115 protein-coding genes and 1 pseudogene (1 of these 116 cut by a window edge) are annotated in these 112,876 nt (G+C 60.4%); 30 read left to right on the top strand and 86 right to left on the bottom strand.

All coding sequences use genetic code 11. The features are described from left to right. The 9 genes from ABSE61_RS05650 to ABSE61_RS05610 all read right to left on the bottom strand — a co-directional run. On the bottom strand, window positions 1-680 hold the 5' portion of the coding sequence (locus tag ABSE61_RS05650) for an aromatic ring-hydroxylating dioxygenase subunit alpha (RefSeq protein ID WP_423870097.1). The gene continues 184 nt to the left of window position 1, outside the view; only the first 680 of its 864 coding nucleotides appear in the window; the start codon lies at window positions 678-680; its stop codon lies off the left edge, out of view. Window positions 681-701: 21 nt separating this feature from the next. After that, window positions 702-2,087 carry an amidohydrolase family protein gene (locus ABSE61_RS05645; protein WP_423870096.1) on the bottom strand — a complete coding sequence of 462 codons (1,386 nt, stop codon included), beginning with the start codon at window positions 2,085-2,087 and terminating at the stop codon, window positions 702-704. A gap of 1 nt (window position 2,088) precedes the next feature. Then, on the bottom strand, window positions 2,089-3,681 hold the full coding sequence (locus ABSE61_RS05640; RefSeq protein ID WP_423870095.1) for a GMC family oxidoreductase: 1,593 nt from the start codon (window positions 3,679-3,681) through the stop codon (window positions 2,089-2,091). After that, a complete protein-coding gene (locus ABSE61_RS05635; protein ID WP_423870094.1) occupies window positions 3,668-4,276 on the bottom strand; it encodes a thiamine pyrophosphate-dependent enzyme in 609 nt (202 codons plus the stop codon). The genes ABSE61_RS05640 and ABSE61_RS05635 overlap by 14 nt, the downstream gene beginning before the upstream one ends. Beyond that, a complete protein-coding gene (locus ABSE61_RS05630) occupies window positions 4,273-4,773 on the bottom strand; it encodes a thiamine pyrophosphate-binding protein (RefSeq protein ID WP_423870093.1) in 501 nt (166 codons plus the stop codon). Before ABSE61_RS05630 ends, ABSE61_RS05635 begins: the two co-directional genes overlap by 4 nt. 112 nt (window positions 4,774-4,885) lie before the next feature. Further along, window positions 4,886-5,887: a LysR family transcriptional regulator gene (locus tag ABSE61_RS05625; protein ID WP_423870092.1), complete on the bottom strand. Its 1,002-nt coding sequence runs from the start codon at window positions 5,885-5,887 to the stop codon at window positions 4,886-4,888. Further along, the gene (locus ABSE61_RS05620) at window positions 5,887-6,522 is read right to left on the bottom strand and encodes a glutathione S-transferase family protein (protein WP_423870091.1); all 636 of its coding nucleotides are present in this window, start codon (window positions 6,520-6,522) and stop codon (window positions 5,887-5,889) included. The genes ABSE61_RS05625 and ABSE61_RS05620 overlap by 1 nt, the downstream gene beginning before the upstream one ends. Beyond that, window positions 6,522-7,244: a Rieske 2Fe-2S domain-containing protein gene (locus ABSE61_RS05615; RefSeq protein WP_423870090.1), complete on the bottom strand. Its 723-nt coding sequence runs from the start codon at window positions 7,242-7,244 to the stop codon at window positions 6,522-6,524. The genes ABSE61_RS05620 and ABSE61_RS05615 overlap by 1 nt, the downstream gene beginning before the upstream one ends. A gap of 12 nt (window positions 7,245-7,256) precedes the next feature. After that, window positions 7,257-7,508, bottom strand: coding sequence for a hypothetical protein (locus ABSE61_RS05610; RefSeq protein WP_423870089.1), 252 nt, complete (start codon window positions 7,506-7,508; stop codon window positions 7,257-7,259). 358 nt (window positions 7,509-7,866) lie between these two features. Between ABSE61_RS05610 and ABSE61_RS05605 the strand changes: the two genes are divergently transcribed. From ABSE61_RS05605 to ABSE61_RS05575, 7 genes are all read left to right on the top strand, one after another. Continuing rightward, entirely contained in the window at window positions 7,867-8,976 is a 1,110-nt protein-coding gene (locus ABSE61_RS05605; protein WP_423870088.1) for a BMP family ABC transporter substrate-binding protein, read from the top strand. A 43-nt stretch (window positions 8,977-9,019) separates the two neighbouring features. Beyond that, window positions 9,020-10,612, top strand: a complete 1,593-nt coding sequence (locus tag ABSE61_RS05600) for an ABC transporter ATP-binding protein (RefSeq protein WP_423870087.1) — start codon at window positions 9,020-9,022, stop codon at window positions 10,610-10,612. Window positions 10,613-10,614: 2 nt separating this feature from the next. Further along, window positions 10,615-11,667: an ABC transporter permease gene (locus ABSE61_RS05595; RefSeq protein ID WP_423870086.1), complete on the top strand. Its 1,053-nt coding sequence runs from the start codon at window positions 10,615-10,617 to the stop codon at window positions 11,665-11,667. A gap of 35 nt (window positions 11,668-11,702) precedes the next feature. Beyond that, on the top strand, window positions 11,703-12,638 hold the full coding sequence (locus ABSE61_RS05590; protein ID WP_423870085.1) for an ABC transporter permease: 936 nt from the start codon (window positions 11,703-11,705) through the stop codon (window positions 12,636-12,638). Further along, window positions 12,638-14,041 carry an 8-oxoguanine deaminase gene (locus ABSE61_RS05585; protein ID WP_423870084.1) on the top strand — a complete coding sequence of 468 codons (1,404 nt, stop codon included), beginning with the start codon at window positions 12,638-12,640 and terminating at the stop codon, window positions 14,039-14,041. The genes ABSE61_RS05590 and ABSE61_RS05585 overlap by 1 nt, the downstream gene beginning before the upstream one ends. 30 nt (window positions 14,042-14,071) lie before the next feature. Beyond that, window positions 14,072-14,929 (top strand): aromatic ring-hydroxylating dioxygenase subunit alpha, encoded by an 858-nt coding sequence (locus ABSE61_RS05580; RefSeq protein WP_423870083.1) that lies wholly within the window; start codon window positions 14,072-14,074, stop codon window positions 14,927-14,929. A gap of 61 nt (window positions 14,930-14,990) precedes the next feature. Then, window positions 14,991-15,944, top strand: a complete 954-nt coding sequence (locus ABSE61_RS05575; RefSeq protein ID WP_423870082.1) for an isopenicillin N synthase family dioxygenase — start codon at window positions 14,991-14,993, stop codon at window positions 15,942-15,944. A 40-nt stretch (window positions 15,945-15,984) separates the two neighbouring features. Here ABSE61_RS05575 and ABSE61_RS05570 read toward each other — a convergent pair whose 3' ends face one another. The 5 genes from ABSE61_RS05570 to ABSE61_RS05550 are packed head-to-tail and all read right to left on the bottom strand — an operon-like array spanning window position 15,985 to window position 21,053. Further along, on the bottom strand, window positions 15,985-17,010 hold the full coding sequence (locus tag ABSE61_RS05570) for an aromatic ring-hydroxylating dioxygenase subunit alpha (RefSeq protein ID WP_423870081.1): 1,026 nt from the start codon (window positions 17,008-17,010) through the stop codon (window positions 15,985-15,987). Window positions 17,011-17,029: 19 nt separating this feature from the next. Then, complete coding sequence (locus ABSE61_RS05565; RefSeq protein ID WP_423870080.1) at window positions 17,030-18,391, bottom strand: amidohydrolase family protein; 1,362 nt, start codon at window positions 18,389-18,391, stop codon at window positions 17,030-17,032. After that, window positions 18,388-19,188 (bottom strand): ABC transporter permease, encoded by an 801-nt coding sequence (locus ABSE61_RS05560; RefSeq protein ID WP_423870079.1) that lies wholly within the window; start codon window positions 19,186-19,188, stop codon window positions 18,388-18,390. Before ABSE61_RS05560 ends, ABSE61_RS05565 begins: the two co-directional genes overlap by 4 nt. Further along, on the bottom strand, window positions 19,185-20,051 hold the full coding sequence (locus ABSE61_RS05555; RefSeq protein WP_423870078.1) for an ABC transporter ATP-binding protein: 867 nt from the start codon (window positions 20,049-20,051) through the stop codon (window positions 19,185-19,187). Before ABSE61_RS05555 ends, ABSE61_RS05560 begins: the two co-directional genes overlap by 4 nt. A 9-nt stretch (window positions 20,052-20,060) precedes the next feature. After that, complete coding sequence (locus ABSE61_RS05550) at window positions 20,061-21,053, bottom strand: ABC transporter substrate-binding protein (RefSeq protein ID WP_423870077.1); 993 nt, start codon at window positions 21,051-21,053, stop codon at window positions 20,061-20,063. A gap of 292 nt (window positions 21,054-21,345) precedes the next feature. On the opposite strand from ABSE61_RS05550, the gene ABSE61_RS05545 reads away from it, so the two are divergent. Next, complete coding sequence (locus tag ABSE61_RS05545; protein WP_423870076.1) at window positions 21,346-21,732, top strand: RidA family protein; 387 nt, start codon at window positions 21,346-21,348, stop codon at window positions 21,730-21,732. Here ABSE61_RS05545 and ABSE61_RS05540 read toward each other — a convergent pair. From ABSE61_RS05540 to ABSE61_RS05520, 5 genes are read right to left on the bottom strand one after another with little or no spacing between them, the layout of a single operon-like run. After that, on the bottom strand, window positions 21,729-22,313 hold the full coding sequence (locus ABSE61_RS05540; protein WP_423870075.1) for an NAD(P)H-dependent oxidoreductase: 585 nt from the start codon (window positions 22,311-22,313) through the stop codon (window positions 21,729-21,731). The genes ABSE61_RS05545 and ABSE61_RS05540 overlap by 4 nt on opposite strands. Window positions 22,314-22,315: 2 nt before the next feature. Continuing rightward, complete coding sequence (locus ABSE61_RS05535) at window positions 22,316-23,671, bottom strand: FAD-binding oxidoreductase (protein ID WP_423870074.1); 1,356 nt, start codon at window positions 23,669-23,671, stop codon at window positions 22,316-22,318. Further along, a complete protein-coding gene (locus tag ABSE61_RS05530) occupies window positions 23,664-24,482 on the bottom strand; it encodes a cysteine hydrolase family protein (protein ID WP_423870073.1) in 819 nt (272 codons plus the stop codon). The genes ABSE61_RS05535 and ABSE61_RS05530 overlap by 8 nt, the downstream gene beginning before the upstream one ends. A gap of 3 nt (window positions 24,483-24,485) precedes the next feature. After that, a complete protein-coding gene (locus ABSE61_RS05525) occupies window positions 24,486-24,905 on the bottom strand; it encodes a cupin domain-containing protein (protein WP_423870072.1) in 420 nt (139 codons plus the stop codon). 28 nt (window positions 24,906-24,933) lie between these two features. After that, the gene (locus ABSE61_RS05520) at window positions 24,934-25,749 is read right to left on the bottom strand and encodes a creatininase family protein (protein WP_423870071.1); all 816 of its coding nucleotides are present in this window, start codon (window positions 25,747-25,749) and stop codon (window positions 24,934-24,936) included. A 163-nt stretch (window positions 25,750-25,912) separates the two neighbouring features. Between ABSE61_RS05520 and ABSE61_RS05515 the strand changes: the two genes are divergently transcribed. Beyond that, a complete protein-coding gene (locus ABSE61_RS05515; protein WP_423870070.1) occupies window positions 25,913-26,815 on the top strand; it encodes a LysR family transcriptional regulator in 903 nt (300 codons plus the stop codon). 180 nt (window positions 26,816-26,995) lie between these two features. Here the strand turns inward: ABSE61_RS05515 and ABSE61_RS05510 are convergent, their stop codons facing one another. The 5 genes and pseudogenes from ABSE61_RS05510 to ABSE61_RS05490 form a co-directional block, all read right to left on the bottom strand. After that, the gene (locus tag ABSE61_RS05510; protein WP_423870069.1) at window positions 26,996-27,946 is read right to left on the bottom strand and encodes an HlyD family secretion protein; all 951 of its coding nucleotides are present in this window, start codon (window positions 27,944-27,946) and stop codon (window positions 26,996-26,998) included. Further along, window positions 27,933-28,574: an ABC transporter permease gene (locus ABSE61_RS05505; RefSeq protein WP_423870068.1), complete on the bottom strand. Its 642-nt coding sequence runs from the start codon at window positions 28,572-28,574 to the stop codon at window positions 27,933-27,935. The genes ABSE61_RS05510 and ABSE61_RS05505 overlap by 14 nt, the downstream gene beginning before the upstream one ends. Before the next feature lie 172 nt (window positions 28,575-28,746). Beyond that, window positions 28,747-29,139, bottom strand: a pseudogene (locus tag ABSE61_RS05500) (ABC transporter permease); the annotation flags it as partial. Next, window positions 29,108-29,995, bottom strand: coding sequence for an ABC transporter permease (locus ABSE61_RS05495; protein ID WP_423870160.1), 888 nt, complete (start codon window positions 29,993-29,995; stop codon window positions 29,108-29,110). The gene ABSE61_RS05495 and the pseudogene ABSE61_RS05500, both read right to left, overlap by 32 nt. Then, window positions 29,992-30,249: a hypothetical protein gene (locus ABSE61_RS05490; RefSeq protein ID WP_423870067.1), complete on the bottom strand. Its 258-nt coding sequence runs from the start codon at window positions 30,247-30,249 to the stop codon at window positions 29,992-29,994. The genes ABSE61_RS05495 and ABSE61_RS05490 overlap by 4 nt, the downstream gene beginning before the upstream one ends. 332 nt (window positions 30,250-30,581) lie before the next feature. On the opposite strand from ABSE61_RS05490, the gene ABSE61_RS05485 reads away from it, so the two are divergent. Further along, window positions 30,582-30,851 (top strand): hypothetical protein, encoded by a 270-nt coding sequence (locus tag ABSE61_RS05485; RefSeq protein WP_423870066.1) that lies wholly within the window; start codon window positions 30,582-30,584, stop codon window positions 30,849-30,851. A 138-nt stretch (window positions 30,852-30,989) separates the two neighbouring features. On the opposite strand, the gene ABSE61_RS05480 is transcribed toward ABSE61_RS05485, so the two are convergent. The 9 genes from ABSE61_RS05480 to ABSE61_RS05440 all read right to left on the bottom strand — a co-directional run bounded on the left by ABSE61_RS05480 (window position 30,990) and on the right by ABSE61_RS05440 (window position 40,637). Continuing rightward, entirely contained in the window at window positions 30,990-31,469 is a 480-nt protein-coding gene (locus tag ABSE61_RS05480; RefSeq protein ID WP_423870065.1) for a hypothetical protein, read from the bottom strand. A gap of 49 nt (window positions 31,470-31,518) precedes the next feature. Beyond that, window positions 31,519-32,583 (bottom strand): ketopantoate reductase family protein, encoded by a 1,065-nt coding sequence (locus tag ABSE61_RS05475; RefSeq protein ID WP_423870064.1) that lies wholly within the window; start codon window positions 32,581-32,583, stop codon window positions 31,519-31,521. 85 nt (window positions 32,584-32,668) lie between these two features. After that, window positions 32,669-33,622 carry a CbbX protein gene (gene cbbX, locus ABSE61_RS05470; RefSeq protein WP_423870063.1) on the bottom strand — a complete coding sequence of 318 codons (954 nt, stop codon included), beginning with the start codon at window positions 33,620-33,622 and terminating at the stop codon, window positions 32,669-32,671. Then, window positions 33,619-34,044: a ribulose bisphosphate carboxylase small subunit gene (locus tag ABSE61_RS05465; RefSeq protein WP_423870061.1), complete on the bottom strand. Its 426-nt coding sequence runs from the start codon at window positions 34,042-34,044 to the stop codon at window positions 33,619-33,621. The genes cbbX and ABSE61_RS05465 overlap by 4 nt, the downstream gene beginning before the upstream one ends. A gap of 22 nt (window positions 34,045-34,066) precedes the next feature. Further along, the gene (locus ABSE61_RS05460) at window positions 34,067-35,527 is read right to left on the bottom strand and encodes a form I ribulose bisphosphate carboxylase large subunit (RefSeq protein WP_423870060.1); all 1,461 of its coding nucleotides are present in this window, start codon (window positions 35,525-35,527) and stop codon (window positions 34,067-34,069) included. A 34-nt stretch (window positions 35,528-35,561) separates the two neighbouring features. Beyond that, window positions 35,562-36,647 carry a class II fructose-bisphosphate aldolase gene (gene fba, locus ABSE61_RS05455; protein WP_423870059.1) on the bottom strand — a complete coding sequence of 362 codons (1,086 nt, stop codon included), beginning with the start codon at window positions 36,645-36,647 and terminating at the stop codon, window positions 35,562-35,564. A 28-nt stretch (window positions 36,648-36,675) separates the two neighbouring features. Further along, a complete protein-coding gene (gene tkt, locus ABSE61_RS05450) occupies window positions 36,676-38,712 on the bottom strand; it encodes a transketolase (RefSeq protein WP_423870058.1) in 2,037 nt (678 codons plus the stop codon). Then, complete coding sequence (locus tag ABSE61_RS05445) at window positions 38,709-39,584, bottom strand: phosphoribulokinase (protein WP_423870057.1); 876 nt, start codon at window positions 39,582-39,584, stop codon at window positions 38,709-38,711. The genes tkt and ABSE61_RS05445 overlap by 4 nt, the downstream gene beginning before the upstream one ends. A gap of 15 nt (window positions 39,585-39,599) precedes the next feature. Then, window positions 39,600-40,637, bottom strand: coding sequence for a class 1 fructose-bisphosphatase (locus ABSE61_RS05440; RefSeq protein ID WP_423870056.1), 1,038 nt, complete (start codon window positions 40,635-40,637; stop codon window positions 39,600-39,602). 147 nt (window positions 40,638-40,784) lie between these two features. Here ABSE61_RS05440 and ABSE61_RS05435 point away from each other — a divergent pair, with 147 nt between their 5' ends. Next, window positions 40,785-41,756: a LysR substrate-binding domain-containing protein gene (locus tag ABSE61_RS05435; protein ID WP_423870055.1), complete on the top strand. Its 972-nt coding sequence runs from the start codon at window positions 40,785-40,787 to the stop codon at window positions 41,754-41,756. Between the two features lie 60 nt (window positions 41,757-41,816). On the opposite strand, the gene hemA is transcribed toward ABSE61_RS05435, so the two are convergent. Genes hemA through bchF form a run of 14 tightly spaced genes read right to left on the bottom strand, consistent with a single transcriptional unit; the run spans window position 41,817 to window position 57,513 of the window. Further along, window positions 41,817-43,028, bottom strand: coding sequence for a 5-aminolevulinate synthase (gene hemA, locus ABSE61_RS05430; RefSeq protein WP_423870054.1), 1,212 nt, complete (start codon window positions 43,026-43,028; stop codon window positions 41,817-41,819). Beyond that, complete coding sequence (gene puhE / locus ABSE61_RS05425; RefSeq protein WP_423870053.1) at window positions 43,025-44,035, bottom strand: putative photosynthetic complex assembly protein PuhE; 1,011 nt, start codon at window positions 44,033-44,035, stop codon at window positions 43,025-43,027. The genes hemA and puhE overlap by 4 nt, the downstream gene beginning before the upstream one ends. Before the next feature lie 12 nt (window positions 44,036-44,047). After that, entirely contained in the window at window positions 44,048-45,151 is a 1,104-nt protein-coding gene (acsF, locus tag ABSE61_RS05420) for a magnesium-protoporphyrin IX monomethyl ester (oxidative) cyclase (RefSeq protein WP_423870052.1), read from the bottom strand. Beyond that, entirely contained in the window at window positions 45,148-45,435 is a 288-nt protein-coding gene (locus tag ABSE61_RS05415) for a hypothetical protein (RefSeq protein ID WP_423870051.1), read from the bottom strand. Before ABSE61_RS05415 ends, acsF begins: the two co-directional genes overlap by 4 nt. Continuing rightward, window positions 45,432-45,890 (bottom strand): photosynthetic complex assembly protein PuhC, encoded by a 459-nt coding sequence (gene puhC, locus ABSE61_RS05410; protein ID WP_423870050.1) that lies wholly within the window; start codon window positions 45,888-45,890, stop codon window positions 45,432-45,434. The genes ABSE61_RS05415 and puhC overlap by 4 nt, the downstream gene beginning before the upstream one ends. Before the next feature lie 13 nt (window positions 45,891-45,903). Then, on the bottom strand, window positions 45,904-46,581 hold the full coding sequence (puhB, locus tag ABSE61_RS05405) for a photosynthetic complex putative assembly protein PuhB (RefSeq protein ID WP_423870049.1): 678 nt from the start codon (window positions 46,579-46,581) through the stop codon (window positions 45,904-45,906). Next, window positions 46,578-47,345, bottom strand: coding sequence for a photosynthetic reaction center subunit H (puhA, locus tag ABSE61_RS05400; RefSeq protein ID WP_423870048.1), 768 nt, complete (start codon window positions 47,343-47,345; stop codon window positions 46,578-46,580). Before puhA ends, puhB begins: the two co-directional genes overlap by 4 nt. A gap of 21 nt (window positions 47,346-47,366) precedes the next feature. After that, the gene (locus ABSE61_RS05395) at window positions 47,367-48,800 is read right to left on the bottom strand and encodes an MFS transporter (protein WP_423870047.1); all 1,434 of its coding nucleotides are present in this window, start codon (window positions 48,798-48,800) and stop codon (window positions 47,367-47,369) included. Further along, window positions 48,797-49,498, bottom strand: a complete 702-nt coding sequence (gene bchM, locus ABSE61_RS05390) for a magnesium protoporphyrin IX methyltransferase (protein WP_423870046.1) — start codon at window positions 49,496-49,498, stop codon at window positions 48,797-48,799. Before bchM ends, ABSE61_RS05395 begins: the two co-directional genes overlap by 4 nt. Continuing rightward, complete coding sequence (gene bchL, locus ABSE61_RS05385) at window positions 49,498-50,409, bottom strand: ferredoxin:protochlorophyllide reductase (ATP-dependent) iron-sulfur ATP-binding protein (RefSeq protein WP_423870045.1); 912 nt, start codon at window positions 50,407-50,409, stop codon at window positions 49,498-49,500. Before bchL ends, bchM begins: the two co-directional genes overlap by 1 nt. Beyond that, window positions 50,406-54,137 carry a magnesium chelatase subunit H gene (locus ABSE61_RS05380; protein WP_423870044.1) on the bottom strand — a complete coding sequence of 1,244 codons (3,732 nt, stop codon included), beginning with the start codon at window positions 54,135-54,137 and terminating at the stop codon, window positions 50,406-50,408. Before ABSE61_RS05380 ends, bchL begins: the two co-directional genes overlap by 4 nt. Further along, window positions 54,112-55,689, bottom strand: coding sequence for a ferredoxin:protochlorophyllide reductase (ATP-dependent) subunit B (bchB, locus tag ABSE61_RS05375; protein WP_423870043.1), 1,578 nt, complete (start codon window positions 55,687-55,689; stop codon window positions 54,112-54,114). Before bchB ends, ABSE61_RS05380 begins: the two co-directional genes overlap by 26 nt. 1 nt (window position 55,690) lies before the next feature. Next, window positions 55,691-56,974, bottom strand: a complete 1,284-nt coding sequence (locus tag ABSE61_RS05370; RefSeq protein WP_423870042.1) for a ferredoxin:protochlorophyllide reductase (ATP-dependent) subunit N — start codon at window positions 56,972-56,974, stop codon at window positions 55,691-55,693. Beyond that, on the bottom strand, window positions 56,971-57,513 hold the full coding sequence (bchF, locus tag ABSE61_RS05365; protein WP_423870159.1) for a 2-vinyl bacteriochlorophyllide hydratase: 543 nt from the start codon (window positions 57,511-57,513) through the stop codon (window positions 56,971-56,973). The genes ABSE61_RS05370 and bchF overlap by 4 nt, the downstream gene beginning before the upstream one ends. A 294-nt stretch (window positions 57,514-57,807) precedes the next feature. Here bchF and ABSE61_RS05360 point away from each other — a divergent pair, with 294 nt between their 5' ends. Then, window positions 57,808-58,689: a cobalamin B12-binding domain-containing protein gene (locus tag ABSE61_RS05360; protein WP_423870041.1), complete on the top strand. Its 882-nt coding sequence runs from the start codon at window positions 57,808-57,810 to the stop codon at window positions 58,687-58,689. A 103-nt stretch (window positions 58,690-58,792) separates the two neighbouring features. Beyond that, window positions 58,793-59,476, top strand: coding sequence for a biliverdin-producing heme oxygenase (locus tag ABSE61_RS05355; protein ID WP_423870040.1), 684 nt, complete (start codon window positions 58,793-58,795; stop codon window positions 59,474-59,476). A gap of 23 nt (window positions 59,477-59,499) precedes the next feature. On the opposite strand, the gene ABSE61_RS05350 is transcribed toward ABSE61_RS05355, so the two are convergent. Then, window positions 59,500-61,680: a GAF domain-containing protein gene (locus ABSE61_RS05350; protein ID WP_423870039.1), complete on the bottom strand. Its 2,181-nt coding sequence runs from the start codon at window positions 61,678-61,680 to the stop codon at window positions 59,500-59,502. Between the two features lies 1 nt (window position 61,681). After that, the gene (gene ppsR, locus ABSE61_RS05345) at window positions 61,682-63,058 is read right to left on the bottom strand and encodes a transcriptional regulator PpsR (protein ID WP_423870038.1); all 1,377 of its coding nucleotides are present in this window, start codon (window positions 63,056-63,058) and stop codon (window positions 61,682-61,684) included. A gap of 368 nt (window positions 63,059-63,426) precedes the next feature. On the opposite strand from ppsR (ABSE61_RS05345), the gene ABSE61_RS05340 reads away from it, so the two are divergent. Beyond that, window positions 63,427-63,861: a c-type cytochrome gene (locus ABSE61_RS05340; RefSeq protein ID WP_423870037.1), complete on the top strand. Its 435-nt coding sequence runs from the start codon at window positions 63,427-63,429 to the stop codon at window positions 63,859-63,861. 34 nt (window positions 63,862-63,895) lie between these two features. Here the strand turns inward: ABSE61_RS05340 and ABSE61_RS05335 are convergent, their stop codons facing one another. The 17 genes from ABSE61_RS05335 to ABSE61_RS05255 form a co-directional block, all read right to left on the bottom strand. After that, on the bottom strand, window positions 63,896-64,162 hold the full coding sequence (locus tag ABSE61_RS05335; protein WP_423870036.1) for a hypothetical protein: 267 nt from the start codon (window positions 64,160-64,162) through the stop codon (window positions 63,896-63,898). Window positions 64,163-64,206: 44 nt separating this feature from the next. Next, a complete protein-coding gene (locus ABSE61_RS05330; protein ID WP_423870035.1) occupies window positions 64,207-64,695 on the bottom strand; it encodes a TspO/MBR family protein in 489 nt (162 codons plus the stop codon). Further along, a complete protein-coding gene (locus ABSE61_RS05325; protein WP_423870034.1) occupies window positions 64,695-65,894 on the bottom strand; it encodes a geranylgeranyl diphosphate reductase in 1,200 nt (399 codons plus the stop codon). The genes ABSE61_RS05330 and ABSE61_RS05325 overlap by 1 nt, the downstream gene beginning before the upstream one ends. Continuing rightward, window positions 65,891-67,267, bottom strand: coding sequence for a BCD family MFS transporter (locus ABSE61_RS05320; protein WP_423870033.1), 1,377 nt, complete (start codon window positions 67,265-67,267; stop codon window positions 65,891-65,893). Before ABSE61_RS05320 ends, ABSE61_RS05325 begins: the two co-directional genes overlap by 4 nt. A gap of 1 nt (window position 67,268) precedes the next feature. Further along, complete coding sequence (gene chlG / locus ABSE61_RS05315; protein ID WP_423870032.1) at window positions 67,269-68,162, bottom strand: chlorophyll synthase ChlG; 894 nt, start codon at window positions 68,160-68,162, stop codon at window positions 67,269-67,271. Then, window positions 68,155-69,585 (bottom strand): transcriptional regulator PpsR, encoded by a 1,431-nt coding sequence (gene ppsR, locus ABSE61_RS05310; RefSeq protein WP_423870031.1) that lies wholly within the window; start codon window positions 69,583-69,585, stop codon window positions 68,155-68,157. The genes chlG and ppsR (ABSE61_RS05310) overlap by 8 nt, the downstream gene beginning before the upstream one ends. Before the next feature lie 235 nt (window positions 69,586-69,820). Next, window positions 69,821-70,744, bottom strand: a complete 924-nt coding sequence (gene pufM / locus ABSE61_RS05305; protein WP_423870030.1) for a photosynthetic reaction center subunit M — start codon at window positions 70,742-70,744, stop codon at window positions 69,821-69,823. 27 nt (window positions 70,745-70,771) lie between these two features. After that, window positions 70,772-71,608 carry a photosynthetic reaction center subunit L gene (gene pufL, locus ABSE61_RS05300; protein WP_423870029.1) on the bottom strand — a complete coding sequence of 279 codons (837 nt, stop codon included), beginning with the start codon at window positions 71,606-71,608 and terminating at the stop codon, window positions 70,772-70,774. Window positions 71,609-71,731: 123 nt separating this feature from the next. Then, a complete protein-coding gene (gene pufA / locus ABSE61_RS05295; RefSeq protein WP_423870028.1) occupies window positions 71,732-71,929 on the bottom strand; it encodes a light-harvesting antenna LH1, alpha subunit in 198 nt (65 codons plus the stop codon). 12 nt (window positions 71,930-71,941) lie between these two features. Then, window positions 71,942-72,157 (bottom strand): light-harvesting antenna LH1, beta subunit, encoded by a 216-nt coding sequence (gene pufB, locus ABSE61_RS05290; RefSeq protein ID WP_423870027.1) that lies wholly within the window; start codon window positions 72,155-72,157, stop codon window positions 71,942-71,944. Window positions 72,158-72,278: 121 nt separating this feature from the next. Beyond that, entirely contained in the window at window positions 72,279-72,596 is a 318-nt protein-coding gene (locus tag ABSE61_RS05285) for a hypothetical protein (protein ID WP_423870026.1), read from the bottom strand. Beyond that, window positions 72,593-74,044: a chlorophyllide a reductase subunit Z gene (gene bchZ, locus ABSE61_RS05280; RefSeq protein WP_423870025.1), complete on the bottom strand. Its 1,452-nt coding sequence runs from the start codon at window positions 74,042-74,044 to the stop codon at window positions 72,593-72,595. Before bchZ ends, ABSE61_RS05285 begins: the two co-directional genes overlap by 4 nt. Then, the gene (gene bchY, locus ABSE61_RS05275; RefSeq protein ID WP_423870024.1) at window positions 74,044-75,651 is read right to left on the bottom strand and encodes a chlorophyllide a reductase subunit Y; all 1,608 of its coding nucleotides are present in this window, start codon (window positions 75,649-75,651) and stop codon (window positions 74,044-74,046) included. The genes bchZ and bchY overlap by 1 nt, the downstream gene beginning before the upstream one ends. A gap of 24 nt (window positions 75,652-75,675) precedes the next feature. Beyond that, window positions 75,676-76,671, bottom strand: coding sequence for a chlorophyllide a reductase iron protein subunit X (locus ABSE61_RS05270; protein ID WP_423870023.1), 996 nt, complete (start codon window positions 76,669-76,671; stop codon window positions 75,676-75,678). After that, a complete protein-coding gene (gene bchC / locus ABSE61_RS05265) occupies window positions 76,668-77,609 on the bottom strand; it encodes a chlorophyll synthesis pathway protein BchC (RefSeq protein WP_423870022.1) in 942 nt (313 codons plus the stop codon). The genes ABSE61_RS05270 and bchC overlap by 4 nt, the downstream gene beginning before the upstream one ends. A 74-nt stretch (window positions 77,610-77,683) precedes the next feature. Beyond that, window positions 77,684-78,832: a methyltransferase gene (locus ABSE61_RS05260; protein ID WP_423870158.1), complete on the bottom strand. Its 1,149-nt coding sequence runs from the start codon at window positions 78,830-78,832 to the stop codon at window positions 77,684-77,686. 56 nt (window positions 78,833-78,888) lie between these two features. Beyond that, a complete protein-coding gene (locus ABSE61_RS05255) occupies window positions 78,889-79,755 on the bottom strand; it encodes a polyprenyl synthetase family protein (RefSeq protein ID WP_423870021.1) in 867 nt (288 codons plus the stop codon). A gap of 94 nt (window positions 79,756-79,849) precedes the next feature. Between ABSE61_RS05255 and crtD the strand changes: the two genes are divergently transcribed. Then, window positions 79,850-81,388: a 1-hydroxycarotenoid 3,4-desaturase CrtD gene (crtD, locus tag ABSE61_RS05250; protein ID WP_423870020.1), complete on the top strand. Its 1,539-nt coding sequence runs from the start codon at window positions 79,850-79,852 to the stop codon at window positions 81,386-81,388. Next, window positions 81,343-82,248, top strand: a complete 906-nt coding sequence (locus ABSE61_RS05245; RefSeq protein ID WP_423870019.1) for a carotenoid 1,2-hydratase — start codon at window positions 81,343-81,345, stop codon at window positions 82,246-82,248. Before crtD ends, ABSE61_RS05245 begins: the two co-directional genes overlap by 46 nt. 33 nt (window positions 82,249-82,281) lie before the next feature. On the opposite strand, the gene ABSE61_RS05240 is transcribed toward ABSE61_RS05245, so the two are convergent. From ABSE61_RS05240 to ABSE61_RS05215, 6 genes are read right to left on the bottom strand one after another with little or no spacing between them, the layout of a single operon-like run. Beyond that, entirely contained in the window at window positions 82,282-82,428 is a 147-nt protein-coding gene (locus tag ABSE61_RS05240; RefSeq protein ID WP_423870018.1) for a hypothetical protein, read from the bottom strand. 4 nt (window positions 82,429-82,432) lie between these two features. After that, window positions 82,433-83,335, bottom strand: a complete 903-nt coding sequence (gene hemF, locus ABSE61_RS05235; RefSeq protein ID WP_423870017.1) for an oxygen-dependent coproporphyrinogen oxidase — start codon at window positions 83,333-83,335, stop codon at window positions 82,433-82,435. Window positions 83,336-83,345: 10 nt separating this feature from the next. Next, window positions 83,346-84,410 carry a phytoene/squalene synthase family protein gene (locus tag ABSE61_RS05230; RefSeq protein ID WP_423870016.1) on the bottom strand — a complete coding sequence of 355 codons (1,065 nt, stop codon included), beginning with the start codon at window positions 84,408-84,410 and terminating at the stop codon, window positions 83,346-83,348. Next, complete coding sequence (locus ABSE61_RS05225; RefSeq protein ID WP_423870015.1) at window positions 84,407-85,960, bottom strand: phytoene desaturase; 1,554 nt, start codon at window positions 85,958-85,960, stop codon at window positions 84,407-84,409. The genes ABSE61_RS05230 and ABSE61_RS05225 overlap by 4 nt, the downstream gene beginning before the upstream one ends. A gap of 57 nt (window positions 85,961-86,017) precedes the next feature. Beyond that, complete coding sequence (bchO, locus tag ABSE61_RS05220; RefSeq protein ID WP_423870014.1) at window positions 86,018-86,914, bottom strand: alpha/beta fold hydrolase BchO; 897 nt, start codon at window positions 86,912-86,914, stop codon at window positions 86,018-86,020. Window positions 86,915-86,917: 3 nt separating this feature from the next. Beyond that, the gene (locus ABSE61_RS05215) at window positions 86,918-87,877 is read right to left on the bottom strand and encodes an alpha/beta fold hydrolase (protein ID WP_423870013.1); all 960 of its coding nucleotides are present in this window, start codon (window positions 87,875-87,877) and stop codon (window positions 86,918-86,920) included. Between the two features lie 106 nt (window positions 87,878-87,983). Here ABSE61_RS05215 and hemE point away from each other — a divergent pair, with 106 nt between their 5' ends. Continuing rightward, on the top strand, window positions 87,984-89,030 hold the full coding sequence (gene hemE, locus ABSE61_RS05210) for a uroporphyrinogen decarboxylase (RefSeq protein ID WP_423870012.1): 1,047 nt from the start codon (window positions 87,984-87,986) through the stop codon (window positions 89,028-89,030). Window position 89,031: 1 nt separating this feature from the next. On the opposite strand, the gene ABSE61_RS05205 is transcribed toward hemE, so the two are convergent. From ABSE61_RS05205 to hemC, 3 genes are read right to left on the bottom strand one after another with little or no spacing between them, the layout of a single operon-like run. Beyond that, window positions 89,032-90,780: a magnesium chelatase subunit D gene (locus ABSE61_RS05205; RefSeq protein ID WP_423870011.1), complete on the bottom strand. Its 1,749-nt coding sequence runs from the start codon at window positions 90,778-90,780 to the stop codon at window positions 89,032-89,034. Next, window positions 90,777-91,799 carry a magnesium chelatase ATPase subunit I gene (gene bchI / locus ABSE61_RS05200; protein WP_423870010.1) on the bottom strand — a complete coding sequence of 341 codons (1,023 nt, stop codon included), beginning with the start codon at window positions 91,797-91,799 and terminating at the stop codon, window positions 90,777-90,779. Before bchI ends, ABSE61_RS05205 begins: the two co-directional genes overlap by 4 nt. Before the next feature lie 9 nt (window positions 91,800-91,808). Next, window positions 91,809-92,795 (bottom strand): hydroxymethylbilane synthase, encoded by a 987-nt coding sequence (gene hemC / locus ABSE61_RS05195; protein ID WP_423870009.1) that lies wholly within the window; start codon window positions 92,793-92,795, stop codon window positions 91,809-91,811. Window positions 92,796-93,059: 264 nt separating this feature from the next. Here hemC and ABSE61_RS05190 point away from each other — a divergent pair, with 264 nt between their 5' ends. From ABSE61_RS05190 to ABSE61_RS05175, 4 genes are read left to right on the top strand one after another with little or no spacing between them, the layout of a single operon-like run. After that, the gene (locus ABSE61_RS05190) at window positions 93,060-94,376 is read left to right on the top strand and encodes a DUF3422 family protein (protein WP_423870008.1); all 1,317 of its coding nucleotides are present in this window, start codon (window positions 93,060-93,062) and stop codon (window positions 94,374-94,376) included. A 23-nt stretch (window positions 94,377-94,399) separates the two neighbouring features. Then, window positions 94,400-95,929, top strand: coding sequence for an alpha/beta fold hydrolase (locus tag ABSE61_RS05185; protein WP_423870007.1), 1,530 nt, complete (start codon window positions 94,400-94,402; stop codon window positions 95,927-95,929). A gap of 38 nt (window positions 95,930-95,967) precedes the next feature. Further along, on the top strand, window positions 95,968-96,465 hold the full coding sequence (locus ABSE61_RS05180) for a DUF427 domain-containing protein (RefSeq protein WP_423870006.1): 498 nt from the start codon (window positions 95,968-95,970) through the stop codon (window positions 96,463-96,465). Beyond that, complete coding sequence (locus ABSE61_RS05175) at window positions 96,459-97,694, top strand: Coenzyme F420 hydrogenase/dehydrogenase, beta subunit C-terminal domain (RefSeq protein ID WP_423870005.1); 1,236 nt, start codon at window positions 96,459-96,461, stop codon at window positions 97,692-97,694. Before ABSE61_RS05180 ends, ABSE61_RS05175 begins: the two co-directional genes overlap by 7 nt. Before the next feature lie 41 nt (window positions 97,695-97,735). Here the strand turns inward: ABSE61_RS05175 and ABSE61_RS05170 are convergent, their stop codons facing one another. Both ABSE61_RS05170 and ABSE61_RS05165 read right to left on the bottom strand, forming a co-directional pair. Then, complete coding sequence (locus ABSE61_RS05170) at window positions 97,736-98,161, bottom strand: DUF2383 domain-containing protein (protein WP_423870157.1); 426 nt, start codon at window positions 98,159-98,161, stop codon at window positions 97,736-97,738. 53 nt (window positions 98,162-98,214) lie between these two features. Further along, window positions 98,215-98,661: a hypothetical protein gene (locus ABSE61_RS05165; RefSeq protein ID WP_423870004.1), complete on the bottom strand. Its 447-nt coding sequence runs from the start codon at window positions 98,659-98,661 to the stop codon at window positions 98,215-98,217. Window positions 98,662-98,940: 279 nt separating this feature from the next. Here ABSE61_RS05165 and ABSE61_RS05160 point away from each other — a divergent pair, with 279 nt between their 5' ends. Both ABSE61_RS05160 and ABSE61_RS05155 read left to right on the top strand, forming a co-directional pair. Continuing rightward, on the top strand, window positions 98,941-99,102 hold the full coding sequence (locus tag ABSE61_RS05160; RefSeq protein WP_423870003.1) for a hypothetical protein: 162 nt from the start codon (window positions 98,941-98,943) through the stop codon (window positions 99,100-99,102). A gap of 6 nt (window positions 99,103-99,108) precedes the next feature. Continuing rightward, the gene (locus tag ABSE61_RS05155; protein ID WP_423870002.1) at window positions 99,109-99,714 is read left to right on the top strand and encodes a sigma-70 family RNA polymerase sigma factor; all 606 of its coding nucleotides are present in this window, start codon (window positions 99,109-99,111) and stop codon (window positions 99,712-99,714) included. Between the two features lie 27 nt (window positions 99,715-99,741). On the opposite strand, the gene ABSE61_RS05150 is transcribed toward ABSE61_RS05155, so the two are convergent. Continuing rightward, window positions 99,742-100,260, bottom strand: coding sequence for a response regulator (locus ABSE61_RS05150; RefSeq protein ID WP_423870001.1), 519 nt, complete (start codon window positions 100,258-100,260; stop codon window positions 99,742-99,744). Between the two features lie 98 nt (window positions 100,261-100,358). Between ABSE61_RS05150 and ABSE61_RS05145 the strand changes: the two genes are divergently transcribed. The 6 genes from ABSE61_RS05145 to ABSE61_RS05120 all read left to right on the top strand — a co-directional run bounded on the left by ABSE61_RS05145 (window position 100,359) and on the right by ABSE61_RS05120 (window position 104,097). Beyond that, a complete protein-coding gene (locus tag ABSE61_RS05145) occupies window positions 100,359-100,724 on the top strand; it encodes a helix-turn-helix domain-containing protein (RefSeq protein ID WP_423870000.1) in 366 nt (121 codons plus the stop codon). 202 nt (window positions 100,725-100,926) lie between these two features. After that, a complete protein-coding gene (folE, locus tag ABSE61_RS05140) occupies window positions 100,927-101,526 on the top strand; it encodes a GTP cyclohydrolase I FolE (RefSeq protein WP_423870156.1) in 600 nt (199 codons plus the stop codon). Then, window positions 101,523-102,302: a sigma-70 family RNA polymerase sigma factor gene (locus ABSE61_RS05135; protein ID WP_423869999.1), complete on the top strand. Its 780-nt coding sequence runs from the start codon at window positions 101,523-101,525 to the stop codon at window positions 102,300-102,302. The genes folE and ABSE61_RS05135 overlap by 4 nt, the downstream gene beginning before the upstream one ends. After that, window positions 102,299-102,961 carry a ChrR family anti-sigma-E factor gene (locus tag ABSE61_RS05130; RefSeq protein WP_423869998.1) on the top strand — a complete coding sequence of 221 codons (663 nt, stop codon included), beginning with the start codon at window positions 102,299-102,301 and terminating at the stop codon, window positions 102,959-102,961. Before ABSE61_RS05135 ends, ABSE61_RS05130 begins: the two co-directional genes overlap by 4 nt. Before the next feature lie 27 nt (window positions 102,962-102,988). Then, window positions 102,989-103,396, top strand: a complete 408-nt coding sequence (locus ABSE61_RS05125) for a DUF2177 family protein (RefSeq protein WP_423869997.1) — start codon at window positions 102,989-102,991, stop codon at window positions 103,394-103,396. Window positions 103,397-103,404: 8 nt separating this feature from the next. Beyond that, complete coding sequence (locus tag ABSE61_RS05120) at window positions 103,405-104,097, top strand: RNA polymerase sigma factor (protein WP_423869996.1); 693 nt, start codon at window positions 103,405-103,407, stop codon at window positions 104,095-104,097. A 24-nt stretch (window positions 104,098-104,121) separates the two neighbouring features. On the opposite strand, the gene ABSE61_RS05115 is transcribed toward ABSE61_RS05120, so the two are convergent. From ABSE61_RS05115 to ABSE61_RS05100, 4 genes are all read right to left on the bottom strand, one after another. Further along, window positions 104,122-106,131 carry an AI-2E family transporter gene (locus tag ABSE61_RS05115; RefSeq protein ID WP_423870155.1) on the bottom strand — a complete coding sequence of 670 codons (2,010 nt, stop codon included), beginning with the start codon at window positions 106,129-106,131 and terminating at the stop codon, window positions 104,122-104,124. A 428-nt stretch (window positions 106,132-106,559) separates the two neighbouring features. Continuing rightward, window positions 106,560-106,883 (bottom strand): hypothetical protein, encoded by a 324-nt coding sequence (locus ABSE61_RS05110; protein WP_423869995.1) that lies wholly within the window; start codon window positions 106,881-106,883, stop codon window positions 106,560-106,562. Window positions 106,884-108,130: 1,247 nt separating this feature from the next. Then, the gene (locus ABSE61_RS05105) at window positions 108,131-108,424 is read right to left on the bottom strand and encodes a hypothetical protein (protein WP_423869994.1); all 294 of its coding nucleotides are present in this window, start codon (window positions 108,422-108,424) and stop codon (window positions 108,131-108,133) included. Between the two features lie 973 nt (window positions 108,425-109,397). Then, the gene (locus tag ABSE61_RS05100; protein ID WP_423869993.1) at window positions 109,398-109,712 is read right to left on the bottom strand and encodes a helix-turn-helix domain-containing protein; all 315 of its coding nucleotides are present in this window, start codon (window positions 109,710-109,712) and stop codon (window positions 109,398-109,400) included. A gap of 153 nt (window positions 109,713-109,865) precedes the next feature. Between ABSE61_RS05100 and ABSE61_RS05095 the strand changes: the two genes are divergently transcribed. Next, window positions 109,866-110,114, top strand: a complete 249-nt coding sequence (locus ABSE61_RS05095; RefSeq protein WP_423869992.1) for a hypothetical protein — start codon at window positions 109,866-109,868, stop codon at window positions 110,112-110,114. A 356-nt stretch (window positions 110,115-110,470) separates the two neighbouring features. On the opposite strand, the gene ABSE61_RS05090 is transcribed toward ABSE61_RS05095, so the two are convergent. The 4 genes from ABSE61_RS05090 to ABSE61_RS05075 all read right to left on the bottom strand — a co-directional run. Continuing rightward, window positions 110,471-110,968 (bottom strand): SRPBCC family protein, encoded by a 498-nt coding sequence (locus ABSE61_RS05090; RefSeq protein WP_423869991.1) that lies wholly within the window; start codon window positions 110,966-110,968, stop codon window positions 110,471-110,473. After that, window positions 110,965-111,546, bottom strand: coding sequence for a TetR/AcrR family transcriptional regulator (locus ABSE61_RS05085; RefSeq protein ID WP_423869990.1), 582 nt, complete (start codon window positions 111,544-111,546; stop codon window positions 110,965-110,967). Before ABSE61_RS05085 ends, ABSE61_RS05090 begins: the two co-directional genes overlap by 4 nt. 54 nt (window positions 111,547-111,600) lie before the next feature. Further along, window positions 111,601-112,107, bottom strand: coding sequence for a pyridoxamine 5'-phosphate oxidase family protein (locus ABSE61_RS05080; protein ID WP_423869989.1), 507 nt, complete (start codon window positions 112,105-112,107; stop codon window positions 111,601-111,603). A 208-nt stretch (window positions 112,108-112,315) separates the two neighbouring features. Further along, on the bottom strand, window positions 112,316-112,876 hold a 561-nt coding region (locus ABSE61_RS05075; RefSeq protein ID WP_423869988.1), incomplete at its 5' end, for a tyrosine-type recombinase/integrase.

The following is a 112,876-nucleotide window of genomic DNA, read 5'->3' as shown; positions in this document are numbered from 1 at the left end:
GTGTGGTCCGAGATCGCATCGACCAGATACATCACTGGCTGCGCGCGGCTGAGATCCTCCTCCATCGGCTGGATAAACAACGCGATGGCATCGAGGCGATCCGGCGCCGTCGGGCAGACGCGATACAGCATCACGACAAAGGGCGTCGGCACCCGGTAGGTCAGATGCACGAAAGCGCCCTCGGTTTCGGTCGCAGCAATGCGCGGCTGGAAAAAACTGCAATTGCTGGCCCAGACCTCATCGACGTCCCGGCGCAGCTCGCTTGAATATTGCGGGACTTCAGCGTGATCTTCCGAGCCGAGGATATCCTTATGCACGAAGGGAAAATGCGCCATGTCGAGAAAATTCTCGACGACGCGAAGGCCTGATGCGCGCATCTTGACCCAGCCGCAGGGCACGAAGCGGCGATCGGGTTCGCTGGCTTCCGGAATATCGAAGATCTCCCGCTCTGGCTTTCCGAGAGTGGTCCAGACGCAACCGTAGCGCTCGCGGAACGGCAGCGCCGGTCCGCGTTGGCCGGCGTCATGGGTTTCCACGATATTGGGTAATCCGCGCGCGTCGCGGAACAGCTCGATATCCTGCCCAAGCAGCCGGGTGCGGATGATGTCGCTGCCGAGATCGGCGCTGGTCTCGACCGCGTACCACTGATCGAGCGCAGCTTTGTCTGATGTCTTCGTCATGCGTTTCGCACCCGGATTCGATCAGTCACTCTTCTGGGTCCATTGCACGGTACCCCCGGCATTCTGGGCAAGGAAATCGGCGCGGCGGGCAAAGTGCCCAGGCGCGATGTCGTGAATGCGGGCGATGATCGCGCCGAGATCGGCGTTTTTCAAAACGCCGTCCTCGACCAGGATCTGGCCGTCCACCATCGTCATGGCGACGTCCCCGCCGCGCACCGCATGCACGAGATTGTGTTGGAGGTTGAAATAGGGTCCCTCGCCGAATAGCGGCGTCATCCGCGGCGTGTCGGTGCGCACTGCGATGATGTCGGCGCGCTTGCCGGCCTCGAGCGATCCGATCTCGTGGTCGAGACCGATAGCCCTAGCGCCGGTGATCGTGGCCATACGCAAGACCTGCCAGCTATCCAGCGCGGCCGCGTCGAGATCCTTCAACTTGCCGAGCAGCGAGGCAACCTTCATTTCTTCGAACATGTCGAAGTTGTTGTTTTCCTTTTCGCCGTCGGTCCCGATGCCGACGGGAACACCTGCCGCAAGCATTTCCGTCACGCGGGCGATGCCGCTGGCAAGCTTCATGTTGCTGACCGGATTATGCGCCACCGACACCCGCCGGCTGGCGATCAATTCGATTTCGCCGGCGTCAAGCCAAACACCGTGCGCGATCATCGCTCGCGGCGTCTCGAAGAAGCCGAGATCGTCGAGCGCAAACATCGGCCGCTTGCCGTAGCGCGTTGCGAATTCGGCAAGCTCGATTTCCGCCTCGCTGCAATGGGTGTGGAAACCCGTACCATGCTTTTTCGCAAGTTCAATGGCGCGGCGCTGTCCGGCCTCATCGGCGTAGAACAGGTGCTCCAATCCAACCCAGACATTGATGCGGCCGTTGGCCTTGCGGTGCCACGTCTCGATCAGGGCTTCGTTCATGGCGAGCGTGTCGAAATAGTTATAGTCCGGATGCTCGCCCACATAAGGCACGGCCACCAGCCGATTGCCGACGGCCTCCGCCGCTTTCGCACTGCCTTCCATGAACCGCCACATGTCGACCACGGTCGTAGTGCCGCCGAGCACGGATTCGGCGTAACACAGCCAGGACGCCGCTTCAGCCTCCCCCGGCCGCAACACCCGGTGCATCGGATTGATATGCAGCGTCAGCCAGTCCCACACCGGAAGATGTTCGGCGGTGCCGCGCAGGAAACCGGAATGGGCGTGGGCGTTGATCAGGCCCGGCATCAGTACCGAATTTCTGATCCGTTTGACCAGCGTCGCAGGAGAGGCCGCCGCAAGCGCATCCAGCGCATCGACCGCGAGGATGCGCCCCTCCGCGATGTGGACGGCGCCGCCGGGAATAACGCGATTTTGCCCATCCATGGTGAGCAGGAAATCGCCCGTGAGAATGAAATCGGCGCTGGTCATGTCAAACGCTGCCTTTCGACAGAATAAAATCCGCCGCGCGCTCGCCGATGACAGTGACGGGCGCGTGGGTGTTGCAACTCGGGATGATCGGGATCACGGAAGCGTCCGCAATACGCAAGCCTTCGACGCCACGCACCATCAACCGCTCATCGACCACCGACAGGTCGTCATTGCCCATCTTCGCCGTGCCGCAGGTGTGGAAGAAGGTCGAGCACGCGGTACGGATGAAACTCACGATCTCGCCGCGATTGAGTTTTCTTTCCGGCGCCGCGAACCCCGCAAACCATTCGGCATAGGCCCGGCTGGTTCCGAGTTCCATCACAACGCTGACGGCGTCGACGAGGTAGCTGACATCCTCCGGCTCGCTGAGAAAGTTGGGCTGAATCTCGATTCGAGAGCCTGGCGCCGTCCCAAGCAGACGCAGATAGCCACGGCTGCGGGAACGCATCAGGCCGGTGCCGATGGCAAAGACGTCGCCATTGAGATCGTAGCCGGTCGCGACCTCGGTCGTGGCGCTACGGCCCTGGACCGGAAAGGCGTGGACGTTAGGTTGCGCGAGACCGCTGCGGGTCTTCCAGTTGAGCATCGAACCGCCGCCATTATCGCTGACAGGACCAAGAGGCCGTTTGGCTCGAAAATTGACGGCGCGTACCAACGGATGGTCTTGCAGATTCCGGCCGACGCCGGGAAGTGCAGTCCTCAATGTGATGTCGAGCCGCGCCAATTCGGCGGGGTCACCAATCCCGGACAGCATCAGAAGCCGCGGCGTATCGATCGCACCCAGCGCCAAAACGATTTCGACCGCGGCGCGGGTTTCGACCTCTTGGCCGTCTATGAGATGTTTGACCGAGACGCAGCGCCGGCCTTCGAAACCAAGTCCCGTTACCAGCGAATGGGGCAGCACCGTGAGATTGGCGCGATCCAGCACCGGCCAGAGATAGCCTCGCGCCGAGCTGAAGCGTTTTCCCGCGCATATGTTGAAATTGGACGGCGCCGCGCCTTCGTTGGTCGCGCCGTTCGGATCGTCGATCACGGGGATGCCGAGTTCAGCGGCGCCGTCAATCAGCGCCGCCGCGATCGGATGCAGCACGCGGCTTCGTTCGATCCGAAGCGGACCGCCCGCGCCACGCCATTCGCTCGCGCCGCCTTCCCAGTCTTCGCACCGTTTGAAGTACGGCAGCACATCCTTGAAGGCCCAGCCCTTCGCGCCGGAAGCCTCCCAGGCATCGTAGTCCGCGGGATGGCCGCGATACCACATCATGGCGTTGACCGCCGAGGAGCCGCCGAGCACCTTTCCCCTCGGAATCCCGATGATGCGGCCATCGACATGCGGCGTCGGCGTGTAGTCGTAGCCCCAGTCATAGGCGCTGCGGCCGAGCGAAACCCATCGGGTGGGATCGTCGATCTCAGTAACGCCGATGCCGGGCGGACCGGCTTCAATCAACAAGACATCGGCGCCGACATCGACCAGACGCCGCGTCACGGCCGCGCCGCCCGATCCGGCGCCGAGCACGATGAAATCATAGGCGGCTTTGCGCGCGCGGACTGGAATCGCCGCTGTCAAGCTCCGCTTGGTCGCATCAGTTGTGCTCACTGGGTCCCATGATCACGATGTTCTCTGTCGCCTCCACATGACGAACGAAGATGTATTTGTCTTCCCTTCCGTCGCTGTGCTTGCGCTTGATGTCAGGCTGCACGGTTCCAGTGACCTTGGCGACGACGACATAAGGCACGTCGCTGGCCAATCCTTTGGCGCAATGCGCATCGAATTCCTCGACGGTGTGAACCGTAAACGCCTGCTCGACGCCGGCCCCGCGCGCAATCGCCGCGAGATCGACCCGCCCCGATGCGGTATGCGTCGGTGGCCCGCCGATCGACTGGTAGCACTCGTTGTCCCAGACTACGACGAACAGGTTTTTCGGCTGCTCGTTGCCGAGGGTCGCCAGAATGCCGAGATTGAACATCATCCCGCCATCGGTATCGAGCGATACGATGCGACGGTGCGGCAGGCCAACCGCAAGCCCAAAGGCCTCGGGCGTGACGCAGCCGAGCTGTTGCTGGAACAGACTGGCGCTGCGCATATGCGGGGCCGCGTTGTACCATTCGTCGACACTGGCCCCGAGCGACAGGATCACGAGTTCGTCCTTGAGACGCGCGGCCAGCGCCTTCATGCAGTCGAACCGCTTCATCGCACCACCTCGCCGCCAAGCGCCACCGCCGAGTGATAATAGGAAGCGTACGACCATGCATAGGCGTCGGCGATCGCGCGCTCGATCTTGTCCTCTTCGCGCACCACCTGGTAGGGAATGCGAAGCGCATCCAGCACCGGCTCCATGGTGATGCCGTGCGGAATCGCCCACCAGTTGTTTTCGCCCAATTCGCCGCGATAGCTCATCAGCATTACGACCGGAATTCCAGCCCCGAGCCCCATCCGCGCCAGCGGCTCGACGGAAGCTCGCAATCCGGAATTCTCCATCACCAATGCGGCCTTCTTGCCGGACAAGAACATGCCGCCGCAGATCGCCGCGCCCTCGCCTTCATTGGTGACACGGATGGTGCGGATGTCCGGATCAGCGTCGAGCGCTGGATACAGTTCCTTGAACAGCGAATCTGGCAAATAACAGACGACGCTGACGCCGGCCTTCTTCAGCCCGCGTATGACGGCCTCAACCGCGCTTTTTTTCATTGCATCCTCATTTCCGTAACCCTAACTCGCAACTCTGCCGGCGTTCGGGATAGACCCTTTTTCCCGATCCAAACGATGCGCGAGACGCAACACCGGTCTTCCCCATGCGACATCACTCGCGCAAGTCTTCGACGGCCTCCGCGAGCAAGGCGCCAAATGCCAGCGCCGCATCGGACATTTCCTTCTCAGGCCTCGCCAGCAGCATCAGGCGCCGCGGACTGATCTTGGGATCGCGCAGCGGCACAAACATCAGCGTGCCGTTGGCGATCTCGCATTCGATGCCGACGCGGGTCTGCAACACGATGCCAAGATCCATGTTGGCCATGTCGATCATCAGGCTGATGGAATTAGTGCGCGAGCGGCACGTTAATTCGATCAAGGAGCGGTTGAAGGCTTCCTCGACCGAGATGCCGAGCATCAGACTGTTGTCTGACAGGATCACACGCTCGCCCGACAGGTTGAACAGCTTCAATTCCTTCTTGCCGGCGAAGCGGCCGCCGGGTTTAGCCAGCACGCCGAGCGACAGGCTCGTGGTGGCAATCCGGCGCACATTTCGCGGCACCTGGACATCGAACGCAACGGCGAGATCGCAATCGCCCTCGGCGACGGCATCGCAGGCCTGGCGAGATCCGATCACCTTGATATCGACGTTGATGTCGGGATGTTGCGCCCAGAATTTGGCCAGAATACGCGGCAACAGCCCGCGCGCGGCGCTTTCGATCACCGCGACCGAAACCGTGCCGCGAAACAATCCGTGGAGCTCATTGATCTTCGACGATGCCCGGCTGAGTTCGGCGGTACTGATGCGGGAATGATAGAGCAGCAATTCGCCGGCACTGGTCAGCTTACGGCGCTGCCGCTGGCGTTCGAACAGCGGCGTCCCGAATTCTTCCTCAAGCTGCTTGATGACCCGGCTGATCGAAGACGGCGCCACGCTCAAGACCAGGGCCGCCCGCCGGATCGATCCGAGACGGGCAACCAGCTGGAAATAATGGATCCGCGTGGCGACAAGCCCCAGCCGGTAGGGATCCATCGGCTGGCTCACGCTGACTTGAGCCGTCGCGGGATTTTCATACCGCGGACCATCACGCTGTACGGAAGCTTTCGGCGGCATCAGTGATAATCCGGGATGCCCGGCATCGTCTTGAAGCCGGGCAACGTGCGAAATCGCCGGGCCCATCGGCGAAGCGCCGGATGCTCGTCATGGTCGATGCCGAAGTCACGACTGAGCGCAAAAGCCGGAAATAAAGCGATGTCCGCAATCGTCGGATGTCCGGCGGCGAACCATTCCAGTTGTGCAAATCCGCGCGCGGTCATGTGATCGTCCATGATGCGAATAGCGCGGGACGAAGCGGCGCGCAGCGACGTCTCGTCTCCCGGCGTTCCAAATAGCGAGTGCTGGCGCGCTTCGATCGTGACGCCCAGATCATGCGCCGAAAAAATCAACCACTGCATCACCTCGGCGAATTCTTTTCCCTGCGCCGGAAGCCATTTCCCGGAGGGATCGTGCGAACGCGCCAGATGCGCGAGGATGGCTTCCGTGCCATGCAGCACCAGATCGCCGTCGCGCAGGATCGGCAGCCGGCCCGAAGGATTCATCACGAGGAACGGTGGCGAAAGATGCTCCTTGCCGGGAAAGACATCGACGGCCACGGCCCGCCATTCGAGACCGAGCAACGACAAGGCAAGCCTGACCCTGTAGCAACTGTCGTCGAGTTCATAATTGTAGAGAACGAGTCCGCTTTCCATCAGGCCACATCCTGATCAAGTCGTTCATCGGCTATCCGCGCCTGCTCCACCGTGTGACGCCACTGCAAAGCCCAGTCGTTGAAATGGTTCTGACCGGCACCCACGTAGCGCTCCGCCGAACCGCTGATCGAGAGATGAAGCGCGGTGCGCGTGTTCGAGATGGCTTGAACGCCGGCCAGAAGCCTGTCCTGCGCGCACGAAATCGCAAACAGCGTATCGCTCATGCGGCTGACGGTGGTATCGGCGGGAGTCTTGCTCGCGAACGGAACGAGTTGACTGGCGCCTAACGCCGCCACCGCGGCCTCAAAGCCGCAGCAGAGATAGAGACTTCGCAAGGGCGCCACCGGCTCTTCGTCTTCCGGCATAAGAGGCGGATTTTCCAACAGCGTGGTCCAGACCATCCCGCCTCGTTCATGAACGGGATAGACCGGCACCTTGATGGTCTTCGGCACGTCGAGCGTGGGATGGGCGGGAATATATTGGCAATGGCCGCCGCTATTATATTGCCAGCCGTGATAGAGGCAGGCGATGTGATCGCCGCGCACGAAGCCGAAACTGAGCTTCATGCCCCGGTGCGGGCAACGATCTTCCCAGACATGCGCGACGCCGTTGTTGTCGCGCCATAGCACCAACTCCCGGTCCAACAAACGCGTACCGGCCGAACTGCCGGCCTCGATGGAATGAGACAGACTAAGAGGATGCCAACAATTCTCGAGGCTCATCTCAAACTCCCCTCACGCCGCCACGTCGACGTCATGGCGCACCACGTCGAACACGAAACAATCAAAGGGACCGAGGCTGCACGCCATCTCGAACGCGTCGACCAGTTCGGTCGCGCCTGACACTTTCAAGGCGACGGCTTCGGCGCTCGTCTGTCCGAACTGAAGGTCGAGCCCGAGCCGCTCGGCGCGATGCCGCGCGAATTCAACAAAGCTCGCGGGCCGGAAGGTGCCTTTAAAGACGAAACGCGCGTGTTCATGGGTCATCGTCGTTTGGTCCGAAGTCGTTCGGGCGTGGGATCGTACCGGAATTACGGGTGGCCTAACGCCGAAAAAAGTGTCTTCGCCCGAAGCTCCCTGCACATAAATCGATCAAACAGCACCAGACTCGGCTTATCCCGCCAGTGCCTTGGCAAGACTTGGCTTTTCCTTTTAGACGGCCGAAAAACCGCCCGTCAAGTGTTGCGTTTAGCGCATCCGGGGCGACAGCTATTGCGCTCTATCCGGAACAGGGCTCGTCTGAAACAATTTTTCGTTTTGTGCCTGCTTGGCACAAGAGTTGCCTGACATTGGTCAACTTGAACAACCCATTTCGTTCGCGCTGCATAACCCGAAAGGTCCGACCATGATCGATTTGCGTAACCTCTCCCGCCGCGGACTTTTAAATCTCGGCGCTGGCGCCGGCACGTCGTTGGTATTGCCGAGTTTGATCCGCCCGGCGAGCGCCGCCACGCCGCTTCCGGCAGTTCCGGAAGACAAGGCCGTGATCGCCTTCGGCCACACCGGACCGGTGGCCGACGAAGGATGGACCTGGAGCCACGATCAGGGAATGAAGGCCGTGCAGGCCGCCTTCCCCAAACTGAAGACCGTGTTCGTCGAGAGCATTCCCTACTCCGCCGACGCGACGCGTACCTTCCGCCAGTTCGTCTCGCAGGGCGCCAATATGGTGTTCGCCACCTCGAACTACGGCGACTTCCTGTATGACGTCGCGAAGAAATCGCCCGACGTCGCCTTCTACGAGTGCGATGGCCGAAACCCGCTCGACAATCTCAGCACCTATTACGTCGCCCACTGGTATCCGACCTATGTCACGGGCGTGGCCGCAGGCCTGATGAGCAAATCCGGCAAACTCGGCTATGTCGGTTCGTTCCCGGTGCCTTCGGTGTTCTCCGGCACCAACGCCTTCCTGATGGGCGCACGCAGCGTCAACCCCAACGCCACAATGCAGGTTATCGCGATCAACTCATGGTTCGACCCGCAGGCGGCGACGCAAGCCGGCACGGCCTTGATCGACAACGGCGCCGACCTTGTGTTCGGCATCATGGACGAAGCCGGCTACTTGCAGGTGGCGGAAAAGCGCGGCGCCAAGGCAGTGATGTGGAACACGGATATTCGCCGGTTCGGGCCCAAGGCCTACGTTTCCTCGATCGTCATCGACTTCAAGAAGTTCTACGTCGATCAGGTTCGCGCCCGGCTCGAAGGAAAATGGGTGCCGACGCAGACCATCCTGCCGATGGGAGGCGGTGTCGATCGTGACGCCTGGGGCGAGACGGTGCCCGAAGAGGTTCGCAAGCAGGCCGACGCCGCGCGCGAGAAAATCGCCGGCGGCTGGAGCCCGTTTGTCGGCGAGATCAAGGACTCCAAGGGAAATGTGAAAGTGCCCGCCGGCAAGAAGATGACCGAATCCGAGCTCTACAATTGGGACTGGTCGATCGATGGGGTGAGGGGCATCTGATCGTCAGCCCGGCGCAGGACCGCGCCTCCACCAGAGACGGCCGATGAGTGCAGCAACCAACACTGTCGCGGGGCGACCTCCGGGAACGCCCCCGATCGTGCTTCTCAAGGGTATCTGCAAGTATTTTCCGGGCGTCGTCGCCAATCAAGACATCAATCTCGAAGTGTTGAGCGGCGAGATTCACGCGCTGCTCGGCGAAAACGGCGCCGGCAAATCCACGTTGATGAACATCCTCACCGGCATTTACCAGCCCGATGCCGGTGAGATCATCGTCGACGGCTATGCGAAGTCCTTTGCCTCTCCGGTCGAAGCGATCGCGGCCGGGATCGGCATGGTGCATCAGCATTTCAAGCTGGTGCATGCGTTCACGGTCGCCGAAAACATCCATCTCGGATGGGGAGAAACCCCGGCAAAGATCAGCGCCCAGGCGCTGGAGGCACGCACCGCCGAACTCGCCGGCGCACTGAATCTCGCCGTGAAGCCGGATGCGCGGGTCGAGGATCTGTCGACCGGCGAGCAGCAACGGGTCGAAATCCTGCGGGTGCTGGCGCGCCAGGCGAGGCTTCTGATCCTGGACGAGCCGACTGCGGTGCTGACGCCATCCGAAGCGCGCGAATTGTTCAAGGCGCTCCGCGAATTCGTCTCCCGCGGCAACGCCGTCGTCTTTATCAGCCACAAGCTCGACGAAGTGCTGGAAATTTCTGACCGCATCACCGTGCTCCGCGGCGGACGCAAGGTCGCCACCGAAGAGACCGGCAATTGCACGCATAAGAGTCTGGCAAAGCTGATGGTCGGCCACGAGATCGTTCTTAACGACTTGCGCGGACGCGCGGCAGGCGCCGCCTCGCTGTCCCCACAGGTAGTGCTGAGCCTGCATGAGGTGTCGGCGCATGACGATCTCGGCAATATCGCGCTGAATAGCGTGTCGCTGGAGGTGCGCGCCGGCGAGATCCTCGGCATCGCGGGCGTGGCCGGTAACGGTCAGAAGGAACTCAGCCAGGTATTGACGGGAATGCGGCCCATCGTCTCCGGGCGCATCGAAGTCGGGGAGAAAGACTTCACCGGGCAAAGCGCCGAACAATTCGCCGCCTTCGGCGTTGGCCATATTCCGGAAGACCGCCTTCACAGTGGGCTAGCGCCCGCGCTCAGCGTCACCGACAACGCGGTGATGCGCGAATACAAGAAACCGCCGGTCTCGATCGGAAGCTGGTTCCGGCCGCGCGCCGCAACCGCGCTCGCCGAGACCATTGCCACTGCTGCGTCCGTTGCGGTCCCCGATTTCGGCATGCCGGTGCGCAATCTGTCGGGCGGCAACCAGCAACGGCTGGTCGCCCGCCGCGAAATGCGCATTGCCGGCAAGGTATTGATCGCGGCCTATCCGAGCCGCGGCCTCGACGTCGGCGCGATCAACACCATGATGCGATACTTCGTCGAGCTGCGCGATGCCGGTTGCGCCGTCGTCCTGATTTCGGAAGAGTTGGAGGAACTACTCAACCTTTCCGACCGCATCGCGGTGATGTTCCATGGCCGCATCATGGGCATTGTCGAGGGCACATCAACGGACATCGAGGAAATCGGACTGTTGATGGGCGGCCAGCGGACAACGAATCCTCCCCTCTCAGTCGCGGCGAACTAAGCTTGGCCGTCCGTCTCCAATATTTTCCCTCGCCGCAGCCCGCCGTCGCCTTGTTGGCGCGCGGGCTTGCGATCGTGCTGGCGCTGGTCTGTGCGGGCTTGGTGCTCGCCGCCTTCGGGGCCAATCCGATTCAACTCGCCTCAAAGGTCATCCAGTCGACCTTCGGATCGAGCTTCGGCTTGCAGGATGTCAGCCTGTTGGTCACGCCTCTCATCCTCACGGGTCTGGCGGTTGCCGTCGCGCTCAAGGTCGGCGCATGGAATATCGGCGCCGAGGGCCAGTTCTATGCCGGCGCCTTTGCTGCCACCGGCATCGGGCTTTTCATTCCCGGGCCGACGATCGTGATCCTGCCGCTGATGTTTGTCGGTGGCGCGCTTTGCGGTGTGCTCTGGATCTTGATCCCGACGCTGGCACGCGCCTATGCCGGCGTCAGCGAACTCATCACGACGCTGTTGCTGAATTTCGTCGGCACGTTGCTAGCTTATTATGTCTCAACCGGGCCGTGGCTCGATCCGGGTGGCCATGCGCTTGGAACCACCGCACGCGTCCGGCACAACGTGCCGGAAATCTGGGGCGACGTTCACTGGGGATTTCCGCTGGCGATCGTGCTGACGCTCGTGGTCGCCGGCGTCCTGAATTTTACCCGCTGGGGATATGAAGTGCGCCTTGCGGGCTCCAACGCGCAGGCAGCACTTTATGCCGGTATCCCGTTTCGCCGCCATCTCATCACCGTGATGCTGCTCTCCGGCGCCATAGCAGGAATCGCGGGAATGCTGGAGGTGGCCGGCACCGTGCACAGGTTGCAGGGCGGCATCTCCAACAATTTCGGTTATCTTGGCATCATGGTCGCGGTGCTGGCGCGCGGCTCGGCGCTCGGCGTGTTGGCGGGCGCGGCCCTGATGGCGGTGATCCTCAATTCCGGAATCATCCTGCAGACTCAAGGGATCAACACTTCGACGGTGCTGGCGATCACCGGGTTGATTTTGTTCTTCACTGCGATCGGCGACGAACTCGCGCATTATCGTCTCGTGCCGATCGAGACCGCCAAGAAATGACGACGAAGAGATAAGGCCAAGGGATAAGGCTTCGCATGGACATCATCGCGGGACTTTTGCAGACCTCGATCCTCGCCGGCGGCGTGCTGGCGCTGGCCGCGCTCGGCGAAGTGCTGTCCGAGCGCGTCGGCGTCGTCAATCTCGGCGTCGAAGGCCTGATGGCGCTCGGCGCCATCACGGCGATCGCGATCGTTACCGCCTCGCCCAATCCCGCATTCGGCCTGATCGGCGCGCTCGGTGTCGGTTTTGTCGTCGGCATGATTTTCGCCAGCGCGACCGTCGTCCTCAGGGCCAATCAGGTGCTTTGTGGCCTCGCGCTGACGCTGATGGGCACCGGACTCGCCGCCACCATCGGCAAGGCCTATTCGGGGATGCCGGCGAAGGCCACCTTTGCGCCGGTCGAGATTCCCTATCTGAGCGACATTCCGCTGCTCGGCCGCGCGTTGTTCACGCAAAATATCCTGGTCTACCTGATCTATATCGTGCTGCCGGTCGCGCTGCATTTCATCATGTTCCGCACCCGTCACGGCTTGAACCTGCGCGCGGTCGGCGAAAATCCTGCCGCGGCGGATGCGGCCGGTATCTCCGTGCAGAAATTCCGCTTCTGGTATGTCGCGGCCGGCTCGTCGCTCGCGGCCGGCGCGGGGGCTTATCTCACACTGGCCTTCGTGCCGTCGTGGTCCGAGGGAGTCGTCGCCGGCCGCGGCTGGATCGCAGTCGCGCTCGTGATCTTCGCCGGCTACCGGCCGATCAATGCGGTTCTGGCCGCGCTGTTGTTCGGCGCCATCACCTCGCTCGGCTTCGTCGGACAAGCGCGCAACTGGCCGATCGCAGCTCCAATCCTGTCGATGCTGCCTTATCTCGGCACCATTGCCCTGATCATCATGCCCGTGCTGGCCTGGCACCGCGTGCGACGGCTGATGGCCGCGCCCGCCGCGCTTGGCGAGCCTTATTACAGGGATGTCCGCTAATGAGCACGCTCCTTGTCAAGAATATCGAACTGCTCGCCACGTTCGATGACGGGCGCCGCGAGATCAAGCACGGTGCGATTTTTGTCCGCGATAACGTCATCGAGGCGGTCGGCTCATCGGCCGACATCGGCGCAAGACAAGCGGACCAGACGCTAGACCTTTCCGGACATGTGGTGATGCCGGGCATGGTCAACATCCACCATCACATGTATCAGACCCTGACGCGGGTGATGGTGCAGGACGACGAGCTTCTGGTCTGGCTCAAGACGCTGTATCCGATCTGGGCCAAACTCGATGACGACGCGATGCGGATATCGGCCGGCGTCGCCATGGCCGAGCTGATTCAGTCCGGCTGCACCACGACCTCCGACCACCTCTATATTCTTCCCAACAACTCGACGCTCGATAGCACGATCGAGGCGTCGCGGGCGATCGGCATCCGGTTCCACGCCGCGCGCGGCGCAATGTCGCGCGGCGAAAGCCAGGGCGGCCTGCCGCCCGACAGTTGCGTCGAAAAGGAAGACGCCATCCTGAAGGACTCCGAGCGGCTGATCCATCGCTACCACGACAATTCGCGGCATGCGATGAACCGGATCGTGCTGGCGCCCTGCTCGCCGTTCTCGGTGACGCCGAACCTGATGCGGGAGGCGGCCGCGCTGGCGCGCCAGCATACCGGCGTGCATCTGCACTCGCATCTCGCCGAGGAACTGTTCGAGGAAAAATATTGTCTCGACGTCTACGGAATGCGGTCGGTCGAATTTGCCGAATCCGTCGGCTGGCTCGGGCCCGATGTCTGGTTCGCGCATTCGATCTTCATGACGTCGGATGAAATCAAGCGTTTCGCGGCGACCGGAACCGGCGTGGCGCATTGTCCTTCCGCCAACATGCGCTGCGGCCAGGGTATCGCCAAGATCCGCGAGATGCTCGATACCGGCGTCAAGGTCGGCCTCGGGGTCGACGGTTCGGCTTCCAACGACACCTCCAATCTGTTCATGGAGGCGCGGCTAGCGATGATGCTTCAGCGCGTGGCGCCGCATCACTATCTGTCGGAGAAGCCCGGTGGCCGTGGCGGATTCGGCGGCACGCCGAAGGCGCTCTCGGCGCGCGAGGCCTATGAGATGGCGACACGGGGTGGCGCTGCAATTCTCGGCCGCGACGATATCGGTCATCTGGCGCCCGGCATGAGCGCCGATTTCATCGCCGTGAGGCTGAACCAGCTCGGCCTGTCGGGCACGCAACGCGATCCCCTGGCAGCGCTGTTGATGTGCGGCCCGTTCCGGGTGGATTATTCCTTCATCAACGGCAAGGAGATCATCCGCAAAGGTGAGTTTGTTGCCTTCGACGTCGAGGCGGCGATGGCCGATCATGCCGGTGTGATGAAGCGGATCTACGCGGACACCTGATCGATGACCTCTTCGGAGTAGGAGTTGCGCATGCAAAAGACAGCGGATAAGGCCGCGCTCGATCAGTGGTACTGCATCGAGCAGTTGCAGGAGATCGCCGTCGGGCGCACGACCAATCGTTTGCTCGGCACCGATCTTGACGTCGTTCGCAATGATCACGACGACATCACCGTGACGATCGCCGGGCTCGAGACGCCGTTGCCCACCCGGCAACGCTATGGCTGTCTGTGGACCACGCTCGGAACACCGGCAACGGACTTGCTGCCGGTTCCGGAAGCGGACGAGACCGACCGGCGCGTGATCGTTTGCGGAGCGATTTCGGTCAAGACCTCCGGTCTTCGCATCGTCGAGAACTTTCTCGACATGGCGCATTTTCCGTTCGTGCACACCGACATTCTCGGCGCCGAACCTCACACCGAGGTCATGCAGTATACGACCGAGATCCGCCGCGAGGTCGACGAGGTGTGGGCGACGAATTGCCAGTTCTTCCAGCCGCAGGCGGCGTTATCGGCGACCGGCGGCATCATGACCCAATATATGTACCGCGTCGCCAATCCGTTCGCGACGATACTTTACAAGACTTGCCCCAACGCCGCCGACCGCTGGGACGTGATCTGCCTTTTCGTGCAGCCGCTCGATCCGGACCGCTGCCGCGCGCATCCGATCATGTTCCTGATCGACGACACGTCTGACCTGACCGATCTGGTTCACTTCCAGCAGCTGATCTTCCTGCAAGATCGCATCATCCTTGAAAACCAGCGCCCGGCGTTGCTGCCGCTCGAACCTCGTGCCGAGATTCCAACCCGCGCCGACGCAACGTCGATCGCCTATCGACGCTGGCTGAAAGAAAAAGGCGTCACCTACGGCGCCCAGATCAGAGCGGAGTGAAGTCAAAGCGGAATGATGATCGGAACCAACTCTATCGTCGACAACCAGTGAGGACGTATCCATGAACTCCATTCCCGTGATTGACGTCGCTCCGCTGCTGGACGGCTCCTCCGAGAAAGCCCAGACTGTCGCAGATGCCCTTGGCCGTGCTTGCCGAGAGGTCGGCTTCTTCTACGTCACCGGACACGGCGTTCCCGCTTCTCTGATGGCCAAAGTGTTCGAAGATTCGGCCGCCTTGTTCACGGCACCAGCGCCGGTGCGCGACGCGGCCTCGTTCAGCGGCGCCAGCGGAAACCGCGGTTACATCCGGCTCGGCGGCGAGAGCCTCGATCCGGACAAACCTGCCGACGTCAAGGAGGCCTTCAACATCGGTCTCGAACTCGCGCCCGACGATCCGGAACTGCTCGCCCGCGCACCGTTCCGATCGGCCAACCTGTGGCCGGAGCTGCCGGGCTTTCGTGACACGATGCTCGATTATTTCAATCGCGTCTGGCGATTGGGATGCGATCTGCATCACGGCTTCGCACTCGACCTTGGACTTGAGCGCGACTTCTTCGAGACCAGCCTCGACAAACCGATCGCCACGCTTCGCCTGCTTCATTATCCGCCGGTCGAAGGCCCCCAGCCCGATGGTCAGCTTGGCGCGGGCGAGCATACCGACTACGGCAACGTCACCTTGCTCGCGACCGATGCGGTCGGAGGCCTGATGGTCCGCGATCGCTCGGGCCGCTGGCTCGATGCGCCTGTCGTGCCCGGCGCCTTTGTCTGCAATATCGGCGATTGCCTGATGCGATGGTCGAACGACGTCTATGTTTCGACCCCGCACAAGGTGGTCAGTCCGCCGAACAAGGACCGCTATTCGGTCGCGTTTTTTCTCGACCCCAACCCGGACGCCATGGTGGCGTGTCTGCCGACCTGCATCACCCCTGACCGGCCGGCCAAATATGCCCCGATCACCGGCGCTGATTTCCTGCGCTCGCGGCTCGAGCCCACCTACGCTGCGAAGGCGAGCTGAATTATATCCGGGTTGACCGGCTGATCCGCAGGCCTCGGGCTCACGCCACGCGCTCCCTCGGTAGTTCCACTTCGTCATGCGCGCGCAGCAATTCCAGTAACTGCTTGCGCATGATCATGCCGGGCCGGTCGGACGGCATGTGCATCTCGATCTTCCGGCCCATGTCGACAATGGCGTCGGGATCGGTGGATTCCAGCATGTCGCGATCCTCGGCGATGATCGCGGCATCCCAATCGATCAGCTCCTTCGTCGAGCAATCGGCTTCGGTGTCGTTGCGGAACAGCAATTGAACGACCTGGATCTGGCCGTCCGAAATCGGGGTCGCGCAGTTGAAGATGATGTGGCGAATGCCGGAGGGATATTCCATGTCGAGGCGCCGGCAGAACGGGATGAACCATTTGTTGCGCTGATGACGTTTGGTGGTCGGCTGCGTCGTGCCGGTGATCCGATAGGCACCGGGTGGATTGCGAACCGTGATGATCGTCTCGGCATCGAAGCCGTCATCGTTCTCGGTGATCTCGTATTTCTCGGGCTTGGGCTGATTGATATCGCCGAACGTGCCCTTATGAACAAAGGCGAAGTGCGCGTTGTCGAAAGAGTTCTCCATCAACCGCAGCGCGGCCGTGTTCCATTTTTCGTAGAACTGGTTGATGCGGCGATAGCCCGGCGTGCTGTCTTCGGGAATGTCGGGAATATCGCTCAAGGGCTCATCGAGCGCGACCCAGACATAACCATAGCGGGTCTTGGCGCGGAACGAGCGCGCCTTCGCATCAGGGATCGCTTGCTCGAACGGAAATTGCGGGATCATCACCAGCTTGCCGTCGCGGTCATATTCCCAGCCGTGATAGCCGCAGACAATGTTGCCGTTGTTGCACCAGCCCTTCGACAGCTTCGCGGTCCGGTGACAGCAGCGATCCTCCAGCGCGGCCGGTTCGCCCTTGGCATCGAGAAACAGCACGATCGGTTCGCCCAGAAGCGTGAAGGGTTTTGGCCCGTCCTTGAGATGTTCTATCGGCATCAGCGCGTACCAGAAACGGCGTAGCACGGGTTGCTTGGTGTTGAGCATGGTATTTCCTCCGCGTTCGTCAAGCCGCCAGCCGCGTCACGACACGCGCGGCATCCGATTTCAGTTTTTGCAGGTCGAGCCCCGGAATGGCGCCGTCTTCGACAACGATGCGTCCTCCGATGAGAAGATAGCGGAGCTTCGCCGACCCTCCGCAGGTCACCGGCGCGATCAGGGGATCGTGCATGCCGAAATGCCGGGGTTCATCGAGGTTGAAGATCGCGACGTCGGCCTGCTGGCCGACCGCCAAGGTTCCGACATGGGGCATGCCGAGCACGCGCGCGCCGCCTGCGGTGGCCCAGTGCACAACGTCTTCCGCCGTCACCGCGCCTGCGCCCTTCGTTGCGCGATGGGTATGCCAGGCGCTGTGCATTTCGCAGAGCATGTCGGCCGCTTCGTTCGAGGCTGCGCCATCGACGCCGAGCGATACCGCGCCGCCGAGCCGCGCCAGCGCGTCGGCAGGCGCGATACCCGAACCGAGGCGGCAGTTGGATTGCGGACAATGCGCCATGCCGGTGCCGGTGCTTGCGAGAACGCGCACCTCATCTTCATCGAGATGCACCAGGTGAGCAAACCACACGTCGTCGCCGAGCCAGTCATGCTCGGCCAGCCAATGCACCGGACGCTTGCCGTGAACCGACAGGCAGAAATCGACATAGTCGGTGCTCTCGGAGAGGTGGCTGTGCACCCGCACCCCCATCCGGCGCGCGGCTGCGATCACTTCCTTGAGCTCGCCGGGATCGAGTGACCAGGTCGGCGTGGTCGGCGCCAGCGCGACCCGCGACAGGCCACCAGGCGAAGCGTCGTGGAAACGCTGAGCGCAAGCTTCGACCGATTGCAGCATGCGATCGAGCGTTTCAACCGGCTGCGCCGGGTCCTGATCGTTCATGACCTGGCGAGCCTTGGTGGCGCCGCCGCGGCAGAACACAAGGCGAAGCCCAAGGCTGCGCGCGACCTCGAAGATCACCTGTGCCGGGTCGTACCGGAAGGTATCGCTGAAAAGATAATGATGATCGGCGACCGTCGTCGTGCCCGACAGCAACAGCTCCGCTAGCCCGATGCGGGCCGCAACCGCCAGCGCTTCCTCGTCGAATTTCGACCAATAACTATAAGGCACCGCGTGCAGCCAGCCGGCGAGCGGCAGGTCGATGCCGGACCGCACGCCCTTCAAAACGCTCTGGAACAGATGATGGTGGGTCGAGATCAGACCGGGATAGACCACGCCACCGCGGGCATCGAGCCGGAGTTCGCCGGGCACAGGCTCAAGCGTGCCGATCTCGACGATCACGCCATCGCGGATCCGGATTTGACCGGAGCTGCGCATTGCGGCACCCGGAAGGCCGGTGAAGATGCCGGCAGCGTTGTCGATCAGCATCGCGCTCATGTTTCCGCCCTCGTCTCGCTTTCGTGCCAGTTCGACAAGGCAAGCTGCGACAGCGCCACCATGGCCGCAAACAGCACCACGCCCGTCAACGTGATCAGGAAAAGGGCTGCGAACATGCGCGGAATGTCGAGCGTAAATCCGGCATCCAATATCTCATAGGCAAGCCCCGACGAGCGGCCGCCGGTTCCCGCCACGAATTCCGCGACCACCGCGCCGATCAGCGCCAGGCCACTCGAGATCCTTAAACCCCCGAAGAAATAAGGCAGCGCGCCGGGGATACGAAGCTTGATCAGCGTCTTCAGGCGGTTGGCGCGATTCATCCGGAAGTAGTTGGCAAGGCCCGGATCGACGCTGCGGAGGCCAAGCGTGGTGTTGGAGATGATGGGAAACAGCGCCACCAGCGTCGCGCAAATCGTCAGTGAAAGTTGGGTGTTCTTGACCAGGATGATGATCAGCGGCGCAATCGCAACGACCGGCGTCACCTGCAGCAACACCGCATAGGGAAACAGGCTGACCTCAATCGCGCGGCTCTGGACGAACATGAAGGCAATCAGCGTGCCGAGCACGACGGCCGCGACGAACGCCTGCAACGTCACGCGCAAGGTCACCAAAAGCGCGCGCAGCAGTGAGGGGCCGTTTTGCACGAGGCTTGCGAAGATGTCGCTCGGCTTGGGAAAGAGATAGACCGGAACCGACGCCATCCGGAAGCCGCCCTCCCACAACGCACACAGCACGATGCCGACCGCGACGGGCGCGGCGATGCGAACAAACGTTTCGGATTCAAGCAGTGGCTTCACGATGCGCTTCCAGGCGAAGCAGTCCCGGTGGAAGGCAGCGAGGCCTCGGCAAGCCAGGTCGACAGTTCGCGGCAATAGGCAGCAAATTTGGGGCTGTCGCGAAATCCCTGATCGCGCGGCTGCGGCTGGTCGATGGTCATGGTGCGGAAGATGCGGCCGGGATTGGCCGCCATGACGATGATCCGGGTCGAGAGGAACACGGCCTCGTAGATCGAATGCGTGACGAAGACCGTCGTCAGCTTGCGTTCCCACCACAGCTTGACGAGGTCGTCGTCGAGCTTGTTGCGGGTGAATTCATCCAGCGCGCCGAACGGCTCGTCCATCAGAAGCAGATTGGGGTTCGTCACCAGAGCTCGCGCGATCGAGACGCGCATCTTCATGCCGCCGGACAGCTGCCGCGGAAAATGCCGGTTGAACGCGGAAAGGCCCACATTCGCAATCGCATCCATCACCAGCGGATCGGCCTTGGCATTCGGCATGCCGGCAAGCTCAAGTGGCAGCCGTACATTGGCCTCGACCCGCGCCCAGGGCATCAGGGTTGGCTCCTGAAACACGAAGGCGAGGCGACGCCCTGCCTCTCCCACATGCGCGAAGTCGCCGCGCCACCACAACAGCCGGCCGTCGGAGGGCTCGATCAGACTGGCGATCAGCTTGAGCAGCGTGCTCTTGCCGCAACCGGACGGTCCGATCAATGTCAGGAATTCGCCGTCGGCGATCGCAAGATCGATCGGCGCCAGCCCGCGCGTGCCGTTGCTGAAGACCTTCTCGGCCGACAGCACCTCCACGGCCGGCGGCCGCTCGCTGGACGCCGTCATGGGCCCTGCGTTTTCATCGAACGGCTCAGCGGGCAACAGCGCGTTCATGCCCGTCCCTCAATTCATGATCTTCAGGTCCTTGACGAAGCGATCATCGAAAGCCTTGTGCCAATCGACCTTGGCGTCGAGCAGGCCGCCTGCGACCATGAAATCGTAGATCTGCTTGTAACGGCCCACGGTGATGATGCCAACGCCGAGCGTTGCCGCGTCGCCGCGGTCGATCGCCTTCATCTCCTTCATTTTCACCAGCGCAAACTCGATCTGCCCGTCGGTCATCTTGGGATTGTCGGCCTTGATCAGCGCGTTGCCGGGGCCCGGATTCTTCATATAGTCGCGCCAGCCTTCGAGCGATGCCTTGACGAAGCGCGCCACCACGTCCGGCTTCTCGGCGATCATCTTCTCGGTGGTGACGATGGTCGAGCCATAGGGCGGATAGCCGCCATCGGCGAACAGGAAGAACTTCACCTTCTCGTTCTGCTGCTCGGCCTGATACGGCTCTGAAGACGGGTAGGCCTGCTGGGCCATGGTCTTGTCGGCGAAGAACGGTTGCAGGTTGAAAGTGTAGGGGCGGATCTGGTCGTCGGTGTAGCCGTATTTGGCGCGCAGCCACGGCCAGAACGTCGAGCGCGACGAGCCGGCGATCAGGATCGGCCGACCCTTGAGCGCGGCGAGATCCGCCACGTCGTCATGGGCCATGATCCCCTGCAGGTCGAACTGGAACGAGGACGCCACCGTCACCAGCGGCAGATTATGCTCGCGGCCGTTGAGAACCTGGATATCGTAGCCCATGATGAAGTCGGCTTCGCCACCGAGCAGAAGCTGCGTTCCGTTCACCTGCGGACCGCCCATCTTGATGGTCACGTCGAGACCGGCCTTGTCATAGAGCCCGCTCGCCTTGGCCTGGTAGAAGCCACCATGCTCGGCCTGCGCGAACCAGCTGGTCAGGAACGTCACCTTGTCGGCGGCGAGCGCCGGCGTGAGAGTTGCGGCCACGGCCACAGTCCCCACCAGCGCGGTTGCGATCATCCGGGACAGGATTTTCATCGCCATATTGGGCACCTCTGAATCGCGCTGGCTTCGTCCGGCGAGCGCTGGGAAGAGACGTTCGGAAGCGGCTGTCAAGGACGACTGCCGTCTTCGCGAGATGCGAGGATGCACAGGCTCGCTGTCGCCTCAAAGCATTTTTATTCGAGCGATACGTTGCCTTTCAGGCAACGCCTTTTTCATGGGCAATGGGTGCAAAATCATCGATGTTGCGCGCCAGCCACCTTCGCAAATTTTCCGATGACGAAAACGTTGGGCCGGCCTAGCATCCGGCAAACCTTTGCGGAGCGATTTACTCTTGCGCGCCCTCTCCCCGTCTTCGATCTCGCGACCCTTCGCACGATATAGCCACGGCATCGCGGTGCCGGCCGGACACAGGCTGGTGGTCACCTCGGGCCAACTCGGCATCGGCGCCGACGCGCAAGTTCCCGCCGATTGCGAAGCGCAGGCCGAGCTTTGTTTTACGAATATCGCAGCCATCCTCGCCGAGGATGGGATGACGCTGGCGGACGTGGTTCGCCTGAACGCCTATGTCACCGGCCGCGAGCATATGGCCGGCTATATGCGGGTGCGCGACCGGCAATTTCCGGGGACTCCGCCCGCTTCGACCCTGATGATCGTCACCGGCTTCACCCGGCCGGAATTCGTGGTCGAAATCGAAGCGATCGCCGCCGCGCCAAGCTAGAAGCGGCGCATTTCGCGGCGGACCTTGGCCAGAAAACGCCCGCGCTTTTCAGCTGTGGCGACGTTCATGTGATAGAGCGCGTGATAACGGACTCTCGTATTTTTACCCGTGAACCACGGCAGATAGCGCTTGATGATCCGGCGCGGCGGATCGGACATGCCGATCGCCTGCCAGCGCGGCCTGCCATAGGTCGTAATTCCACTAATGCCTTCGATATGTTGCAGCATCGGCCTGGCGTGGCCGGGATCGGAAAGGTCGAGCGCAATGCCAGGACCGAACATGCGATCGAACCAGCCTTTGAGCATCGCGGGCGGCCCAAATGACCAGGTCGGAAATTGCACGACCAGCGCGTTCGCCGCCATCAACCGGTCGGCATAGGCTTCGTTGTTGCGCCGGTTGCGCGCGGGGTCGTGGTAATCGCGGCGGCGCTCGGCGGTCAGGACGGGATCGAAACCTTCGGCATAGAGATCGAGCAGGTCGACCTCGTGGCCGGCTTCCGCTAACCCCGCCAAAGCCTCTTTGCGGATGGCGGCATGAAAGCTGTCGTCGAGCGGATGGCAGTAGACGTAGAGCACGCGCATCTTTACGGCCTGGAACTGACAAAACTCCGCATCTTGCCGGGGTTCAGGAGGCCGTGCGGGTCGACCTCGTGCTTGAAGCCGAGTTGATCGGCGTCCGCTCGCTTGTACCGGCTGCCATCTTCGACCGTGTAGACATGCGGGTTTGCGATATAGACGCCGCGCTGCTCGTGCAGCGAGATGATCTCGTTGAGGCGATCGGCATCGTTGTAGCGCACGACCGGTAGTCCACTACAAGTGACGCGGCCGCCAAAGCGGATGAACTCCAGATGTTGCAGCACCTCGTCTGGAAAAATCTCGCGCATCTCGGCGACTTTTTCCAGCAGCCGATCATGCGGATAAAGACATTGCAGATAGGTCACGCTGCGGTCGGACTTCAGCACCTGCAATGTGGTGTGGTTCCAGGTGTATTCATACAGCGGGACCTGGCCCGGGCTGTCGTCGGTCGGCGATTCCAGCGTGATCGCGCCGCGGCTGCCCAACAACGCCTTGAAGCTTTCCAGCGAGGCCTCCGCGATCATGGCGATCAGGATACTCTTGCCGTCAGGACAATGAGGCTTTAGCGCACCGAAATAGGACGGCAGCGGCCAGGTGATCGGCGCGAGCAGCTTCTTGACCAGGCCGTCGGCGAGCGCCGCTTCAAAGCCGAACGCGGCCGCGTCCATGAACTCGTCGAACGCGACCACGACATCGATCCATTTCCAGGCGGGCGCGAGCGGCATTTCCAGCACCGTGATGATGCCAGTCGTGCCGTAAGCGCGGTTGATCTTTTGCGCGGCGTCACCACGCAGCTCGATCACGCGCGGTTCCTCCTCCATGGTGACGATACGCGCCGCCAGAATATTGCCGTGCTCGCGCAAACCGCCATAGGTGACGGAGCCGACGCCGCCAGATCCGCCCGCGACAAAGCCGCCAATGGTGGCGGTGCGTTTGGTGGAGGGGTGCATCCGCAGTTCAAAGCCGGACGTTTGCGTCTCAGCGTCGATCGCGTTCATCTTGGCGCCCGCGCCGACGCGCAAGTGGCCCGGCCTGACCCACTCGATGTCAGTCAAGGCCGAGATGTCGAGCAGCACGCCGCCTTTCAGCGGCACCGCCTGACCGTAATTGCCGGTGCCCCCTGCCCGCACCGTGATCGGCACACGATGCCGCGCGCAGGCTGATGCGGTGCGGATGACATCGGCCTCATTGCGTGGCGCGACGATGAGATCGGCCGACTTGCCGTCGAGTTGCTCGTTCAGGATCGGACTGTACCAGAAGAAATCGCGCGAGCGCCGGCGCACGACCTTGGATTCGGTGATGACCGGAATGTCGCCGAGATCGGCGATCAAAGCTTCGAGCGTATTCAACTGAACATCACTCACGTGGCGTCTCCGCATTCGCGAGTGCGGAAACAATCGCATCCGATTGGACGACAAAGCCAAAGCACTGCTGGACGTTATAAAGGGTCGCGGCCATGCAATAATCCGGCGATGTTGTGGCGGCGCAGTCTTCGAGCAGCAGACAGTCATAGCCGCGGAAATTCGCATCCTGCAGCGTGCACAGCACGCACTGATCGGCATTCACGCCGGCGAACAGCAAGGTGGTCACCGCGAGGTTGCGCAGGATGCTGTCGAGTTCGGTATCCTGAAAGCCCGACATCCGATATTTGGCGACATGGATGTCCGACGGATCGATCGCCAGTTCGTCCACAATGGCCGCCGACCAGCTGCCACGTTCGAGCACTTTGGCACCGGAGCCCGGCAAGGCGTCGCCGAGCCCAACGCCGGCGCCGCTCGGATTATAGACGTGCAACAGCGCGGGGCTGAGATTGAGCCGGTCCGGGCGGTTGCCCCAGTTGAGCCAGATGACCGGCACGTCGTGGCCGCGCAACGCGGGCAGCAAGCGCTGGAGCGGCGCGATCGGCGTTCGCGCCGCGCTGACATCCACGCCGATATGCGCAAGCCAGCCGTCGGGATGACAGAAATCGTTCTGCATATCGACGATGATGATGGCGGTATGAGCGAGATCGAAAGTGATTTGCTTGTTGGCCGTCGGCACCGCAAGCGGCCGCGGCGGGACCAGCCGCCGCACCAGATCGGCGGTCGCTTCCGAAACCATCCAGCGATTGCGGTTACTCGGGCCGAGAGGCCGCAAGTGTTCATTGTCCTGGCCGGGATGTGACCGGGCATCCATCGCCTACAGTCCTGCGAGGATACGGATGTCCTCCGTATCGAGTTCGACCGGATCGCCGCCACGAATTAATTCCGAAAAGCCTTCGTTCGGCGTCATCACCGTTAAAGTGTAGAGCTTGCCCGCGCCGGTGTTTTCGATCACATGCTCTGATCCCGGATGCAGCAGCAGCGAGTCGCCCTTGCGGATCGGCACGGCCTTGCCGTCGCAGCGTGCAATACCCTCGCCATGCAGTACATGAAAGAATTCGTGCGCCGCTGCATGCTCGTTCGGTGGCGTGGCGCCGCCGGGCCGAAAAATCTCGACCACGAAGATATTGTTGATCGCATCCGTCGCCTGATCGAACAGCATCACGAAATAATTGGTGTCCTTTGGCGAAATCCGGAACGCCTTTGCTTGTGCGAGCGCAGCAACACTGAATGGCATGCGACTGTTCCTTTTGAAGCTTATTCGCTTACGCGCCGTCGAACGCGGTGCGCGTCCTCAACCGCGACAATGGATAGTTGCTGATCTCCTCGACGAGCTTCACCAGCCCTCCGGCGGCGCGCTCGACCAACTCTTTGCCAAGCTCCGCGGTGGCCTTGGCGGCATTGCCACTGGCGCCCGAGAGATGCAGATCCTGCGCCTGCCAGCCGAAATAAGCCGCACCTCGACCAAGCAATTCCGTTTCGCGCTCGACCTCGACCGTGACAGGCGAGAAATTCTCCACACGCGCCAGGTCGACGAGTTCAGGGTACAGATGCAACATCATGCTGGTCTCGATCTGGCCGCCATGAATGCCGTGCTTGATCTCGGCCGCATCGAGCAGATCGCGCATATCGATCAGTTGCGGCCACATCGCGCTTGCGGCAAACATGCCAAGCTTGACCCGCAGGTCGCGGCACACGATTTCCGCCACCTGCGGCTGGCCGCCATGGGAGTTGAAGAACAGGATCTTGCGCAGGCCTGCGCGATGCACGCTCGCGCCAAGCTCGTACCAGACCCGGCCCAGCGTCTCATGCGACAGAGTGAGCGTGCCCGGAAAGGCGAGATGCTCGTCGGACTTGCCGACCGATGTCATCGGAAGCACGAGCGCCGGGCAGCCTTGCGGCATCAGTTCAAGCGCACGAGCGACGATGCCGGCATTGATCGCGGCATCGACCCCGACCGGCAGATGCGGCCCGTGCTGTTCGACGGCCCCGACGGGAAGGATCGCGACCGTCCGCTCGGCATCGAGCGAGGCAAAGTCACGGGTCGTTAAATCCCACCACCAGCGAGATTTGAGAGCCATCCCTGAACCGAAATCTTTCAGCGGGTTTCCCCGCGATCTGTCCTGATGGAGCCGATGTTGCACGCCTCCCTCATCGCTTGAAAGCACCTAGATTCGGCAGATCCGTTGCCTTTTAGGCAACGTGACGGCATTCTGGGCGCCGACCCTTTTGCGAGCCAGGACCGTGTTGCACAGCCGATTATTGAACTATATCGATGAAGTCGCCCGCACCGGATCCATCCGCAAGGCGGCCAGCCACCTCAATGTTGCGGCCTCCGCGATCAGCCGACAGATTTTGGCGCTGGAAACCCAGCTGGGGACACCGATCTTTCAACGGCTTCCGAAAAAGCTGATCCTGACCGCAGCCGGCGAAGTTCTGATCGGCCACGTTCGCCAGACGCTGAAGGAACTGACGCGCGCGCAGGGCAAGATCGAAGAGCTAAAGGGCCTGCGGCGCGGTGAGATCACCGTCGCGATGATGAGCGGGCTGGCCTCAAACCTCGTCCCGGGCACGGTGAAGGAGTTTCGTGTTGCCAATCCGCGGGTCAAGCTCAGCCTGACGCTGTTCAACACCGGTGAAGAAATCCAGCTCGCCGTCGCCAATGGCGAGGCCGACCTCGGGATCGGCTTCGACTTCACCAAGGACGGCAATCTGAAGGTGCTGGCCCGCGCGGTCGGCCGGCTCGGGGCGGTGATGGCGCCGAACCATCCGCTCGCCAAGCGCACCAGTATTCGCCTTGGCGATTGTATCGACTATCCGCTTGTGATCGCCGACAGCAGCAGTGCGATCCGGCCCTATCTCAATGCCGCCTTCACCCGCGCCGCCATCGACCTGCAGCCGGTCATCGAGACCAACGCCATCGAGATCATGCGCCACGCCGCGATACTGAACAACGGCATCACGTTCCTGACGCCGTTCGATATCGAATTCGAGCGGCGCGCCGGACGCCTCGTCTATGTGACCGTCCGCGAGCTTGCCAATGATGCACAGGCGCTGATGCTGATCGGCCACGAGCGCGGCGGGAGCGCCATTGCGAGCGTGCTCGCTGAAATGCTCAAGGTCATGATGCGTGATGCTGCGGGATAAAGATATTCTCCGGTCCCAGTCAGCGGTTTCGCTTCAATCTTTCAACGCTGCATAAGCAGATTCATCAGGACGCCCCTTTGCGCAATCGCGGGAACCGTCAGGCCGAGAGAGACACCGCCCGCCCAAAGCGCTTCGCGAAGGCCTGCGCGAGTCCGTGTTGTCAATGCTCAACCCAGACAGTCATGCCGGTTCAAGGTCTGCCGGCTGTGCCAGCGGATCGAGCCGCATTCGCAGCGTGTTGCGGTCATGATCCCCAATAACCCGCTCGGCCTGCCAGGTTGCGAACGTTCCGAGCGGCCGCAGTCCGGTAACGACACTCTTGATCGCCCCACCCGTGCCGCTTCGCATCACATCTACGGCTTTTCCAACCGAGAGACCGTCGAGATAGTCCTCGCGCACGTTGAACGAAAGCCATTGCTTGCCTGCCGCTTCGACCATCAGGATCGGTTGGCCTGCACGAACGTTCTCGCCTACTTCTGCGACGACGACGCTGACGACACCGTCAGTTGGAGCGCGCAAGATCATCTTTTCAAGGCGGCGCTCGAGCACGGCCACTGAGGCGGCTGCGGCCTGCACCTGCGCGTCGGCGATCGTGCGTTCCTCCCGCGTCGGGCCCGCCACCGCCGCGTCGTAGTTCGCCTGCGCCTCCGCAACATCAGCGCGCGCGCTTGCAGCATCATTTTCGGCCTGGTCAAGCGCCTGCTGCGACTCGAAGCTCTGACGTGCAAGCGTGCTGGTCCTTGTCAGCTGGGCCTGGACATATTCAAGGCGGGCATTCGCCTTGGCTATCCCGGCTTTCAGCGAGTCGACCTGCTCGCGACGAACGCCGACATAGACGTTGTTGCGGTTTGCCGTTGTCGATGCGAGGGCGGCGCGCGCCTGATCCGCTTGTGCGGTCAATTCCACAGCGGAAAGCCTCGCCAGGATATCGCCCGCGTGCACATGCGAGCCCTTCTCGACTGCAATCGACACGAGTTGGCCGTTCACCTCCGGCTCGACCCTGACTTCTGTCGCGCGCACGACGCCAACGATTGCGGGCGCCGGTCCGGAACGGCGCGCGGAATAGATCAAAACGCCGGCGACCAGCACGAGCGCGATCGCAGAGATGGCGGCACGCTTAGCCACGCGCATTTTCTTGCCTCCTTTTGACCGCGAGCGCCGAGATCACGGCGAGTGCGAAATAGGCTAGCGTCAGACACCATAGCCCGAGCCAGTCATGCGCGACCTCCCAGATCCCGGCACCGAGCTGGTTGATGCGGACGAGGCCATCGATCGCGGAGTCTGCGGGGAACAACTGGCCCAGCGCGGTGGCGGCTTCGGGGATTGCCTCGCGCGGCCATGCGAAGCCGGCGGTGAAGAACTGAGGCAGGCTGGTCGCAAGCAGGAGAATGGTCGCGTTTTCCGGCCGCTTGAACCAGGCTCCGATCGCCTGTCCCATGAAGCTCGTCGCCAGCAAAAAGACGGTTCCGAGCGCGAAGAGTTGCGGAAGATGACCGAGCGTCGAAAAGCCATAGATACGTGGCAGCACGATGAGATAAAGCGTGAGCGCCGGAAGGTAGACGGTCAGATGGGCGATGCCGCGGCCCAATACGCTGGTAAACGCCCCGCCGGCCTTTGCCAGTGCGCTGCCGGTCAACATCGCCGCCCCGATCAGCAGTGTTTGCTGCAGGATCAGCACAAACGCCGCCGGAACGACATAGCTCCCATAGCCGCCCACGGGGTTGAAGATCGGCTGCAGCAGAACGTCGGCCGGGCTCAAGCTCGCCAGTTTCGCCTTGACGAGGCTCCCGTCGGAGCGCGCCTCGCGAAACGAGATCGGACGTCAATGACCCGACGGCCGCGACCACGCCGCTTGCGGTCGACCTGAATATGAACAGGTAGGTGGCATCCGCGTGGATCGGGATGTGAGCGGTGATGCCCTTGAGTACGTCGCGCTCGGTGCCCGGCGGGATTTCGACGGCGGCAAAAGCCTCTCCACGATCGATTGCGGTGCGCGCCTCGGCAAGTGTGCGGGCTCGAACCACAACGCTCAATGCTCCACTCGCATCCAGCACCTCGACAATCTGCCGGCTGATATCGCTCAGATCGTTATCGACGACAGCGATCGGAAGCTTGCGCAGGATCTGGTTCAGGTAAGGTTTCGGATAATAAACGCGGTAAATCAGGGGAGCCAGGATCAGCAAGGAGAAGGCGCTCTTTGTTCCGAGCACGCGGCGCCACTCCGCCTTGAAGGCGCCGCCGATGCCTCGCGACACCTCGCTGATATCAGGTTGTTCGGGAGGTGGTTTCGCCTCAAACCGGCCTTTGCACTTCAGGCTTGCCATGCGCAGCAATGCGAGGTCGGCAAAGAGCACGGTCAAGCCCGCAAGCGCGGCGAAAGGAACAGCCGACTCCGAGACCGGCAATCCGCGCGCCGCTTGTCCGAGCAAGACGGCCATGTACCAGCGCAGCGGCAGGATCGCGCTCCAGCCTTGCGCAAAACGCGTTCATGCCGACAGTCGGAAAGCCGACGCCGGCATAACCGAATGCGGGAGAGACGAAGAGACCCGCAAGCCCCAGTCCCGATGCCAGATCGCCGGCCAGAAGCTGCAGCAACAGCGACAGATGGGCAACAATCAGCAGGGAGGCGGCAGCCACCATCAGCGGCAGTTCTCCCCTGAAGGGGATTTTCAATACGCCCTCGAGGAAGAGCGCTTCGGCCAGCATGATCAGGAAGAAGATGCCAAACAGCGGCGCGAGCTTGCCAACCAGCGCGACGACCGGATCGCCTCCGGCGCTTTCGAGCCAGGCCCGCGCGTCGCGGCGGCGGAATTCGGACCCGACGGAATAGCCGGCGGCCAGGGTGATCACCACGTGAATGATCATCGGCAGCAGGGCGCGCAGCAGGAACTGCGCGTAGTTTTTCTGCGGATTGACAAGCGCGATGGTCTCCCCGGTCAGCGTTCCGACCGTCACAGCCGCGGGAGCGGCGAGATGGGCGGGAGCCACCGCCGCTGCCGCGGCCGAAAGCGTGTCGCTCAGGCCTGAGGACGCAATGCCGGCCGCGGTCAAAAACTGCTGATTATAGAAGCCTACGACCTGCGGGCGGCGCTCGGCCTTCAGATCGCGTTCGAAATCCGGCGGAATATAGATTGCCGAGATCGCCTTTCCGGACCGGATATCCTGTGCGGCCGTCGTCAGGGTGCCGGAGCGGTCGACGATATGCAGACTTGGAGAAGCTGCGACGTAAGCGCGGCGATGTCCAGCCGTGTTGCATCGGCCTCGCCCTGGACCAGCAACGGTTCAGGCCGCAACAGATAGAACACGGATAGCGCGACGACGACAGCCACAACGACGCCGACGATGATGGAGGGAGTGCGTGCCACCGTATTCTCCTGGCCTCCGGCTTCGGGCGCCTTGGGCGTGCTTTCGTTTTGCGTGTTGGGGGCTGGCATGTCCATCCTTGCGACGTTTTGGACAATCCGCGTCTTAATGGATTGCAAGAATTTGCCACAATTTCGATGCGGCAATCAACCTTTTGGGAGACACAGGGTCATGACCCCACCGGACGGCGACTGCGAATCTTCTCGTGGGGCAGACATAACCGAGTGCGGCAAGTCTGTTACGTCATTTTCCATAACACCAGATTATGTCACATGATCTGTCGCCGACAGCCGTCGGCGCGGACATTCCTTGACCTTCCGGCCGCGGACCGGTGCCGTCTCGAAGCTGTTGAGCTGCCCGATGAGGAGCGTGCACGGCTCACGCGCCAACGGGACGACGCGGTGTGACAGCTGGTCGTGGCCGACAATGCCTCCGCGCAAGCCTGTCGGCCTATAGCGCTGCAAATGCGCTTGCCGCGGCTGCACAAACGACATTCGGCAGTGCGCTTGCAAGCTGCCGCAATCGTGTTGGCTCGACCACGGATCTCAACATTGCGCAAACCCGGCTTCTGCAAGCGCGATACGCGTCGACCGATGCCTACAGCACGGCCTTGTCCGCGGCTGCGACGCCGGCGCTGGCCGCTGGCGCTGGCCGCTGGCGCTCCTGGCAGTGATGAATTCGCATTGCATCTCTATGTTTGCAGCGACGCAAACATCGGACGCTTTCCTGCGAAATCGCTGAAAATCGCAACTTGGCGCACAAAATCGCAGGATTAGTAGCGGGGCGGGCGAGCCCGCCGCTTCGTTCAGGATCAATCGGGAAGCCGTGTCAGGCGCGGCCGCCATACGCCGAGGATCACGTTTGCTGTTGCCACTGCAAGCATCACCCAGAGCGAACTCCATTCCGCACCCAGCGATGCCGCGAGAGTAGCTGGGTCGACTTCGTGGGCCAAAGCGCGGGCGCTTAGTTCTGCTTCCTGTTGCATCGGTCCCTGAACGGCCGCAAAACCCCACTCAAAAACCAGCATACCCGAAGCAAGCTTGGCCCAGGCCCACCAGGCACTTTGATAAGCGCTGTTGATGCCCATGGCGAGTAAGCCGGCGACTAATATCAACCCGAGCGAAGGGAGAAATATCCAAGTCGCAATGCCGCCCATCGCCGCGCGCATCAGCGCATATTCCGAAAGCGAAGCCGGCGCCGGAGTGAAGCTGAGCAATACGAGCAAGCACGCCATCGCGCCCATGAACCCGATCGCTCCCATCGTATGCATGAATTTTATAAATCGTCGCATCGTATCTGGACGATACCGTGTGATTTTCCAAAATCCGTCGCCGACCCGATCATAACGCGCCGGATCCACCCTCTACGATCTTCTCGTTGAGCTTTTGATCGACGATCTGGACCGTGTGGTCGATCTCGTCATTGGGTACGCCGAGCTCATGCGAAATCAACTTCACGAGCAAGTCTACGCGCTCGATGAAAGGTGCTCCGTTAGCCACCGCTCGCGCCGCTGAAGACGGTTTGAGAAGGCTTTCTGCCGCTTTGGCATATTTCTCGAAAGGCACCTGGTCTTTCGGATCGGCGCCCAAGCGCCGAGCGATGGCATCCACATGCTGATAGATCGATTGCGAAAGTTCCAGATCATCGTGCACCGCGTCTCGGATCGATTGCGGCTCGTGCAGAGTGATGCAACGATAATTTCCGGTCAATAGCATCGACCATTTTGCCAAAGGCACGAAGAGCGAATCGAATACTTTGAGCTTCACCGGAACGTCCTGGCCGTCCAGCCTCACCGCGTCGACGTCGGCTTCCAGCTCCCGAAGCAGAATGTTGTGACTCTCTTCTGCGAATGCCGCTGCCTTGAAGTTTGTCGGGAGGCCGACATGAAGCACGTTCGGCGCCGCTTCCGGCGGCCGGAAAGCCTGCGGATCAGGCGAGCAAAGCGACACCAGCCCCGGCTTGAAACGTTCCCACACCCGTGCGTTGGTGTAGGCTTCCTCCAGATCCATTTTCGCCAATGCCGGGATCCGTTTGAGATAGGGCAACGGCGGCATATTCATGATCGAAAGGCAAGGTAGCTTCGCCTCGGCGATTTTAATCATCAAAACCCGAATCGTATGGTTAGTGTATTGCGGCTCCTGCATGGCAAGACCGACCAGATCATAACGAGAAAGATCGACGTTAGCAGGCGTCGTGGCGTCCAGGCGTCCGGGTAGGTCGCGCGAAAAGATCGCCCGGTGCGTCGCCTCATCACGTAGTTTGATGCGGACTTCGGTCCCGTCGCGATTGATGAGCTCTGCGGTCTTGTTCCGGCAGACCAGGGTCACGTTATGGCCCGCCATGAGCAGTTTCGTCGCCAGCAAAGAGCCGTACGAGGCTCCAAGGATCAGAATGTTACGCGCCATGCTCTCTCTTCCACCACTCATCCTGGATAATGCAGTCAGAGGCTCGAATACGGACGCCGATATCGTTCGTTTCTATCGAGATCGCTCAGGGTTCCTTTCGGCTAATCTCAGCCATTGAGTTGTACGAAAATACCCTGCTTGCCAATACGTCAGACGATTCCAGCGACATGATGTCGTCGGCGGTGAGTATGCGATCCAGATCGGCGACCAAACGGTTGGCCTGGCGCAGCCGCATGCGGTCGAGCGCGTTGCGGATCGAGCGTGCATTGGAAAACAGCGGCTGATTTTTACGCAAGGTGATGTAGCGGACGAAAGCTTCGCGCGCATCGGGACTGAACTTGTAATTCATGTCTCGCAGCATCAGCTCGGCTATGGCAAGCAGCTCAGCATCGGCGTAATCGGGAAAATCGATGTGGTGCGCGATCCGTGAGCGAAAGCCGGGGTTGCTCGCGAAGAACTTGTCCATGCGATCGCCATAGCCGGCGAGGATCACCACCAGGTCTTCGCGCTGCGATTCCATCACCTGCAGCAGTATCTCGATCGCTTCCTGGCCGTAATCCCGCTCATTGTCGGGCCGATGCAGATAGTAGGCTTCGTCTATGAACAAGACGCCTCCCATCGCCTTCTTCAGGATTTCCTTGGTCTTCGGCGCTGTGTGGCCGATATATTGCCCGACCAGTTCATCACGCGTCACAGACACCACCTGCCCGCGGCGGACGAAGCCGAGTTTGTGGAGAATACTCGCAATCCGCAGTGCCACCGTTGTCTTGCCAGTACCGGGGTTTCCAGTAAACGACATGTGCAGCGTCGGCACATCCGACGTCAGGTTCATGCGTTTGCGAATGCGCTCAATCAGCAGCAGCGAGGCGATCTCCCGAATGCGGGTCTTGATCGGCTTCAAGCCAATTAATTCACGATCAAGCTGATCGAGGACCTCGCCGATGCCGACCTCGTTGAACTCGCGACGCAAGTCGACCTGCTCCGGCGGCGCCTCGGTCGGAGCGGGAGCATCGACAGGTGAACTGGCCAGCGCGCTCACTTGCCACCGTAACGCGAGCCTTCGGGACGATCGACGGCATAGGATTTCGTGGTGTAACGGATACTACGGCCATCGACTTCCTGCCGTTCCAGATGAAATCCCGGCTCCTCCTTCGGGCGGTTGACAACGAATGACAGCTTGACGGATTCCCAGCCATGGCTGGAATCGAACGCCGACATGCGGATGTAGCGGTCGCCATAGACCTTGCGGCACTCATTGAGCTCCATCAGGATGCCAGCGGCATCGCGCAGATCGAACATCGGCAGCCCCCACATGTCCCAATAAGTGTTACGCGGGTGCGGATCGTCGGTGAACTCAATATTCACCGCCCAACCCTTTTCGAGGCAATACTGGACCTGGGCGGTGATCTGTCCATCGGTCAGATCTGGAAGAAAGGAAAAGCAGCCTTGGGTCACTCTCATCGTGGTTCTCCTCTTGCTTCCGTTACATCGCAGGCGTTGCGGTCGGCACGAAATCAGGCGAATCGGTCGACTCGTAGTTGAAGGTGATGTCTTTCCAAATTTCCAACGCGTCCCGCAGCGGCGTGCAAGTCTGCGCCGCCTTGGCAAGGATTTCCGGTCCCTCGTGCAGATAGTCGCGTCCCTCGTTGCGGGCGAGAATCATCGCCTCCAGGGCGACGCGGTTAGCGGTCGCGCCAGCCTGGATTCCCTTGGGATGCCCGATGGTGCCGCCGCCGAACTGCAGAACGACATCTTCCCCCAAATGATCCAGCAATTGGTGCATCTGGCCGGCATGAATACCGCCCGACGCCACCGGCATCAGCTTGTTAAGGCTGGCCCAGTGCTGATTGAAAAACACGCCATGTTCCAACGTCATCGGATTGAAGTCCTCGCGACAGATGTCGTAGTAGCCACGGGTGGTCGCCGGATCGCCTTCCAGCTTGCCAACCACGGTGCCAGCATGAATGTGGTCGACGCCGGCGAGGCGCATCCACTTGGCGATGACGCGGAAGGAAACGCCATGCAGGCGCTGCCGGGTGTAGGTCGAGTGCCCGGCACGATGCAGATGCAGGATCATGTCGTTGCGGCGAGCCCACTTCGCCATCGACTGGATCGCGGTGTAGCCGATCACCAGATCGATCATGATGATAACCGAGCCGAGCTGTTTGGCGAAATCGGCGCGCTCGTACATGTCTTCCATGGTCGCCGCGGTCACGTTGAGATATGTACCCTTGACTTCCCCGGTCGCCGCTTGCGCTCGGTTTACGCCTTCCATGCAGTACAGAAATCGATCACGCCAGTGCATGAAGGGCTGCGAGTTGATGTTCTCGTCATCCTTGCAGAAGTCGAGACCACCTTTCAGCGCCTCGTAGACCACGCGTCCGTAGTTGCGGCCCGAGAGGCCAAGCTTCGGTTTCACCGTTGCGCCGAGCAGCGGACGTCCGAATTTGTCAAGACGCTCGCGCTCGACCACGATGCCTGTCGCCGGGCCCTGGAATGTCTTCACATAGGCGATCGGCAGCCGCATGTCTTCGAGGCGCAGCGCCTTGAGCGGCTTGAAACCGAACACGTTGCCGATGATCGAAGCCGTCAGGTTGGCTATCGAGCCGGGCTCGAACAGGTCGAGATCGTAGGCGATGTAGGCGAAGTACTGTCCCGGCGAATTTGGCAGGGGATCGACACGATAGCATTTGGCGCGATACTTCTCCGCGGCGGTCAGCCGATCGGTCCACACCACGGTCCAGGTCGCGGTCGACGATTCCCCGGCCACTGCCGCCGACGCCTCGATTGGATCGACACCGTCTTGTGGCGTCACCCGAAACAGCGCGATGATGTCGGTGTCCTTGGGCTCATAGTCCGGCTCCCAATACCCCATCTTCTTGTATTCCATTACGCCGGATTTGTAGCGATCCTTGCCGCGAACCGTCAACGAGTGCTCGTTCATGATGTTCTCCTTTGGGGGATGTGCGGGTGATCGGCTACTCTGCGGCGTCGGCTATCGATCCGATCCGCGGATCGAGGCTGCCTGAGCGATAACGTTTGGCCATTTCAGCCAACGGCATCACCTTTATCTTGCTCGCGTGCCCGGCCGTGCCGAATTGTTCGAAGCGTTCACGGCACAAGTGGCGCATCGCATCCATTGCCGGTTTGAGGAATTTTCGCGGATCGAATTCGCTTTTGCTCTGGGTAGCGACTTTCCGGAATGCCGCGGTCATCGCCAGGCGGCAATCGGTATCGATGTTGACCTTGCGTACGCCATGCCGGATACCGCGAACGATTTCTTCAACCGGCACCCCCCAGGTCTGCGGCATCTCCCCGCCGAATTGATTGAACATGTCTTGCAGCGGCTGTGGCACCGAGGACGAGCCGTGCATCACCAGATGCGTGTTCGGTAATCGTCTGTGAATTTCCTCGACCACTTTCATGGCCAGGATGTCTCCGTCCGGCTTGCGCGAGAATTTGTAGGCGCCGTGCGACGTACCCATCGCAATCGCCAGCGCATCGACCTTGGTGGCGCGAACGAAATCAACCGCCTGGTCTGGGTCGGTCAACAGTTGATCGTGACTGACTTTACCTTCGACGCCGTGACCATCCTCTTGTTCACCGCCGCCGTGCTCGAGCGAGCCGAGTACGCCCAGTTCTCCTTCGACTGAGGCGCCGATCCAGTGCGCCATCTCAACGACGCGCCCGGTGATATCGACATTGTAGTCATAGCCGGCTGCGGTCTTTGCGTCCGCTTTCAACGATCCGTCCATCATGACCGACGTGAAGCCGTGCTGGAGCGCGGTGGCGCACGTCGACTCCTCATTGCCATGGTCTTGATGCATGCAAAGCGGAATCTGCGGATACATCTGCTCCAACGCGTCAATCATTTTTGACAGCATGGTGTCGTGGGCATAAGAGCGCGCACCGCGCGAGGCTTGGATGATGACAGGCGCATCGACGGCAGCGGCGGCCTCCATGATCGCCAACCCCTGCTCCATATTGTTTATATTGAAAGCCGGCACGCCATAGCCGTGCTCGGCGGCGTGATCCAGTAATTGCCTCAGCGTAATTCTTGCCATCGCAATTCCTCTCTGGTCCGCGGAAAATTCATGAATGGGTGACCGCCATGCGCCTGCGCGCCAGGCGCCGCACGGCTGTTGCCGCAACCGCCTCTGCGGTGATGCCGAACTCGCGGTACAATACTTCGGCAGGAGCCGACGCACCGAAGCCGGTCATGCCGACGAATTCGCCGGCATCACCGAGCCAACGTGCCCACTCGCCCTCGACGGCCGCCTCGACACCGACCCTCGGAGAATTACCGAGAACTTCTGCCTGATAGTCACGCGATTGCTGGCGGAAAAGTTCGAAGCAAGGTGCCGAAACAACCGCGGCGCGGACATTGCTTTCCGCCAGCCTCTTCGCCGCCTCTAGCGCGATCGCGACCTCCGATCCCGTTGCAATCAACGTGACGTCACGACCGCCATCCGGCTCGACCACGACGTAAGCACCACGAGCAACACGATTGGGTTCGCCTGCGACCGTTCGGAACGCCGGCAGAGATTGCCGCGAAAGGCACAGCACCGACGGACTGGATAACGCCTGCAACGCACAGTCCCAGGCTTCAGCGGTCTCGACGGCATCGCCGGGACGAAACACCAGCAAATTGGGGATCGCGCGCAGCGCCGCGAGATGTTCGACGGGTTGATGGGTGGGACCGTCCTCGCCCAGCCCGATCGAATCGTGTGTCATGACATGGATGACGCGGATACCCATCAGGGCGGCGAGCCTGATCGCAGGCCGGCTGTAATCGGCAAACGTCAGAAAGGTTCCCCCATAGGGGATAAAACCGCCGTGCAACGCGATGCCGTTCATGGCGGCCGCCATCGCGTGCTCGCGGATGCCGTAATGAATGTAATTCTCTTTGAGATGGTCGTGCCGCACCGGCTTCTGCGTTTTGGCGCGGGTGAGATTGGAATGGGTCAGATCGGCGGAGCCGCCAAGCAAGTTTGGCAGCACCTCTGCGATCACATCGATCACCAGCTGCGATGCCTGCCGCGTGGCGATTGTCGGCCGCTCCGTGGCAAAACGATCCCGGAGCCGCGTCATCGCCATCGTATAGGCGCCAGGCAGCTTTCGATTGAGCGCATCATGAAATGGCGAGCGTGCGCCCGAACAAAGGCGCTTGTTTCGCTCGATCCAGGCCCGGCGCGCATCCTGCCCGCGCGCACCAATCTCACGCCAAGATTCAAGTACAGCTTCGGGAATCTCAAACGGCTGATACGGCCAGCCCAACCCGTCACGGGTCTTGGTCACTTCATCGGCGCCGAGCGGCGCGCCGTGTACCTTTTCGCTGCCCTGACGGTTTGGCGCCCCAAAGCCGATCACGGTGCGGCAAGCGACCAACGACGGCCGATCGTTTTGCCGAGCTCGCTCTATCGCCGCCGCAACAGCTTTGGGATCATGCCCGTCGATGCGGCTCGCCGACCATCCCGACGCCGAAAAACGCGCTATTTGGTCGTCGGAACACGACAGCGATGTCGGTCCATCGATCGAAATCTGGTTGTCATCGAACAGCACGATCAGTCGATTGAGTTTCAAGTGCCCGGCCAGCGAAATCGCTTCCTGGCTGAGGCCCTCCATCAGGCAGCCGTCGCCGGCGACTACATACGTATAGTGATCGACGAGATGATCGCCGAAACGCGCGTTCATCAGCCGTTCCGCCAGCGCCATGCCGACCGCCGTGGCAATGCCCTGGCCGAGCGGACCGGTCGTCGTCTCCACCCCGGGCGTATGACCGTATTCGGGATGACCGGGTGTCTTCGAGCCCCACTGCCGGAAAGCCCTCAGTTCGTCCGCCGTGACACCTTCATATCCTGTCAGATATAGCAGCGCGTAAAGCAGCATCGAGCCGTGACCGGCCGACAGCACGAAGCGGTCACGATCCGGCCAGGACGGATCCGCGGCATCGAATTTCAGGAAGCGCGAAAACAACACCGTCGCGACGTCAGCCATACCCATCGGCATGCCTGGATGGCCTGACTTAGCTTTCTCAACGGCATCGATCGCCAGGAAGCGGATCGCATTCGCCATATCGGCATGCGCCACCTCAGGACGATGGGCGAGAGACAAGGATCTGGCGGTCATACCGTGCGCCTCTTGCGTTCGATCAGTTGCAGGATCAGCGGGGTGAGAATGAGTTGCATCGCGAGGTCGAGCTTGGAGCCGTGGATCACGATCGAATTGGCGCGCGACATGAAGCTGTTCGGGATCATCGAGAGCAGATAGGGGAAGTCGATGCCGCGGGGATTTTTGAGCCTGATCACGACCATCGATTCGTCCGGGGTCGGGATCCACCGCGCGATGAACGGGTTCGACGTATCGACCGTCGGCACGCGCTGAAAGTTGATGTCGGTTTCGGCGAATTGCGGACAGATGTAATTCACGTAATCCGGCATCCGACGCAGGATAGTGTCGGTTACCGCCTCCGCGGTGTAACCGCGATCGTTGCGATCGCGATGCAACTTCTGGATCCACTCAAGATTAATGACGGGCACGACGCCAATCTTGAGGTCGGCATATTGCGCAACGTTCACCTTGTCGGTCACGACGGCGCCGTGCAGGCCCTCATAGAACAAAAGATCGGACTTCTCCGGCAGCGGTCCCCATTCGGTAAATGTACCAGGCGCCGCCCCGTACATTTTCTCCTCTGCATCGTCGTGAACATAGTGGCGCGTGGTGCCTGTGCCGGATTCCGCATAGTCGCGAAACAGCTTCTCAAGTTCTTCGAACAGATTCGTCTCCGGGCTGAAGTGACTGAAGTGCTTGTTGCCCTTCTCGCCTTCCTCAACCATTTTCGCGCGCATCTCGGCGCGGTTGTAGCGATGAAAAGCATCGCCTTCGACATAGGCTGCGGTAACCCGTTCGCGGCGAAAGATATTCTCGAATGTCTTCTTCACCGACGTCGTTCCGGCGCCCGATGAGCCCGTGATTGAAATAATCGGATAGCTGCGCGACATCGGCTCTTCCGGGCTCTAGCGAAACAAGCCGCGCCGCGCGAACAGCGGGGCGTCACTATTATCGAACATCGGCTCAGTGCCTTCGTGGATGGCGGCGACGTCGCCGACCCCCCGCATTGAACCCATGATCAGTGGTACGCGCTGGTGCGGAGTCCTCGCGGCGAGTTCCAAAATACGCCGGCGCCCGGTAGTCGCAGCACCTCCCGCCCATTCCATGATCAGAGCCATCGGATGGGCCTCGTAAATCAGGCGTAGCCGTCCTTCGCGATAACCGGGGCGGGCGTCCGCTGGATATAGGAACACGCCGCCGCGAATCAGAATGCGAAGCGTCTCTGCCACCAGCGAGCCGATCCAGCGCATGTTGAAATCTGCTTCACCGTTGCCGGCGGTGCCGGCGAGGCAATCGTCGATATAGGCCCGTACCGGCCCATGCCAGTGCCGACGATTGGATGCATTGATGGCGAATTCCGGCGTGTTCGGCGCGATCTTGACGCCTCGCGCGGTCAACAAAAACTCCCGGTTACGCCGATCGAGAATGAAAGTATCGACGCTGTTATTGAGCGCGAGCACCAGCGTCGTCTGAGGCCCGTAGACCACGAAACCAGCGGCACATTGGGCGGTCCCGGGTTCGAAGAACGTGGAGAGAACGTCACTTCCGCAAGGTCGGATCGAGAAGATCGTTCCGACCGAAATATTGTTTTCGAGATTGGCGGAGCCGTCGAGTGGATCGATCGCAACGCACAGCGGCGCGCCGCTATTGATGACTTCCGGGAGTTCAGATTCTTCCGAGAAGATCGCGGCGACCGGCGCGGCACGCAGCGCGCGGCGCATCATGCCATCAGCGGCAAGATCGATATCCTTTTGCTGGTCGCCGGCCGAATTCACGGCACCAAGCCGGCCGGTAATGCCGGCCATCGGCCCGTCGGCGATAAGGTCGCCCAGTTCGATCGATGCGGCTGCGATCGCCTCAATCACCTCGGCAATCGCAAACACGTTAGGCGAGCGCGCCGAAACCTGATCGAGATGCGAACGCAGCGTCACGCGCTCGTCCATGGCCGTTCCCCTCTCGCCGCCCTCTTCGGGGCTATTCAAACGTCTTGCCGCTCGGCAATCCGACCCTCACAACACTCCAGTTTGCAAAATTAAGGAAATTTTCTTATCTTTGGTTTGACCAAAGTATTTCTTATAGTGGAGGTCGCGATGGCAAGCCGCTTCATGCGGGAATTGACCCTGCGCCAGTTGCGCGCGCTGGCCGCGGCTGCAAAGCATGGCTCGGTCACCGCTGCCGCGAAACAGCTTCATCTGACGCAACCCGCCGTCACGCTGCAGATCCAGAACTTGCAGACGCTTGCCGGTATTCCCCTGATTCAACGCACCAGTGACGGCATGCTCCTGACCGACGCCGGGCGCAGCGTGCTCGCCCTTTCCGAGCGGATAGAAGCCGCGATCCGCGATTGCGAAACCTCCATCGAGATGATGACGGGAAAAACCGCCGGACGCATTTCGATCGGTGCTGTCAGCACTGCGAAATATTTCGTGCCGTTCATGATCTCCGGGTTTTCGAAATTGCATCCGGACGTCGATGTAACGCTGTCGATCGGAAACCGGCAGGAGATCGGCCTGGCGCTGCGCGGCTACGATCTCGACATCGCGATCATGGGCCGGCCGCCGGCGGATATCGACATGGACTTGCACCTGATCGGCGATCATCCGCATGTCATCATCGCGCCAACCGGCCATCGTCTGGCGCGAAAGGCCGGGATCGCGCTGGCTGACCTCGCCGAGGAAACTTTCCTGACCCGCGAGCCTGGCTCCGGCACCCGCGGCCTGATGGAGCAATTGTTCGAAACCGCCCGCGTCAGGCCCACCATCGGCATGGCCATGAGCAGCAATGAGACCATCAAGCAGGCTGTGATCGCCGGCCTCGGTATTGCGTTCATCTCGGCGCATACGGTGGCGACCGAACTCGATGAGCGGCGGTTGGTGACGCTGGATGTCGATGGTCTCCCCGTTGTCAGGCAATGGTTTGTCCTCGCCCGCAAGGACAAGGTGCTGCTGCCCCCTGCTCGCGCGATGTTGGAGTTCCTCAGCGCCCGCGGCGCGCAGTTCCTGCCGCGCACGCACGGCAGGCTTCGGTTGACCCGATCACCGGTACGAGCCCGGAAAAGGTGAAGCAGAAATCAAGATGGCGTGTTCAGGCGGCATCAAACCGCCTTGATCAAGCCGCCTTGACTAAGCCGCCTTGGCCAGTCCGACCTCGGCCCATATCTCTGCAAGCGCCTGAACGAGATGCTCGATATCCGCGTCGGTGTGATGCGGCGACGGCGTGATCCGTAACCGCTCCGTGCCACGGGGCACGGTCGGGTAGTTGATCGGCTGGACGTAGATACCGTATCGATCAATCAGCACGTCGCTGATCTGCTTACAAAGCACGGGGTCGCAGACCATCACCGGCACGATGTGGCTGGGGTTGTCGAGATGCGCGACGCCGGTCTCGTCGAGCCGACGCCGCAACCGGGCCACGCGATCCTGATGCTGCTCGCGTTCCACGGCACTCGACCTCAAATGGCGGATGCTGGTCAGCGCGCCGGCGGCCACCGCGGGCGGCAGCGACGTCGTGAAGATGAAACCGGACGCAAAGCTGCGGATGAAATCGCAAATCGTGGCGGAGGCCGCGACGTAGCCGCCGATCACGCCGAACGCCTTGGCAAGCGTCCCCTCGATCACAGTAAGCCGGTGGCTAACTCCCTCCCGGTCGGCGATGCCGCCGCCATTCGGGCCATAGAGGCCGACACCATGAACTTCATCAAGATAGGTCATGGCGTTGTAGGCGTCAGCCACGTCGCAGAGTTCAGCGATCGGAGCGATATCGCCATCCATCGAATACACCGATTCGAACGCCACGAGCTTCGGCGCATGCGGATCGAGGTCCGACAGCTTGCGTTCAAGATCGCGTGGATCGTTATGTGCGAAGATCCGCGTTTCGCTGCGGCTATGCCGGATGCCCTCGATCATCGAGGCGTGGTTGAGTTCATCGGACAGGATGGTGCAGCCCGGCATCCGCGAGGCCAGCGTGCTCAGCGACGCCATATTGGAGACGTAGCCCGATGTGAATAAAAGCGCGGCTTCCTTGCCATGCAAGGCTGCCAGTTCCTGTTCCAGCAACACGTGATAATGATTGGTGCCGGCGATGTTGCGGGTGCCGCCGGCGCCTGCGCCGCAGCTATCGAGCGCCTCATGCATCGCAGCGAGCACGGCAGGGTGCTGGCCCATGCCGAGATAGTCGTTGGAACACCATACAGTCACCTCGCCAGCGCCATCCGGTTGATGATGTCTGGCGCGGGGAAACGCGCCCGCTTTGCGTTCCAGATCGGCAAAGACACGATAGCGCCCTTCGCGATGAAGACCATCAAGCTGCCGGCGAAAATAGGCTTCGTAATTCATGATGTCCTCCCGTTAATCGTTGCAGCCGGCGCCTCGCCGATACCAAGCCCCGTTGTCAGATCTTCCCGCGCATGTTGCTCGCGAAAGCTCTGGCGAAACTGATCTTCGAGCCGCTGGCGCGCACAGGTCGCGTGTGCCGGTCTCGAAGGCGTTAAATCGGGACGCACACTTGCAAGCACGACAAGATTGGGTGGCGCATTAGTGGCAGTGGCATCTGGTTCTTGTTTCATGGTGGCGTCCTCCGGCGGGAAACCCGAGTGCATGCCCCAACCCCACAGCGTAATCGCCGGCAGCGGCAGCAGCATGAACCAATGCTCGACAACGCCGAGCGCAAACAGCGTCGAAACCAGCGTCAGACCGACCACGTCGAATGGGGTTGCGGCGACTTCAACGATGCGCTGGATCAGGATCACGAGAACGGCAGTCGCCAAGGTGACCGACATCGGAAAGAACGCGCCGACCGGCTTGCGGACGAAGAACGTCTTCAGGAATTGCACGGGTTGTGGCATCAACTCGTCATTGGTGACGGGCACGCCGAGAAACAAATTGATTTTGGCGCTTTGCCGCAGCCCCCACAGCGCGGCAAACGTCCACAACGCAACCTGGTTCACGTTGCCCCAGGTCAACGTGACGATAGCAGCACCGCATGCCAGTAAGGTCAGTTCGTGATAAAGAATCGCGCCGATCGCCGGGCCGAGGCGTGTCCATCCCGTGACGCCGGCCGGACACGGCTTTGCCCGTGGGCCCGTCACCCAGCCTGAGAGAAATACGATCTCTTGAGCGCCCCATAGCAGGATCGTGCTGGTAAAGGCGATATAGGCGCTACCAATACTAGTTTCTGCTGCGCTGAACGTCAGACCGCATAGCGAGGCTGCCACCATGAATACGGCGATCGTGACCCTCAACGGGACAAAACGTCTGGCACATCCGACCAGGAGCAGCACGGCCCCGGTGCTAAACCACCATATGAAGGCTGCATAGACCGGAGGGACCGTATACGAGGCCATGACGTGCGCTCCTCACCACGCCGGTTGCAGGCAGATATCGCGCGGCAATGCGTTCGGCCGTGTCGGCAATAGAAACAGGCGCGCAAACGTAAGCGCCGCATGAGCGGCTAAACCCATGCGCTTTAATCTCGAGAAGACACCGCCCCTCGCACGGGCATCGGCGATCCCCTCGGAAATGCGCCGAAGTCGCTCAAGACCCGCAAGGAAACGCGGGTCGTCCAGATTCAGCGTCACCGGAAATACCTGTTTCGATATCTCCGAGGTGATGCGGAACACCTGCATGTCGTAGTCGGTCGGGTCCATCCCCAGCGCTTCATGGAACGCCAGCCGCATGTGATCGCGCACATACATGGTGGCAAACACCGCGAGCAGGAAGAAGCGGATCCAGAGCTTGTTCGCTCCGCGCAGCAGCGACGGGTCGGCGCGCATCAGAAGTGCAAAAGCTTCGCCATGGCGGAACTCGTCGTTGCACCACAACTCGAACCAACGAAAGATCGGATGAAACTGGCGTTCGGGATACCGCTCCATCTGACGAAAGATCGTGATGTAGCGTGCATAGCCGATCTTCTCGGACAGGTAGGTCGCATAGAAGATGAATTTCGGCCGGAAGTAGGTGTACTTCTTCACCTTGGTAAGGAACGATAGATCGACACCAATCCCATGGTCTTTCAGGATCTCGTTGATGAAGCCGGCATGCCGCGCCTCATCGCGGCTCATGTAACTAAAGAGTTCCTGAATATCCTTGTTCTTGATCCGCTTCTTGATCTCGGCATAGAGCACGCAGCCGGAAAATTCGGCAGTCAGCGAGCTCACAAGGAAATCCTTGAACTCCTTGCGGAGCTCGTGCGGCAGGCTCTCCAGATCATTCTTGAATTCGTCGGTCTTGACGAAATGCGACTTGTTGTGATCCGCGCGAAGCTCCCGGATCACGGCATTCCATTCCGCGCGCACCAGGCTGACATCAAGCCGATCCATCGCCTCAAAATCAGTTGTATAGAAACGCGGACTGAGGATCGTGTCCTCGCGCGCGAGTTCCGTACTGTCGGCGTTTCCTTTGATACCTGCGCGCATAATTGGCCGCAGACTACCCTGGGTGCCACCTTCCATCGGGATCATGATGCCCTCCCATCCGAGAAACTGACTTCGTACAGCTCTGTCAATTCGAGATAACCTTCCAGCCGCGCACGCAACCGGCCGAGCGGACCGGCGCGGACCACAGTCGCGGTCCGCCGCACCACCAGACGTTCGCCGAATGCGATATGCGTCGGAGCGTCATGAACCCGCACTTCGTCACCCGGCCGAATCTGGATGTCACCGTCGAGCACGACATGGGCGTGCAGCGTTTCTGAGGTTTGCTCGATCTCCACCGTGCAGGGCACATCGAACGATTGGCGCGTCATGTGGCACCGCCCCGTAAATTCATCAGCCGGGCAAAGGCCTCAGTGTTGGTAGACCCAAACGCGCCAAGATCGATCTGCTTACCGGTCGAGGTGTCGGTCAACGTGATCTGGCCACCGGCATAGCGGGTCAGCTTGAACGGCGGCTGCGAGCCGATGTCGCCAAGCCTTCGTTCGCGCGCAAGGCCTCGCAACACCACGCGAATGAAACCATTGCTACCAGGCGCAAGCGTGTCGACCAGTCGATGGTCACTGGCGTCGTACACCAGTACGGTACCGTTGTCGCCGTCGGCAAATTGAAGATCGCGGCTTTGCACAGCCGACGGAAGCGTCATGTGCACCTCGCCGATCCCGGTCAACCGAACCGTGGTGACCGCCGCGAGCGAGAACAGCACCAATGCCGCTGCCGCGAGGACTCCACCTTTGGGAACGACAGGCTCTTGGACGGCTCGGCTCATGGCGTTCCTCCGATCAGGCCGCGACTGTCGATGGGGTGTTTGCGGTCGCGTCCGAAACGAGGCTGCGACCGGCCGATTGCGACAGCGCAACCGCCGCGGGGCCGGGTTGCCCGGTTAAAGCTTCGGAAAGTCGAGCGGCTGCAATCGCGGCATCCGGCAATGCGCGCAACATGGGTTCTGGTGTACGCAGCCGCCACGGACGGATGTGCGGCCAAAGCAAAACGTATGACACTCGCTTGGAGTCGCAGACTCTCAACGGAATATCGCCCGAACCGTCGCGATAGGTTTTCAATGCGGCGTTAGCAATCTTGCTCAGCGGGATGTTCATGGTCATCGGCAGCGCCACGCCGAACTGAAACAAAACCCGCTTGGTGGTAATCGTGTAGCACGCCGCCCGCCTGAACAGCCACGCGAGACCGGCCAATACCGCGATCGCGCTCACGGCCGGAATGATCAGCCACACAACGGAATTGAGTGCTTCACCGAGTGAGCCACCATGAGACCAGGTCGACCACAGCTTCCACATCATCAAAAGCCCGAAGTAGAGCGCAACCTCGCGGATGTGGAATGAGCGCAGCGCCAACCCCTTGAACGAAGGTTTGCCTTGCCAGATCACGCGCTCGCCGGCAGGCAATGGCGCCGGCAGTTCCTTGAACTTCAAATTCCTGAACTGTTGATAATCCTGTTTCACAGCAGCGGCTCCTGGCGTGCCGGCGTGGCGTAGAGCGTGCCGGCGCCGTAGTAACCGACGATGCGATCTTCCTCGAGCTTGGTCACCTGGTCGGGACTCCTGGTGGCCGGGACATCGGCGAATTGGCTGCCGAGAATGGCGTTGACCCAGACCCGGCCGCGACGGCCGTCGATCTTCGCGAACGGCAGTGGCAGAAGCACGCGCTTCGCACCAGCTGATGTCGTGACTTCGACTTCGAGATAGCGGATTAGGGCCTCGGCGCGATCAACCCACACTTCGGTGACGACGCCGCCCGGTTCGCTGTCCGCACCCATAACCTTCATGCCGCGCGGATCCGGATCGCGGGCTTCGAGGTAGGTGCCCTCCGCCAGCCGCAGCGGAACGATACAGGGGACGTTATCGATATTGAGTTCGGGAACATCTTCCCGATCCGCATACGATCCGGGCCCGACACCGTCGAGCATCGGATTGCCGGTCGGACCCATCGGCGCGCCGGGCCACGGCGCGACAGGAGCCACGGGTGCATCGCGGCGGTCGTTCTTGTGGTTCGGCAGCGTCGCCGTGTGTCCGTCACGCAGCAGATAGGTCTTCGGATCGGGCATTCGCGGAAAACCGTGCACGACCCCGCCACCCAACGCCGTGGAGTCGAGCGGATAGCCTTCCCGCTTGTCCTCGCGGCGAAGGTAATAGATCAGGCATCCGAAGAAGATCCAGAATACGTAAAGGGTGACCTGAGCTACGTCCAAATATGCGCCGTCTTGCATGAGAGACCTCCCTCTCGTTGACTAACCTGGAAATTCGGCCAGGCCGAATTTGGATGAATGCTGCGAGAAGCCGGTTCGTGCCGAGCGCACAAGCGGACCGATCGCAACCAGAGTGGCAAACAACAACGCGATTTCGATGTGGTAGACGACACTGTAACCGGTCGAGGGGTCGGCCAGCGCGCGGCCCAGCGTTCCGCTCTCGGCAAGAGACGACACCGCATCGCGCAGGCCGCCGCCGATCGCGATCCCGCTGCCGGCGGCCGTTGCCTGTACGGCGCCCCAGGTGCCGAGCGCCAGTCCGCTCTCGCCATCCCGCGCGAGCGCCATCGCGGCCGTGAGCGTACCCGCAGCGAACAGCCCGCCGCCAAAACCAATCAATGCGGTGCCGATCCGGAACAGCAGCACGGAGCTTAAGGGCGCAGAGAAGATTACCGCCGAGAAGGCAAAAACTCCGGCGACGGCACCGAATCCAGCGATACGATAAGGATCAGCGTTGCGTCCGAGCGTCCTTGCAGCAAGACCAAATCCCGCCAGCGTACCCAGCGCAAAGAAAGCCGTAAGCGCTGTGGTCTGACCCACCGTGAGCTTCAGAATCTCGGCACCGTACGGCTCGAGCAGAATGTCCTGCATCGAGAAGGCCGAGGTGCCTAGCGCCAGCGCGACCAGGACGCGAACCGATCCGCCGGCGTTACGGAACTTGGCCCAGGAATGCTGGAATTCCGGCCGCTCACGGACGGCCGACGTCAGCGAGGGATTGCGCGCTTCCTGTTTCCAAAGCGCGGCAATGTTGAGCAGCAATTGGGCGACGGCAACGCCCTGTATTACCTGGATCAGACGGATTTCATGAAAGTTGCGCAGTAGCTCACTGAACATCAGCGCGCTGCCGGCCATGCCGAACAGCAACATAACGTAAAGGAATGCGACGACGCGTGGCCGCGACTCGACCGGCGCCAGGTCTGTCGCCAGAGCCAGTCCGGCGGTTTGCGCGGTGTGCATGCCCGCGCCGACCAGCAGGAAGGCCAGCGCCGCGCCGAACTGACCGTAGACCGCCGGATATTCCCCGGTTCCAGACAGCACCAGCAACGCGAACGGCAGGATGGCGAAGCCGCCGAACTGCACCAGCGTGCCCATCCAGATATACGGTACGCGCCGCCAGCCCAGCACCGAACGGTGATTATCGGATTTGAATCCGATCAGTACCCGGAAAGGCGCGAACACGAGCGGCAGCGAGACCATCAACGACACCAGCAAGGTCGACACGCCGAGTTCGACGATCATGACCCGATTCAGCGTGCCGTTGAGCAGGACGATCGAAATGCCAGTCGACACCTGGAACAGCGACAGCCGCAGCAAACGTCCGAGCGGAAGTTCCTTCGTCGCCGCGTCTGCAAAGGGAAGGAAGCGGGTCCCGAGCCGCATCCAGCCTTTTGCGAATGTCGTCGCGATTCGGGTCATCGGGGAATCATCTCCAATGCCTGTGATGTGTAGAATCCGCTGGCAACCCGATGGCTGCGGCCGATCTGCCAACCTTCAAGACCATCGTCGGACATCAGGAGCCCGCGGAGTTTCTGTTCCGCCACGGGTTCGATCGCCGGCGCACGATCGCCCCGAGGAAAAAACCGGCCGACTGCGTGCATCACAGCCAGAGCCGGAGTTTTCGGGGCAAACGTGATCAACAGAGCTTCGTTGGTTCGCGCGGCCAACCCCGTCATGATCCGGCAGATATCGGCGGACTGGTAGTGGATCAGCGAATCCATGGCGACGACAAAATCGAAACGGCCGAGTTTGGGGTCGAGCATGTCGCCCGACTTGAACTCGATGACAGAGGCACCAAGATCCGATGGGATACGTTCGCGCGCGACCGAGACCAGCTTGGGCGAAAGATCGATGGCAACGACGCGGGCACCGCGCCGCGCCGCCTCGATAGAAAGGGCGCCGGTGCCGCAGCCGGCGTCGAGCAGACGCGCGCCGCTCATATTTGCCGGCAACCATGCCAAAAGTGTGCTGCGCATCTCATCGCGACCGGCGCGTACCGTGGCGCGGATACGACCCACCGGCGCGTCGGAGGTTAATCGGGCCCAGGCATCGACCGCGGTGCGGTCGAAATAGGTCTCAAGCTCTCCACGCCGTTCGAGATAGCTGGCTACAGACATCAGTCAAACCCCAACAGATCGAAGATTTCACGGTCCTTGAGCGACTTGCCCGGCGAAGGCTCGATCTTGCCCTCCCACAATTCAGTCGCAAGCCGCATGTATTCGTTCTGGACCGCCACCAATTCCGGCGTCGGATCCATCTCGAACAATGTCGATTTCTTCAGCCGGCTCTTGCGGATGACGTCGAGATCTGGGAAATGCGCGACACGCTTCAATCCGGCGGTCTCGTTGTAACGGTCGATCTGGTCGGTATCCTTGCTGCGGTTGGCGATCACGCCCCCGAGCCTGACGCCGTAGTTCTTCGATTTGGCTTCGATCGCGGCAACGATGCGGTTCATCGCAAAGATCGAATCGAAATCGTTGGCGGCGACAATCAGCGCTCGATCCGAATGCTGCAGCGGGGCAGCAAAACCACCGCAAACGACGTCGCCTAGCACGTCGAAGATCACGACATCGGTATCTTCGAGAAGGTGGTGCTCCTTGAGAAGCTTGACGGTCTGTCCGACCACATAACCGCCGCAACCAGTACCGGCCGGCGGTCCACCTGCCTCCAGGCACATGACCCCGTTATAGCCTTCGAACACGAAATCTTCCGGACGCAACTCCTCGGCATGGAAGTTCACGGATTCCAGCACGTCGATCACGGTCGGCACCAGGCGCTTGGTCAGCGTGAAGGTCGAGTCGTGCTTGGGATCGCAGCCGATCTGCAGCACGCGCTTGCCGAGCTTTGAAAATGCCACCGATAAGTTCGATGACGTTGTACTTTTGCCGATGCCACCCTTGCCATAGACGGAGAATACCTTGGCGGTGCCTATCTTGAGCTTTGGGTCGAGCTGCACCTGGACGCTGCCCTCGCCGTCGCCGCAACATGACGGGCTCTTGAGCGTGGATGGCTTGGTCTGGATATTCATGCGGCAACTCCCACGCCTTCAAGGCGGTCCTCAAGCTCTTCGCCCGCCCTGCGCAGGACCTCGAGCATTTCCGGGTCGGGCGACCAGTATTTGCGTTCGTGCGCCTCGATCAGCCGGTTCGCGACTTTTGCGGATGCAACCGGATTGAGCGAGGCCAGTCGTTCCCGCATCTCGGGATCAAGTACGAAGGTCTCAGTCAATTGCCGGTACACCCAAGGTGCGACTTCGCCCGTCGTTGCCGACCAACCCATGGTATTGGTAACGTGCTCTTCGATCTGGCGAACGCCCTCATAGCCGTGCTTGAGCATGCCCTCGTACCATTTCGGATTGAGCATCCGGGTGCGGGTCTCCAGTGCGACCTGTTCCGACAAGGTACGAACCGTGCCTGCACCGCGGGTCTGATCGCCGATGTAGACTGGAGCCGATTCACCACCTCTGGCGATGCGTACCGCCCGGCTGATCCCGCCGAGCGTATCGAAGTAGTGATCGACGGTGGTAACGCCGAGCTCGACGGAGTCCAGGTTCTGATAGGCGAGATCCACGGTCGCGAGCGCGTCCTTCAGGAGTGCCGTTTGCTGCACCGGCTGCCCCTTGAGACCATAAGCAAAGCTTTTACGGCGCGTGTAGGTCTCGGCGAGTTCGTCCTCGTCGTCCCAGCGCCCGTTCTCGACCATATGGTTGACGTTAGAACCATAGGCGCCATCGGCATTGCCGAACACGCGCAAGGACGCCGTTTCCAGATCGCAATGATGCAGGGCTTGATAGGCCAGCGCGTGCTTGCGAACGAGGTTCTGTTCGACCGGTTCGTCGGCGGACGCAGCAAGGAAGCAGGCTTCCGCGAGCAGCTTGATCTGGAGCGGCAACAGGTCACGGAAGATGCCGGACATGGTGATGATGACGTCGATCCGCGGCCGGTTCAATTCGTCGAGGGGAATCAACTCGGCGCCGGTCAAGCGGCCGTAGCCATCGAAACGCGGTTTCGCACCGAGCAGCGCCAGCGCTTGTCCGATCGGCGCGCCCTCGTTCTTGAGGTTATCGGTGCCCCACAACACAATCGCGACCGATTGGGGAAGCCCGTGACCTTCGGCGACGTGCTTGTCGATCAAACGCTGCGCCTGCCGCGCGCCGTCCTGGACCGCGAAAGCACTGGGAATCCGGAACGGATCGAAGCCGTGAAGATTACGTCCGGTCGGCAGGATCGCCGGGGTCCGCAGCAGATCGCCGCCCGGCGCGGGACGGACAAACCTACCATCCAGCGCATGCAGGATGCTCGGGATCTCGTGATCCTGCTGCAGCATCCGATCAATATCAGCCAATTCCTTATACAGGCGCGCCGATGCATCGTCCCTGGAGGCAAGCGCTTCGGGTGCGCCGCCGCGCACGATGGCTTCGAGCACCGATTTGTCAGGATGCGCGCCATACGATGCGTCCGCCACCGCCTGCAGCATTTCAACGCGCTGCTCGGCCGACGGCGCCTCGCCAACCACATGGAGGCCATGCGGAATGAGCGCGTATTCCAGTTCGAGCACGGCTTCCGAGAGCTTGCTGATGGCGTCGTCTTGATCAATCCACGCTGGCTCCGCTTGCGCCAAATCCAGCACGCTCGCTTGAGCCTGGATCAGAGCTGCAAGACTGGCTCGTTCATCGCCTTCGTCGGGCGGCAGGCCGCGCCAGCGCATGATCGAGGCCTTGAGTTCGACCAGACCCTTGTAAAGTCCGGCATGCGCGACCGGCGGCGTCAGGTAGCTGATCAAAGTGGCGGCCGAACGGCGCTTGGCGATGGTGCCTTCGGACGGATTGTTGGACGCGTAGAGATAGAGGTTCGGCAGATCGCCGATCATCCGGTCGGGCCAGCACACACCTGACAGGCCCGCCTGCTTGCCCGGCATGAATTCCAGCGCGCCGTGGGTGCCGAAATGAAGCACCGCGCTGGCGCCGAAATCCTCGCGCAGCCAGCGATAGAAGGCCGAGAAGGCGTGCGTCGGCGCAAAGCCCTTCTCGAACAAGAGCCGCATCGGATCACCTTCGTATCCGAAGGCTGGTTGGACACCGACGAAAACATTACCGAAGCGTTCGCCGAGCACGAAGATCGAGCTGCCATCGCTCTGTTGCTTGCCAGGCGCCGGTCCCCACTGCGCCTCGATCTGGCGTAGCCATTTTTCATTACGGACATGGTCGCCAGCCGGAATTCGGGCATGGACATTGGCATCGGCGCCAAATCGCGCCGCGTTGCCGACCACGATGCGCTCGCGCAATTCATCGGCGTCGGCGGGCACATCGACCTGATAGCCTTCGCGCTTCATCGCCGTGAGCGTCCGATGGAGGGATTCGAACACCGATAAGAACGCGGCAGTTCCGGTGTTACCGGCATTCGGCGGGAAATTAAACAATACAACGGCGACTTTGCGATCGCGTCGATCGGAGCGTCGCATCGCGACCAGGCGCGCGGTGCGCGACGTCAGCATGTCGGCTCGCTCGCTGCATACACGCATCTCGCCGCCGATTTCGGAGCGGGCGAAAGTGCAGGCGCGTTCGCACCCGGTACAGGGAACACCAGCGCCGTCGGATCGACCGCCATAGACCATCGGCCCGGCCGCGCCGTCCAGCTCGGGAATTGCGACCATGATGGTGCTTTCCACCGGCATCAGTCCGCGATCCGACGCTCCCCATTGCTCCAGAGTCTGAAATTCAACGGGATGTGCCGACAGATACGGTACGTCGAGCCGGGCCAGAATATCCTCGGCCGCCTTGGAGTCGTTATAGGCGGGTCCACCGACCAGCGAGAAGCCAGTCAGCGAGACCACCGCGTCGACCATGCTGCGGCCTTCTTTCATGAAGAAGCGCTCGATTGCCGGCCGCTGGTCGAGGCCGCTGGCAAACACGGGAATGACGCGCAATCCCCTGGCTTCGAAGGCTGATATCACCCCATCGTAGTGACCGGCGTTTCCAGCCAGCAGATAGGATCGCAGCAGCAACAGACCAACTGTGCCCTTCTCGTTCGCCATCGCGGGCAGCCGATCTGCGGTATCCGCGATACGGTCCTTCATGCGCGGGTGGTAGACGCCGATATCGGCATACTCGACAGGTGCGTGCGCCTTGGCGACCCCACGTAGTCCGCGGCGAGGTCCGTCGGCGTAACGATCCAGTAGCAGGCGAACCATGTTGGCGATATTCTGCTCCGACCCGGCCAGCCAATATTGCAGCGTCAGAAAATAGGCGCGCATGTCCTGCGCGGTGCCGGGAATGAAACGCAAAAGTTTCGGCAACTGCCGAAGCATCTTCATCTCGCCCTTGCCGCCGGGGCTCGAGCCCTTGCGGTTGCCGCGCAACTTCTTGAGCCAGGCGATCGCACCGAGCGCCTCCCCGCTCATGTCGAACTTGCCGATCCGGGTCAGTTTGACGACTTCGCTCGCCGACATGCAGCAGATCATCGCGTCGCATTCGTTGCGACGGGCGGCCAGCGCCGGCATCACTGCACGGACATGATCGTCAAGGAACAGCATGGTCGCGATCACGATGTCGCCGCGCGCAATCGACGCCTTGCACCGTGCTAGCGCCGCGTCATCTGTGCCCCATTCGTCCGCGGTATGGACCGAAAGTTCCAGTCCCGGAAACTCGCGCTTCAACAGTTTCTGCGCTCGCGCGGCCGCGCCGGACAGATGGCTGTCCATGGTCACGACGACGACCCGAATCGGTGTCGCGTCAGCGGGCGAAATGCGCTTTGGCATCGTAAAGCGTCTCGACGGTTATGGTGGCAACGCCGTTTTCGTTGGCGAAGCGTTCAGTGTTGCGGCGCGCCTTGCCGCGAACGAAGAATGGAATCTTGTGCAGTTCTCTTTCGGCGTCAGCGTCCCATGCCACGGCGATCTCAGACGCCGCGACCAACGCTTGAACGGGTTCTGATTGTCGAACCGGCTGATCGACGGCTGCATGTCCCGCACCAAGATGCGATGGAACCGCGCCATCCCTGAATTCAAAATCGTTCTTGAACATTGCCAGCAGATGTTCTTCGAGGCCCATCATCAGCGGGTGAACCCAGGTATCGAAGACCACGTTCGCGCCTTCGAAGCCCATTTGCGGGGCGTAGCGCGCGGGAAAATCCTGAACATGCACCGGCGCCGAGATCACCGCGCAGGGAACACCGAGACGCTTGGCGATATGCCGCTCCATCTGCGTGCCCAGCACCAGTTCAGGCTGCAGTTCGGTGATTTGGGCTTCCACTTCCAGATAGTCGTCGGTGATCAGCGGCTCGACGCCATATGTCCTGGCGGCTTCGCGAATCTCACGGCCGAATTCACGACTATAGGTTCCAAGTCCGACGATCTTGAAACCGAGTTCGTCTGATGCAATCCGGGCGGCTGCGACCGCATGCGTCGCATCGCCAAAGATAAAGACCCGCTTGCCGGTCAGGTAGGTGGAGTCAACCGAGCGAGAGTACCAGGGCAGCCGCGTCGAGCTCGCAGCGAGCGTTGCGGTCGCGTCGACGCCGGCTAGCTTTGCCACTTCTTCAACGAATTCGCGGGTTGCCGAGACGCCGATCGGAATAGCTTTGGTCGAGGATTGCCCAAACGTGCGCTGCAGCCACGATGCTGCCTGCCCGGCGATCTCGGGATAGAGGACCACATTGAAGTCGGCATCGCCGAGTCTGGCGAGATCGGCGGGACTCGCGCCCATCGGCGCCGTGACGTTCACGTCGATACCAAGCTTCGTCAGCAGCGAGGTGACCTCAGTGACGTCGTCACGATGGCGGAAGCCGAGCGCCGTCGGTCCCAGTAAATTACAACGCGGCCGCGAACCGATCGCCCGCGGCGCACGTTGGATTCCCGGCGCAGGCGCAACAGGCCCAGCCAGCGCACGCACCAATTGATAGAATGTCTCGGCAGCGCCCCAGTTTTCCTTGCGTTGATAGGCCGGCAGATCGACGGTTACAACCGGGATCGGAAGATTAAGCGCACGCGCCAAACCGCCTGGATCGTCTTGAATGAGCGAGCCCGTGCAGGACGCCCCAACGATCATCGCCTGCGGCCGAAATCGGTCATAGGCGTTCTGGGCGGCGGTTTTGAACAGTTCGGCGGTATCGCCGCCGAGATCGCGTGCGGAGAACGTCGTATAGGTGACGGGCGGGCGCCGATCGCGGCGTTCGATCATCGTGAACAGCAGGTCCGCGTAGGTATCGCCCTGCGGGGCATGCAGCACATAATGCAAACCTTCCATTCCCGTCGCGACGCGCATCGCGCCGACGTGGGGTGGTCCTTCATATGTCCACACCGTGAGCTGCATGTCAGGCCACCAGTTTCGCGCGGCGCACGAGCGGACGTGCAAACAGCTCGGCAAGGTCAGACGCCTGCTCGTAGCCCTGGATCGGGGTGAACACGAGTTCGATCGACCATTTTGTGGTCAAGCCCTCAGCTTCCAGCGGATTGGCGAGCCCGAGCCCACACACCACGAGATCAGGCCGCGCGGCGCGGCAGCGATCGAGCTGCAGATCGACATCTTGCCCTTCGGTTATCGCTACATCTGCCGGCAGCAGCTTGAGTTCTTCGAAAAGATGTTCTCGATGAAGATAGGGCGTGCCAACTTCCACAAGCTGCATCGACAATTCGCGCGACAGGAACCGCGCCAATGGAACTTCGAGCTGCGAATCCGGAAACAGGAAAACGCTGCGGCCGGCGAGTTCGGCACGATAGTGCGTCAACGCACGTTCGGCGCGGGCGCGAAATGGCAGCGTTATTCCTTCGAACAGCGAGCTATCGACGCCAAAGGCGCTTGCGGCGGCCCGCAACCATGCGGTCGTTCCCTCGACGCCGAGCGGGAACGGTGCGGCAATGCGAGTTGCGCCCCGGTCTTCCAATGCTCGCGCCGTGTCCGCCAGAAACGGTTGCGCCAGCAGGAATTTGGTGTTCGGTCCAACAGCAGGAAGCGTGAGTGAATTGCGCGGCGGCAGAAAGCTGACTGGACCGATGCCCAGCGCGTCAAACATCCTGACGAACTGGTCCTCGACCACATCGGCCAAGACTCCCACTACAAGAAGTTGGTCCTCGCTCGTTCCAAGGCAGGGGGCCGTCGGAACGAGCGAGGCGAGACATGCATCCTCGCCTTGCGTGAATGTTGTCTCGATTCCGCTGCCGGAGTAGTTGAGTATGCGCACCCCCGGCGAAAATTTTTGCGACAGCCGTAACGCGGCGCGCGACAAATCCAACTTGATTACCTCGGAAGGACAGGAGCCGACCAGGAACAGCAAGCGGATGTCCGGACGCCGCGCGATCAGTTGCGTGACGATTCGGTCGAGTTCATCATTGGCGTCAGCGAGCCCTGCGAGATCTTTTTCTTCCATGATCGCAGTCGCAAACCTTGGCTCGGCAAAGATCATAACGCCGGCGGCGGACTGGATCAGATGCGCACAGGTGCGCGATCCCACCACAAGGAAGAAGGCGTCCTGGATCTTACGATGCAGCCAGACGATACCGGTCAGGCCGCAGAACACTTCACGTTGGCCGCTCTCACGCCGGACCGGTCTGGGCGCGATCTCCGTGCCGACCGCACATCCATGTAGAGGCGCGTTCATGCCTGGCTCCCCGAAGTGGAAGAAGCCCCTGGCAACGCGATCCGCTCATCCCGGCGTGCGGCGCGCAGCTTCAAGATGAACTGGGTTGCGTTGATGAAGTACGATGCGTAGGCGGCCAGTGCGAGCAGCATCTGCTGGCGCGGAGTGCCGAAGCCTGCGAATAGCGCGACCAGGTAAGCTGTGTGCAAGCCCAGCACGAGGAAGCTGAAAACGTCTTCCCAAAAGAAAGCTGGCGCAAACAAATAGCAGCCGAAGACTTCCCGCTCCCAAATCGAGCCGGTGACCATGATCGCATAAAGCAGGAGTGTCTTGAGGACGATGGACGACGTCGCAGCCGCAAATCCTTCGCCAGTTGTGAGATAGCGCGCGACCAGAAACAGGCTGACGAGGAAGACGGCGAACTGAATTGGCGCCAGAATCCCTTGCACCAGGGTCCACTTTGTTGCGTCGCGGCGACGGCGCTGTTCTGACGTATACAGTGCCTTAAGTGGTTGCGCTGTCGTCGAGACCCGGAATTTCCCACGCTCGGCTGCTGAAATCGTTTTCGCAGGCGCAGCGACGGATTCCTCTCTCAGACTGTAAAGATTATTTGACAGTCTTTCGTCGCAGTGATGCGATGTCGGCTGGGGAAAACGAGCAGCTTCCGGCGATTGGGCGCCGTAAAGGGCAAAATCTCGATTTACGACTACTCGAAGATGCACCGCGCCACTCCCTATGTGCGGGGCCGATGACAAGAAGGCTAGACTTCGTTCTCAAAACTGTCAACTAAACTATACGTAAATTGATATTGACGGTTTTAAGCGCGAGGGACCTAATAGTGGGGGGAGTGAAAAATGACCGATGTGAACGAGCAATCCTTCTCAGCCGGCATCAATACCGACAGCGCCGTTGCGCAAGCGGCCCGTCCGCAAAATACCGAGCCTCCTGAACCGATCTGGCGATTCCGACCGGCGCTGCAGCCGATCAGCGTCGTTCGCACCCTCCGAACGCGGATCATTCCGAAGATCGTGCTTGCTCTTCGCAGCACGCCGAAAGCTCCAGAACCTGCCAAGCAGGAAAGTCCCAGCGCAATCGTGCAGTTTGCAGCGCTGGTATTGGGCGATAGGGACGTCGCAGCGTTCGCGTTTGTACAGGAGGTACTGACTCAGGGTATGTCGGTGGAATCGGTGTTTATCGACTTGCTGGCACCGACCGCGAGGCATCTCGGCGTACTCTGGGAATCCGACGCGACGGATTTTGCAAATGTGACGCTCGGCGTCGGCCGCTTGCAGCTCATCATGCGTCAACTTGGCGAGGCCTTTTTCGAGCAGGGAAGTCCGTCCGACGGCGGCGAATCGGCGCTGCTGACGACGATTCCGGGCGAGCAGCACAGCTTCGGATTGTCGATGGTCGCAGAATTCTTCCGCCGGGCCGGCTGGAATTTGTGCACTGGGCCGTTTTCATCTCACCAGGAGCTGACTTCCCTTGTGCACAATCATTGGTTTGACGTCGTCGGCTTCTCGGTCAGCAGCGATCGCCGACTCGAAGAGCTCAAGCAGGGCATTCGTGATATCCGCCGCGACTCGCGCAACAAGAACGTCGGCATCATGCTCGGCGGTCCGATGATGGCACGCGATCCCGGTCTCGTGGCATCCATGGGCGCCGATATGATGTCGCTTGACGCGACGATCGCACCGCAACAGGCGCGCAACCTTATCGAACACAAGAAAAAATAGCCGGTGGGCGTTGTTGACGCTTGGCTTTCAAAGACAGCGCAGCGATGATGCCGGGAAGAAGCGGCAAAAGACTTAAAGGGAAGACCCATTGGAGAATGCAGACATGACGGTTGCCATGGCGGACGGTTCTTTGCCATCCAGCGTCGTCACAGCACTATATCTCCGTACCAAAGCCCTTCATGTCGAAGCCGAGCGCACCGGAATTATTCGCGAACTGCTGCGCGGTAGTGCAACTCGTGACGGTTACATCTTGCTGCTGCGAAATCTTCTGCCCGCTTATCGAGCGATGGAACAAGGTCTTGCGCGCCATCTTAAAACACCTGGAATCGGCGCCCTCGCGCGTTACCGGCTTGATCGCGCGCCCGCGATCGAGTCAGATCTCGTCGTCCTTTGTGGCCACGCCTGGCATCACGACGTTCCGCTACTACCCGCCGGCGGCAATTATGCCCGCCGCATAGCGGAAGCCGTGAAAGGCAATGGTTCGCGGTTGATCGCGCATGCCTATACGCGGTACCTCGGAGATCTCAGCGGCGGATTGATCCTGCAACGGCTACTTGCGCGATCGCTGGACCTGCGGCCTGCTGAATTATCGTTCTATGATTTTCCGAAGTATCCCGATCTCGCAGCGCTCAAGGCCGCATATCGCGAAGCTCTCGACCGCGCCGGCAGTTTAGCGAGCGATCCTACCAACGTGATTGAGGAAGGCGCACTCGCCTTTACGCTCAATATCGACTTATCTTGCGCAGTGCAGGCAGCGCTGCATCCGGCCGCCAACGCCCCGGGATAAATCGGAAGGACAGCGCGACGCATTTACTTCTTGGAATCGTTGGCGCCGGAAGTGCGCGACGAGTGCCAAATTAAATGCTCCAATACCTCGGCCGTCCTGAGAGTTGAGTTACGCACGCTCTCAAGCATCTCTGCTATACGGCCCGTCTCGACGCCATAGGTAATTTCCAGGGCCGCAAGCTGCGCGTTCTCCACCACTGACGAAAGCAGGTTTTGATAGACAAGGTCGGTCTTTGAATCGAGCCGAACACTGTTGATGCGGTGGCTCTTGATAATCCCTTCCTGAAACCGGCTACGTGCCGCTTCGGCCGCCTTGCGATCCGTGATGTCGGAAAAGATCAGCACGAAGCCAAGCACACGATCTCGCGAAGGCTCCACCGGTTCGGCGCGGATCATCAGCGGTTTTTCGCGATTGCCTTCGCTGCGTAACAACAGTTCACCGCGCCAAGCGCGGCGATGGATAAGGAGTTCGTTGAGATTCCGAGTGAAATCATCAGGGTCACGAAAGGCCGCCGAGAGATCCTTCAGATGCGGGAGTACAAGATCGTCCTTCGGCAGCAAGATCCTGAAAGCTTCATTCATCAACAGGATCTTGCCTTCGATATCCGCAATGATGACCGGCTGCTCTGAAATCCTGATCTGACTGCTGAATTGTTCGAGCTGATTCTGCGCGATCAAAGTCCGGACCGCGCGCGACTGCAGGACGATATCGGCGACCGACTGGCCGATGAGGCGAGCCGCCGCGAGATCAGGTGGCGTCCAGGATTCAGACGTGCCTTCAACCAGTTGGTGCCACTGCGCAAATGAGCGACGCGGCGACAGATCGGCCGGGTTATCGCCGATCACGACCGGCGATAACGGGTCGCCGCCCCAAGTAACTGTCCGGATACGTTCGGGGCGAAACCAGATGAGAAACTCACCCGGATTGTCCGAAATCGGTGTGACGACGATTCCGCTCGCCTCCTTGATAATCGGAGCGAATTCCGGGACATCGGTTCCCAGTGACGCGGTGGCAAAGACCGATTGCCGCGGCCTTGCATCCAGCCAAGCTCCGATCTCACGTATCTCCTGGGTGCTGGGAACCTCACCGGTGGTAATCACCTGACCTTCGTAGATCAGCGCGCTTCCGCTCGCGCCGAGCGGCTGCAGGATCGATTGCGAGCTGTCGAAAATCGCCGCGCGCCAATCGCCTTCGCGCGAGATTGCCTCGATCATGCGCTGCTCAAGGCGTTGAACGAACAGCTCCGACTGGCTTTGCGCAAAGCTTTCAAGCGCGGCAATTCGAGTGGCTATCGCTTCGGCGAGAAGCTCGCATACCGCGCGCAGCTCAAAGTGGATGAAGCGCGGCTCATAGTGGTGGCACGCCACCAATCCCCACAACTTGCCGCCAACCACCAGCGAGACGACTAGCGTCGCGCCTACACCCATATTCTTCAGGTATTGTAGGTGAATAGGCGACATGCTGCGCAGAAAACAGAGCGACATGTCGAGATCACGCCCAGTTTGCGGCGAAAGTCGCGGCTGTAGCGGTACGGGTTCGTAGCTGACATCGACCAGTACGCGAACGCGCGTTCGCTCATACAGCCGGCGCGCCATCTGAGGAATATCGGACGCCGGATACCAATTGCCGAGATAGGCCTCCAGCTCCGGCTTGCGGCGCTCGGAAAAAACCTCGCCGTGACCTTCGTCGTCGAACCGATACACCATTACCCGGTCATAACCGGTGCGTTCCTGAAACAGGGTCGCGGTGTCGTCGCAAAGCGTGCGAAGCGTCGAAGCAGCACGTATTTTATCCAATGCGCTTGCAATCTGCCGTGACAGATCGACCGAAGGACCCGCGCGCTCGAGTTCGATGACGAGGCCGCCTTCCGGTGGCCGATGCAGCAATCCGTCAAATTCCGCTGATGGATTGCCGATGCGGCAGCGCACGGCGATCGGCATGCCCTGCGAGGTTGGGTCCAGGTGCGGCAAAATACGCAGCAACAGATCGCCATCGAGATCGGCCAACTGCATTCCAACAACCTGCCTGAGGTTCAGAAACGCGGCTGCGTTGGCGCTGGCCTGGATAACTTTGTGATCGGGTTCGCTGACAACCAACAGCGCGCCGTGCGGCTGAATGGAGCCTGCGAGATGAATCTCTTCCCGTTCGCAATTCGAAAGATCGGCTTTTCCGAACGCTGGGGTCGCGAGGGAATTGGACGCCAATTCAGTCCTCGGTGGGTTCCTCGGAATCCGGCCCTTTGTCATCCAGGCCGTATAGGTTGAGCTTTGCATAAAGGCTCTGTCGGCTCAATCCCAATAGTTCGGCGGTTGCAGTCCGGTTGCCCTTTGCCAGTTCAAGCGCCTGTTTCACATAATGCTGCTCGACAATGCTAACCGCGTTCTTAACCAGTTTACGCAGCGACGACTTGCCGATCTGCTCGCTGGCCGAGCCGAGCGCGGTGCGCAGCAAGTCGCCTTCACCGTAAACGGGCAGCCTGCGTGCCACATTCCGAAGCAGCACGCCGATATGCTTTCGTTCTTCGTTGTCATTTTGCGCTGCAGAAATTTCAATTTCGGTATCGGTTCCGAGTTCGCCGCGCACCGTCGTGGTGAAAAGCCTTACCGTCCCGTGCCGCTCGACATTGGCGAGCAGCGCGTTCAAATCCGCGCCCGGCTGCCAAAGCCATCGCCCCAACGACTCGCCGATCGCCGACCCTTTCGATCCGATCTGAACCAGATCGAGGAAAGCCTGGTTGGCGTGTTGAATAACGCCAGTCTCGTCCAACGCCACAAAGCCATCGGGCAATCGATCGATCAAGTTCTCAATGGTCGAACCGGCGTCCTGTTCGCGTTCGACGGGCGCATTCGCAGCAGCCGTAAACTGCAGCAAAAATACGTGCCCGGGATCGGACGCGATCAATGACCCGCGAAGCATCCACGATTTCGCGTCCGGTCCGAGATGGACAAGGATGCTGAGCGCCTTGCCGCGCTCGCGCACGCGGTTGAGCATTTCGCGAACAGCTTCCCGGTCTTCGGACGCGACCTCATGAAGGAACTCGCGACCGGCCAGATCTTCGTTGCGGCGCCGTGACGAGTTCAGCGCCTCCACCGCGGAGCGATTGGCCTCGACGATACGCAAATTGGCCGGCGATACGATCACAACGGCTTCGTCGGAGGCGTCGAAAACCAGGCGATATCGAGTCTCGATCTCGCGAAGCTTCCAGTAATCTCGCTCCATGGTCTGCTGCGCGGCAATCAGGCGTGACTGCAATTCAGCCACCGCCTGCAGGTTCTTGCCGATCGCAAGCATCCCAGCCCTGCCACCAAGCAGAACGGTCGTGAATTCGATCGGGATTTCGAGACCGCTCGGAAAACGCTGATTGATCTGGCGGAAGGCGGAGATCCCGCTTGCGCGCGCATCCTCGACCATGCGCTTGACCTTGTCGCCACCGACGTCGCCGGCGATTTCGACCCACGGACGGCCGAGCCAGCCATCGACGCTTTCGCCCTGCATGGCCGGCGACAGGGTCGCCTCGCGGATTACACCCTCCATATCCAGAAGCAAGGTGACGTCAGGTTGCATTGTCGGTATGGCGGCCATTTCAGCCTTCTATATTCGTCTGTTTTCGCCGGGACATCGAACCACCGGCATGTGATGGCTTGTCACTGATTATGCAAGCAATACGCCAACCAAACCTGACACTGTCTACAGGATTGCGCAGAGCTATCCTCTAAAGTCAAGAAATGTCTTTCTTTTAAGGGATTTGACCGTCAAATAAACTTTACAATAACGGGAACACGGGTGCGGGGCCACCGTTGACGGTGTGCCAAACTCAGCTTTGGCAGGGCAATTAAGGCAGGCCCTTGCCCAAAGATACTTAAAAAACGACAACTGAGTTTGATATTTTTAACTGTCAAAGTATCTTTACGATCGAGCCCAAATACGACGCGAAAAGTCAGGAGAGCGACGTGGTTACCAAACATTCCTTCGTTATAGCGTGTCTTGCAACGGCCGTGACCTTCTCGAGCGCCTCCGCCCAGGATGCCGCCAAGGGCGAACAGGTCTTCAAACAGTGCATGACCTGTCACCGCATCGGACCCGATGCCAAGAACCTGATCGGCCCGGTGCTGACTGGGGTGATCGGCCGGCAGTCAGGCACTGCGCCTGGCTTCGCCTATTCAGCACTTAACAAAGCTGCCGGGGAAAACGGACTCGTTTGGACGAACGATCTGATCATGCAGTATCTGCCGGATCCCAACGCGTTCCTGAAGAAATTTCTCACTGACAAAGGCAAACCCGAACTCGCCACCGGCGTCACCAAAATGACGTTTCATCTCGCCGACGAGCAACAGCGCAAGGACGTGATCGCTTATATCGACACGTTCTCCGAAAAGAAGAACTAGAGCCCGCTGACGAAAGTTCCAATCGTCGTTGGCGCTATGGGCGCCAGCGACGATTGAGATCGACCAGATGAAACGCACCGGCGCCCGCCAGGCTGCCACAACACAACTCCCAGCCGGCGCCGCCGAGCGACAGGCGCAATGCGAGTAACAGAAACGCACCGGCGCATAGATTGGGTAGCAGGTCCCCTGGCGAAATGCCGCGGCCCGTCGATCTCCAGAAGATCAGCAACAACGCCGCCTCGATCGCCACGATCATAAGGATCAGTTCGACAAGGCGTCCGCTCGCGAATAGTTCGGCCATCGTTCACCATCAAATGCCGGCGTCAATCGGGGCGATACTTCGGGTTACGAAAATGGCCCATTCAATCGGACAACCGTCAGATTGAGAAACGCGGCGAATGAGACCCACAGCAGGTAAGGCAGCAGATAGAGGCTCGCTGCTTTCGCAAAGCGCCAGAACACAGTGATCGGCAGCAGGATCGACAGCCAGAGAAAGACGACCTCGACCAGCGCCCAATCCGGTCGCCTCAACGCAAAGAACAACAAGCTCCAGAGCACGTTGAGAAATCCATTCAACGCAAAGAGCCCGATGACCCATTCGCGTTGCACACGAGTGTCTGCGTTACGCCAGGCGTAAACTGCGGACATGGTCGCCAGCGCGAAAATAACCGTCCAGGCGGGACCAAACAGCCAGTCCGGAGGCTGCCATGAGGGTTTCAGGAGGCTTTGATACCAAATTCCGGTATCGGTCAGCGTGCCGCCCAAAGCGCCGATAAAAATAGCAACGGCGGCTGCCGTCAGGACAGGTTTCCAGAAACTGTCCCGCGCGACCATTATGCCGAAGCCAAACCGGCCATGTGAGCGAGGTTCTTGAAGAATATCCTGACATGCGCGATCGGCTTGGCTCGCACGAGTTCCTTATTCATATAGGCATCCCATGTCAGCCTCTGAACGTCGCGATCTCTGCAGATACTGACAAAACGCTCGCGGCGACGATCATTGGAATACCAGTACCACTGCATCACACCCAGTATCCAGAACACGATTCCATGCATCCTCATGAAGCGCTTCCGCGCCTTGCGCAGCGCTTTGGCATTGCCGGTTTCAAGGAATTCATGAACCGCCTCGGCGGACAGCCGCCCTCCGATCATGGCGTAGTAAATCCCCTCTCCGGACGCCGGCGCTACCACCCCGGCGGCATCGCCGGCGAGTAGAACGCTGTGTCCGTCGTCCCAGCGCGGCAATGGATGCAGCGGGATCGGCGCGCCTTCGCGGCGAATGGTTTCGGTGCTACCCAATCCGGCCGCGGCACGGAGCCCGCCAACGGAGTCCCGCAAGGAAAACCCTTTGCAGGCCGAACCGGTGCCGACGCTGACCGTATCTCCATGAGGAAATATCCAACCGTAAAAATCCGGGGACACGGTAGCTCGATAATAGACGTCGCAGCGTCTGCCATCGAAACTGGAATCCACCGGCGGCGAGCGGACGATCTCGTGATAGGCAAACACATAGGGTAACCGGTCGGCGCCGGGCAGACACTGCCGCGCCACAGCTGATAACGCCCCGTCCGCACCGACCAATGCGCGCGTTTTAACGGTTTTCGCCGTCACGGTTCCGTCGGCCGCGCGTTCTTCATAGTGCACGACGGTGAGCCCCGCGATGTCGTGTTCGAAACGTTTGAACAGGCCGGTTCGCCTGATCGCACCGGCTTGAGCGGCGCGCACGCGGAGCCATTCATCGAACATATCGCGATCGACCATGCCGACGAATCCGCCATCGATCGGCATGTCCACGCGTTTGTCCGATGGTGACACCATGCGCGCGGCGTTGACACGGGCGACGAGCAGATCGTCGGGAATCTCGAAATCGCGGATCAGTCGCGGCGGAATCGCGCCGCCGCAGGGTTTGATGCGCCCGGCTCGGTCGAGCAACAGCACCTTGCGTCCAAGCTTGGCGAGGTCGTGCGCCGCGGTCGCGCCGGAGGGACCTCCACCGACGACCAGCGCATCGAACGTTTCGGAAGATGTCGTCATCTTGCTCCTCCCGCAATCGCATTGGCCGGCAGGATGGGCAGCGCCCCATGCCTGTCCGCACGTCCTTGCGCACGATGAACCCAAACCGCCATGACGGCCGCGACCACGAACAGCCCGGCCTCGGACGCAAAGACTATGGCGTAGGACAAGCTTGGCGATGCCAAAAGATAGTGCGCAATATCGCTGGCAAGTGTTCCGAGAAAGCCGCCAATGCCGAACGCGAATGCCTGCGCCGCGCCCCATAGACCCATGCGCACGCCCTCGCGCTTTTCGCCGCCCGCGCTGACCAGCGCCATCATCGATCCGATCGCGGCAACTGCATAGGCGCCGTTGGTCACGCCAAGCATGAACACGGTTTCCCGCAGCGGCCAGGACGGCCCGACGACGGCTGCGGCCGCCAAACATAATAATGCGACCGCAGACGCCAGACAGCCGCCGAGGGTCCAAATCTGCAAATTGCCGCGCGAACGCGGATAAAGCGCGCCAATGATCGGGACCAACGCCATTCCAATCAGCGTGCCGCCGTGCTGCAGGCCGGACAGCTTTGTGGTTTCGCCTGGCGTAAAGCCAAATACCCCGCCAGCGAAAGGTTCGAGGATCAGATCCTGCGCGCTATAGGCCAGCATCGAGACGAACACGAAAACCGCGAACCGCCGCGCCTTCGGCTCAGCCCATACTTCCATGAAGGCATCGCGGAATGAGCCTTCTCGTGAAGGCACTTTTTGTCGTGAAGGCACTCTTTGCGCGAACGGTTTGGCGATGACGACGGCTTCGCGCGGCTCGACGCCCCAGACACCGATCAGGGTCAGCGCCATCGCTGCGACAGAGACGGATCCCGAGACAATCACGAGTCTTAACGGCGAGAACGGATCCAGCATCTGACCGGCAATGCCCGTCGTGATGATAAAACCCGCAATCATCATAATCCAGACCAGCGTGGCCGCCGCCGAGCGGCGCGTTTCATCGGTCCGCTTGGCCAGTAACACCAACAGCGACGTGCCGGCGGCGCCGACGCCCGCACCAATCAGACAGAAGGCAACGACGGCGAGCGCAACGCCGAACAGCGGATGCGTCCCCATCCAGGCCGTGGCGACAGAAGCAAGCAGCCCCCCTGTCACGAGAACCGCCATGCCGCCTACAATCCAAGGCGTGCGCCGAGCCCCTAGATCGGAGCCATGCCCCCACGCCGGCCGAAACACCTGAAGCACATAGTGAATTGCAACCAGCGCGCCCGGCAGGATTGCGGGCATCGCCAGTTCGATGACCATCACGCGATTAAGCGTCGACGTCGTAAGCACCACGACCGCACCGAGGCCGGTCTGAACCAGCCCGAGCCGGATGATGCCAAACCAGGAGAGCATGGGGGTTTTCATGTCATCGCGTCCCTATCGAAGCCAGCGCGAACGCGCAGATCAACATGCCCACCACATAGCAACTGATCCCGGTGCCGTTGTACCAGGGTGCCCGCTCACGCGGCATCTTGAGGAAATGCGCCATCAGGAAAAACTGAGCAATCAACAGCACACCGACGGCGGCCGCATAGAATGGCCTTTGCCACGCCAGGAGTAGAGCGACCACTGCAGCTTGCGGCAGCGCCATGACCAGACAGGCGAAGCGTGCGGCATTGCCGACGCCCAGTAGCACCGGCAACGAATCGATTCCCATCCGCTTGTCGCCTTCAACGGACTTGAAATCGTTGAGCGTCATGATGCCGTGGGCACCGACGCTATAGAGCAGCGCGATCAAAACGATATGCCAATCCGGAGCCGATGCGCTCATCACGGCGGCTCCCGTGAACCAGGGCAGTCCCTCATAGCAGAGCCCGCATGCCGCGTTGCCCCACCAACCGTTTTGCTTCAACCGTATCGGCGGCGCGCTATAGGCCCAGGCAAGCACAAGCCCGACGATCGCCGCAACAAATCCCCAGGTGCCAAGCACAATGGCCAACAGCAACGATAAGGCGGTCCACACTACCGCGATATACAGGCCCCAGCGGCCGGGAATGCGCCCCGACGGTATCGGACGTTCTGGCTCGTTGATGGCGTCGACATGCCGGTCGTACCAGTCGTTCACGGCCTGACTGGTGCCGCACACCATCGGACCTGCGAGCAGAACGCCGGCCACGATCAGAGGCCAGCGTTGGCCAGGCGCAACGCCCGACGAAACGATGCCGCAACCAAAGGCCCACATCGGCGGAAACCAGGTGATCGGCTTGAGCAACTCCAGCACCACCGAGGGTGCAGGATGCGTGACGACGGCGCTACTCATCTTCAACCTCTCCATCCGCAGCGTGTTCCGCCAATCCGAAACGTCGAAGCTTGACGTAGAGGCTCTGTCGGCTGAGGCCCAGCATCTCGGCGGCCGACGCCCGGTTATTACCGGTCAATTCAAGCGCCGCCTCGATCGACAGCTTTTCGATCACATCTGTCGCCTCACGCACCAGATCGCGCAACGGCACCCGACCGATCAACTCCGTCAACTGAGCCACCGAGCGCGGCAGTTCGCGTTGCGATGATGTCGCCGCCGACAGCCGCTTCTCGACATTCCTGATCGCAAAGCCGAAGCCAGGCTTGTCTTCATTGTCTTCCAAGGACACCGCCGACACCTCGACTTCAGCCGTCGCCCCGTATTCGCCGCGCAAGCCCGTTGAGAACAATCTGATCGAACCGTTCTGGCGCAGATTTGCGAGCGCCACGCCGAAATCGACACCTGCGCGGCCGAGCCATCGATCCAGCAATTCGCCACGGGATTGCTCCGCGCTGTTGAGCTGGGCCATCTCGAGAAAAGCGAGGTTCGCCCTGACGACGCGACCATCATATTGCGTAATGACGAGGCCATCCGGCGCGACATCGAAATATCGCAGCAGCATCGAAGTTGCCTTCAGGGCGCCGCCCTCCGCCGGCGCTTGCGACGAAAGCCGAACCAGAAACAATGAGGCGCTCTCTTGACGAAACAGCGAGGCGGTGATGCCGCATTCGCGTTGCCGGTCGGCGAGACGGATTCTTGCTGAATGGTCGCGCCCTGTCGCACGGACGTCGGCCAGAAGCCGTTCGACAACGGGAGCGCCGGCGGAATCGAAATGCCCAATGAAGTTCGATTTCACGAGCTGCGGGGCATTTTCATCGAACAGAGCCAGCGCAGCCGGATTGGCGTCGAGGATCGCATGGCTGGGCGCATCAACGATCATGACCGCTTCCGATGAGACCTGGAATAACAGTCGATACCGTGTTTCCGCATGCCGAAGCCGGACATAATCCCGCTCCATCGACTGCTGGGCATGGATAAGCCTCTGCTGCATCGCTGCGAGTGGTCGCAGGTCGCGGCCCACGACCACAAAACGATCTTCGCGCCCTATATCGATCGCCGAGTAAAGTACCGGAATATCCTGCCCGCCGGGCGATGCATGGTTGACCTGACGCCAGCCGGACGATTTGCGAGCGGCGGCATCCTGAAGCAACTCCGAAACTTTTGCGCTGGTTTCCGGAGTCACGATTTCCTGGAGTTTTGAGCCGAGCCACCGACCATGGCCGTCCAGTTCGAGCGACAGCTCCTCCTTGTTGAAGGCGACGTCGCGAATGAATCCCTGGGCGTCGACGACAACCGCAACGTCGGTAGCGGCCGCAATCAATTTCGCAGCGGATTGTGCACCGAGATCCCCCAGTGACTCCTTCGGAGATTTGAACACTTGCACCAGGGCAAATATCCTCCAACAATAGATGGTCCTCCAATGCGGCGTCCTTCCCGGTTAGTCTTTTTATGTGCCGCGGCTGTATACCGCGCGGAAATGACGTTCTGCGCCCGCGGCTACACCGTTCCGTTTCAAATCATACGGACCAAGCCGGCAAGACAGGAAAGCACGCGCACGCCAGCTTCTTGCACCCGCGAGCATGCGCGTTCAGAGTTGGACGAGCGGCCACGGCCGGTCCTCACCTCGGCAATGCCAATCCGTGTTTGACGCCCCAGTCGAACCAATTGTCGACCACGGTACCCGAAAGCAGGATTCCGATGCCACCGCACAGCGGGCATAGCACCGCAAACCACCAGGCCCAGCGATGGATCGATTCAGCCGTCGCGTTAAAACCCATGGTCCAGCGCCAGAACAACGCCGCCCGCTCCAGCGCCGTTCCGCGGTCGACGATCTGTTCGATTTCGCGTTCGCCGCCATATCGGCTCACCGCGAGAATAGTCGCGCCATGCATCGCAAACAGCAGCGCCGATCCATACAGGAATGCGATCGAGAGCATGTGGAACGGATTATAGAACAGGTTTCCGTGGGTAATGGAGAAGTTATTGGTCCAGTCGAGATGCGGGAAGATTCCAAACGGAACAGCTTCGCTGAAATGGCCCATGAGCAGTGGGCGGATAAACCCCAACACCAGATAGAGCCAGATCGCCGAAGCGAATGCCCAGGACACATGGGTGCCCATACCGAGCGCCCGTGCGCGTCGGTAGGTGCGGGTCCACCATAACAGGATCGACGTGGTCAGAAAGAAGCCCGCCATCAGCCACCAGCCACCTTCCTGAAGCGGAGGGAAGCTGATGCCGTATTCAGGTTTAGGCGGATCAAGCGAAAGCCACGGCAACTGCCTGACGAATTCAATCGGGCTCCAATTCACCGACGCCATCATGTTGAGGCCGATGATCTCGATCGCGACGATGCCGCACATGATTGACGCAAGTCCGGTGAAACCGAGATAGATCGGGCCGACCTGCGCGTCGCCGAGTTTTCCGAGCCAGTAGTTGAACCGGCCCTCCCCGGTGCGGACCCAGGTTCCAGGCTGCAGAGGAATGCCCGGATAGATGGTGCTGCGCACCTGAACTTGTGTGAAGAAGTTTTGATATTGGGCCATGACTAGGTCTCTTTCTGATGACCGGATTTAGTTGGAGGACCAGATCGGGAGATTGCGCCACCAGTTCCACCATTCTGACCAGGCATTGCCTTCCGACCACAACGGCCCACTGATCACGATGCAGATCGCACTGAATGCCACGGCCGAGAGTGCCACGAACAATCCGAGGCGATGGATTCCGATGGTGCCGACTGAATAGCCGATCAAGTCGCGAAAGATCGTGTTCTCATGTTCGGGTGATTTAACCGGCTCGCCTTCGTCCGGATTGGTCGACGACAAGATCAGACCGCCATGCAGCGCCAGCGCCAAACACGTCGTGAAGAAGAACGTGATGGCGATCATGTGGGCAGGGTTGTAGTGAAAATTTCCGTAGGTGTAGCCGGTGTTCGATACCCAATCGAGATGGGTGATGATGCCGTAAGGGAATCCGTAACTCCACGAGCCCATCAACACCGGCCGGATTACCACCAGCGTAAAGTACGCAAAGATCGCGAAGCTGAACGCGAATGGTACGTGATAGCCGATGCCGAGCTTGCGGCAAATTTCGACTTCGCGCAGCGCCCATGAAACGAACGACCCCAAAGCACAGATGGTCACGATCTGCCAGATGCCGCCTTCCTGCAGCGGCGCAAACGACAGGCCGTATTTCGCGTCCGGCGGGTTGACGCTGATCTGCCAGAGATTCCAGGTCGGGCCGAGCGCGGTATTCCACAAGATCATTGCGATCCCGACCAGCGCAAAGAACACCGTCGTCATCCCGAAAAATCCGACATAGAAGGGACCGACCCAGAAGTCGAACAGGTCGCCTCCGATGAGCGTTCCGCCGCGAACGCGGTATTTTCTTTCAAAGCTGAGCATTGCCATCGATCGTTCCTCCGCGTGCGAATCTGGAAATCACCCCATCGTTTGTCAGGTAGCTACCGGAAGCGGACGAGTCCGGCCGCTCGATCCGGCCTCGCCCGTTCCGGTACGCAATTCGTCACGCCATCAGGACGGCATGACGGGTGGTGTGTACGGAAGAATGATCTCTCCCGTCTTCGCTGGAGCCTTGCGGGGACCGTCCAACCAGTTGAACCGGTCGGTCGAGAGCAGAATGAAGTGGATCACGATCGCCAGTCCAAACAGGAACGTGAAGAGCATGACCAACGCACGCCGCGGATCGAACAGAAGCCAAATTCGCCACATGTTTTTCTCTCCTTATGTCAGTAACGAGAGAGAAACACTGGCGAGGTGCTGGATGCCGTCCATCGCCGCTTTGTACCCGCCGGGGCCAGGCAGCCATGGACGCCACATCCAGGCGAGGATGTGAGCCACCACCGCGACAGCCACGAAGAGAAAGAAACTCGTCATGAATATCGTGTGGAATTCCTTGGCTTCTGCTTCGGATAGCCCCGAAATGGAACCGTCCTTCATTTGGTATTCCTCCTAGTAATGGCCTTGCGGCCGTTCGCCGCCCGAGCGTGGGCGACAGCGAATGCCGTATCTCATGAGATGCGGCAGTTTCCGCCCGGCTGCACCGAGCGAAAATTTCCGGTTACAAACCCATGAACGACGAGGCCACCAGCACGCTTGCCGCGGAGCTGGCCTCCCTGAAAATCGACTCACGGCGACCTGACGGATCGAAGGCCGGCGCTTTGCGCCAGGGCATGACCCGCGTGAGGATCGCACGCAGTAGAAACGTGAAGTAGCAGGCGCCAAACAACAGCCGAGACTCGATGTTGCCGCTGGCGACGAACCCTTTTGAACGACGGCCGGTATCGACATAGTCAGACATCGACGTCACCTCCCGATTTTGGTGTTGCGCGTAAAATTGCGGCAGCACCGGAAAAAGATTTGCTTCAGTCGTTCTCATGCTGGCTGCCCATCCATCAGCGCGGCCCGCGCTCTCGTGACAAAATCAGTCGTGACGCGGCCTTCTCCAGCCCTGCGCGCACCACTTTCGGCAGCATCACGCAGACGCTTGGCGGCGGAGATGCGCACCAGCACCGGATGAGATTCCAACACTTCGTCGAGCAGCGCCTTGGCTTCGTCGCTCCAGAGAATTTCCTCGTGCAGCCGCGCAGGCGTTGGATCGACACGATCGAGGTCAGCGGCAAGCGGAAGAATGTTGAACAGTGCGTCGAACAACGCGTTACAAACCTCCTGGACGAGGTAAGTCGCGCCGGAATAGCCCATGAACGGCGTGCCGGTATGACGGCGGATCACCGCACCGGGGAATGACGCAGGCACATAGATCGCTCGACCGCCGGCCTCGGCCAGATACATGCGCTCGTTGTAACTGCCGAAAAGAATCAGCGGCGGCTGTTCACGCACCGCCGATCGCACGGCGTCGTTGTCCGGCTTGACGCCGGCTTTGCGTGCAAAGGAAAACGTGCACGGCAGCCCCATTTCGGCTTCGAGAAAACTGCGAACGCCGCGGGCATAAGTCTCGTTGGCGACGATCGCAAAACTCGCGGTGCCGAAAAAGTCCTGCGTCACCGAACGCCACAGATCCCACAACGGCTTGATCGTGGTGTGCTTCTCGCGTTCAATAAACGGCTCGGGGTCGATACCGAGCAATTCGCCGAGCTTGCGCAGGAATTTGGTCGTCGAATGAAGACCGATCGGGGCCTGCAGATACGGACGCTCCAGCGCCTCGCACAGCATCCGGCCAAATTCCCGGTACATGCAAACATTGACGTCGGCATTCACCAACTTCGGGATGTCAGCCAAGTGGCTGCCGAGCGGGAACACCATGTTGACTTCGGCGCCAATGCCCTCGATCAGCCGGCGAATTTCGGCGAGATCGGACGGCATATTGAAGGTACCGTAGATCGGCCCGATGATGTTGACCCGCGGCTTCACGCCGTCCGCGCGCGGTTTGCGTTCCGGTATCTTCTTGACCCCGTATTCCTTCCAGAGCCAGACGATGGCCCGGTCGGCGCTCTGCCATTGATCCTCGTCGATGGTGCGCGGCAGGAACCGCTTGATGTTGGTCCCCTCCGGCGTCACACCGCCGCCGATCATCTCGGCGATTGACCCGGTGACGACCACCGCCGGCAGATACGGATCGAGCACGCGATGCGCACGTTTCATGGCGCCTTCGGTACCGGTCTGACCGAGTTCTTCTTCTCCGAGCCCCGTGACCACAATCGGCAACTCATGCGGCGGCAGCGCGTCGGTGTAATGCAGCACCGAGGTCACCGGCAGGTTCTCGCAACCGACCGGGCCATCGATGATGACCTGCATGCCCTTCACCGCGGTGAAGGCATAAACCGCGCCCCAGTAGCCGCCTGCGCGATCATGGTCGAGCACAAGCATCAGATCATCTCCTCGGCTTTGCGCTTTTTCGCCTGGGCTTCGATCTGCTTTCGGTACTTCTCGCGGAAGGCCACGTTTTCCTTTGGCGTGTCTTCCCATACGCCCGCGGAATGGCCTTCACCGACGTCGTCAAAAAATTCCCTCATTTCGTCGAAGCGCGACTGATTGCCAAGCGCGGCATTGACGACTTGGGCGAGCGAACCCGCTCCGGCGACGCCGAACAGAGGCCGCGCCGAGATCAGATTGGTGAAGTAAAGCGACGGAATCGCCCTCGCCTTGGCCTTTTGCACCACCGGCGTGGTGCCGATCGCCAGATCCGGCTTGAATTCGTCGACCGCCGCGAGATCCATCTGCAGCGACGCGCGGTATTGGACCCGTGTGCCCCTGGCTTCGAGCCACTCGCGATCGGTATCGGACCACGGCGTGCGCGGGCAGGCAGTCCCGACATAGGGCACGCGCGCGCCGCTCTCGATCAGCAGGCGCGCAACCAACAGCTCCGAGCCTTCATAGCCGGACACCGTAATACACGCGTCGATCGGCTTTGCCGCCAGCGCCGCCTTGATCATCGGCAGGAAGCGGTTCTTGGCGGCGTCGATCTTGTCGCGTCCAACGTTGCAGGCGGTACCGATCGATTCTAGCCAGGCCTCGGTGCCGTCGTGTCCGACCGGCGCAGAGCCAACGATTTTTCGCCCCGCAAGATCGAACTGGCGAAAACTCGCGGTGTAGAAGGGGTGAATGGCCGCAACAACGGAGCAGTCGAGCGCCGCATAGAGCTCACGCCATTCGCGGGTCGGCACTACCGGCCCCGCCGCGAGCCCGAGCGGCTCCAGCATCATGCCGATGCCGACGGGATCGGCGGGAAACATCTCACCTATCAAAGTCACCGTCGGCCGCGCGCTCTTGCCGCCGCGTGGCGCCTGCACCGGCCCCTGCTCGACTTCCTTGCGGGCATATTCGAGCATCGCAGCCGCCAGCACGTCCTTGGCCTCGGCATGGGTAGGCACGCCAAAGCCGGGCACATCGATTCCGATGATGCGCACGCCGTTGATTTCGTCCGGCAACAGGTCGAGCGGCACGCCCGACGCGGTCGGAACGCAGAGATTGGTGATGATGATGGTGTCGTAAAGCGCCGGGTCGGCGAGCTTGAAGACCGCTTCACGGATGTCCTCGAACAGCTTGCCGGTAACCAGCGTTTCCGAGTTGAACGGAACATATCCGACGGTGCGCCGCGCGCCGTAAAAATGCGATGTGAAGGTCAGGCCGTAGACGCAACACGCCGATCCGGAAAGGATCGTTGCGGTGCGGCGCATCCGCAATCCCACGCGCAGCGAGCCGAAAGCAGGACACATGCTTTGCGGCTGGTCGTGCGGCCCCTTGGGGTAATCAGCGGCGTAACGATCGAGAATGTCGCTTTTGCCGGCCGCGCTCGCTGCGGTCTTGAGTTCGGCGGCGCCGGCGTGACACCCTAGGCCGTCGTTTTGGGTTGCGGCGGCGTTGATCGCCGGCGTCGTGGCGGCAACCTCATCAACCGCAACGTCCGCCTCGACAGGCTCATTCACGACAGACTCGGCTATCGCGCCGGCATATCGAGGAAGAATGACGTTCATGTTGCGCTCCGCATCATACTGATCTCACGCGGCGTCGTAGATGACTTCGAGCGACGGCTTGTCGATGACGGACTTGCCGCACATGTCTTCCATCGTCGCGGGTTCCAGCACGACGCCACGGCCCACGACCTCACCCTTGAAAAGGCCAAGCAGGCCGTCTTGCGTCAGCGGCGTCGGGCGCACCGGGGGCGCGAGGCCGACATTCTCGGCAAGCGCTTCGAACAATTGCGACCATTGCCCGCCTGGCAGGCCGATGATCTCGTAGTTGGCGCTCTTTTTGCGGATGTCATCGTCGGCCGGAATCGACGCGAGCACGGGAATGCCGACGGTCTGTGCGAAGGCCGCCGCCTCCCCGCTGCCGTCATCCTTGTTGATGACCATGCCGGCTACGCCGACATTGCCACCGAGCTTGCGGAAATATTCCACCGCCGAACAGACATTGTTGGCAACATAGAGCGACTGCAGGTCGTTCGATCCGACGACGATTACCTTCTGACACATGTCGCGCGCGATCGGCAGGCCGAAACCACCGCACACGACGTCGCCGAGGAAATCGAGCAGCACATAGTCAAAACCCCATTCGTGGAAGCCGAGCTTTTCCAGGAGCTCGAAGCCGTGAATGATACCCCGGCCGCCGCAGCCGCGTCCGACTTCGGGACCGCCAAGCTCCATCGCGAACACACCGTCGCGCTTGAAGCAGACGTCGCCGATCTTTACTTCCTCGCCTGCGAGCTTCTTTTTCGACGATGTTTCGATGATGGTTGGACAGGCGCGACCACCGAACAGCAGCGAGGTGGTATCGCTCTTGGGATCGCAACCGATCAGCAGCACTTTCTTGCCCTGCTGCGCCATCATGTAAGACAGGTTGGCGAGGGTGAAGCTCTTGCCGATACCGCCCTTGCCGTAGATCGCGATGATCTGGGTTTCCTTGGTGACGGGGGTCGTCACCGGGGCATCCGGCTCGATCGCCGCTTCGGCCCGGAGCGCATCTTTCATGTTGATTTGAGGCACGACATTCATGGAAGCGAACTCCAGTCCAGAACCATTTTGAGGCAAGAGGGATTGTTGAAGGCCACACTGTAAGCTTCCGGTGCGGTACTCGCGGGCTGGCGATGGGAGATGAGGCGATCGAGCGACAGGCGCCCGGAATCGATCAGTGCCCTGGTTGCGACAAGATCGGGCGGCTGCCACTCGGCCGCGACGCGCAGACGCGCCTCGCGCATAAAGGCCGGCGGAAAAGCAAACGACAGCCGTTCGCTATAGAATCCGGCAAGCACGATTTCACCGCCCGGCGCGATGCGCCCGATCAGCGAATCGAGCAGGCCCGCATCGCCACTGACGTCGTAGATATTTTTGTAATCGCGGCGGGTGTCATGCTCGGGATCGATGACGCCATAGCCGACCGCGCCACCAGCGCGCGAGGGGTTTTTCTCCCACACCGTCGGAGGTTCGTTACGAACCGCGATCGAGATGCGAGCCAGCAGTCGACCCAGCACGCCATGACCGACAATGCAGTCCGGCGCGGACGCACCTTTCGCGGCAATGGCGTGATAGGCGGTCGCAGCCAGTGCCAGCAATATGCCGCGGTCGCCGAGTTGCTGATCAATAGGCACCACTCGTTTCGCCGGGACCACCAGCCGCGATGCTGATGCACCGAACAGACCGCGCACCTCGCCGAAGCATTTGGCGCCAGGAACGAATACGCGTTGGCCCGGATGAAGTCCGCTGGACGATCCGGCTTCGACCACGCGACCGACTGACTCGTAGCCTGGAACCAGCGGATATCCCATGCCGGGAAATGGCGGCATCCGGCCTGACCATAATAACCGTTCGGTCCCGGTGCTGACGCCGCTCCATTCGACATCAACCACGACGTCGTCGGGGGTTGGAGCGGTCAAGGCAAGCCGGTCGAGCTCAACTTGCTCCGGCTGCTTCAAGACCACCGCGATGGTTTCCATCGCTCACTCCAATTCTGGATATGGAGCTTTACACTCCATTTGTCATGCTAAACTTACATATCGTGGTGTCAAGATTAATTAACAGATTTGTTGTCTGCCCGTGCCGTGATGATGCTCGTCAACAGCGGCATCGAAGTCGGGTGCAATGCGATATCCGAGAAGCCGGAATCCTGGAGCATTTCCTGCAGCCTCTCGAAGGTCCTGGGCCGGCCGCTGCCCATCGCCAGGAGATAAAAGGCAAAATAAGCGTCGCCGATCGCCTCGGTCCCCCTGACGCCCGACATCGGTTCTGCAATCAGCAACGTCCCTTTCCCGGGTAGAACGATGCGGATCGCACGCAGCAGGGTCATCACATCGGCGTCGTCATGGTCGTGGATCACGCGCACCAGCGAAACAATGTCGGCGCCCTCGGGAAGCCGGCTGGTCAGGAAACTGCCGCCGATCGCCACAGCCCGCGAAGCGAGCCCCTCGTTGCGAAACCGCCGGCTGGCCTCGTCCGCCACCGCCGGCAGATCGAACAGCACGCAACGCAATTTGGGGCAACGCGCCGCCACCGCGCTCAGAAACGCGCCATCTCCTCCGCCGACATCGAGCAAGCAGCGATGATGGCTGAACGAATAGGAATGGAGAACTTGTTGTGCGATCATCGGCTGCGACGCCGACATCAGCGCGGTATATGGTGCGATCGCATCATGACCGAGCGCCGCGGGCTTGCCGGCATTCGCGTAGGGCCAGTAGGAGGCAAGCTCGCCTGCTCCGGTTTCGCCGCGCAGCAGCGCCACCGGATCCCTGAGGTCAGCGTACAGCATGGCATGATGTTCGATCATCGCGATGACGCCGGGATTGCCCATCAATGCCGCTCCGAGCGGACCCAACCCATACCGATCGCCGCTGCGGCGTTGCACCAGTTTCAGCGACGTCGCGGCATCGAGCAGCAAGATTGTTGAATCGACCGGTAACGACACTCGCGAGGAAAGCTCAGTCGCGCTGACAGGCCCGTCCGCCAGATGGTCGAACAGCCGGAGGCGCACGCAAGCTAGCAATATCTGTGAGTAGACGAACCCGGCGCAGAGATCGAACAGCGCGGCGGCACGCCGACGCGCAATCGGCCGCAGGAACGCAAAAGTGCTTGAAAACCGCTGGAAAGCGAGATTGCTCAAGATAGAGTCGCGCAAGGCCAACAGCCGATCGTGCAACGACAGAATCTGCGACGCGGGCTTCATATTCTTGCCCGATCGCCCGGTCTCCGCATCACCATGCGTGACCGTCGCCATGATCGCTATGCCGCAAATTGCGCGAGTTTGGCCGGCACCAGGCGCTTGGCTTCCGAGAGCATCAGCGAGCGCAGCTCGGCGCCGTTCGGACACGGCGGCATCGCGTCGATCGCACCACGCACCAGCTCATGCAGCCGATAGAGCGCGCCATCGAGCCCGAGTTCGATCACGGCACTGGGGCGACCTAACGCCAGATCGCGGCCGACCGGCTTGCCGATCTCAACTTCGTCCGCCGCCGCATCACGGATATCGTCGGCCACCTGATAGGCCTCGCCGAGCTTCTCGCCGACCATCCGCCACGGCTCGGCATCAGCGCCGGCAGACGCCGCACCTGCGACCGTCGCGGCCGCAAAAAGCGCTCCGGTTTTGGAGCGGTGATAGTGTGCGAGATCGATCTGTGGCTCGCATTCCCAGGCTTGCCCCGCAACGATGCCCGAGGGCACGCCGACCGATTGCGCGACCGTCAAGGTGAGCGTCGCCAAGCGTTCCGGTGCGCACTGAATCCGGGCCAGCGTCTGAAACGCCAGCACGATCAGCGCATCGCCGGTCAACACTGCGAGCGGCTCGCCGAAAGCCTTGTGAACCGAGGGACGCCCTCGCCGCGTCTCTGCGGCATCGAAGCAAGGCAGATCGTCGTGTACCAGCGAAGCGCAGTGCAGCAGTTCGAGCGCAGCACCGGCAGCCTCAGTCGCAAGCGGATGGTCCTCGCCGCACGCGGCTGCCACGCTGTGACAGAGCCGCGGCCGGACTCTGGCGCCCCGGGGAAACACCGCGTAGCGCATCGCCGCCGCCAGCCGGGGAGGACATCCTGGAACCTCCGCGCGCCCTACCGCTTCGGTCAAAGCGCGTTCGATGCGGCTGGTGACATCCATGGCAGGCTCCCGGGCTGCGCCAACTTATGTCAAGTTGACTTGTCTCGCTTAGTGTAAATAAATATAGACATCTGTCAATCGGCAACGCTCCGACATGCCCAAAGATCGTGTTGTCATCATCGGCGCCGGGGTCGCGGGACTGGTTTCAGCCTTCACGCTGGCGGCACGCGGCCTCGACGTGATCGTGCTTGAGCGTCGCGACGCGCCCGGCGGCAAGATGCGGCAGATTGCGATCGGGCCGGCGCAGATCGACAGCGGTCCAACCGTATTCACCATGCGCTGGGTATTCGACGAGTTGTTTGCCGCGGTGGGCTGGAATCTCTCAGATCACGTCCGCTTGCAGCCGTTGGAAACGCTGGCGCGGCATGCCTGGGACGAAGACTCCCGGCTTGATCTGTTCGCCGACAAAGAACGTACGGTAGATGCAATTGGAGGGTTCGCGGGCGCGGCGGAAGCCGACGGTTATCGCGCCTTCTGCCGCGACACCAAGCGGATCTACGAGATTCTCGAAAAGCCGTTTCTGCGCGCGCCGCAAGCCAGCGTGGCCGGACTGATCAGCGCCGGCGGTTTGCGCGGGCTGATGCGATTGCGACAGATCAAGCCGTTCTCGTCGATGTGGTCGGCGCTGGGGCAATATTTTCGGGATCCACGGTTGCAGCAGTTATTCGGCCGCTACGCCACCTATTGCGGTTCGTCGCCCTATCTGGCGCCCGCAACCCTGATGCTGGTGGCGCACGTCGAACGATCGGGTGTCTGGAGCATCGAGGGGGGCATGCACGCGCTCGCTTCGGCGCTGGCCGACGGCGCGAAATCCTTCGGCGCGACGATCCGCTACGGTCAGGAAGTCAGCGAGATATTGATCGACCGCGGTCGGGCGTGCGGCGCTCGGCTTGCAAATGGCGAACGGATCGAAGCGGACGCCATGATTGTGAACGCCGATGTGGCGGCGGTCGCCAGCGGCTTGTTCGGCGTCAATGCGCGCCGTGGCGCCGCCGTCGTTTCACAGCGCACCCGCTCGCTGTCAGCGGTGACGTGGAGTATCGTCGCAAGGACCAACGGCTTCCCGCTCAGCCTGCATAACGTGTTTTTCTCTCGTAACTACCAAGCCGAATTCGACGACATCTTCCGCAGCGACGCACTGCCGAACGAGCCGACAGTTTATGTCTGCGCGCAGGGTCGCTGCGGCGTAGAGCCGAGTCATGGCTGCGAGGAGCCGCTTCTGATCCTCGTCAATGCGCCGGCGAATGGTGACCGGCATTCCTACGAAGCAGCAGAGGTGGAACAATGCGCCCAGCGGACATTCCGGACGTTGGAACGGTGCGGCCTCCACATTCAACGGCGGCCGGAAACGACTCATGTCACGACGCCGGCGGCTTTCGACAAGCTGTTTCCGGCGACGGGCGGCGCGCTCTACGGCCGCAGCTCTCACGGATGGACAGCGTCGTTTCAACGGCCGGGAGCGCGAACAAAAATACCGGGACTGTATCTGGCGGGGGGCAGCACGCATCCGGGCCCGGGCGTACCGATGGCGGCGTTGTCGGGTCGCTCGGCGGCCTCGAGTCTGCTCGCGGACCTGACTTCGCGAGGGTGGTCCACCCCAACGGCTATGCGTGGTGGTATATCGACGCGCTGAGCGACGACGGCCAAAACGGTATCACCATCATTGCCTTCATCGGCAGCGTGTTTTCGCCCTATTACGCGCGCGCGCGACGCAAAGGCGTTGCCGATCCGCTCAACCATTGCGCGGTCAATGTGGCGATCTATCGCAAACAAGGAGGTTGCTGGACCATGACCGAGCGGCCGCGTGTTGCGGTCAGCCGAACGGCGAACTCGTTCACCATCGGCCCAAGCCGACTGTCCTGGGACGGCAAGTCGCTGATCATACGTCTCAACGAAATTTCCGTGCCCATTCCTGGCCGCGTCAGTGGCACCGTACGCGTGGTGCCGACCGCCATCACACGAAAGTATTTTTCACTGAACGAAGACGGCAATCATTGGTGGTGGCCGATCGCGCCATGCGCACGGGTTCAGGTCGCACTCGACCACCCGCATCTGCGTTGGCAAGGCGACGGCTATTTCGACATGAACAGCGGCGATGATCCGCTCGAGCAGGGTTTCAGCGACTGGCAATGGTCGCGCGGCGCCATGCAAGACGGCACGGCGATACTTTATGAAGCCCGGCGCCGTGATGGCAGCCGCTTCGATCTCGCCGTCAAATTCGATCCGCAAGGCCGAATGGAGGTCTTCGCGCCGCCGCCCGCAGCGCCACTAAAGCGCACGGGGTGGAAGGTCGTGCGAAGCGTCCGCAGCGACGGCGAGGCGCGCCTTGTCCGGACGCTGGAAAATGCGCCGTTCTATGCCCGCTCGGTCGTCTCGGCCAAACTGCTCGGCGAACCCGTCACCTTGATGCACGAAAGCCTGTCGCTCGATCGGTTCAAGATGCCGATCGTGCAGGCGATGTTGCCGTTCCGGATGCCGAGGGCGCGTAAGTAGAGCCTGCTCATCGCGATGGAGGACGATGGCTCCTCAAGACGAAGGCGTCAGGTCTTGCTGCTTCGCGCGCTCGGCTTCCTTCTTCCGGTCCAGCCGCCTGCCGACCAGTTCAAGAACACCCCAGCACAAGGCGAACAGCGCGACGACAAAGAATTCGATAAAGCCAAGATAGTTTTCCATGACCCTACGACCAACTCACCAACGGTGGCATCGAGCTCAGGATGGTCTCGATATTCCCGCCGGTCTGTAGTCCGAACATGGTGCCGCGGTCGTAGAGCAGATTGAACTCGACATAGAGTCCGCGGCAGTCAAGTTGCTGGGCACGCTCGGCCTCGGTCCACGGCTCCATCATGCGCCCGCGCACGATCCTGGGATAGACATCGAGCAGCGCTAGCCCGACCTCGCGCGTGAAGGCAAAATCCTTCGCAAAATCGCCGCTGTTGAGATGATCGTAAAAGATGCCGCCGACACCACGCGCCTGGCCCCGATGCGGCAGGAAGAAATATGTATCGGCCCACGCCTTGAATTTTTCGTAGTAGGCCGACTGGTGCAGTTCGCAGGCATGGCGCATCGCGGCATGGAAAGTCACGGCATCGGGCGCATCCTGGTGGCGTTGCTCGGGCAGCATCGGTGTCAGATCGGCGCCGCCGCCGAACCAGCCTTGCGCGGTCGACAAGAACCGCGTGTTCATATGCACCGTCGGCACGCGCGGGCTGCGCGGGTGTATGATCAGGCTGATACTGGTTGAGAAGTAATCGAGTTGTTTGCCGTCTCCCGGCAGCGTCTTCGCCATCTCCGGCGTCAGCCTTCCGTTCGCCGACGAGGTGTGCACGCCGATTTTCTCAAACAGCCTGCCACCGCTGAGAAAACCACCCGTGCCGCCGCCGCTGCCGGTGGCTCGTTTCCAGGGCTTATAGGTGAACGCCGCGGGTTCGCCGGGAAACAGATCGTCCGGCGCCTCGCGCTCCAGCGTCTCGACTTCGACGCAGATCTGGTCGCGAAGCGATTCGAACCAGATTTTTGCCTCAGCGCGCCGCGCTTCCGCGAGGTCCGTCGTGTCTTTGCTGATGGTTTCAGTAACGGACATCTCAATTGCTTTAACGGAACGATCCGGTGCGCTGAAGCTGGTCACGGCGCTCCAGACGCGCGAACAGGTCGATGACCCAGACCACGCGATCCTCGATCGGGCGCGGCCGCTGCTTCTGTGGCTGTAGCGCTTCGCGTAACGGCGTCGCCGCGACGGCCTCAACCAGAAATCGGGTTTCGTCCAGTTGCGCGGCCGGGCCAAGTCGACGGGCCGGCGCCCATTCCGTCTCCAGCAGGATCAGCATACGCGCCAGCACCGCTAACTTGCGATTGGCAGACACGACTGCACGTCTCGATATCGAATCACGGCCGTTGCGTTCCAGTTCGCGGCCGATCTCGGCATAAAGCGCACGCGCCGCGTAGATGCCGGGCCGACAGGCAAGCGGCAAATGCGCAATGCCAAGCGAGGCGTGGCCGTACAGGGCATCCGCTGAATCGAGCAGCCGTTGTACGATCTTAGCGATCGCCGGGGCGAAGACCGGCTTTGCCAGCCATGCATCCGGATCAATGCCGGCTTCGCTCAGCCACTGAAGCGGTAAGTACAACCGTCCAGCCCGCGCGTCTTCGCCGACATCCCGGGCGATATTGGTGAGCTGCATGGCCACGCCTAGATCACAGGCGCGCGCCACGATATCAGGGGAACGTTGTCCCATCACCAGCGTCATCATCGCGCCGACGCTTCCCGCGACCCGTGCCGCATAGGCATTGAGATCCTGCAAAGTCTCATAACGGCGGACCTCCGCATCCCAGAGCAAGCCTTGCAACAGGGCCTCCGGCAGCTCGCGGGGGATAGAAAAACTTGCAACGACATCCGCAAACAACCGGTCGGCGGCCAGATTTATCGGTTGGCCGCGATAAGCGCGGTCGAGCCGATCCTGCAATCGCACTACCGCCGCGCCGCGATCGTTGCCCAGATCCACCGCGTCGTCAGCCAGACGGCAGAACGCATAAAGGGCAATGGCGGGATCGGCGACCTTTCGCGGCAATACTTTCGAAGCGGCATGGAAGGTGCGCGACCCGCCCTTCAGCAAAGCGCGGCAGGCGGCCATGTCGGTCGGATCGAGTCGTATCGTCATGTCGCCACCAAATCCGGAGTTGTCGGATGTCGAACGTCGGGAACCAGCGAATCCAGCACACGCGCGGATGAGAGCACGCCGGGCAAGCCCGCACCGGGATGGGTGCCGGCGCCGACAAGATATAGATTGGCAATGTCTTCGCTCTGGTTATGGGGACGGAACCAGGCGCTTTGCGTCAGGATAGGCTCGAGCCCAAACGCCGCGCCGCGGAACGATGACAGCCGGTCCTGGAAATCCTGCGGTGTTAACATGCGCGAGCTTACGATCTGATTTTCAAGATCCGGCAGCATGGTCCTGGAGAGCTCACGCGCAATCGCGCGCCGGTATTTCTCGGCCGTCACGCTCCAGTCGGTACCGCTTTGCAGGTGTGGCACTGGCGATAGCACATAAAATGAATCGCAGCCCTCGGGCGCGAGCGAGCGATCGGTCGCGGTCGGGCGATGCAGATACAGACTGAAATCATCCGCCAGAATCTTGCGCTCGAAGATGTCCTTCAGCAATTCCTTGTAGCGCGGCCCCAGCAAGATGGTGTGGTGCGGCACGTCATCATATTTGCGGCGCGTGCCAAAATACCAGACGAACAGACTCATCGAGTAGCGGGCGCGCTCAATGCGTTTATTGCTCCAACGGGAACGCACGGATGACGGAAGTAGATGACGATAGGTCCACGCCGAATCGGCATTGGACACGACGATATCGGCCGCGACCGATCGGCCGGACGCAAGCCGAACGCCGTGGGCAGCTCGATCTGAAACGATGATCTCGCGGACTTCTTCGCCGCAACGAACTTTGCCGCCTTGGCCCTCGATCAGCTTGACCAATCCTTCGACCAGCCGTCCCGTACCGCCCAGCGCAAAATGTACGCCCCAGCGCCGCTCGAGAAACGCGATCAGGCAATAAATCGAACTGGCGGTAAACGGATTGCCGCCGATCAACAGCGGATGGAAGCTGAACACCACGCGCAGCCGCGGATCGCGAAAAAAATTCGATACCAGACCGTAGACGCTGCGATAGCTCGACAACCGGAGCATTTCCGGCGCGATCTTCGCCATGTCCGTCCATTTGCTGAAAGGCACGTCGCCGAGCTGCTCGAAGCCGACCTTGAAGATGTCCTCGCTTGCTTGCATGTAGGCGTCGTAGCCGCCGACGTCCTGAGGGGAAAACCGCGCGATCTCCGCGCGCATCGCGCTGGCGTCACCAGAGTAGTCGAAATGCGAACCGCCCTGAAAGCGAATACGATAGAACGGCGACACCGGCACCAGCGTCACATCGTCGGACATCTTGCGTCCGCACAACTTCCACAATTCCTCGAAAAGAAACGGCGCGGTGACGATCGTCGGCCCGGCATCGAAGGTGAAGCCATCCTGGCGGTAGACATAAGCACGGCCACCGGGCGCATCGAGTTTTTCCAGAACGGTGACGCGATAGCCTTTGGCGCCAAGTCGCACAGCGGCGGCCAGTCCGCCGAAGCCGCTGCCGATCACCACCGCATGCGGCTGGCGATCATTCGGCTTTGCCGTCGTTGATCTGATCGGACCTGGATCGAGCATGGGCGACACTGTAATTATTTATTGACAGCTGCCTAGTCCATCGTTGTACATTTCGATTTACAGATTTTGCGCCGCTTGCCCGGCCGTGATTGCGCGCGTGTATCTGAGGATCAGATCCGCGATCAATTGCGGCTGTTCTTCGTGCGCCAGGTGGCCGAGGGCCGGCACGCGCTCGATGATCGCTTCCGGCAAAATCTCCCGAACCTGTTTCGCAACGGTGGGCGATATCGACCGGTCGTTCGCGGCCGCCACCAGCACCAGAGCTGTCGCCAATCGCGGCAGATCATGCAACAGAGGTTCAAGCTTCCAGTTCGCCATCATGCGTAGCGCAGCGGCGACATGCGAGGGACTGGACACCAGCTTGCGATAGAGCGCGATACCTCGATCGTCGATGCTCGAACCGGTATTCGCGATCAGTCGCTCGACCGCATTGGGGGTCGAGGCCTGCCACGCGAACACGCGTGGAACCACTAGATTAAGCACCAGCAATTTCGCCAGCGGCGACAGCAGTTGGCTGGCAGCGCCGCCAAATGGCATGAAGGCGCCGTTGAGACTTACCAGCAGCCGTGGCGTGATTTGACCATCGAGGCACATGCGCGCCAGGATCGCTGCGCCCGCAGAATGTCCCACCGCAACCTCCGGCTTCACGCCGATCGCAACAAGAAGCCGGCTTAGGTCAGTTGCCATGTCTGGCAGCGACAAGCGATGCGACGGTGGCGATTGCGTGAAGCCGTGCCCGGGCAAGTCAGGTGCGATCACGTCGAAATGCTGCGCCAGCAACGGCAACAGCCCGCGCCATGAGTGCGTGGCGGCGCCCGTGCCGTGAATCAGAAGCAGCGGCGTTCCCTCTCCCATCCGCTGCACGTGCCATCGTATTCCGGCAGCCTCGACGAACGTGCTGGCATTGCGGTTGGGCCAGCCTGAGCCGTCCCTGCTCCAGACGAGGTCGGACATTATTCACGCTGGCGACGGCGACGAAACGCCCGCGAGGAAGGCATCGTAAGCCATGATGAACGCCTCCTTGGCTTCGAAATGCGGCATCGCGCCGGTGGGAAATATCTGGATGGTCCAGTTGGCCCGACCCTGAACCTGAGTCTTGTTCGAGTAGTCGACAAAATCTCCGCGGACGCCATGGCTCATCCAGACCGGCAAGGTCAATGAATGGTAGATCCTGGAGATACCCTCACTGAACAAAAATCCGGAGACGAAATAATACGGCGCATACCGGGCACCGGGTTGGTGCGTGGTCAGATAGTCATATTCGAGCAGGCCCTCGTCGATATTGCGCGAGCCCCAGGTCTTGTTCAGGAAATAACGGATTCCGGCGCGGCTGGTAAGAAGCCGAAACAAGCCCTCGCTCCAAAGCGGAAATTCCAGAAAGGCATGTAACCACGGCATGCCGCGCGTACCGTCGCGCCATTTCGTGGTCGCATCCCGGCTACGAAAGCCGGTCGGGCTGACCAGCGCAAGGCTGCGGAACGCCAGCGGCAGTTCGGTCACGGCGCGGGCGAGAAATTCGGACGACAGCGAAACCGCCAACGCGTCGATCGGACCGCGACCATGTACATTCTGAATTTCGCGCACCGCGATCAGGATCGCATCGGTCATCATCCGCACGCTGTATTTGCGCTTGGACCGATCGGAGTGACCGAAGCCGGGAAGCTCCAGCGCATAGACAGTTCGGCTCTGACGATAGTGTTCATAGAGCGGACAGATTTCATAGGCAGAGCCCGCCGCGTTGATGCTGTGAATCAACAACAACGGAGGCCATCTGCTTTCAGTCTGGGGGCCGGCCGAATAATACGTTAACCGGCCGATCGCGCTCGCAATCTCATGCCGCTGACCAGACACCGGCGCGGGAAGTTCGCCGGCATCTTGCAATGCAACGCGGTTGGCGGTTGAGACAGCAGCATTCATCGTCTGGCTCTTTTCAAACGCAACCCAAATCCCGCCTTGGCCAAGACCGTACCACCGGTGTATCACAAACGACAATGATACTTGTCACAGGTAATGGAAACAACGCTTGACACAGAATCCGATCGTTAAACCCCTTGTCGAGGTGCTCTCTGGCCGGCGCCAGTTAGTGCCGCCGCTCTGGATGATGCGCCAGGCCGGCCGCTATTTGCCGGAGTATCGCGAGGTCCGCGCCAAGGCCGGCGGTTTCCTCGATCTCTGCTTCACGCCTGAACTCGCCGCCGAAGTGACGTTGCAGCCGATCCGGCGCTTCAACTTCGATGCCGCGATCATCTTTTCGGACATTCTGGTCATCCCTTACGCGCTCGGCCGTTCCGTGAGGTTCGAGGTTGGCGAAGGCCCGCGGCTCGACCCGCTGGATACGCCCGACAAGGTCGCAACGCTCGCAGCCGCGGCCGATTTCTCCAAACTTGAACCGGTGTTCGAGGCTCTGCGCCGGGTGCGGAGCGAACTCGATCCGAAGATTGCATTGATCGGATTCTGCGGCGCGCCATGGACGGTCGCGACGTACATGGTGGCCGGACAAGGCACGCCGGATCAAGCCCCCGCACGGATGATAGCGTATCGCCATCCCGAGGCCTTTTCGAAGATCATCGATGCCGTCGTTGAAAATTCGATCGTTTATTTGCTTGGTCAACTCAAGGCCGGCGCCGACGTATTGCAGATCTTCGACACCTGGGCCGGCGTGCTGCCACCGCGCGAATTTGAACGCTGGTCGATCGAACCGACCAAACGCATCGTCGAAGGCGTACGCAAGCAAGCGCCGGGCGCCAAGATCATCGGCTTTCCGCGTGGGGCCGGCGCGTTGTTGCCGTCCTATGTCGAAGCAACAGGCGTCAATGCCGTCAGCATCGATTGGGCCACCGAGCCGTCTCTGATCCGCGAGAAAGTCCAAAACCGCGTCGTGGTACAGGGCAATCTCGATCCGCTGGTGTTAATCGCAGGCGGCGCGGCGCTCGATCAATCGATCGACGACGTTCTGTCGAATTACGCCGATGGCAGGCTAATCTTCAATCTCGGCCACGGCATCCAACCGGAGACTCCTATCGCGCATGTCGAGCAAATGGTACGGCGCGTGAGAGCCTACGGCGGTTGAGTTAGCTAACGCTCGCCAGAACTGCCTTCGACAAGGTGGTTGCGTCGGCATGCGGGAGCGGCAGATAGCGCGCGCCCATCTCGGAAGCGAGCTGCGCGCCCGAAGGTCCGGGACGCGGTGAGGTGTCGACCAGTACAATGCTGATTTCGGCGGCACGTAGTGCGCGCGCCGCGCTCATCGCGTCTTCCTCCGCACGCGGCCGTCCTTGCGCGCTATCGCGCGCGATGTTGGCTCTGCCGTCAGTGAGCACGATGACCGTCGGCGTCTGCCCTTTTCGCCGAATAAGGTCCGCGAGCGCGAAGGCAGCATCAAGCCCCGCCGCCAAAGGCGTGCCGCCACCGCCGGGCAATCCGGCAAGGCTTCGCTTCGCGCGCGCCAGCGAGCGCGTCGGCGGGAGCAGCAGTTCCGCGGTAACGCCACGAAAGGCGATCAGCGCGACCTGGTCGCGACGGATATAACAATCGGCCAGCAGCAACTCGACCGCGCCTTTGGCTTCCGCCAACCGGTGCAACGCTGCTGAGCCGGACGCATCGAGCACGAAAATTGTCGTAGTTTCCGTACGCTGCTTAAATCGCGTAATACGGAAATCATCTTTGCGAATCAGGATGCGGGGCCGACCCTTCTCGTTGGACACAATGGCTTCGCGCCGCCGCAAGGGTTGCCACGGCGCGGCCGCGCGCAGGGTCTCGATCACATTGAGCTTTGCGCCCGAGCGCAACTCGCCGCACAGAACTCCGCTTGGGCGTCCGCGACGGTTGGATTTTTGTAGCGCGCCCGCCTTGCCCGAGGTGCGGCTGCGCGTCCGCACCGATGACCCGCGCAACGCCGCAAGCACATCCGGCGGCAGCGCCGCTTGAACGGCGGCAAGAATAATCTCCTCAAGCGCGGTATCGGGATTTTCCTTCTCGGCACCATCGTCGCCGGGTGTAGGATCCGACGGTTGTTCCGGCTGCAGGTCCGGCTGACCCTGATCATGCTCTTGTGGAAAGACCAGCGCCCGCGGCGCCAGCACCAGCCGCGCGGCAAGCGCGATGTCGTCTGGCTCGATCGCGTCATGTGCCGCAAGGGCCGCGCTGGTGCACGCAACCCGGATTGCCAGTAGGGGTGCGCGCAAGGATACGATGCCAAGCGCCGCAGCCGCCACACAAAGTGCCCCGACCTGCTGCGCATCGGCCTTCAAGGTCTGAAGTCTCCCTCGCGCAGACACAATCTCCTGCGCATCGATAAAGATCTCGTCAGCGTCCCTCACCGAGATGTTGTTGAGGTCGAGATGAAACCCCAAACGATCGCACAACGCCGCCGGCGCGAACTCATCTTCCAGTCCTTCATCAAGGGCGATCACGCCGAAACGCGCCGACATCCGCAGCGAAAGCCCATCGCGTTCCACGAGGGTCTCACGCGCATCGATCGCCGAGGTGACGTGCACGGTGGTCGCCGAAGACAGCCGCTCGGCCATCGCAAGGACGAGCACATTTCCGTCGGCTTCAGCGAGAAGACCCATTTCGGCGACAGGCTTTCCCGCCAGCAAGGTCGCGTTGAGATCAAGGCCGCCAAGCAAGCGTCCATCCGCGATGTGCAGCGGGACGTGTTTCATTTGCGACGGGGCCAGCGCCGAGCGCAGCATCGCCAGCCAGCGCTCTCTTACCGGTCCCGCACGTGACCGGACCAGAACTCCGCCGGTGCCGATGGGATCGACGGCGAACAATTGCGCCGCGATCACCGCCTCGGACCAGACGGACGCGGCGATCATCCCAATACTTCCGAAATGGCGCGATCCACGCGCACGCTGGAACCTACATCGTCGAGCGGATTGCGTCGCAAGCGATGACGTAACGCAGATGGCGCGATCCGGCGCAAATGCTCGTCACCGACGGCCTTGGCACTTTCCAACGCCGCCAACGCGCGGGCGGCGCGCATCAACGTCAATTCGCCGCGCAAACCGTCGGTTCCTAGTGCCACGCAAAGCTTTGCAGCTCTTTCAAGCACCGCGTTCGAGACGGCGACCGAGGGCAAGCGCTCGCGGGCCGAGGTGATCTTCTTGCGCTGCTTGGTTTCTTCCTTGGCCCAGACCGCCGCAAACGCGGCCATATCGCGCTCGAATTCGTCCCGGCGGCGGACAATCTCGATGCGGCTTGGAAGATCGACCGGCGTTTTCACTTCGACCGACATACCGAAGCGATCCAGCAATTGAGGACGTAACTCGCCCTCCTCGGGATTACCGGTGCCGACCAGCACGAACCGGGCGGGATGGCGGATGCTCAGGCCTTCGCGTTCGACGACATTTTCACCGGATGCGGCGACATCGAGCAGAAGATCGACCAGATGATCCTCGAGCAAATTAGCCTCGTCGATGTAGAGAAAGCCCCGATGCGCTCGCGCGAGTAGCCCAGGCTCGAACGCCTTTTCTCCGCGCGCGAGTGCTCGCTCAAGATCGAGCGCGCCGACCACGCGATCTTCAGTCGCCCCGAGCGGCAGATCGACGACCGGCACAGGCGCTTGCGCGGATTTCAGCACCCCCTTGGCCGCGCGAACACGGCAGTCGTCGCAAAATTCGGCTGGCCGGTCCGGATCGCAGTTGTAGCGGCAGCCGGCGACGACCTTCATTTTCGGTAATAACGCCGCGAGCGCGCGAACCGCGGTAGACTTTCCCGAGCCGCGATCGCCGAAGGCGAGGACGCCGCCGACCTTCGGATCGACCGCCGCGATCAGGAGCGCGAGTTTCATCTCGTCCTGTCCGACAATCGCAGAAAATGGAAAGGCTGCTGCCATACTATGCTCTCATGGCCCGGGCCGTGTGCGCGCGATGATTTCGGCTGCACCTTTGTCAAGCAATTCCAAACCGACGGCGCGGCCAAGCTCGCGTGGCCGATCGGCTGGCCCCGAGCGCGTGACTTCGATGATGCCGTTGCCGGCGTCATCCAGCACCGATGCAGTGAGCAACATCCGCGCGCCATCGATCTTCGAATAGCCGGCGACCGGTGAATTGCAATGACCGTTGAGGATCCAGAGCACCTCGCGTTCGGCGTCACCGCAGAGATGCGCGGCGCGGTCGTCGATCAGCGACAGATACTGGCGCGTCCGCCAATCCCCGGCAGCACACTCAACCGCGACGATGCCCTGGCCGACCGCAGGCAGCATGTCCTTTGGCGAAAACTCCATGGCGATACGGTTCGCGAGTCCGACCCGTTCGAGCCCCGATCTCGCCATGATCAGGGCATCGGCTGGCCCCGCTTCGCCGCCATTGGGTAACTTCTGCATATCCCTGTTGTCGAGCTTGCGGATCCGCGTATCGGCGGCGCCCCTGAAATGGATCACTTCGATCTCGGGAAACAGCCGCCGCGCATAGGCCGCTCGCCGCACGGCATTTGTCCCGATCTTGTAGCCCTTCCCGCGCGAACACTTGATGTCCTCGATCGATATACCCTGCCGCACGACCAATGCGTCAGTCGGCGGATCGCGGGCCAGCATAGCCCCGATCACGAGGCCCGGCGTATCCTCATTGCCCGGCATATCCTTGAGCGAATGCATTGCGGCGTGCAGCTTGCCCGATGTCACCGCGGCACGGATCCCGGCGACAAAAGCGCCACCCTTGCCGCCGTGGATCAATAGTTTGCTGGTCTGGTCGTTATCGCCCGTCGTCTCGAACTTGATGATCTCGACGTTGAGTTCGGGAGCGGCGATCGACAGCCGTCGGGCGATGTCGTCGGTTTGGGCGAGCGCCATGGTGCTTTTACGCGTGCCGATCCGTATCGAAACTGACACCACCAAAGCTCCATCCCGCGAAGGCAAGGATCGTCGTGCCAGACTACGGCGAGCCGGCATCGAAATGCAAACAGACCACGCGTGCAGTGCAAACGGTTACGTTCGACACACCATCGCTCCCCATATACGCGTCAGGTTTCAAACGTTTCATAGCCCACGTCAGATTTCGTTGCCGCGTAAGCCGAGCGTTTTGCTTCTGTCCCACGCAGCAGAATGATAATCCTGTCGCACGACTTTCGGGCGCTGGTTCCAAAGGTTGAGAACGCGATGAGTACGGATGTTCTGATTGGCGACGGCGAAACGGCCCGGCTGGCGCCGCATTCGCTCCGGGCCGCGATCCTCGGCGAGGTGCATGCCCGCCCGTTCACGCCCATAGCGATACCGTCGCGGATCGTACATTTCGCTTTCGATACCTCGGGGGCTCGCGCGCAGGCCGACCGCGCCAATTTGGTGAAATTCTGCGAATCGCGCGGCCTGCTTGCACCGTCAGCCGCTGAAAAGCATCACCGCGCGCCGTTCGGTTCGACTGTTTTGCGTTGGGAACAACATTCCGAATTCACGACATATACGTGGGAAATGCCCGCGGACCCCGCGGCCGCGCCTTTTCACCCGGATGCGGCGTCGCTCGCGCTACCGATGCGACTGGTCCCGCAACCCGGACCGTTGCTGGTCGCGATCGATCTTCACCTGTTGGCCGAAGACCTGCCCCGCACCGCGCCTGAGCGCCTGTTCGACAATGCGAGCCTCGCGGTCGCGGAAAATTCCGACGGCGCGGCGGTCTACGCTACCGACTTTCAGCCCGGGCCTTCCGGCTTCGTCCGGATACTCGTGGCCAATCGCCAAATGTCGGCCGAGCGCGCCGGAGCGCTGGTGCAGCGCGTGATCGAGCTTGAGACTTATCGCACATTCGCCCTGCTCGGCCTGCCCGAAGCGCAGCGGCTCGCGCCGTCGATTGCCGCATCAGAGCGTCGCCTTGTTGAAGTCACCGAGCAGATGCGCCACGCCGGCGATCTCGCCTCCAATCACAAATTGCTCGACGAGTTGACTGCGCTGGCCGCGGAGGTCGAGGCGGGCGCCGCAGCGAGCGTGTTTCGCTTCGGCGCCAGCCGCGCTTACGAAGAAATCGTCGAGCAGCGGCTGCAAACGATCGGGGAGCGTAAGGTAGGCGGTCTGCCGACCTGGTCATCCTTTCTCGCGCGCCGCATGAAGCCGGCCTTACGCACCTGTGTCACGACCGAGGCCCGGCAATCCAGCCTGTCGCTCAAGCTCGCCCGAGCCGCGAATCTGCTGCGCACCCGCGTTGACGTCGAGCTGGAACAGCAAAATCAGGAACTGCTCAAGTCGATGAATGCGCGAACCCGGCTTCAGTTGCGCTTGCAAGCAACCGTGGAAGGCCTCTCGGTCGCGGCGATCACCTATTATGTCGTGAGTCTGTTCGGATATCTTGCGAAGGCGGCGCATGAGAGCGGCGGTGTCGCTGTCGACCCAAGCATTTCAACTGCAGCGTTCGTTCCGGTCGCCGGGTTTGCCATCTGGTGGACCGTTCGCCGCATTCGCAAGAAGCACATTGTGGGCGAAGAGTGATCCACAGCGCCAGAACCGCCTTGATGACGGCTGGCGCGGCGCCGGGCCGAATTGCGGTCGCCACGATGGCTCTGATCATGATCGTCGTTGGACTGCTCGAACTCCGCGGGGCGAGCGATGGCCTGCGCATTACGCGAAACCTCGCGGGCGAAACCCCGGTCACGATTTTTCAGGCGCGTACAGCCGCTCCAGCGCCGGTCATCGTGATCGCGCATGGTTTCGCAGGTTCGCAGCAACTCATGCAGCCTTTTGCGGAAACGCTGGCGCACAACGGCTATATCGCGGTGACCTTCGATTTTCTTGGACATGGCCGCAATCGAATTCCGATGTGCGGCGACATTACCGAAGGCACGACGATCACGACAGAGCTGCTGGAAGAGCTGACCGAGGTCGCATCCTTTGCGCGAAAACTCCCTGAAAGCAACGGGCGCGTCGGCGTGCTCGGACATTCGATGGCATCCGACATTGTCGTGCGATTCGCGAAAGCCAATCCCGATGTTGAGGCAACGGTCGCGGTATCCGTATTCTCCCCGGTGGCGACCGCAACGAGTCCCCGCAATCTCCTGGTGATCGTGGGAGTCCTGGAACCCGCGATGCTGCGGAACGAAGGCCTGCGAATCGTCAATCTCGTCGCGGATGGAACAGCCATAGCCGGCGAGACGTATGGCAATTTCGCCGACGGTACCGCGCGAAAGCTGGTGATTGCGCGCGGCGTCGAGCATATCGGCGTGCTCTATAGTCACGACAGCATGGTCGAGGCGCTTCGCTGGATCAATGCGGCGTTTGGGCAAGACAAGGAAGGCTACATCGATAGCCGCGGGCGCTGGCTCGCGCTGGTCTTTGTCGGCATCGCCGCATTGGCGTGGCCGTTGTCAGCCCTGCTACCGATCGGCAGCGCGAGCTGCGTCGGGGCCGAATTAACATGGAAACCGTTGCTGATCGCGGCGTTTGCCGCCCCAGTGCTGACCCCCTTGATTCTTTGGAAGCTGCCGACCGACTTTTTGCCGATCCTGCTCGGCGATTATCTGACGCTGCACTTCTTGTTGTACGGCGCGCTCACCGGAATAGCGTTGTTCTATCTACGCAAACAGACCCTCCAACGCCAATCCGTCAGTTTGGGAAACATCCTAATCGCTGCAACTGCCGTAGCGGCCTATAGCCTCGTCGCATTCGGACTACCGACAGACGCTTATGTGTTTTCATTTCTGCCGACCCCGGAGCGGATTCCGCTTATCGCGGCGATAGCCTGCGGCACGCTACCCTACTTTGTTGCCGACGAATGGCTGACGCGCGGCTCCAACTCGCGGCCCGGCGCCTATGCCCTGACAAAATTCTGTTTCCTGCTTTCGCTCGCGATTGCGGTCATCCTCAATCCAGAAAAACTGTTTTTTCTTGTCATTATCGTGCCGGCAATTCTGCTGCTGTTCCTCGCGTTTGGATTGGTCAGCCGGTGGACCTATGCCGCGACGCGTCATCCATTGCCCGGCGCACTCGCCAACGCCATGATCTTCGCATGGGCGATCGCCGTCACTTTTCCGATGATCATACGATGAGCATTGCGCGAACGGCCTTTTGTTGGTCTGCTTTACCAATGTGGAAACCTGGGCGCACGGAAATATTTCCTGGACAGGAATCGGTTTGGGATTATCCGCGGCCGCCGAAGCTGGAAAAAGTCCGCGCGCGGCTGCTCGTGATTTTCTGCCATCAAACGATCGCCGACACCGCGTCCGGCTATCGTGTGCTCGAGACCAGCCATCCACCGGTCTACTACTTTCCACCTGAAGATATTGCGCAGCCATATCTGCAGGTCGCCGCCGGCAGTTCCTGGTGCGAATTCAAGGGCCGAGCGAAATACTGGTCGCTCGATGTCGAGGGTAAGCGGGCCGACAACGCTGGCTGGAGCTACCCTTCGCCCTCGCCCGCATTCGCAGACATCACAGGATATCTGGCGTTCTATGCCTCACGCGTCGATGAATGCTGGGTCGATGATGAACGCGTCCAGCCGCAGCCCGGCGATTTTTATGGGGGCTGGATCACCTCACGCATTGTCGGGCCTTTCAAGGGCGGCGCTGGAACGCGCGGATGGTAGACCGTGCCGATGCGGCATCACCGGTTTGGGCGCCGGCGGTTCGGAATGCGGCGCCACGCGATCTCTGTACTGATTGCGGCATCTCACGCTCCAGCGAGCCCAAGCGATGCGGCCAGGCGTGCCAGTTCATCAAGCCGGATTATCCGGCACTTGAGACGCGCGTGCATGGCCGCACTCGCGATATGAAGCGACCCGACGAACTCCTTTTCGGTCCGTTCCAGCGCATGGTCCGTGCCTCGCTGCTGCACCCACGTGAAGGCGCGCAATGGACCGGTATTGCGACCCGTATCGGCGAGATTTTGCTCGAATCGGGCACCGTCGACGCCGTGCTGACGATGGCGCCGGACCCCAACGACAAATGGAAGCCGGTGCCAGTGCTCGTGACGACCGCGCAAGGCATGGCGCAGTGTCGCGGCATGCGGATGGGATATGCGCCGCTGCTGGCGCTATTGGAACCGGCGCGCGCGCGCGGGTTCAAGCGGCTCGCGGTCATAGGTATTCCCTGCCAAGTCTACGCGCTGCGATCATTGGAAGCCAAGCTCGGCTTCGAACGGCTCTATGTCGTAGGCACGCCCTGTTCCGACAACACCACCACTGCAAACTTTCATACGTTTCTCGAACTTCTGTCCGATACGCCGGACACGATCACCTATCTCGAATTTCGAGCGGATTATCATGTCGAGCTTCGGTTCAGCGATGGGCGGGTGAAGGAGATCCCGTTTCTGCAATTGCCCATTTCCAAGCTGCCGGCGGATTTCTTTCCAATGACATGCCGCACCTGCGTCGATTACACCAACGTTCTGGCCGATATCACGGTCGGCTACATGGGCGGCCAAGGCGAACAATGGCTATTGGTGCGTAATCAACGCGGTGAGGAATTGCTTCGTCTGCTCGGGGACGAAGTCCGAATATCCGAGCCGGGAAGCACCGGCAAGCGCGCCCGACCGGTCAAGGGTTTTCTGAAGAACGTCGAACTGGCCGCGGGCGGTCTTCCCATTCGAAGCATGCCGAATTGGCTGCGGCCCCTCGTTAGCTGGCTGATGCCGAAGATTGGCCCGCGTGGCCTCGAATTTGCCCGCACCCGGGTCGAGATGAAGGCAGTCGAAACCGTGATTCATCTCCGTCGGCAATATCCACAGCGAATAAAGAACATGGTGCCTGCGCACGTGTGGGCGATGGTCAAGCCATACGGGATCGAACCCAACAGTGGTGAACTTCCTGAGACTTGATTGAATGCTTGTCGGTTCGTGATCCCTTTCGGATCTCGTCGTTACTGCGCGCGTTCGCCTTTCGCCGTCATCGCCTGCATCCGGGCAACTTCTTGCACCAGGCCGTCGCGCTGCTTGGTTAAAAGGGTGACCAAATTCGTCGTGATATCCGGAGATTTGAGAGCTTCGTTATATCTCGAAACATTGCGCTTCTCGCCGTCGATCAAGCCGGGAAGCACGCTTTCATCCAGTCCATTAAACAGCGAACGGACGTTCATGATGGTTTTGTGCACCATGGTCATGACCGACCCGTCTTCGTCAGGAAGTTCGTTGGCTTTCAGCAGTTCACTTGCAAGTTCAGCGGCATTATCATCGTGCAACGTCATCATGTCGTGAAAAACAGAAGCCATCTCCCCGCCTGCCGCGTCCTTGAGCGCCTCCTGATATTCATTGCGCGCGTCGATTGCGCTGGTATGGAGCGATTTCAGGCGATCCAGCGTTCGGTGATGACCAAAATGCTCTCCTCGTTTGCTGCCGACAATTATTTCGGCTGTCCGGTCGAACCGTTTTGATCACCAACGCCCGTATCTGAAGAGGTGGGGGCTGACCGCGTGTCGGGCGTGGGATTGGCAGGTTGATAGACCTTCGGCTGGTTCGCTGAGTCGGCCGGCTGCGCCATGCCTTGAGACTTTCCGGTGGTCTGCCCAACAGGCGTCGTGACGGCGGCCGTCTCAACCTTCGACTTGCCCGCGTAACCTGTCGCCAGAAGCCCCATCACCGCGAGCGCGATAACGGCGAAGCCGATCAATTCGGGTCCCGCGCCGTTGGGCGTCGCTCCGACACGAGATTGATTGCCTTCGAGGGCTTCTGCTGCAATTTCTCGATTGGTGCTCGAGCGAAGAAAATAGATAAACCCGCCGGCAATGATGAAAATGGTCGCCGCCAACGTGAAAAACATCAGCCAGCTGATTGGATTATCGCCGTACATGGGGGCCTCCAGTTGTAAAACCCACATGACAATCACAGCGCTCAGAAATCGTTCCTAAAAAGTCGAACCGCGCTGAAGGCAGCCTCATAATTTCGACCAAATAATTGAATTTATTGAACTATAATGCGATACCACGGCTTTCGCGCCGGCAGCGCAGTGCGAAATTCGCCGACCGCATCTCCGAACCAAATATGTAAACAATAGTTGACACATCGGCCGTCATGGGGAACCTTGGGAGATGCTCACAAAGACCCGTCTCTGACGAACTCGGAGGGCGACATGGACGAAAAAGACTCAATCCTCAAGAAAGTGGAAACGGGCATCAAGGACGCCGCAAAAGCCGTCGAGGATTTTGCCGACGAAGTTGCTGCTCCCGAAGAGCCGGTTGTGATCGTCCCCGACGAGGCCGCCCCGCCGAAGCCCCCGGCCAAGAGCGGCTGAAGACTCATGAACCCCATCTCAGCCTCAGCGCCAACTTCCCAAGAGCTCGAACGGCTGTTGCTGCGAATGTCCGGCAGGGACGAAGCCGCTTTCAAAAAGCTCTATGCGGCTACCCGGCGCAAATTGTTTTCCACCGTTCTGCTGCTGGTCAAACGCGGCCATCTCGCGGAGGAAATCCTGCAGGAAGCTTATGTCCGCATCTGGCTGAATGCCGGGGCCTATCGTCCTGCCCTGGGCACACCGATGGTGTGGATGATCACGATTGCCCGAAACCTTGCGATCGATATTGCGCGAAAATCCGCTCGAGAATTCTATTCCGACCCCTCCGTTTTGTCGGGCTTCGCTGCTGAGAGTCCCACAGCACTTGAAACCATAGAAATTCGAGAAATCGAAAGCGACACTCTTAAACTACAGCAGAGCATTCTTTCTGCCTTGCAAGCTCTTGAGCCGACCAGGCGCCATCTGGTTATCGCAGCCTATATTCATGGAGAAAGCCGGCATCGACTCTCAGAGCGGTACGGCGTGCCGGTCAACACGATAAAGACCTGGATCCGACGCGCGCTGCTGGAAGTGCGTGAGAGCGTCCAGAATGAAGTTACCTCTACGTGTTGAAAGACATCAAGCGTTTTCAAGGCGACCTCACACAGATGATGTTCCAGCATTAAGAAGCTGAGAAACGGCAGTGACAAGTTGCGCTGGCGCGAATGGCTTCTCTAATATGATGCTGTTAGGGACGCCCTTGGACGCCCAATTGACGGCGTCGTTTCCGCTCATGTAAACGACAGGAAAGCTGGGATCGATCTCTCTGGCATGTCGGGCGACACCCCAGCCGTCGATATTGCTTGATCCCAGATTGATGTCCGTGACAAGCGCTCGATATTTTCCTTCGGAAGCATTTAGCAACGCAACGGCATCTTCGCCGGAGGAAGCTATTACGACTTCATAGCCTCCCTCGGTGAGGCTCTCTTCGACGAGGCTCTGAAGCAGCTGATCATCTTCAACGACCAGAATTAGCGGTAGATTTTCCACACATGCCCCCACTCGAATAGCTAAAGCAATCATGACATCACGCGGGAGCGACGCTTTAGTTCCGCGAAAGCTGCAAAAGTTTACAGTAATCAATTGAGGCCGCCTTACACTTTCCGGCGAAACCGTCATGCGCTGCTGGCTAGCTCTTCTCTCTGAAAGCAACTGAATTAGTGATCTAACCTCGGCTCCGTGTCGTATGAACATTCGAACATGCGACGAGCAAGATCATGAAAACGCGGAGACGAGACTTTCCCGGCACGGATTCTGAAACGAGCGAACGGCTGAAGCGTGAAGTTGCCAGCGACGAGGCAGCGATGATCAACGCCCTACTCGAGCTGCGGCAGTCAAATTCGTTGAGCCTGGAGGCAATCGGTTTTCTGTTGGGTGCCGATCCCAGCCAGATTTCGCGATATCTGAGAGGTAATTCAAAGGTTACGCTGACGAATTACCTGCGAATAGCCCGCGCATTCGGTTATCGCTGCAAGATTGTTTTCGAACGGACGGAAGCGACTGAATCGGGAGACACAACGCTCTCCAATCTGAAGATTACCTCTCACAAAGTCTGTAACGCGCGCCGCACCCCGACATCCTGATTTAACGCTGCCGGCTGCGCTCCGGAACGAGAATTTTCTCTCTGCGCAGTGATCCGATTCCCGATCAGCCTCGTATCACCTTTTACCGGGATGCTTTGGGCGCCGCCCGCCCGGGTCCCGGCGACGAGGCCCCGGTCGATGGGCCCCCCGTCGACCGGGGTGCTTCGTTACCGGTGAATAGTAAGAGGATCATGCGTTGAACATCCAGATCAGCCCTTTTCCGCAGCCGTCGGACCTCTCGCCCTCGCGTGAAGAGGTTGAGGCAGCGTTCCGTACGATCATTCGTTGGGCCGGAGACGACCCCGATCGTCCCGGATTGCTTGAAACGCCAGCACGGGCGGCGCGGGCGTTCGGCGAATATTTCTCCGGCTACAAGCAAGATCCGCTTGCGATCCTGAACAAGACTTTCGACGAAACCGCCGGCTACGAGGAAATGGTCGTCTTGCGGGGCATCTCGTTCGAAAGTCATTGCGAACATCATCTGGCGCCCATCATTGGCCAGGCTTGGGTGGCCTACGTTCCGAACGGGCGGGTCGTCGGACTCTCCAAGTTGGCACGCGTTGTCGATGCTTACGCGAGACGGCTCCAGATCCAGGAGCGGATGACTTCGGAAATTGCTTCCGCAGTTCAGGAGGTCCTGCAGCCCCAAGGGGTCGGCGTGGTCATCAAGGCCGTCCATCACTGCATGTCCAGCCGCGGCGTCCACAAGGTCGGAGCGGAAATGGTAACCAGCTGCATGCTTGGTTGCTTTCGCGACAATGCTCTGACGCGACAAGAATTCCTGGCCATGACCAAACAATGAGTGCCAGTGCGATATCGACGATTGCAACTGTCAGGAAAAGTCCGACATCATGGGCCAGCACAGTTATCTGCCCGGATCGACAACCGCTGACCGGACGGATTTTTGGCGTTACGTTCGCCCGTCGTTTCAAAGGGCGTTCCTCCAAAGCAGCAAATTCGCAGAAAACGTCCGAGCATCAAATGGTCGCGAAAGGAACCGAACCCGGCGACCCGCGATCGAAAACAGCGGAATTCGTTGAATGTATCGCGAAAATGGCGACGGAGCGAAGCGAGCCGGCGTTCGATGTGCTTTTTCGATATTTCGCGCCGCGCATCAAATCCTATTGTCTGCGTTTGGGCGCGGACGATTCCTCAGCGGAGGAAATAACCCAGGAAGCGATGGTTTCGCTCTGGCGCAATGCGGGCCAGTTCGATCCGTCGAAGGCATCCCCTTCCACCTGGATTTTTACGATTGCGCGAAATCTGAGTATCGACCGCTTTCGTAAAAGCCGCAGACCCGAATTCGATCCGAATGATCCGGCGCTGGTCCCGGACGATCAGGAGACGCCTGATCGCCTCGTCGAGCAAATTGAACTTGAACAGAGTGTTCGCAACGTCATGGATTCGCTCTCCGCCAATGAAAGAAACGTCGTGATGCTTTCATTCTATGATGACCTGTCGCATTCCGAGATTTCCAGGCAGCTCAGCCTCCCCATTGGCACGGTCAAATCAAGGATAAGGCTGGCGTTCGCTAAACTTCGCTCGGCCCTCGACTCGCAAGATGGAGCGGGCAAATGACCATCACATTTCACGTCAGCAACGATATCCTGGTCAGCTACTCGGCTGGCACGCTGGATGAAGCGTCGAGCCTTCTTGTTGCGACCCACCTCGCGCTCTGTCCACACTGCCGTGCGCGCAACCGGTCGGCCGATTCGCTCGGCGGATACTTGCTCGACTCTCTCGATGAAACGCCGGTGTCTGCGACCATGAAGGACGCCATCCTTTCGCGGGTCAGGAGCGAACCCGGCGTTGGCGTTGGCGAAGCGGCGTCGCTTTCCCGAACGACCAGGGATGCGATCATTCCCGATCCGTTGAGAAGCTATGTGGGCGGAGATCTCGATGAATTACACTGGCGGTGGCTGGCGCCACGCGTGCAGCAGATTCCTGTCCCCACGGCTAGTGGCCGTTCGAAGGCGAGGCTGTTGCGCTTCCAGAGCGGATTGACGGTGCCGTCACATGGCCACAATGGACGCGAACTTACTCTCGTTCTCACAGGCAGCCTGTGTGATAGCGACAGTGTTCTCTATCGGGGCGATATCGCGGAAACCGACGAACGGACCGAACATCAGCCGTTCGCGGGTCCGGAAGAGGACTGCATCTGTCTCGCCGTCACCGATGCCCCGCTCCGCTTCAAGAGCAAAATGGCGCGACTGTTACAGCCATTCTTCGGAATTTAGTTGAGCCGGCATTGCCAGGGATCCGACATGTTGCGCTATTCAATTGCATACTTCGTGACGGCCGGTGTTTTTCTCGCCTCCGATTACCTTTGGCTTAGTCGCGCAATGGGGTTTTATCGAAATTCGCTCGGGGACTTGCTGTCGGAAAAGCCAAATCTCTTCGCCGCCGGCGCGCTCTATCTGATTTATTTCTTCGGGATCGTGGTCTTCACTGTGATACCGGCAGCAAGAAACGACGCCTGGGACTCAGCCGTCCTGCTGGGAGGACTGTTCGGACTCGTCGCATTCTCAACCTACGACTTGACCAATCTTGCGACAATCAACCGCTGGCCCTTGACGGTCACGGTCGTCGATATGGTCTGGGGCACCTTCGTGACGGCGCTTTCGTCGCTGGCAGGCTTTATTGCCATTCGGACCCTGGCGCCAATCGAGTGAGGAACATCGTGGCTGATTCAGGATCGAAAAACCTCGAACGCCTGCTGGAGCGCATCGCCGCCAAAAAGGATCACGATGCGTTTTCCGAACTTTATTCGGCTACCAAAAGAAAACTATTTTCAAGGGTGCGATTGATCGTCAGGCGACAGGACCTCGCGGAAGAGATCATCCAGGACGTCTATTTACGAATCTGGTCGTATGCGGGCTCCTATCGTTCGTCACTCGGCTCGCCGATAACCTGGATGATGTCAATCGCCCGCAACATGGCCATCGATCATTTGCGGAAAACGGGTCGCGAAACCAGCGCCGATGATTCGATGCTGCTGACGCTGCCCAGCGAATGCCCGACCGCTATCGAACATATAGAAGCCTGGGAAGAGGATCAAAACGCCGCGCAGCAGCAGCTTCGGGTTTTCGCGGCATTGCAAGCGCTCAATCCGGTTCGTCGCGACCTGGTGCTCAGGGCCTATCTTCACGGAGAAAGCCGTGAGCAGCTTTCAAGAATGACGGGAGTGCCGGTCAACACCGTGAAGACTTGGATAAGACGGGCCTTGCTGGAGGTAGAAGCAATTCTTCGAAATACCGAGAGCGACAATGATGGTACTGCCTCAGCCAAGCCGACGGCCGACGACCGTTTGAACCCATCGCGTGAAGTGGCTCTCGAATATCGAACTGCGTTGCCAATTCACGCCACGCCCTAAGCGTTCCGGCCCGCGATTTAATGACTATAGAACAGAGACTGGGCGCTGTGCGTCGCGGTTATCGCGGGAAGCATCCAGATCTGGCCGAGCAAAAGAATTCGTATCTGGCCGCGCAGAGACAATGCAGGCCCGGATCGCTTCTCGCAGCGTCGAAGCCCACATGTCCGCTTTCGAACTTTCCATTAGCGTCGCCACTCTCTCGGCGGTATCCAGCCCGGCCCACAACCCGACCATGATCTGCGCCCGTGGCAGTTTACGGCGAAGCCGGCGAACTGCATAACGGATCTGCGCAGGATTCGCGGCAATAAGATACGAAAGGCAAACAAGGGCCACGCCCTCGGTTTCCAATCGAAAGATGTTCGCAGTCGCTAACGCTTCCGGCCCCTCGACGCGCGCGTGCAGTCCATGGACGTTGCAGAGTTGAGAGAACATGATCGCGGCCGCTTCGTCGAGCGCTGTTCGTCCCGCGATACAAAGCACCGGGTTTTCACCCTTCCATTCGACCCGAAGTTCGTCTTTCTGAAGTATGGGCATATCGGCGTAGACCGGTTCGGCAGCGGCGGACTCGACCGCTGCGGCGGCTTCCGCATCCGCAGTCGGCTGATCGCCTGTCGGTTCTCGATCGATTTGGTCGGAAAGGTCATTGGCAAATTCCAGAACCGTGTCGCGGATCCTGACCAGACGAATTTGATCAAGGGCATCACGCTCGAGGTCAGCCTGCGCCAGCTGCAACCCCTTGATGGCGACATCATCATAGTAGGAAGAAAGCGAGCGTTCCTTGAGGAACTCTTCGGCTTTTTCGGTCGCTTCTGTCGGATCCCCGGCCAGCATGCGTTGATAGAATATCTCTGCGGGTGACAGCGCCGGGCGGTCACCAAACATCACATCCAGAAACGCCAGGCGTTCGACATGGCGGCCGAGAACGACCAGGCAGACGGTCAATGGCGTCGCAAGTATCAACCCAATCGGACCCCACAGCGCCGTCCAGAACGTAGCTGAAACCACCACCGCGACCGGCGACAGGCCCGTACTTCGCCCGTAGACCATCGGCTCGACGACTTGCCCGACCAGCGGTTCGACGACGAAGAACAGGACCGCAGTCCAAGCCAGCATTGACCAGCCCGGATCGACAGCGACCGCGAGCGCAAGGGGAAACGCGGCTGCGATGACTGAGCCAATATAAGGCACAAACCGAAGCACGGCCGCCAGGATTCCCCAGAGAACGGCACTTGGAATTCCGATCAGCCAAAGTCCTGCGCCAATCAGTATTCCGAAACCTGTGTTGATGAGAAGCTGACTAAGAAACAAACGGCTCAGTCGGCTGGCAGCGTCGTCCAATGCCGCCGTCGTCCGTTGCAAATCATGAGATCCTGCCAGACGGATCAGCCGGTTTCGCAGATCCTCACGCTGGATCAGAATGAAAATGACAAAGATGACGATAATGGCCGTCGTCGCGAGCGGTGAGACCAGCGGCGCAATGAGCGACCTTAGACTTTCCAGGGCGCCCGGGTCGGGCTGAAGCACTTCGACTGGAACCGGTGTGACCGATCGCGGCCCCAGCGGATTACCGAGCGCCGGCGTGACTGGTTTATCCGGTAACCCGACCTTTGGTTTGTCGAGCTCTTTTCCCAAGTCCTGCAACATTCCCGCTGCACGCTCGAGCGTCGAGCTGCCGCCCGCGACCCCTCTGACAGACTGGATCTTGGACTGGATCGTGGCCTGATAACGCGGAAGATCGCCGGCAAGCCGATTTAGCTGTGTGGCTATCAAACTTCCCAAAGCGAAAATGATTGCAAAGGCGAAGAGTACCACACCAACCACTGCAATCGCTCGCGGCACGCTTAGACGCTGCAAAGCACTGACAGGCGCAGCCAAAACGAAGCTTAAGAGGACTGCAAGAGCGACAGGTACGAAAATCTCTCTCCCGACGTAAAGAGCCGTCACAATGATCACGGCAAGCACCGCCAATGCGACGGCACCCACCAGCGACGCAACGTCTTCGGGCGCTTGAGGAGCGGCCAGTTTTGGAGTCATGTTATTGGCTTCGTCCGGCGGTAACAGTCCCCTGCTTGAGCAGGAAAAGTCGGGATGCACTTCGGCGCAACAGCATGACGAGGATGTCCCGGTCTGCGGCAAACGTTTTGTCGGTTGCCACGCTAATAAGCAGGGGAACCGAACGTTCCATATGAACGAAGTTAATTGTGGCAACCGGCAAGGCTCGGGTTGCTTCAGAGGCAGTCGAGGGCTGCTCAACCTTGAATGAGCGCGCCGCGTTCGCGGTCAATATTTTCTCTCAACCACGTGCTTCCCGCATCGTTGATACCCGCCCATCCCGCTTTATTGCCCGTGATATCCGATATGAATATTTGATCCTCTACCCCAATATGCGATTTCAATTCGTCGCGTATCTCTTCCAGCGTCTTATCGGATCGAACAATCCAGACTGTTTCCAAATGGTGCCACTAGGCGCCCAACGACTGTATAGCTTCTACAAGCTTGTCGTATGCCGCACCATGTGCGGGATGGATATCGTAGGCGATAAGTATCGTGGCGCGTTCGGCCTCCATCAGCTGTCTAAATGCCTGATGTTCCGGCGCGGCTCCGTTCAAAAGAAAGCTTTCAATCTCTATGTAAGAGACGTGGCCGCCTGACTCCGGGTTTGCAACGTGCTTGACCGCACGCAAACCCGATACCGGATTCCGGCCAAGGAACCACAAATCGCCGTTGCTGCTCTTGAAGACAAGCTGATCGCCTTCGGACATATTCTCGTCTTGCTGGTCAGACATTTTGCCTCCGTGGCTGTTCTTGGCGAGCTGGCACCGGTCACGGCACCAACCCAAATGGCCTATCATAATGGTAAGAGGGGTAGTGACGTTCAACGCTGGCGCAGAGGACAAGTGGGTTCTCTAATCCGCGATTTCCGGTGCTCGTGCACCGTGTGACGGTTTCACCCGCAGGGCCGTGGCTTCGAGGCGAACCGAAAACGATCTGCGCCGGCAGGCTGGGCCCACCGTCACGCCGAGTCAAACTTGGTAGCGGGGGCGGTGTTGGTCAAAACAGCCGAAACCAACCCATTGTAATTCCGGCATTAATCGAATTGGGTACCTGGCTTCAATCCGAAATCGCCGTGGTCGCGAAACCCTCCTAATTTTATCGTGGCCAAAATGGAACATCTTGTTCCGGCAAGCCGTTGGCTTCAACCTACGGAGGTTCCAATGAAGCTAAGCGTTTCGAATTTTGACGGTCGCAAGTAGGGCCATAAGGAAGTAATCGACGAGGATACCGGGAAAGCGATTGGGCGCATTCGGTCTGAAGGAACTGGTTTTGCCGGTTCTGGAGGGATTGAAGTTTCCCTTTTCGATGGCAAATACCGAGCCGTCGTTAATAGCCGCCAAGAGTGTTGCGATTTCGTCAGGGGAGTTGAATCTGTTCTCAACAGAATGGCATCAGTAGACGACGGTCGCGCCGCCCTCGAACAAGAATTGTGGGAGTTAAGGCGCGAACAGAAGCGCACCGCTTGATCTGAGGCCGCCTCAAGTGGGAGGACCTTCAGCTAATGGCCACTCTCCCCTTGCCGCTACATTCTCTGCATTCTTGATAGGTCTTGACGCCCGGACGCGTGGGATGTTTGACCATTGTGAAGCCGATCCCCATACATTCCGGGCATTTGTGCTCCAAGACATTCACGACACGTTTCTTCATTAGCCGACCACGCCCTTCATTTCTGCAAACATTTTCTTCACGTCGGACAGCCCAAGTGCCTTCTCACGCGGGCCTTGGTGCTCCTTGAGTGCGTGAAGCTGGCGAAGCACTATCTCATCCTGCTTGTATCCGTTTCTTCTGCGAAGTACGCACGCATGTCCATGACGAAGGCGCGGGCATCGGAAAGCGTCACCAGCGACTCGCCGATCACCAACGACGGTTTTCGGCTTGGGCAGCATAGATATGGGAAGCATGCAGAAGCGTCATCGCGTGGACATGGCTCATCACACCAGTCCACCTCGGCGCTCTAAAGTTTTATCGAGCAGGACGATCACAGTTGAGCGGCGTGACATGCGCAGCCGCAGCCGCCGCAGCCGCCGGCAGAGGCGCGGACCGCGCAGCCACGGACCGCGCCACCTCGGCAGCCATCGCATCCGCGCCGGGCTACCCGCACGCCGCCGCCAACTTTTTCCTTATCGAAGACATAGAACGTGGCGAGACTGATGTCGGCTATTTCTTCCTCACCGAGCGTGATTGCCTCATTCGGTGCAAAGGCCGTTGTCTGCGGCACGTCCGCCGTCGGTACGACCGATGCTGTCGCGCTTCCCAATAGTGAGAAGGTCAATCCGGCGGCTCCAAGAGCCGATACGGCCGCTTTAGTTCCGCGCTTCCGCTTCGAAGCTTGCTTCGCCTGTGGCATGGTCTCATCCTGCGCAAGTCGTCATAAAAATACTACTGCACGGATAGCGGCGTAGCAACCCTCGGACCGCTGCTTAGGATTAGCCTGACGATCATTACCCCGGCGATTACTTTAGGCGCAATGAATAGGCCGCCGAACGAGGAGTTGGACCGGCTCGACGGTGCTGGCGATCTCGAGGAGCTTATTCATCGCGGCTTCAGGGGCGGCGTAAGGTCTAGGCTCGGCAAATTTCACTTCTGTTTTTACCTTCTCAAGTGCGACTGGAACGGACTACCACGCGTTAGAACCCATCCTTGGCGAGAGAACTTCCTCACCTGCGAATTGTAGATCAGGCGCTTTTCGATCAGGTCGCGGCGCGGATAGCTGCCGTTGGTGGCGCTAACGCTGCTCACATGCCTAAATCAAAACGTGCTTTATCTGGCCTACTGAAGTGTGGCTGCTGCGGCGGCGGGATGAGCATCATCGCATCATCGGCTCAGACCGGAGCGGCCCACGCATACAATGCAGCGTCTTCAAAGAGTCCGGCACCTGCGAGAACGGGGCTAGATATTATGTCGATAAGATCGAACGGCTGGTGATTGGTGCCTTGCGCGTCCAACTATCCAATCCAGACAAATCCTCCAGCGGCTAAAATTAGTGCCGTCACCCACCAAAATGTTTGCATCTGAATCCCCCTCCGTCCCGGGCCACCAGCAATAAAAGGTGGCGGGGTTGATTCGAGTGAGAAACTGTCCACGCCGATGACACCGCGCCTAGCCAAAATGCAAAGCTCAATAATGGGCGATTATCCAGTTGACACTACAAAAAGCAGCCGATGGTGTCGTAGCGACGGGCGGCGGTTTTGATTTAGGACTGCGGTTTAGCGGCTGACGCAGCGAGCACAGAGATACTGCCGAGCTTATAACGTTTGAAGGCCGCTCCCTCCATAAACATTCCCGTGTTCGTCAATAGCCTGCACACGCAGGGTGAGCTTGAGGGCGTGCGCGATGGAGGCAATCGTGTTTATGGTCCAATTCGGGTCGCCCTTGAACCATCGGGAAACCTCGTGCTTGGAAGATCCAATGGCTTTTGCGAGCGAAATGAGTGTAAGGCCGCTCTTCTTTCTTTCTGAAATGGCAGCCCAAAACATGCTCAGAAAAGCAGAGCGCACCATGGCGCGATAGTACGCCTTTTCAAATTTTGGATCGTCAACTTTAGAACGGTTCGTCGGCATCTCTAATCACTCCACTAAGATATCCTGAGTACCATTCGCCACTGTGTGCTACCTCGGTCTCAAATAGCTCTTTCCAATCGTCAATGATCTGTTTGGCGGCTTCGTCGTAGCGTTTAAAAAGCTTGTGTTTGTCCCATCCGCGCAAAAGAAGTAATGATCCTTTTGAAAAAACCTCCCAAGAAGTCGCCAACCAGGGACCGGCTTACGAAGACAGAAACTCCAAACTTCATCAAACCCTTCAAGCTTCTCCAAGTCCGGTCGCACTTCATTCTTCTTGCGGCTCAACGTGATGTACTGACCAGCGCAGAAGATACCGATCATTCTCTCGGCCTCGACGGCCGGGAAATTGCCGAATTGAGTGCGGCCATCCAGCAAATCAGCTACCTCGGTGCTTACCGATAGTCTTCGAACCGCCGTACCCAATGGGCGAAAAGGCTTCCGCTCCGCTATCTTTAGAGGCACCTTACGCTCCAAGATATGCAACATTGAACCGCCAGCGTCACCTTACGCCATCATGCGGAGGGTTCACCTCTACCGCGGAGAGAACAGTGGGCCCGGCAAGGACGATCATTGGAGAGCTTGACACCTAGACCCGGAATTAGAGAACAAAATCGGCACGAAACCGACTTCCCGCGATGAACGCTGTTTGGTCGCGAACGGGGTAAGACCGGACGTGGTAGCGACAGCCAAAGGTCTGATGAAATCGTCGGCTTCGCCCGCCTCGGAAACAGGGGCTGCGCCTTTCCGAGAATAGTGCCTCAAACCAGACTACGCTTTGAAGTCGCGTTGCCGTGCGCGGCGGCAAGAAATTCTAGGCGCTGTTCGAGATTCTCGGAGGCGCGCGCCACGCCGCGTTCCAGACGCCGGAAAATGTAGAACATCACAAGCCGCCAAAACCAGCCGCTTCGCTTGTATTTGGGATGGAACGAGCAACGCCACGTAATTTTGGTTCCACCCTCAATCGGATCAAGAATCGTTTCGGCCCGGTATTCGCTCATAGGAAAGCCGCTCAAGAGCGTGTACGCCACCAGGCGATTGGGCACGAGCTCAACGACCTCCTCATGCATCACGAAGCGGCCAGTCCGAAATTTACGCTGCGAGCCTACGCCATGCGGCTCGTCCGTGCCGGGTCGTATCAACTCGAACTCGTCTATCATTGACCAGAACGGATACGTTGCCGAATTCTTTAAAAGCGAATAAATGGCCTCCGGGTCTGCTAGCGAAACGAGGCTTGCCTGAGCACAAGTTTTCTTCATTCGCACTTATCCACAATAGCGCGGTAAGTTCTTGTGATCAGCTCATCGACTAGCGGTGGCGGCGCTTCACGTCTTGTGAGGTGCCCCTTGACTGCAGCGACCGGCACTTCCAACAACACGAACCTCGATCGAAGAATCTGAGGCGCACCCGCGCGGCCGAAAGCCTCGCGCGAAAATCTGGCCACGCATTGCTCAAGCCCCTCCGACTGCTCACGCACTCCCTTCTTGAGCTCGTCGGGCCAGTCGCCGCCCTGAACGAAGTCATGGCGGCTGTAGAGCGAAAGCAGTCGTGCATCTTCCAGATGTTCGCGGGCCCAGCGTGGTAAATGCAGTGCGGCAGCGAGGCCGTCGCCGGCCTGAATTGCAGCGACAAATCCCACCTGAAATTCCAATACGAGTTTCAGCCAAAGTTGGCCGAGCAGCACATCCCTGGACACGAAGCGGTGATAGAAAGACCCCTTCGGGGCCCTGAGACGGTTCGCGACCGAATCGACAGTCACTGCGGCCGGCCCACCTTCGGATGCTAAGAGTCTGGCGGCTTCAAGAAAGCCAGCGCTGTCGTAAAGCGGACGTCCCATGATTTTCCTAGCAGCGCGCTTGGCCGGTCCTGCTCTCTTCCCGAAAAAGAATGCTCATATCGTGCACATCCAAGTGCCATCAAGCTCACGCGTCATTATTGTTGGGCGAACCCCAAACGGTTCAGGCGTTAGCCCGCGGACCCAAAGCTCCATACGAGTGACTTCCACTTCAATGAAGGCTGCATGCGCCCGATCGTCGGTCGTCGGAAAGTAACGGCCGTATGCTTCCTTCCACAGAGCCTGAACATAGTCATTTGTTTCGTTTAGACGCGCGGTTCCTTCTAACGAGACATATGCGTCCTCAGCATCTTTTTGAAAAATAAGCCTAACATCTTGCGAGCGACGAATATCCGCTACCTTTTTTGATCGCTTATCGGTCAGAAAACGGATGGTCAACTCGTCCTCGCCCGGCCGCGCCAAGATACGCCCCATCGGACGCGTGCGAATTGCGCCTTCGGTACGGCTCAAAAGCCAGCAATAATCAACGGCTCCAATGATCCTTTCGACGCCAGCAACCAGCTTACGGGCGGCGTACTCCGTTGCCGGTCTTATGTCGGACATAAAACCTCCAATCTAGAAACTCCCTCCAAATATCAAATCTAGACGAAATAGTCTAGACTTAATGATCTAGATTCTTCGCCTGATGCTCGCCGCTCACGCAGCCACTTTTGTGCGTTATATTTTCGGCGCTTGGCTTTTCTGACTTCAGGTTGTGGCCCAAACCGGCGGTTGGAGGTCGGGCAGAGTATGTCCGCTCTGCCCGGGTATTTCAGACATCAACTTGTTCTGCTATTGCGAGGGCATCATCTACTTCGATGCCGAGATATCTGACAGTGCTTTCTATCTTGGTATGTCCGAGCAGAAGCTGGACGGCCCGGAGGTTGCCAGTGCGCCGGTAAATCAGGGTTGCTTTCGTGCGCCGCAGCGAATGCGTGCCGAACAGTCTTGGATCCAGCCCGACACTTCCGATCCACTCCGACACGAGCCGGGCATACTGGCGCGTCGTCATGTTGTGGTCGGGACCGCGACGGCCTGTGAACAAGAACTCGCCGGGCCTTTTGCCGGTGGCCTTTAGGTAGTCATCGACCGACTGGCGGGTCTGTTCGCTCAATTCAAATCTGACGGGCCGCCCGGTTTTCTTTTGTCGGACCGTCGCGCGATCCGCAGTGTAGCCGCCGGCGGCGACATCCTCGACCCGGATGGCGACGACATCACAGCCGCGAAGCTTGCTGTCGATTGCCAGATTGAACATGGCGAGGTCGCGAGCGCGGCCTTCGATCTGGAGTTTCGTCCGGATCGACCAGACGTGTTTGGGTCGCAGCGGCGGCTT

It is taken from the genome of Bradyrhizobium sp. (assembly GCF_049519115.1).
Taxonomy (GTDB): Bacteria; Pseudomonadota; Alphaproteobacteria; order Rhizobiales; family Xanthobacteraceae; genus Bradyrhizobium.
Note: the sequence above shows the minus strand (reverse complement) of the source record. Positions and strands in the feature narration are given on the sequence as shown.

Bases quoted from the DNA above. Each gene is read 5' to 3' on its own strand.
- ABSE61_RS05370 (WP_423870042.1), bottom strand. From the start codon at position 56,974: ATGAACGCGCCTCTACATGGATGTGCGGTCGGCACGGAGATCGCGCCC.
- ABSE61_RS05635 (WP_423870094.1), bottom strand. From the start codon at position 4,276: ATGAAGCGGTTCGACTGCATGAAGGCGCTGGCCGCGCGTCTCAAGGAC.
- ABSE61_RS05440 (WP_423870056.1), bottom strand. From the start codon at position 40,637: ATGGACGAGCGCGTGACGCTGCGTTCGCATCTCGATCAGGTTTCGGCG.
- ABSE61_RS05550 (WP_423870077.1), bottom strand. From the start codon at position 21,053: ATGGCGATGAAAATCCTGTCCCGGATGATCGCAACCGCGCTGGTGGGG.
- ABSE61_RS05625 (WP_423870092.1), bottom strand. From the start codon at position 5,887: ATGCCGCCGAAAGCTTCCGTACAGCGTGATGGTCCGCGGTATGAAAAT.
- ABSE61_RS05225 (WP_423870015.1), bottom strand. From the start codon at position 85,960: ATGCTCGATCCAGGTCCGATCAGATCAACGACGGCAAAGCCGAATGAT.
- puhE (WP_423870053.1), bottom strand. From the start codon at position 44,035: ATGGCCTCGTATACGGTCCCTCCGGTCTATGCAGCCTTCATATGGTGG.
- ABSE61_RS05145 (WP_423870000.1), top strand. From the start codon at position 100,359: ATGAAAACGCGGAGACGAGACTTTCCCGGCACGGATTCTGAAACGAGC.
- hemA (WP_423870054.1), bottom strand. From the start codon at position 43,028: ATGAATTACGAAGCCTATTTTCGCCGGCAGCTTGATGGTCTTCATCGC.
- ABSE61_RS05540 (WP_423870075.1), bottom strand. From the start codon at position 22,313: ATGCGCGTGCTCTACGTCTACTGCCATCCGCTCGACGACAGCTTTCAT.
- fba (WP_423870059.1), bottom strand. From the start codon at position 36,647: ATGGCAAGAATTACGCTGAGGCAATTACTGGATCACGCCGCCGAGCAC.
- bchB (WP_423870043.1), bottom strand. From the start codon at position 55,689: ATGCAGCTCACGGTGTGGACATATGAAGGACCACCCCACGTCGGCGCG.
- ABSE61_RS05360 (WP_423870041.1), top strand. From the start codon at position 57,808: ATGACCGATGTGAACGAGCAATCCTTCTCAGCCGGCATCAATACCGAC.
- ABSE61_RS05080 (WP_423869989.1), bottom strand. From the start codon at position 112,107: ATGTCCGACATAAGACCGGCAACGGAGTACGCCGCCCGTAAGCTGGTT.
- ABSE61_RS05555 (WP_423870078.1), bottom strand. From the start codon at position 20,051: ATGAACGCGCTGTTGCCCGCTGAGCCGTTCGATGAAAACGCAGGGCCC.
- ABSE61_RS05395 (WP_423870047.1), bottom strand. From the start codon at position 48,800: ATGACCCGAATCGCGACGACATTCGCAAAAGGCTGGATGCGGCTCGGG.
- ABSE61_RS05610 (WP_423870089.1), bottom strand. From the start codon at position 7,508: ATGACCCATGAACACGCGCGTTTCGTCTTTAAAGGCACCTTCCGGCCC.
- ABSE61_RS05415 (WP_423870051.1), bottom strand. From the start codon at position 45,435: ATGACGCGCCAATCGTTCGATGTGCCCTGCACGGTGGAGATCGAGCAA.
- bchI (WP_423870010.1), bottom strand. From the start codon at position 91,799: ATGGCAGCAGCCTTTCCATTTTCTGCGATTGTCGGACAGGACGAGATG.
- ABSE61_RS05150 (WP_423870001.1), bottom strand. From the start codon at position 100,260: ATGACGGTTTCGCCGGAAAGTGTAAGGCGGCCTCAATTGATTACTGTA.
- ABSE61_RS05600 (WP_423870087.1), top strand. From the start codon at position 9,020: ATGAGTGCAGCAACCAACACTGTCGCGGGGCGACCTCCGGGAACGCCC.
- ABSE61_RS05285 (WP_423870026.1), bottom strand. From the start codon at position 72,596: ATGAGAACGACTGAAGCAAATCTTTTTCCGGTGCTGCCGCAATTTTAC.
- puhA (WP_423870048.1), bottom strand. From the start codon at position 47,345: ATGCAAGACGGCGCATATTTGGACGTAGCTCAGGTCACCCTTTACGTA.
- ABSE61_RS05565 (WP_423870080.1), bottom strand. From the start codon at position 18,391: ATGAGCGCGATGCTGATCGACAACGCTGCCGGCATCTTCACCGGCCTT.
- ABSE61_RS05445 (WP_423870057.1), bottom strand. From the start codon at position 39,584: ATGTCGCGCAGCTATCCGATTATTTCAATCACGGGCTCATCGGGCGCC.
- ABSE61_RS05165 (WP_423870004.1), bottom strand. From the start codon at position 98,661: ATGTACGGCGATAATCCAATCAGCTGGCTGATGTTTTTCACGTTGGCG.
- ABSE61_RS05185 (WP_423870007.1), top strand. From the start codon at position 94,400: ATGACGGCTGGCGCGGCGCCGGGCCGAATTGCGGTCGCCACGATGGCT.
- ABSE61_RS05590 (WP_423870085.1), top strand. From the start codon at position 11,703: ATGGACATCATCGCGGGACTTTTGCAGACCTCGATCCTCGCCGGCGGC.
- ABSE61_RS05270 (WP_423870023.1), bottom strand. From the start codon at position 76,671: ATGAATGTCGTGCCTCAAATCAACATGAAAGATGCGCTCCGGGCCGAA.
- ABSE61_RS05530 (WP_423870073.1), bottom strand. From the start codon at position 24,482: ATGGATGCCCGGTCACATCCCGGCCAGGACAATGAACACTTGCGGCCT.
- ABSE61_RS05615 (WP_423870090.1), bottom strand. From the start codon at position 7,244: ATGAGCCTCGAGAATTGTTGGCATCCTCTTAGTCTGTCTCATTCCATC.
- ABSE61_RS05520 (WP_423870071.1), bottom strand. From the start codon at position 25,749: ATGGCTCTCAAATCTCGCTGGTGGTGGGATTTAACGACCCGTGACTTT.
- ABSE61_RS05135 (WP_423869999.1), top strand. From the start codon at position 101,523: ATGAGTGCCAGTGCGATATCGACGATTGCAACTGTCAGGAAAAGTCCG.
- ABSE61_RS05605 (WP_423870088.1), top strand. From the start codon at position 7,867: ATGATCGATTTGCGTAACCTCTCCCGCCGCGGACTTTTAAATCTCGGC.
- ABSE61_RS05215 (WP_423870013.1), bottom strand. From the start codon at position 87,877: ATGAATGCTGCTGTCTCAACCGCCAACCGCGTTGCATTGCAAGATGCC.
- chlG (WP_423870032.1), bottom strand. From the start codon at position 68,162: ATGAGTAGCGCCGTCGTCACGCATCCTGCACCCTCGGTGGTGCTGGAG.
- pufA (WP_423870028.1), bottom strand. From the start codon at position 71,929: ATGTGGCGAATTTGGCTTCTGTTCGATCCGCGGCGTGCGTTGGTCATG.
- ABSE61_RS05125 (WP_423869997.1), top strand. From the start codon at position 102,989: ATGTTGCGCTATTCAATTGCATACTTCGTGACGGCCGGTGTTTTTCTC.
- bchL (WP_423870045.1), bottom strand. From the start codon at position 50,409: ATGAATATCCAGACCAAGCCATCCACGCTCAAGAGCCCGTCATGTTGC.
- ABSE61_RS05475 (WP_423870064.1), bottom strand. From the start codon at position 32,583: ATGGCGCGTAACATTCTGATCCTTGGAGCCTCGTACGGCTCTTTGCTG.
- ABSE61_RS05630 (WP_423870093.1), bottom strand. From the start codon at position 4,773: ATGAAAAAAAGCGCGGTTGAGGCCGTCATACGCGGGCTGAAGAAGGCC.
- ABSE61_RS05095 (WP_423869992.1), top strand. From the start codon at position 109,866: ATGATCCTTTTGAAAAAACCTCCCAAGAAGTCGCCAACCAGGGACCGG.
- ABSE61_RS05175 (WP_423870005.1), top strand. From the start codon at position 96,459: ATGGTAGACCGTGCCGATGCGGCATCACCGGTTTGGGCGCCGGCGGTT.
- pufM (WP_423870030.1), bottom strand. From the start codon at position 70,744: ATGGCCCAATATCAAAACTTCTTCACACAAGTTCAGGTGCGCAGCACC.
- ABSE61_RS05180 (WP_423870006.1), top strand. From the start codon at position 95,968: ATGTGGAAACCTGGGCGCACGGAAATATTTCCTGGACAGGAATCGGTT.
- ABSE61_RS05435 (WP_423870055.1), top strand. From the start codon at position 40,785: ATGGCAAGCCGCTTCATGCGGGAATTGACCCTGCGCCAGTTGCGCGCG.
- bchZ (WP_423870025.1), bottom strand. From the start codon at position 74,044: ATGCTTGTGCTCGACCATGATCGCGCAGGCGGCTACTGGGGCGCGGTT.
- ABSE61_RS05320 (WP_423870033.1), bottom strand. From the start codon at position 67,267: ATGAAAACCCCCATGCTCTCCTGGTTTGGCATCATCCGGCTCGGGCTG.
- ABSE61_RS05525 (WP_423870072.1), bottom strand. From the start codon at position 24,905: ATGCCATTCAGTGTTGCTGCGCTCGCACAAGCAAAGGCGTTCCGGATT.
- ABSE61_RS05160 (WP_423870003.1), top strand. From the start codon at position 98,941: ATGGACGAAAAAGACTCAATCCTCAAGAAAGTGGAAACGGGCATCAAG.
- acsF (WP_423870052.1), bottom strand. From the start codon at position 45,151: ATGATCCCGATGGAAGGTGGCACCCAGGGTAGTCTGCGGCCAATTATG.
- ABSE61_RS05190 (WP_423870008.1), top strand. From the start codon at position 93,060: ATGAGTACGGATGTTCTGATTGGCGACGGCGAAACGGCCCGGCTGGCG.
- ABSE61_RS05130 (WP_423869998.1), top strand. From the start codon at position 102,299: ATGACCATCACATTTCACGTCAGCAACGATATCCTGGTCAGCTACTCG.
- ABSE61_RS05230 (WP_423870016.1), bottom strand. From the start codon at position 84,410: ATGACGATACGACTCGATCCGACCGACATGGCCGCCTGCCGCGCTTTG.
- ABSE61_RS05510 (WP_423870069.1), bottom strand. From the start codon at position 27,946: ATGCGCGTGGCTAAGCGTGCCGCCATCTCTGCGATCGCGCTCGTGCTG.
- crtD (WP_423870020.1), top strand. From the start codon at position 79,850: ATGCCCAAAGATCGTGTTGTCATCATCGGCGCCGGGGTCGCGGGACTG.
- ABSE61_RS05330 (WP_423870035.1), bottom strand. From the start codon at position 64,695: ATGGTCGCGCGGGACAGTTTCTGGAAACCTGTCCTGACGGCAGCCGCC.
- pufB (WP_423870027.1), bottom strand. From the start codon at position 72,157: ATGAAGGACGGTTCCATTTCGGGGCTATCCGAAGCAGAAGCCAAGGAA.
- bchC (WP_423870022.1), bottom strand. From the start codon at position 77,609: ATGGAAACCATCGCGGTGGTCTTGAAGCAGCCGGAGCAAGTTGAGCTC.
- ABSE61_RS05380 (WP_423870044.1), bottom strand. From the start codon at position 54,137: ATGCCAAAGCGCATTTCGCCCGCTGACGCGACACCGATTCGGGTCGTC.
- ABSE61_RS05260 (WP_423870158.1), bottom strand. From the start codon at position 78,832: ATGAAGCCCGCGTCGCAGATTCTGTCGTTGCACGATCGGCTGTTGGCC.
- ABSE61_RS05205 (WP_423870011.1), bottom strand. From the start codon at position 90,780: ATGATCGCCGCGTCCGTCTGGTCCGAGGCGGTGATCGCGGCGCAATTG.
- ABSE61_RS05585 (WP_423870084.1), top strand. From the start codon at position 12,638: ATGAGCACGCTCCTTGTCAAGAATATCGAACTGCTCGCCACGTTCGAT.
- bchY (WP_423870024.1), bottom strand. From the start codon at position 75,651: ATGAACGTCATTCTTCCTCGATATGCCGGCGCGATAGCCGAGTCTGTC.
- ABSE61_RS05240 (WP_423870018.1), bottom strand. From the start codon at position 82,428: ATGGAAAACTATCTTGGCTTTATCGAATTCTTTGTCGTCGCGCTGTTC.
- bchO (WP_423870014.1), bottom strand. From the start codon at position 86,914: ATGTCCGACCTCGTCTGGAGCAGGGACGGCTCAGGCTGGCCCAACCGC.
- tkt (WP_423870058.1), bottom strand. From the start codon at position 38,712: ATGACCGCCAGATCCTTGTCTCTCGCCCATCGTCCTGAGGTGGCGCAT.
- ABSE61_RS05645 (WP_423870096.1), bottom strand. From the start codon at position 2,087: ATGACCAGCGCCGATTTCATTCTCACGGGCGATTTCCTGCTCACCATG.
- ABSE61_RS05355 (WP_423870040.1), top strand. From the start codon at position 58,793: ATGACGGTTGCCATGGCGGACGGTTCTTTGCCATCCAGCGTCGTCACA.
- bchM (WP_423870046.1), bottom strand. From the start codon at position 49,498: ATGTCTGTAGCCAGCTATCTCGAACGGCGTGGAGAGCTTGAGACCTAT.
- ABSE61_RS05115 (WP_423870155.1), bottom strand. From the start codon at position 106,131: ATGACTCCAAAACTGGCCGCTCCTCAAGCGCCCGAAGACGTTGCGTCG.
- pufL (WP_423870029.1), bottom strand. From the start codon at position 71,608: ATGGCAATGCTCAGCTTTGAAAGAAAATACCGCGTTCGCGGCGGAACG.
- ABSE61_RS05335 (WP_423870036.1), bottom strand. From the start codon at position 64,162: ATGGCCGAACTATTCGCGAGCGGACGCCTTGTCGAACTGATCCTTATG.
- ABSE61_RS05155 (WP_423870002.1), top strand. From the start codon at position 99,109: ATGAACCCCATCTCAGCCTCAGCGCCAACTTCCCAAGAGCTCGAACGG.
- ABSE61_RS05460 (WP_423870060.1), bottom strand. From the start codon at position 35,527: ATGAACGAGCACTCGTTGACGGTTCGCGGCAAGGATCGCTACAAATCC.
- ABSE61_RS05575 (WP_423870082.1), top strand. From the start codon at position 14,991: ATGAACTCCATTCCCGTGATTGACGTCGCTCCGCTGCTGGACGGCTCC.
- ABSE61_RS05490 (WP_423870067.1), bottom strand. From the start codon at position 30,249: ATGCCAGCCCCCAACACGCAAAACGAAAGCACGCCCAAGGCGCCCGAA.
- ABSE61_RS05570 (WP_423870081.1), bottom strand. From the start codon at position 17,010: ATGCTCAACACCAAGCAACCCGTGCTACGCCGTTTCTGGTACGCGCTG.
- ppsR (WP_423870038.1), bottom strand. From the start codon at position 63,058: ATGGCCGCCATACCGACAATGCAACCTGACGTCACCTTGCTTCTGGAT.
- ABSE61_RS05480 (WP_423870065.1), bottom strand. From the start codon at position 31,469: ATGCGACGATTTATAAAATTCATGCATACGATGGGAGCGATCGGGTTC.
- ABSE61_RS05085 (WP_423869990.1), bottom strand. From the start codon at position 111,546: ATGGGACGTCCGCTTTACGACAGCGCTGGCTTTCTTGAAGCCGCCAGA.
- hemF (WP_423870017.1), bottom strand. From the start codon at position 83,335: ATGTCCGTTACTGAAACCATCAGCAAAGACACGACGGACCTCGCGGAA.
- ABSE61_RS05100 (WP_423869993.1), bottom strand. From the start codon at position 109,712: ATGCCGACGAACCGTTCTAAAGTTGACGATCCAAAATTTGAAAAGGCG.
- ABSE61_RS05090 (WP_423869991.1), bottom strand. From the start codon at position 110,968: ATGAAGAAAACTTGTGCTCAGGCAAGCCTCGTTTCGCTAGCAGACCCG.
- ABSE61_RS05110 (WP_423869995.1), bottom strand. From the start codon at position 106,883: ATGTCTGACCAGCAAGACGAGAATATGTCCGAAGGCGATCAGCTTGTC.
- ABSE61_RS05580 (WP_423870083.1), top strand. From the start codon at position 14,072: ATGCAAAAGACAGCGGATAAGGCCGCGCTCGATCAGTGGTACTGCATC.
- ABSE61_RS05465 (WP_423870061.1), bottom strand. From the start codon at position 34,044: ATGAGAGTGACCCAAGGCTGCTTTTCCTTTCTTCCAGATCTGACCGAT.
- ABSE61_RS05325 (WP_423870034.1), bottom strand. From the start codon at position 65,894: ATGACGACATCTTCCGAAACGTTCGATGCGCTGGTCGTCGGTGGAGGT.
- ABSE61_RS05255 (WP_423870021.1), bottom strand. From the start codon at position 79,755: ATGGATGTCACCAGCCGCATCGAACGCGCTTTGACCGAAGCGGTAGGG.
- ABSE61_RS05620 (WP_423870091.1), bottom strand. From the start codon at position 6,522: ATGGAAAGCGGACTCGTTCTCTACAATTATGAACTCGACGACAGTTGC.
- puhC (WP_423870050.1), bottom strand. From the start codon at position 45,890: ATGAGCCGAGCCGTCCAAGAGCCTGTCGTTCCCAAAGGTGGAGTCCTC.